A 115,343-nucleotide genomic window follows, 5' to 3' on the forward strand; every position below is an offset into this window, starting at 1 on the left:
TGATACCAGTTCGGGGTGTAGCGTAGCCCGGTATCGCGCCTGCTTTGGGAGCAGGAGGTCGTAGGTTCGAATCCTGCCACCCCGACAACATAGATGTCAAATTCTATCAAAAACCCTCTAAATGTCACAGTTTAGAGGGTTTTTTCGTTTTAATCATATCAAAGAAAAACAAGGAATATCAAGGTTTTTATGCCCTATTCTACACCCTATTTTTTTCAGCTATAATTGTCCTTCAAAAAAAAGTAAAAATGACTACTTGAGTTTTTTGTTTTACCGCCTTTTTTAACCCTGTGTTTTGTTCCTCTAATTCTTTAAAAACAGGAGAGGGCATAAGGGCATAAAAGGGCATAAATCATATTAAAATATGAAAAGCCCAAACACATTTAGTCTATCATTTTTCCTAAAAAGGGACAAAATGAAAGAAGGTAGAGCGCCATTATTTGTTCGGATTACTTTAAATAGTAAGTTTTCTGATATTTCAACCAAGAAAAGGGTTGATGTTTCTGCATGGAATCAAACTAAACAAACTCGGTCTGCCCATTGCAGGACACCCAACATAGTGATAATGGCAGGATAAAACCTGCAAAGAGTTTTTCATATCCATAGTTTTAAAATTAAACCAATAACAGCGGAAATGAGGATCAAATGAGGTTCTTTTGCCTTTTTGATATAAATCAGCGTCAGTATGGAAAGTATAGCGATCAGTGCAGTGGGTATATCAATAATCGAACGCATCGCAATAATGATGACTGCGCCAACCAATGCACCGATAACCACGGCTGTTATACCATCAACAAAGGCTTTGATACTTTGGTTTTTGGCAATTTTTTTAAAGGACGGTGCAAAAGTAACGGTAAAGATATAACAAGGCAGAAATGTAGCAAGGGCGGCAACACAAGCTCCGGGAAAACCTGCAACTAAATACCCGATAAATCCAACCGTGATGACCACAGGCCCTGGGGTGATCATGGCAACGGCTACGGAATCTAAAAACTCATGTTCTGTAAGCCAGCCAAATTCCTGAACCACTCCACCATGCAAGAAAGGAACAATAGCCAAACCACTTCCAAACACAAATGCACCCGCCTTTAGAAAGAACCATCCAATCTCCTGCAAAGTCTTTCCGTCATAATGCCAGAATCCAATACCAAGCAAAATCATTGATGGCGCAGTAGTAGGGCGTTTGATCCATTTAGGTGGTGATTTAACTACCATATAGATCAGTCCACAGCCAACAAATAATAAGATATCTTCTTTTTGAGTGATTACGGTAACAACAATTCCAGCCAGATAGAAAATCCATAGGAGCCATTTAGACTTGACGGCCGCAAAGTCGAGGCTACTCACCGATTTGATGGTTAGCTTATAGGCACTAATGGCAATAATACCAATGACAGCGGCACTTACGCCATAAAACACGGCCTGAATTCCTGGCAATACACTATACAGCTTATATGCGATGCCTAAGATGACTACCATAATAAAGGAAGGTAGTACAAAAGCAAGTCCGGCTAAAGTTGCGCCGATTAAGCCATAGTGGACAAAGCCTACGTAAATGCCAAGTTGAGCTGCCAATGGCCCTGGTGCCAGTTGAGCAAGGGCAAGCCCTTCTTTATATTCTTCCTCCGTAATCCAGTTCTTGTTTTCTACCAAATCACGGTGCATGTAGCCTACCAGTGCGACAGGCCCGCCAAATCCCCATGTGCCTAATTTTAAAAAGTACGTGGTAAGCTCGCTTCTTGAATAAGTGGGCTTTTTGATCAGTTCGTTTTCCATGTGTGTTTTTCTGATTGTAAGTATTTGGCCCAGCTATATAACGCATCGTAAACTTTCATCCCTAAAGCAAGCATTTCAGGGTCATCGGGTATGTTGTAGGAAAGTCCGGCAGATATAGCCCATAGCCCTGCCGCCTGTTGTGCCAGATCAAAACGATCTGTATCTGCTCCGCGTACAATTGTGGCGATTTTTAGTAATGCAGGATCGGTTAGTCCATGTTTCTTTATGATGTAGTCAAAAGTGCAGTATTCTCCCTCGTGTGTATACTCCGCTCCAACAATGTCATAAGAGATGGCATGTAAAGTTTTTGCTGCTTCAAAAACTACTTCCTTTGGTACATATATAAATTCAGCTTCGGTGTCTACGAAGTTTTTAATAAGCCAGGAACAGGCAATCCGGTCAATTTTTGGCCTTTCACGAGTAATCCATTTCATATCTCAAAAATTACTATACAATAGTACCGGTAGTTAAGTTTGAAAAATAGAATGAATTTAACTGTTAGCACAGAATTTACTTTTTCCTTGCGGTTTTATTTAAAATGCGATACCGAATTGAAAGCCAATACCAAAAGAGGAGGGAAGATCATTTCCAAAGCGTGCAGGCAATGGAATGGCAATGAAATAGCTACTGCCTTTATTTTTCTTCACGACTTTGTTAAAAACAGGAGTTAAGCCATACCTGCCAGATGTTTCAAAAGCGGCACGACCTGCAAAAGTAAAACCATTGCCAAGAGCAACAAGAACACCGGGGTGGAACAATACATTGTTTACTTTGCTTCCGCTACTTGTAGCTTTCACAAAAGGTACAATTTCGCTACTGAAACCGATTTTCGCACTCTTCCAGATGTTGATGCCTATAGGCATTCCAACAACATAGCTGTCTTTAAAATTTGTATGGGTTCCATCCGAGCTAAAAGTAACTAGGGGATGGACAATGCCAACGTATCCAGTTATTTTGGGATAAGTTTGCGCAGGCGTTTGTTGTGCATAGCCAGAAATTGAGGTTAGGAGACTACCTATTAATAAGATAACGAGGCAGGTTTTATAGATTATCGTTTGCATAGCACAAGGCTACAGACGATATAGAAAATAAAATAGAATGGTTTTAACTATTAGGATGTATTTTACCTTGTTCATTGTTCTTTTTATAGGTTGAAGGGGTTAAACCTGTTTCGAGTTTAAAAATACGGGCAAAATGACTTTGATCGGAAAACCCCGTCAGATAGGCAATTTCGGAAAAGGAATAATCAGAGGTTTCGATGAATACAATCGCTTTATCTATCCGAAGTTTTCTAATGTACTCGCCAAAGGAAAGGTTATCAAAATACTTGGAAAACTCTCTGGAAACATACGCTGGATTTACATTTAATTCCTGGGAAAGCCCTGTTAAGCTCAGAGTAAGGTTAGTGTCAATCTGATCTTGTATGATGGTTTTTAGTTCAGTTGCCCAGACAGGTATTTTACCTGTAGTTCCTTTTTTTAGAAATTTTTGGTAAACATCTACCAGCAATTGTTCTACAGGACTTTCCGTATGTTTTACATTTTGAAGATGTTTGGCCCATGTATACAGCGCATCATAGATGACTTTCCCTGCTTCTAATAATTCTAAATCATCTTTGATATTGTAAGCCATACCAGCAGCGATTGCCCATAATCCGGCACACTGGCTGGATAAATGATGCTGATCTGTGTCCGCACCTCTCACGATAGGTGCCATTGCATCGAGCGCAGGGTCATTTAATTTATACTTTTTAATCAATGCGTCAAAAGTACATTGATCTTTTTGATGGGTGAGTTCTACACCGGGAACATCAAATGGGATAGCATCCAATTCTTTAGAAATCTCAATAACCTGATCGAACGGTACATAAAAAAAATGAGCATCCTTATCAATGAAATTACTGATCAGCCAAGGACAAGCAATGCGGTCTATTTTTGGTCTTTCACGGGTGATCCAGTTCATTTTTATCTTTATCTATACATCAAACTTATGATTATTTTTCGATCATTAAATAGTACTCAGATTTTAGTTATTCTTTTCTTTAAATTTAAAATGTTGATTTCCAGTATGATGTTTTAAGGAAAGTTATTAACTTAGTTAATCACATATATTTAGTTTAATTACATTTTTAAAGCTCTTATGGAAACACTAAAGAATATTGGCTTGATAGCTTGCCTTCAATTAATGACTTGTTTAATTTCTTGTTCATCGTCTTCCGAAAACCAAATTGCGGGTAAGTACGCTTCTCAAAGTGAGAACAACTATGATCATTTTAAAGATACTATCGAAGTTAGACCTACAGATGATGGTAAATTTGATATACAACGTCTCTCTAATTAGTCTGCCGCTAAGAAGAATGATCCTCAACGCCCAAGTAAAAATAAAAAAGCTGGTTTTTGGATTAACTATGGACCCGGTAGAATTGACGTAGCCACATTTCAAAAAAGTGATCATACACTTAGAATAGCGGAACCAATGTCCAGTTTAGTCAGAATTATGAAGGTCGATCTGGATAAGCAGACTATAAAATGGCCAACCAAATATGGTGACACTATTATTTATCACAAGATTCAATAGCAGCTTTAAGCGTGCTTAACTGTTTAAATGTACAGTATTTACGTATATTAGGGTATGAATAACGCCTTTTCTCCTTATGATTTATGTCCGTGTGATAGTGGATTGAAGGCTAAATTTTGTTGTTTAGAAGGGAAACGTTGGAATAAGAAACCTGTAAGACTAGTTGGAAACGATCCAATTACTGGATATTCACACAAAGGCTGTTACGCAAATACAACAAATGATTGCAGCACTAAAATTTCTAAAGAACATTTAATATCAAACTACATTTTAGCTAATTTGGGTAATGCTAAAGTCGTAAAAATAAAAGGGCCACCATACGGCAAGCCTGGAGAAGTAAAAATCATGCCTAAGGCAGGGTTAGTTGCCAATGTTCTATGTGTTCGTCACAATTCCTTATTATCACCTTTTGATACTGAAATTGGTAAATTCCACAAAACTTTTAATAAGTATGAGAAGGAGTTAAATATTGAAAACCCAGTCAATGATATTTCTATTTTTTGTGGCGAAAACTTAGAAAAATGGATGCTGAAAACAGAATGTTCATATATAGCTTCTAAACAAATCTATAGTGGTGATAAAAAGATTGAATGTCACATGAAAGATATTTATGTTGATATCCTTTATAATGACCAACCTTTTCCAGAAGGTTGGGGACTATATGTTGATGCAGCGGAAGGAACAATTCAAACTCACAACTACATTGCTCCAAGCTTCATAATTAGGGATACCACTTTAATGGCTGTTAAAATGATCATCAATAGCTTAGTTTTTTACTTAACGTTAGATAATCCTCAAACTATAAGAAAAGGTTTGATTTATCGTCCAAGAGACATAGAAATCAAAAAAGGCAATGTAAAGAAGTTAATAGAGATTTGTTGGCAGGATAAAAAATATAATCAAGGGGTATTTTTAACACATACTAGAAATATTAGTAGAACTCCTGAAGAATGGGATGAATGGGTCTTTAATAAAGATCATTAGGATAAGTATTAAAATATTCAAAATATGACGATTACAACAATATTAGCATTTGGGGATCAGTACTTTCTACTGGGTTATTCGGCATTAAAATACACAACATAGAAATCAAATTTCTATTAAAAACCCTCTAACTTTACAGTTTAGAGGGTTTTTTCGTTTTACTATAGTTATCTTAGTCAGCTTATGATTAATATTCATTTTCAAAATAAGCTGATACTTTTTATATCCTTGATCATATTTTCATCCTGTAAGCATGAAAAAGCATATCAAGCTGAACTTTTTGATATAAAAGTTAATTTAGATGAACTCCCAAATGGCAAAAAGCCCATATTTTCACAGCGACATCTAAAAAGTAAGAAAGAAGAATGGGTAGGGGGCATATTCGGATCCAATCAATTTCCGGAGTGGAATGAAGTGCTTTACAAAGATACGGTCATCAGGATAAATCCCAAAGTGAATCCCCCCAACGATTCAGAATCATCAGCCTATCCTTCTCAGGAGTGTTCACAATACAACTTTGATGACGTTACCTATATTAATCCAGCCAAAACAAGTTTCATAGCGCGGATTTCTGGCCCATATAGTATAGGAAACAGATTTTATTTATTCAGGGCACAAAAATCGGGTTTAAAGGTTTATAGTATAGACAGACCTACGGTTATTGAGGGCGACAGACAATGGGAAAATCGTGATATGCTGAAGATTGGGCCTCATTTATTAATGGTAGATAATGACTATATTTTTAACCAGGGAACAGGTAAAGCTTATGAAATCACACGGCCAGGAAAAGACAGAATTCGGGGAGAATTTGCAGCATTGTCGCCAGATCAGCAAACTATAGTCTTTACAACAGATCATCAGTTATACCAATGCCATTATCCCAGTGGTAAAGTCCATATCGAACCAATAGACGAAGAGCAGCTGTCTAAAATGGTTAATCATAAAACAAAAGAGTGGCCATATAATTATTTCAATTGGATTACTGTGGATGGCAAAATGTTTCTGCATCCAATTCTTTAGTAGAATAATTTTCTTTAGTGGTTGTTGAAATAAGTGATTCACAGCATGATGTCCTTATGTGGAGTGTTTAAAAAGTTGTTTATGCTTATTTGTAAGGGTTAAATAAGCTTTATAAGCTGCCTACCTATCTTTGATAGGAATAGAAACTGAAATTATGAACAACCTAAATCACTTACCATCTGCTGTAGCTAATTCGAATCCGAAAACAGAAAATGTTAATGAACAATTGCCAGACTATATAGAAACGCCGCCTTTAGCTGAAAATTTCTCCCTCTCCAACTATGTGGATGATGATGACGATTCCGGCTTCTGCTGCCCTTGCTGCTTACCGCGCTAATACACTCAACTTATGGATAGGTCTCCTGTGGATCGCCTTTCCCAGGCCTGGAGACATATCCTGGGGGAGACTACTTATTGATATAAGCTTGATCTATTTGTTTTTAGAATATTTAGTTAGATATTTAGCGGTATACAATAACGCTATACCATAACTTATATAATGAAAAAAGTAACGCTTTTGCTCGCAGTAGCAACGATGATGCTCTCTTGCAACCAGACTTCTAAACAAAACAAAGATACTGCAGCAGTAACAGACCAGGCTGAACTGAAAGAACAAACCTCAGCTACAGCAAAAAGTTTTAACATTGCTGATGTTCCATTTTCGACTGCTGATTTGGGTAACTTTCCATTTTTCACCTTACCGGCAGGATTACAAGAACAGAATAAACCGTTACAAAAGAAGTTTGATGTTTGCTTTTTTCCAATTAATGGAGTCATGACTCCATTTGAAGGTAAGCTGTATAAAACGAATGTTAGCGCAAAGCAGGGCGAAGAATTTTCACAGCGATTTTTTGAGAAAAGTCTGGAAGATTATTTGGCCTCTATCGGTGCTGTTAAGATATATGATGGTGAAATCACCCAGGAAGCGTATGATCGTTACCAGAAGAAAGATCCAAACAAAGGAGCTGATGGTGATATCGGTTATACGGGGGAACAAATTAAATTCTATATCATCCGTTCCAAAGATAAAGGAAATATCTATGTGCAATTTTCTGCAAATAATGCAGCAGGAAAGCTTAATATTCTTCAAGAGGAAGCACTTCAGCAAACCATCACAAAGGTAACGGCAGATGACATTGTAAGAGACCTGACTGAGAAAGGAAAATCCATTTTATATATAAACTTCGATCTCGATAAATCTACCATTTCCGCTGATGGAAAAGGGATAGTGAACGAAATTGCTGAAGCTTTAAAGAAGAATTCAAATCTAAAAATATCAATTGAAGGACATACAGATAATACTGGAGAGGCATCACACAATAAAAAACTGTCTGATGATCGTGCGAATGCGGTACTAAAATCTTTGACCACAAATGGAATCGACAAATCCAGATTATCGTCGAAAGGTTTCGGAGCAGAACGACCATTGGTAGCAAATGATTCGGAAAACAATAAAGCCAAAAATCGCAGAGTAGAGTTGGTTAAAATCGTTTAAGAGTGGAGGTCAGGACGATTCAATAATGAAACAACCAATTTTAACACTTCTCTCTTTTCTGCTCCTACAAAGTGTATTGGGGCAAGAAAAGCAAGCTTTGGAAAAGAACATTCCCGTTATCTTTAATGAGATAAAAACAGAGACAAAAAAGAGTTACAGCCTTTGGAACAAAGATTTATATGGGCCAATACTTTTAGTGGATACTAAAACCCGACAAGTCTTTGCAAACGAATCCGATACGGCAGGTATTTTAAAACAAAATGAGGATCTCTTTACCGGAACTTTACCTGATCCTATCAATATTGCCAATACCGCTATGCGCTTTGCTGGAAAAAGCTGGGCGATGATTATGCTGCCACTTCCCCAAAATAAGGAAGATCGGAATAACCTATTGGCTCATGAGTTATTTCATACCATCCAACCTTCTTTAGGATTCACGCTTAATAATCCTGAAAATAATCACTTGGACAGAAAGGATGGAAGAGTGTATCTCCGATTGGAATTAGAAGCACTTAAAAAAGCAGTTCAATCCTCTTCTAAAAATGAATTACATCGCCATCTGGCCAGTGCCTTGACATTTAGAAAATACAGACACCTTTGCTATAATGGAGCTGACACGACAGAAAATCTGCTGGAAATGAATGAAGGGCTTGCAGAATTTACGGGATTTATTGTCAGCGGAAGAACCAAAGAGCAGGCGAAGGTGCATTTTGTAAACGGTATCGATACCTTTTTTACCAATCCTACTTTTGTCCGGTCCTTCGCGTATCAAACTATCCCTGTTTACGGTTATTTGCTTTATGGAAAAAACAAGAATTGGAATAAGGAAATTAGCCCTAAAACCAATTTGACAAATTATTTTATCAAGGCATTTAACATCAATACCTCAGCGAATTTGAAAGCTGCCGTTGAAAGTTTAGCTGATAGCTATAACGGAAAAACAATCCTTCAGGAAGAAACAGCAAGAGAGGAAAAGGCGCAAAAACTAATTGCTGAATATAAACTCAGATTTATTGAGCAAGCTCATTTTACAATAAAGTTTGAGAAGATGAACGTTTCTTTCGATCCAAGGAATATCATACCCATAGAAGACAAAGGAACGGTTTATCCAAACATCAGAGTGACCGATCTGTGGGGTGTTTTAACGGTCGAAAAGGGAGCGTTAATGAGTGCGAATTGGGATAAAATTTCCGTAACAAATCCAGTCAAAGTAGAAGAGAAAAGAATCATAGGAGAGGGTTGGACACTTGAATTGAATGAGGGGTATGCCCTGGAAAAAGACGATAGCGGCAACTTTAAACTGAAAAGGGAATAAATTTTACTAAAAACAAAACCTAACTCTTATGAGAACATTTGTGTACCTTTTTTTATTATTTGTTACTGCCAGTCTGACCACAGCGAACGCACAATCTGTTCAGCCTTATTTGGCTATCATTAAAGCCAAAAATAATATTAGTTATAAGGGGATATTACAAAGAGTGGATGCCAATCATGTCATTCTTAATTCTGAAAAAGGGATGTAAACTGTTCCTTTTCAGGTGATAAAATCAATCAAAATTCGGGTGCCTAAGAAAAGTGCTCCATATATCTATAGAAAAGCAAAATGTAAATTCTTGTGAAGGCGGTATCGAAAAAACCGCCTTAAGTCCTATATTCGTAGTTATGTCATTATCTAATCTCATCTAAATTGACCATTCGATTCTTTATAACCTTAGCAATAATATTAATTTGTAAATCTGTGTTTTCACAGCAAAGTGGATTGATCATAGGCACTGTGCAAAACGTAAACACAGGAAAGTTACTTGATGGCGTAACAATTTCTATCAACGATTCATCCATCAAGACGCTTAGCGATTCAACCGGCCAGTTCCGCATTAACGTCCCCGTTGGCACGTATAAGATTTCAGCCAGTACATTAGGATATACCACTCAGATAAAATACAATATTGTAGTTGGGAGTGGTAGTCCCCAATTGGTGAATTTTGAACTTCAGCCACTTTCTACTAATTTAAAAGAAGTAAACATCAGCTTTGATAAAGGAAAATCAGCAGTTGCTACCGATATGGTTACTCCATTATCAGTACAGCAGCTGACCGCTGAAGATATCAAAAGTAGCCCTGGTGGAAATTTTGATGTTTCAAAAGTTGTGCAAACGCTGCCGGGCGTGGGAATTAGCAATGGGGTAGGAGAGCGAAATGATATCATTATCAGAGGCGGAGCTCCAAATGAAAATGTATATTATCTGGATGGAATAGAAATTCCGGTAATTAACCATTTTCAAACTCAGGGAAGCTCGGGTGGTGCTCAGGGTATTCTTAATGTTTCCTTCATCGAAAGCTTAAAATTAAGCTCGTCCGCTTTTGATTCCAGGTATGATAACCCATTGGCATCTACCTTCGTGATTAAGCAAAGAGAAGGGAATTCTGAACGAATATCTGGTAATGCCAGGGTTAGTTTCACCGAATCAGCCTTCACTTTGGAAGGTCCACTTTCTAAAAATACCACATTTTTAGCCTCGATCCGGAAATCTTATCTTGGTTTCCTGTTTAAATTAATTGATTTACCGATCAGACCTGGTTTTGAGGATTTTCAATACAAAGTAACACATAAGTTTAACGCAAAGACCAAGCTTACAGCTATAGGTCTAGGTGCAATAGATCGTTTTAAATTTGCACCTACTAAAAAGTCAACTTTAGAAAATACTTATGTTTTGCGATCAACACCTTACATCAACCAATGGAATTATACCGTTGGATTTAATTTAAACCACCAGATTGAGAATGGATATTTAAACTTTACACTGAGCCGAAATGTGTTCGACAATAGCCTGGACAAGTTTGAAGATGAGCAGCAAGATACAGATAAAAGAACGCTGAAAGTTCAATCTCAGGAAATAGAAAATAAGTTCCGTTTTGACATTAACAAATTTATCAATGGATGGAAATTGTCTGCAGGAGTGATGGCGCAGCTAGTGGCTTATCAAACAGATTTATTTAATAAAATTTCAAATGAAATTGTTGATGAACAAGGAAATGTGATCAGCCCCGAAAAGGTGATAAGGTTTGACAGTGAGATGGATTTTTGGAAATACGGAGCCTTTTTGCAAGCTTCTAAAAATCTGTTTAATGATCAACTTCTGGTTTCTGCTGGTGTTCGTTCAGACCTGAATACATTCACTGTAAATGGGAACAACCCCTTAAAGACACTGTCTCCCCGTTTATCTTTAGCTTATCATCTCAATTCAAAATGGGACATCAGTGCTTCTGTAGGCAGTTATTTTAAAATCCCTCCTTATACCATGCTCGGTTATCGGGATGACAATGGCATTCCTGCGAATAAAAATATGGACTATATTCAATCCATTCACTATGTTTTAGGTACTCAATTTTTACCTAGAAACGACCTGAGGTTTACATTTGAAACATTTTATAAGCAATACGGTAATTACCCCGTTTCTGTAAATAATGGAACTTCTCTAGCCAATCAAGGTGCGGAATATGCTTCCGTAGGAAGCGAAAAAGTTTTGAGTGTAGGAGAGGGGGAAACTTATGGATTTGAGGTGTTTGTCCAGCAAAAACTCGTTAAGAATTTTTTTTATGTCGCCAGTTACTCTTATGTAGTCAGTAAGTTTTCAGGATTAAATCAAAAATTAATCTCTTCTTCCTGGGATAACAGACACTTATTGTCGCTTACACTCGGTTACAAATTGAAACGCAACTGGGATTTAGGCTTGAAATATCGCTATGCAGGTGGATCACCCTATACGCCATTCGATTTGTTGAGTTCGCAACAAAATTATTTAGCATTAGGAACCGGGGTTTCTGATTATAACAGGCTGAATACAGAGCGATTGTCTCCATTTAGTCAGCTGGATTTTCGTGTAGATAAACGTATAAATTTCAAAAGAACAGCATTGAATATATATGTTGATCTCCAGAATCTGCTTAAAAAGGAAAATGATAACTTCCCAAAATACACCTTTAAACGTACAGAAGACAATACTGGCTTTTTAACTACAGACGGGCAACCGATACAAGCGAATGGTTCAAATGCCGTACCTTACATCTTAAATACCAAATCAGGAAACATCATTCCTTCCTTTGGTTTTATATTTGAATTTTAAAGAGGTATTATGATTTGCCAATAAATTAGATTTTAAGATTTTTTCTAACCAACAAAAACCGGCAATTTCTAAATTAAGGATTGCCGGTTTTTATTTTATAAATGCTCGATGGAGGCTATTTTTAGTTTCCTCTATAAGTGCTGTAACCATAGGGCGACAAGGTGATTGGCACATGGTAGTGTTTGCTGTCTTTGATTTGAAACACAACTTCAATAAAGGGATAAAAGCTATCAGTGTTTTTATGTTTAAAATAATCAGCTGTTAGAAATGTTAGTTTGTATATTCCTTTTTCAGACTGTTTTTCTTCCAGAAAGTTTTTTATCCTTCCATTTTCATCTGTAGTCTTTTGATCGATTAAAGTCCACAATTTTGTCTGTTCATTTAACTTCTCCAGTTTTACAGGTACACCAGGTGCTGGAAGTCCTGTAGAAATGTCAAGAATATGGCTGGACAGCAGGTAGGATGGATCTTGTGCATGCGTAGTACGACTTAATAAAATAAGTAGGGCACCTAAAATTAATTTTTTCATATTTCGTTTTTAAAAGTTAAACACTATTTAGCAATAATATCAGCGGTTAGGATTCCAGCTGATTTTCCTATCAGATCGTCATTCTCCGGACTGCCGCCTCCAGCTACACCGATTGCCCCAATTACCTTCCCCTTATGATAAATAGGAACTCCTCCTCCTAGCAGTAAAAGTTCCGGTAAACTGGCTAAATTTTCTGTATCCGGATTAGATCGCGCATTTCTTGATAATGTGAGTGTAGTTGTTTTTGTAGAAACTGCTGTAAATGCTTTGCGCCTGGCAGCTTCTGTATTGTGAAAACCCACTCCGTCACCTCTGCTAACCATGATGATCTGGCCTCCTGAATCCAGTATTGCAATAGCCACCTCTTTATTTAAAGCAGCTGCTTTTGTCCTTGCTAAATCAGTAAGTTGAAGCGCAGTATGAAGTGTCAGTTGATCGGATTTTAGGAGAAGCGCTGCTGCATGTTGACTATTGTTAGTTTGCCCATAAGCAGCTATGGGTAAAAAAAAGGATAAAATTATAGCTCTATCTAATCGCATGTTTTTTTACAAAACTAGATGGAACTTTTCTTAAAAACGTTGACCTATATCAACGTTTTTAAAGTTTAGTTTTGATCCTGCTTAGCGTAGAAGGGGAAATCCCAAGGTAAGAGGCTGTCATTTTATTAGAAATCCTCAATAAAATACCAGGATAATAAGTATTTATCCATTTTACTTTTTCCATTGCGTTTAAACCCTGAAAACCGTATATCCTTTTTTGTGCGGTGATAAATCCCAATTCCAGAATATTACGGTAGATCTTTGCAAACTGTGGTAAATGATCCACTAAATCATAGAAATCAGCTCTTGTAATCGTTAATAATTCTGATTTTTCAATCGTTTGTAAATATTCATGTGCGGGTTGCTGGTCGATCAGGCTAGGTAATGCAGTCCCAAAACCACCTTCTAGTGCAAAAAAACGTGTACTCTCCAAACCTGCAGAATTTACAGTATAAAGCCTGATACAGCCTTTGTTTACAAAATAATGATGTTTACAAACTTCATTGTAATCAAGGAGTATCTCATTTCTTTTTGTTTTAATAAGTTTGAACTTGCCAAAGATCAAACTTAGGCTTTCATCATCAAATTCAGCATTTTGTCTGAGGTAATTTTCTAATAATTTAAACATTATAATTGTCGTTGATGATTTCCAAAATAAACATTTAATAAGTAGATAAATCAAAATTGTAATGATAAAATTTACTGGTAAGTATTTCAGCATCAGTGATCAATTTTAATTTTTAGATCGATATTTCTCAAAATAGTGTTTCAATTGTTAATGTAATCCTGGATTAAGCTGTTAGTCAATCGTTTGCGCAGTATTATTCCCAATACAACACAACTTTGTCGATAAATTAGGTTAAGAGAATGAAAGTTCTAATCCATCATTTAATCAAACCTAAAAACCTAACCAATGAACAAAAAAAATTACGCCGCTAACTTGATGGCCGCACTATCGATTGTGGCTTTAGGCATCTCATTTTCGTCCTGTACGAAATCCACACTGGTTCTCGATGAGCAACCTAAACTTTCCGTGAATAAATCGGCAGCCAGTACTGTGCCAGCAGATGCCATGACATTTGTGATCCCTGCAAATAAAGCCTATGCAGAACCATTTGAGCAGAATGCTAATGCAGTAGGAGTTTCTATTCCAGTAGGTTACCCTGAGGATTACGGGGTAATATCGAACTGGACCAACCCATCCCGAAGTGTCGTGTATTACCTCTATCAGACCGCGGGGGAATACAATTTTTCAATTGAGAATACCGTTGCCAACGGAGTTAATTTAGATTATGAGGTGAAAATCTCTCCTTGTTATACTGGCCTGGGGGTAACACCAAGTACTCAGTTGGTTACTTTAAGTGGGACTGGAACCGTTAACCTGAGTACTGCTTTCAAAGTAGTGGCATCAACAACGGGTTATTATCGTTATGAGCTGAAGCCGCTATCTGATCCTAATAATTCCATTACCATTCATAACCTGATATTTAGGGCTTTACAGGCAAATTCAAAAGTCAACCAGACGAATTATCAAAGTTCTCCATCGGTGCATCTTAGTTTTAGCTCAACCGCGAGCACTGTTAAATCTTACAACTGGCTTTACCAGGACGTACTGGTACCGGCAGGCAAAGATCCCCTGTATACTTTCTATATGTCGATAGGGTTTTATAGAGGTTACCTGGGAATTCAAACGAATTCGCCAACAGAGCGTAGGGTGTTGTTTTCTGTATGGGACAGTGCAGATGCGCAAAACGATCCGAATCATACTGCTGCTGATAATGTAAGCCTTGTTGCTAAGGGAGCGAATGTGACCAGCAATGGATTTGGAGGAGAAGGTACCGGAGGCCAGACTTATATCAATGCAAACTGGCAGACCAATCAGGTAGTTTCTTTCATCATGAATGTAAGGCCGGAAAGCAACAATTCTGTGCTGCTTTCTGCCTGGTATAAACTGGAAGGACAAAGTACATGGAATTATATCGCCACTTGGCGCGCGCCAAAAGACCAGCGGTATTTTGATGGATTCTATTCTTTTCTGGAGAACTTCGGAAATAGAAATGGACAGATGCGCCGGGAAGCAGAATATTTCAATTCCTGGGCTAAAGAAAGTGCTTCCGGTAATTGGGTGAACCTGAATAAGGTTTCTTACAGTAATACCGATGGAGCTGTGGGCCAAAGGGTTGATTTTGAACAAGGCATATCTCCATTAAATTCGGCCAGGTTCTATATGTCAAGCGGTGGTTACACCCCAACCATCAAGACGGTTTCGAATACCCTGCCGCTTTTATCTACACCTCCAGCAGTTACATTATCTACTTTGTCTGATCGGGTGGATCAGGCACTAGCCGATTATTTTGAACTTACAAATGGTGGGATTTATAAAATAGTTTCCGCAGTAAATAATACCAGTGTGATCGATGTCAATAGCTATGCTCCGGTGAATGAAACACCAGTTACTTTATGGTCTAATAACACGCCAACTTCGAACAATCAAAAGTTCCTTGCCAGAAAAGTGGGCGGTGCTTATGTATTCAAATCAGTTGCAGACACGACAAAGGTATTGGATGTATATACGGGTTCAAGTGCCGACGGAACTAAGGTGCAGGTATATACTTACAATAATGGAAATTCTCAGAAATGGACTATCGAAAGTGCAGGTGGTGGCTATTTGAATATCAAATCACTAGTCGGTACTAATAAGTCTCTGGATGTAAACGGAGGATCAACAGCAAACGGCACAAAAATCCAGATCAACACCTCCAACATTTCGAATGCTCAGAAATTCAAGTTAGTAGCGCAATAACTTCAAAATTCTTTAATATTATGTTAGCAGCCTGGAGATACTTCAGGCTGTTATTGTTCCACTTCGATACAGATCCAATGCATTTTGCAAAATGCTTTCGATGGTTTTTATCGGTAGATCCTTGATTGGATTAACCCGGAAAATCTTCATCCGGGAACGCTCACCTTTTTCCAGTTTAGGGTGGTTCAGATGTTTCCCTTCTACCATCAAGATATAGGGTTCCTCCGTTTTTTTATCCGTCCACAAATAGCAAAACATCTTCTTTTTATAGCAGAAGCAGGGCATCCCATATTTCCGTGTTTCAGTAATTTCATTGTCTTGCTCAAGAATAATACTCCGTAAAGCCAGCAGACAACTTTTGTTCGGCTCTTTTGATTCAGATAGTAGTTTTGAAGTTCCTGTAGCATAAGCGTGTGGAATGAAAGAATTTATTATGAGGTAATTTACGACAATAAGAACAGGCAATTAGGAGTTTTTTATCATCGTATTTTTATTTACTGTTTAATTCAGGAGTAGTTCTTATTTTAACATTGGCTTATAAAATCCACATTTCATAATCATTTATTGATTTAGAATCAAAGTTCAATTAATACGCTAGCAACATCTTCGTACCATAAAAAAAACTTAAATATATTATGGTAAGAAAACTACTATTCGCAGTGTTATTGCTGTCTTTTTGTGTTCAATATCCTCTTTTGGCACAGACTACACAGGCCTCTATTTTTGGTACTGTGACGGATCAACAGAAGAAGCCTATTCCCGGTGTTTCGGTTCAGGTGAAGAACACTTCCACAGGTTTCAGCAGCCGAACTTCTACCAATGCTAAAGGAGAATACACTTTTCAGGAGCTTCCTTTAGGCGGTCCGTATTCAATTACAGCTACATTTATGGGCTTCGCAGAACAAACCAGAACACTTACTTCATTGAACTTTGGTGATGCTGCGAGAGTTTCTATCGAGATGCATGAAGCCTCTCAGGATTTGAAAGGGGTAGAAGTAGTGGCTTCTGGCCTGAAAAACAAGGTTCAAAATTTTGGGGCATCGACAGAAATCTCTGCTAAAACGATGAACCAATTGCCTGTAAACGGTCGTAACTTCTCTAACTTAATGGACTTATCTCCTTTAAGTCGTGGGAATGGGATTGCAGGACAGCTGGCTTCTTCAACTAATTTTACCATTGATGGGATGAGTGCTAAAAACCCAACCTCATCAGGAAGTACTACCAGTCGCAGTGGTGCACCATATTCCATTTCCATGGAAGCAGTTCGCGAATTTAAAGTAGTGACCAATCAATATGATGTAACTTTAGGCAGAGCTGGAGGCGGTACTGTGACAGCGGTAACCAAATCCGGTACGAATACAGTTTCCGGGAGTGCCTTCATGTATGGAAGAGCTGACTGGTTATCGAGTCCTTACGATATCAGAGGGGTGAAACGTAACAATGACTTCTCTACTTATCAATATGGCTTTACTTTAGGCGGACCAATTATTAAAGATAAATTGCACTATTTTGTAGGATTGGATCATCAGAAAGATTCCCGTCCATTAATTATTGCTGACATTAACGGCCTGGCAGATGAGATGAGGTTTAGAATAACCGATGCTACTTTAGAAAATTTCTTAAGTATCGCACGCTCAAAATATGGGGTTGCAAATACACCTCAATATGGTACATTCGGCAGAACCCGTGGTTCTGATGCTGCCTTTGCCCGTATCGACTGGCAAATCAATGAGAAAAACCTGTTAACTGTTCGTGATAACTACACCAACGACAGAAATCCATTAGGTTTGGCGGATAATACAGCCATTAACTTTTATGAGAGTTATGGTAATGATAAAAACGTAGACAATAGTTTATTGGCTACTTTACGCTCTACCATCAGCAGCAAACTGACCAACGAACTAAAAGTACAGCATTTATATACTTACCAGGCGAGTACACAAAATGATGAACTTGGCTTTGCAATTCCAAGAGCAGTTGTAGGTAATATCCCTTCTAAATTGTCGGATGGTACAAGCGCAAGCACGGCCATACAAATTGGTGGTCACCGTTTTGGACAAGAAGGTTTCACCAATAATGTTTTCCAGTTGGTGGATAACCTGTACTATAATACAGATAAAGTAAAATATACATTTGGTGTGGACATCATGTATACCCATGCAAAGTCGCTTTATGGAAGTGAAGTGAATGGAAGATTTGAATATACTAACAATGATGCTGGTACTTCACTGGAGAATTTTGCGAACCTGCTTCCAAACAGATATTATCGTGAAGTACCTTTAGTGGCAGATCCAACAGTGAAAGCAGGAATCTGGAATACAGCAGTGTATGGACAGATGCAAACTAAATTAGCCCGCGGACTTGATTTTGTTGGTGGTTTACGTTTAGATTACAGCTCTTATCCAACATCACCACTGAATGAAACTTTGCTGCAGGAGGTGGGAGTAAGAACTGATAATAAACTGAAACAATTTTTAATCCAGCCAAGAGTTCAGTTCAATTGGGATATCAATGAAAACAGAACAGATTTTCTTCGTTTTGGAGCAGGTATATTCGGATCTGACGTAAACAACTATGTAACCATAAATAACTTAACGTTTGATGGAAAGCATTTGGCAACGGTTGATGTGATCAATAACAATGTGCCTAGACCAGATTTTATTGGCTACAGAAACGGTAGCGCAACTGCGCCTACGTTAGCATCGTTACAATTGCCAACTATCAATACTTATGGGCCAGATGCTAAAATACCTGTAGTTTATAAAGCCAACTTGTCCTACAGTAAACTGATCAGCGACAGATTAAAAGTTGGGATTACTGGTTATGCAAGTTTAGGTCGTCATAACTATATGTATGTTGACAGAAACATGGTTGCAAAACCATTCTTTACCCTGCCTAATGAAGATAATCGTGGTGTATTTGTACCTGAGATCCCAAGCAATGGTTCCCCAGACTGGAAAGAAGGACGTATCAGTAATAAATTTGGCCGCGTACTGGAACTAAACAGTGAAGGTAAAGTAAACCAATTTGCAGTAGTGCTTGATGCCACATGGAAATATTTTAAAGACGGTGAAATCTCTGCTAGTTATACGTGGAATGATGCAAAAGACAATACTTCTTACAATGGTAACGTAGCAAACTCTGCAACTTTATCTCTGCCTGTAAAAGATGATCCAAGAGATTTAAGTCACATGACTTATTCTGACGGTCAGTTCAGAAGTAAAGTTGTCATCTATGGTACATTGCCAACTTTTTATGGTGTGACGGTTGGTGTTCGCTATTCTGGAATTGGCGGTACACGTTACAGCCTTTTATCTGGGGTGAACAACAATGGTGATTTTGTACCTAGCAATGATTTAGCTTATGTTTTCGACAGAAACAACCAGGCTGTTCCTCAGAATGTTCGTACTGGTCTGCAAGCCATATTAGATAACCCGCTTGCCAGCCAAAGCTTAAAAGATTATATTATGGAATACTCTGGTAAAATTGCACAGCGTAATGGTGGTGTGAATGAATTCTTTGGTGTGGTAGATGTTAGAGTAAGCAAGAAATTTAAAGTGTATAAGTCACATGCAATTGATGTTTCCTGCGATATCTTCAACTTTGCCAACTTACTGAATAAAAAATGGGGAGTAAATGAGTCGATGGGTAATCAGTCATTGTATGCTTTAAACGGAAAAGCAGAGGTAAAAGCTACACCTACTACTCCTGCAATCCCTGCAATTCCAAACTATGATTCAGCAACAAAATCATTCAATTACAAAGTGAATAATTCTGGTATCGTGAATCCTTCAGGTAATCCATACCAATTTCAAATTGGTTTGAGATACGGATTCTAATCAAGCATTTAGAAGGGTCCAGAATTTAAGATAATTCTGGACCCTTTTTTTGTATAGAAAAGACCTGGTATTGAATTTAAATGAACGCTGGTTAATGAAGTTTAAGGCCAGCGATACAGCGTTCCTGCCTTGAAAACCCATTCTGGTGTGACCAGCTCCGTCCGGAATTTATTGCTATACCAAGGGATAATGGATCTAGGATTCTTAAGGATATGAATATTTTGAGCAGGCATATAGCTTTGTGCTAATAGGAAACGCCGTTCCCCGGCAGTATTTATCGCTAAATCCATTACAATGACCGCATGACCGGGCGATCCTCCTTGCAGAAATACGTCCCCGGGAAGAATATCATCTGGAGAAGTAACCCGTTTCAGTTGTTTGCTTAAGGATAAGGTACCGGCGTAGGTAAATACGGTTTGCAGGTAGTCCTCAAAATCAATTCGCTGCTCAGAAATACCCCTGGATTTTACCTTCTTCAATTTTTTTTCCTGCAGTGTAAATCGATAGCCTTTTCGCCAGGAAGCATAGTCCATAGGCGTACCATCAGTAGCCAGGAACATGATGTTTGAGTATTGTTTTTTTGAATATTGCCATTCTGCGTAAAGGCGGATCGCCGCATCGGCACATTGCTGTAAATCCTTTGTCCCAATGCTGATGTCTATGACCGCATACTGTGCCTGCTGATTCCGTTTTTTCTGACCATTATAAAGATATACTGTAGGATCTTTCTTAAGCTTTAGGTGCTGCAGCCAGTAGGAAAATGATCCAGATTCAGATTTCAAGCGTTTGAAATTCGCCGGACCGGGGATGTTTCGTACTTGCTGAGCAAAGACGGGTATCAATAGAAAAGTTAAGATCGTACAAAGCGCTGGTATCTTCATTCTTTTATTAATGGGTTGATAAAGGTCGGAAAGCCAATTTGAATGTAGGAAGTTAGGTTTTTTTGTTGAAAACGATGAGGCCTTAGGAAAATGGCTAAATATTGAACCTATATTTGGAGAGAAATCTTTTAAGGTCAGCAATACTCCATCTGATCATTAAGACCGCAAATTATGGAACACAATTTTACAGCAATTGATTTTGAAACTGCTCATGGTAAACGCTGGAGTATTTGTCAGGTAGGACTGGTACGCGTTGAAAATGGAATCGTTAAAGAAACCATTAACCGCTTGGTTTGTCCACCAGATAATATTTATTTCTACAGGAATATTGAAGTGCATGGAATCACTCCTGAACGCACGCGCAGATCTCCGAATTTTTCAGCAGTATGGAGGGAAATTTCTTCATTTATTGACGGACAAACGGTAGTGGCGCACAATGGTGCTTTTGATTTCAGCTGTCTGGCGCAGACTTTGGATTATTACCAGATCGCACAGCCGATTTATGAGAAACAGTGTACCTATAAAATTTATAAACAAAAGTTAGCTTCTTTATGTCAGGAATATCGGATTCCATTGAACCATCATGATGCTTTAAGCGATGCGTTGGCCTGTGCGGAATTGTATAAAATGCACTTAAATAAATTGCGTGAAAACTAAGTTAATTTTTCTATGAAGTATCCGGTGGTTTCTAATTACAATTTGATTTGTGTGGAATATATTGATTTTACTTTCAATGAAAAGATAGAATGAGTTCAATTCAATGCCTCAGTTTCTAGCATAAATTAACACAGAAAAGTGCATTGGAGTTAATATCCAATGCACTTTTCAACCAATGCTAATCACTAGAATGGCCAAACGGATCCTTATTATGGCTTTGTTTTATAGATATACCCTACAATTCCTTCAGGAGTATAGCCGCCATAACTGCCAGAATCAGTGGTGTAGAAATGATCACCTGATCCATGGCTAAAGTATTCGTATAAAGGTACTGTACCAGGAAACTGCTCTTTATAAAAATACCCGGAGATTCCTTCATAAGAATAGTCGCCATAATTACGAGCATTGGTTGTGTAATAATGATCCGTAGTTTTATTGTTGAAATATTCGTATAAAGGTATAGTTCCCGGCATTTGTTCTTTATAAAAATATCCTTCAATTCTTTCAAAAATCCAAGGACCATAATCACGATAAACAGTTGGGTAATAGTGATCTGCATAGGTAAAGTTAAAATACCGGTATATAGGTACTAACTGTGAAGTACAATCCGATGTATAATAATCACCATTAATATATGTTTGATAAATATTATGATTTTTAGCATTTCGTAATCTATAAGCAATAATAGCGCCTCTTGAATCGGTCGTTAAATTCCCGCTTTTAGTCACATAATCATGAAATGATTGTAGCCCATTAATTGTTTGCGAAGCCAAGGTAGATGAACCTCCAATTGCAGTTCCACTAATTGTCATTTCATCTGTTACTTCTTTGTATTCTTGGCTTATATTTCCTCCGCCATTGATTTTCCAAAAATCAAAAGTGGCTGTTAGAGACTTTTTAACTCGAACGGAGTCATAAGAGCTTTCTACCAGAAGATAAGCACTTCTTCCATAATCTATACTGGATACATAGGTTGGGGCAAGACTTGAATCATAATCAACTGGTTTATTGAAGAGATTTCCATCCTGCGGGATATCGATATCAACAGTGAAAAACTTTTGGAAAATCTTTAACATATAATAGTTTTTATTACTAACCTTATTTTCATTGTAGTCAGCGATAGTGGTAAAGAATGAGCCTATGCTTAAGTTAGCACCAATGATCATCTCTATTTCCTTTTTAGATCTTACTTTGGTGACTTGAAAGGTAAAACTAGCTGGTTGCTGACCAACTGTAGGTGAATTGGTTATTTCCTGCATCGCTTCTCTGAAAGAGCTAAGCTGAGGAATAATAGTCTTTGCAATCGCTCCGGTAGAGCCCTCAATTGAAACAGAAAATGTCACTGGCTTACGAACATAGTCTGAGGGAAGGAAAACTGGTGTATATTGCCCTGTTTGGATACTATTAGCATCTAAAAGAGAGCCCACAAATAATATGTCAGAGGTGGGATCTAATACGCTTAATTTATCAAAGGCTTGAGATTGCGTATGTAACTTAGATACACATCCAGAAGTATTATTGGCTGTGGCCACTGACATTGTTTTCTCAGCTTTTTTTGTGATCGAAAAGATGGGCTCATCGAGATCACTAAATTGATTGTTTTCGTTCGTTATTCTTTTTAAAGAATTAATGTTTTGTTGGCCATCTTCCTTTTTGCAGGAATATAGAAAGCAAATTAACGCTAATGAGAGCGATATTATTTTTTTCATGTTTTTTATTTTCTTCAAAAATGCTGTTATTTAATCTTTTGTAACTCTTAGTTACGTGAACACGGCATCTCCTTACGTTAATGAACCCCATGATTACGTCAACGATATTCTAGTATAAAAACTGTAAAAGCATTTTAATAGTGTTTTATTGCTGTTTTTTTTATCTGTATTTTGTTGACTGTCAGTAGTATGAAACTTGGATGGGTGAGGTGTTTTTTTGGAAGGTGAAAAGATATAGATTAACTATAAGGAGAACGTTAATGTGTTTGTAATTTGATTAAGAATCCTACAATAACACGGTATTGGAGTTGCTACCTTTAAGTAGACAGCAAGTTAAGTGAATTTGATAACTTAACAGAAATTATGTCAAGAGAAAGAAAAACATATCCGAAAGAGTTCAAGGTGATGAGCGTTGAACTGAGTAATACCCGCACAGATTTGAGTGCACTGGCCAAAGAACTAGATATCAGTTCGGCGTTGTTGTACCGTTGGCGGAAGGAATTCTCCAGCAAACAAGGCAGTAGTTTTCCTGGAAATGGGAAGGTTATACTCAGCGCAGCTGAGCAAGAGTTGGCTTTATTGAAGAAAGAACTGCGTGAAACGCAGATGGAGCGCGATATTCTAAAAAAGGCTATCAGCATTTTCTCCAAGGGCGACAACAAATATTCGGGTTCATAAAGGATCATAGCAGGATGTTTTTAGTTGGGAAGATGTGCTCAGTATTTAAAGTAAGTAGAGCCGGATTTTACAAATGGACAATCAGCAGTCCATCAAACAGAAGTATTGAAAATCAGGTAATTGAAGCAGAGGTTTTACTAGCTTTTGAAAACAGCAAAAAGATATATGGTAGTCCCAGAATTACCCTGGAGCTCCGTAAAAAATCGATTAGGATTTCCAGACCAAGGGTTGCCAGAATCATGAGAAAAGCAAAGCTGAGAAGCATTGTGAAGAAAAAATTTAAGGTTACGACAGACTCTAGCCATAAATTCCCTGTGCCGGATAATGTATTGGACCGTGACTTTAAGCCAGGAATATTGGGTGCTGTATGGGTATCCGATATTACTTATATCAGGACCAGGCAAGGCTGGCTGTATCTGACAACGGTGATCGATCTAGGTGATAGAAAAATCATTGGCTGGGCATTAAGCACAACGATGAAAGCATATGACACAGTAATCCCTGCCTTTAAAATGGCACAATCAAGACGACCGATTACTCAGGAGCTTATTTTTCATTCTGATCGAGGTGTTCAATATGCCTGCAATGAATTCCGATGGTTGTTGGAGAAAAATCCATTGATCATAAGAAGCATGAGTAGAAAAGGTAATTGTTGGGACAATGCGGTGGCAGAGAGCTTCTTCAAGACACTTAAAGCTGAATGTGTATATCAGCACAAGTTTACTGACAAAGAGCAAGCAGCCCGCATAGTTTTCGAATATATTGAAACTTGGTACAACCGTAAAAGACTACATTCTGCCCTGGGATACTTGTCCCCAGAGGAATTTGGAAGAAACTTAAACAAACAAAATATTGCAGCTTAACTGAATGTCTACTTTATTCTTGCAATTCCAAACTAGCCTGTTTTTAAATAGTAGATAGCTTTACCAAAGCATTGCAACCTGAAACAATGATTGGCTCAGTTGCAACTTCGAATTATATTTCCTGATCTATAAAAAAGGCCTCAGAACTTTGATTATTAATCAAAATTATGAGGCCTAATTCATTAAGCTTGTTTATGAAATCAACAGCTTAAAAAGTAACGCTGTTCAAGTTTTTATCAACCAAAATACCATCAATGGCTTTCAGGTCAAATTTCACTTTACGTTTGGCTTTCAGCTTGATGATAAACAAGTCTGTACTACCATTTAAAGCTTCCTTCTGACCTAAGTTCACAAAGGTCGGATAAAGGGCTTTTTTACCGTTGGTATGCAGCCTGTCGTAAGTCATGTTTTCCATTTGCTTCACATTGGTTGGCTGGATGCTCACAAATTCGAAATCAGCAGCATTATATGGCAAGGCAAAACTTAAGGCATTCACAGATTTAAGGTTGGTACCTTTTACTTTAACCTCGATGATTTCATCTTTATTATAGCTTGGTTTAGCTGCACTGATGCTCAGTTTACCTGCAACCTGATCAATTTTACGATCATTTACACCACCGTCAATTCTGGTCGCCACTAATGAAATGTCATAAGCATCAATCAGACCGTTTTTGTTGATGTCACCGTTACTAATATAACCTTCGAAATCACCATCACCTTGTCTTAAACCAGTATAATTCATATACGAAGTCAGGTCATTTCTATCAATCAGACGGTCGTTGTTGATGTCTCCAGGTAAGTAACTTTCTGTTCCAGGAACTTTGAATACGTATAATTCTCTACCAGAACCAAAACCACCAACACCTTCAGTTACTGCCATTTTTAGGTAACGAGCAGATGGGTGTGTAGGGAAGTTAAATACCTTCACTTCATCTGTGTTCGCCCATGTAAAATTACCTGCCGGAGTCCAGTTTTCTCTGTCATTGCTAAAGAATACCTGACCTTTCAGGATGATGCCATTTCCTCTTCCTGAACGAGGAAGGTAATGGAATTTATCCAGTTGGTTGATGGTTTTTAAGTCCATCACCATTTCAAATGGCAGTGCATTTACGCCCCATTTCGTATGCCAGGTATTGCCTTCATCAAAGTCGAACAACTGCTCGATTTCTGATCCTTCCTGATCCGCGGCTGTCGATTTAGCTACGATACCTTGAATTGCGAATTCTAAAGGGTTAGACTTGGTGGTTGCGTTAAATGCGGTCCAGTCAGACTGTCCATCTTTATTTACCGCACGCAGTTTAAATTCGTATGGAGTCTCCGCAGTTAAGCCATCAAATAACAATGAAGTGTCTTTGATGGTGGTATAATGCATATCATTGAAGTCAATCTCATAGTAATCTGCATGCTCCACTTTAGACCAGGTAGGCTTTAACGTATAAGCTTCTTTATTCTTATCAGTCACCACAGCATTCACAGGAGCAGTTAATGCGCCTGTAGAGATGCGCAATTGATCTACTGGCTCATATTTGAAGCCTTCAATCGTTGCCACAACCGGATTTGCCGTAATGTCTGTAGCACTTACTTTAATCAGCACCTGTGGATTTTTTATGATCGCTACCTTTTCAAAATCAGTTCCTTTAGTCGCAAATTTATTTAAGTTTGGAGCTGCATCATAGAAATATACATTCTCTTTACTTAAGAAGTCAGCCATCGAAGTTACTTCAGTTAACTTGATTTTATTCTGGCCTACTTTTACCAATACCTTCTTAGGTTTTTGAGAAACGTTGATTCTAAGTTCTGTCGTTTTCGTTTTTACGAAACCATCGAAGTCACCTGTGACAGGGTGGATCGTCACGATCGCACGGTTCTTTTTGTCTACTTCCGACTCAATTAAGCTGGAAGTACCTTTACCCAGTTTGTATTGTTCCGTAGTTCCATCATCATCGTATTCTGTAAATGAGCTTTTTCCAGCAGGATAAATCTCATAAATACGGTTTCCTTTATTGATTTCCGTAACGTTGTTGTTCGGGTTGGTCAAAGGAATAATGGCGCCATTCTTTACGAATACTGGCAGTTTCCAGATTGGCGCTGCAAAGCTGTTGATGATGCTATTTCCTGCATACTTCTCTCCAGAGAAATAATCAATCCATGAACCTTCAGGTAAGTAAATGCCATTGCGAATGTCATTGCCTTTCTCATCAGATTTTGTAGCCTGATAAATTGGAGCGATTAAGAAATTCGGACCGTATAAAAACTGGTATTGTGTGGCCTTACCTTGAGTATAAGCATTCGGATATTCGAGGAACATTGCTCTGATCATCGGTAATCCTGTTACTGCTGTTCTTGCAATGCTGTAAGCATAAGGCATCAATTCCGATTTCAGCTTTAAATAGTTGCGGTTAATCGAAGTAGCCGGCTCACCTAAGGCATGCGGATACTTTTCATTTGATCCCCAGCCATCCATGTTCAATTGCATTGGCGTAAAGGTTTTCCATTGGAAGTCCCTGATGTTCACCGCCATATTTTTACCGCCAAAAATACCGTCCACATCGGAAGTAATGTTCGGCTGTCCTGACAATCCAGCACCTAAATATGTAGGGATATGGAAACGAATGTATTCCCAAACACCGCCAGTCTGGTCACCGGACCAGATGCCTGCATAACGCTGTGTACCTGCCCAGCCATCTAAAGAGATGATGAAAGGTCTGGCGTCATTGCCATATTTGCTCATGATCTGGGCGACATCAGCCACCCCATTCAGTCCGAAGGAATATCCTGCACCAACCCAGGCTACGTCTGTTTTCAGTACGCGTACACCAGCTTCTTTTACTTCCTTTAAAATGTCTCTTTGCAATAAGGCACTCACTTCTGGTTTAGGGTGAAGGTCTGATTGTGTCCATAAGCCAATCTCCACACCGTTTTTGCGGGCGTAATCGCCTAAACTTTTCAGGTTTTGAATGTTACCGTCTAAAGTTTCTGTCTGGCCGTATCCAGCACCATAACCATCATTTGGAAGCAGCCATCCAAAAGGCATGTCGTTCTTTTTGTAACGATCGATTACCGCACGTGCAGAAAACTGGTAGTTGTTTTTTTCTCCGTTTAAGGATTCTTTGATGCCACCATTGTCTTTCTGGCTCTCTTTATAGTGCTTGCCATCTTCAAACAGCATTCCTTTTTCATCTGCTTTCCAGAAATCACGGTTATAAGCATTTAAATGCCCCTGGTAAAAACCGAATTTCGGTAACAATACTGGATTACCAGTCAGCTGATAGAAGTCGTTTAAAAGCGGAACTGCGCCATCGCCTGCCATCAAAAACACATCCAGGTAGTCGGTATCATGTGATAACTTTACAGTACCTTTTACTTTGGCACCGAAGTCATATTTGCCTTTTTTGAAGGTATGCCATAAAAGGCCATAACCGTTCGAAGACCAGTAATAAGGCGTAGGGGAGGCTACTCCGCCATCCGTCCAGCTGTTCTGGTTTTCTATAGCAATCGCCTTTCCTTTATGAGAAAAACGACCATTCTGTACCCCACCACCGTAGAAATATTCTTTAGGGTTTTCTTTAAAGGTTAGTACTACTTCATTCTTCTCAAAACGAACAGGAGCTGCTTCTTCCAGAACCACCGCATTGGTCCCCAGGTTTACAATTTTTAACAGGCTTGTGTTTTTGTCTATTTGTACCGAAATCTTGTCGGTAGCAATCGTAATCAGGTTGTTTTCGTCTTTCAGGTCTAGCTTTGCAACTGGCCTTCTTGGATTTTCTACCAGGATTTTTGCCTCAGGCTTGGCTACCGGGTCTCTCATCACACCACCAGCATTGTCCTGGAAAAGTCTGAAAATATGATCCCCGTAGAAATCTAAAGTCAAACGTTGGTTGTCAGAAAATAACACCTCAATCACAGTCGGACTCACCTTCCGCGCACTGATGATTTTATGTTCTTTCTGTAGCACCTGTTGAAAGGTATGGGTTAGTGGTACTGCTCCGGCATTGAGTTGGGAAATCAGTAATGGGAAAGCTAAGGCGAGCAAAGCTGTGTTTTGAGGTTTAGAACTCCAAAATGTTTTCTTCATAATGTGTGTTATAAATCTTCCCGGACAAATACTAAGAACAAAACCTAAATTGTTCAGTCAGGCATTCTCCCGGAAGTTTTAGTTGAAGCCGCCAATATAGAAATTATCTATTGGTTTTTGCTTTTGAAAAATTGTATTATTTTTAGGTATAAATTAGGAAATTGGCAATAGGAAGGTAGTTTTTTGAATAGAAAGGTGAGGGATGCTACACAATTTTAGTGAAATGGTTAATAGTAAAACGTTTTTTGAACGCTGCTAAACAGTGGCAAGAAGATAGGTTGATCTGGAATGAAATTTAACGAGGAACTGAAGTAAAAGTAGGGAAGATTTGAATATAAATGAATCAAAGCTTAATTCGATTCATGTGCCTCAATTTCCAGGCACACGAATCGAAAAGAATTACCCCTATCTAAATGAAAGATAACCACCGGATAGAAGGAGAGGTATCGAAATTAATTAAATGGCTTTACGGTCTTTATACCCTAAATATCCTGCAAACAGCAAACCTGCAATTAACAGGATAGAAGCGATCAGTGAAATGAGCTCTCCGGTGTAATAGGAATTCGGATGAAATACAAATGCAATCTGATGTTTTCCTGCCGGAATATGTGCAGCCCTTAACAGGTAATTCGCACGAAAATAAGGTTGCTCCACCTCATCAATGAACATTTTCCAGCCTTTGTTATAATAGATTTCTGAAAAAACAGCGAGGTTAGGCTGTGTGGAATTACTCTCATACACCATGCGGTCTGGAAAATAACTAGTCAGTTTTATCGTTCCTGATGCTGCGGAATTACCCAGCTGTTGCGCTTTAACCAATGCTTTGTATTGATCATCGATCACCACCGTTTCTTTAGGTGCAAAAGTGCCAATCACTTCCATTTCCTGATCTGCATTACGTACATACTGGATCTTATTGACAAACCAGGCATGACCACAGGCATTCGGATTCAATTCCGCAATCAGCTTTGGAGAATTCGGATCGGTGTGGATCAGGTATTTTGTATTCATCATTCCCAGGATATTCAGGTTGATGTTATTCTTGAAATGACTTTCAATCACCTCATCAAAACGCTTCAAACGAACAGCCGAATAACCACCAATTGACTTGTGGAAATAAGGGGTGGTGGCATCATTCATAATGCTTTGCGTCAAATCCAATACTTTGAAATTTGGATCTTTATCCTGGTCTATAAATCGGTCTACTTCCCTAAGCTGAGGCTTTTCTGTATCCTGTTTCGCCATAAAACTCTCGGTATTTAAATACCTTTTATCGACACCCCATAGATCAAATAACACTAGGAATAGAAAAGCAATGGAGAGTAAGTTGGCATTCAGCTTTCCTTTTAGGTTAGCCCAAATTCCTGCAAATGCAATTAAAATCAACAAGCAAGACCTCATGGCGTCCGACTGTGCCGCTGCTTTTCTATCGGCTATAATTGCATTACCAATGGAGTTTGCAGTGGCCTGATCTAGCTTAAGTGCTTCAGTAAACTGTGCAACTACTGCTTCATGGTCGCTGCTTTTGAAAGAAAGTAATACATCAGGGAGAACCACCATCACTAAAGAAAGTCCGAAAGTGAGGTAAAAAGCCAGCTTCAATTGCTTAAAAAGTTCCGGCTTATCTGTGCGGACAAATAATTCGTTTACCGCCAGTACAGCCAATATTGGGAAGCACAATCCCGCTACCGCAAGGATGGATTCCACCGCTCTGAATTTGTTATAGAAGGGTACATAGTAAAAGAACAGATCGGAAATTAAGGGCAGGTTTTTTCCAAAGGACAGAAACATCGTCAAGACCACTACGCCCAATAACCACCACTTGATCCGGTGTTTGACAATCAGTAAACCCAAGACAAATAGAAAACAAATGACGGCACCAAAATAAAAGGAACCTTCCGTAAAAGGCTTTTCTCCCCAATAAAAAGGCATCAATGATTTGGAAAGGTAATCAGCTTCATCAGCATTGGCCCCGATGTCTGTTAACGTTTTTAGCACATGGGTATGCTGTACGGCATTCCCTCTGGAACTGCCGCCATAAGCATTTGGAACTAGAAAAGTGATGCATTCTTCTACACCCTGACTCCATTGATAGGCATATTCTCTGGATAATCCGGTACTCGTTTTCGCTGTTTTCTGAGTCAGGTTGGCATGTCCTCTGATGGTTTCCGCACTGTACTCATACGTACTCCATAGCGAGGAAGTATTGACAGCGATCGCGAGTAATCCCGCAATAAGCGCAAACCCTGAAGCCTTAAAAAAGTCTTTAGTTTGTTTTGATTTTATAGCATGATACGCTTCTACCCCAACAAAAATCAGGATGGCCAGGAATAGGTAATAAGTCATCTGGAGGTGATTGGCGCGGATTTCTAAAGCGAGAAATAGGGCTGTTATGGCCGCACCATAAATATATTTACCCCTGAAAACGAGTATGATTCCCGCCAGAACAGGCGCAAAGAAAGAAATGGCAGCAACCTGATTCGCATGTCCGGCACCAAATAAGATGATGTTATAGGAAGAAAAAGTGAAGGCAATAGCACCTGCTGCGGCAAGCCAGGGATTCAGTTTAAGGACACAAAAGAGAAAGTAACTGCCTAATAGCAACACCATCACTGTGCCTACCGGCTGTGGAAAGGAGTAGTTGACCACCTTTATCAGCCAGGTGGTGATGTTGTTAGGGTAGGGTGCCCAGATTTGAAAAGCAGGCATTCCCCCATGGATCTGATTGGTCCATAAAATCGTTTCCCCCTTTTCACGGTAATGGTTGATTTCCGTGGTCGTAGATTGTGCCCTGGTCACATCATTTTGTCCAAGCGTCTTTCCAAAGAATACGGGATTAAAATATAAAAAGGTGATTCCAAAGAAAAGTACAATGACCATCAGATGTTGGCCATTTCGCTTAAACCAATTATTCATAGTTGTTAAAAATTTCCCTAAATATATAAAAACTAGGCACGATGAAGGCTAACCAAATTTTACGAATGTAAATGAAGCCGCAGGACAGAAAGCCCGGTAATGAAGAAGACAGGCGACGCAGTAATTAATTTTTTTTCCGTCCAATTGGCCGATACGTTTGTTGTAGAGTAAAAGAAAAAAATATGTATCAGCTTAAAGTAATTGTCGCCAGTACCAGACCAGGAAGAAAAGGACCCGCTATTGCCAAATGGTTTATGGATTTACTCCATGAACAGTCCGATTTTGAAGTCGAACTCATCGATCTTAAAGAAGTAAATCTGCCATTTATGGATGAACCGGAACATCCTAGCCTACAGCAATATCAACACGACCATACTAAAGCATGGAGTAAGAAGATTGCAGCAGCCGATGCCTTTGTTTTCGTGACGCCGGAATACAATTTTGGATATCCCGCAACCCTAAAAAATGCACTGGATTTCCTGTATCAGGAATGGATGTATAAACCGGTCGGCTTTGTAAGTTATGGCGGTATTGCCGGTGGGACCAGGTCTGTTCAAATGCTGAAGCAAGTAGTCACGGCCTTAAAAATGGTTCCTATCGTAGAAGCTGTTCACCTTCCTTTTTTTACGAATTTCATCAATGATAAAGAACAGTTTATTGGCGATGAAGGACATTTGCGTATGGCACAGGGACTATTAAAGGAGTTGGTATGGTGGACGAAAAAATTGGAGAAATGAAATTAGACGGAAATAGGAAATATCAGGTAAAGCAATAGACCGGCAATCGCCGCAAATAGGGTGTTTAGAAAATTAACACCGTTGTTGCCGATTAATTTTTTGCGTTCCAGCATAGCGCCAAGCAGGGAGTCTGTTAAGTTTCCCAAGATCCCTGCAATCGCGATAATGATTGCTGCCTGCCCAAATCCTGCATAGATCAGAGCGATGATTCCAGCACCAAGAGCGCCGATTAAGGTGCCTTCAAAACTGATTACGCCATCCAAGCCTTTTGCTTCTCTTTTCAAACTGAGAACATTGAAGAACCGGCTGCCATAAAGGGTACCCAGTTCAGAAGACAGCGTGTCGGCAAGGGCAGAGGACAGACTTGCGGCCATCATTAACAGGTAATAGCTGCTGTTTTCAGGATTTAGCAGACATAGTATGGCGGTTAGGCCGGCAACACCGCCATTTGCAAGTACCTGCGAGGTATCCCTGCTTGTTTTTTCTCCTTCAGCAGACTGGATCTTGAGTTTCTCCGCCTTTTTATGTGAAGTAGCGAGGACGCTTAAAACAAAAAATGTCGTTAGCATCGATATTCCTTTTAAACCTGAGGCTAATGCAACTAGAAAGCCTAATATCGTAGCCGTTAGCGCAGCAAATAAGGTCAGTTTCCTGATTTTCACGCAAACTACCATGAGTACCGTTAATAGGAACAATACGATTTGCAGTAAAGGATAATTAAGAATAGGCGTCATCATCTGTATTATACCAGCGTATTAAACTTAACTTTAATGTGTTCTTTTGCTTGTTTCTGAAACTCTTCTGGCGTTTGTCCGGTTTGTTTCTTGAAAAATCGGCTGAAGTATGGCCTATCTGAAAAGCCCAGTTCGTAAGCGATCTCTTTGATCGTAATTTCGCTGTGAATGATACTTCTTTTAGCTTCCAGAATAATCCGGTCATGGATCAGTTGCATCCCTGTTTTATCGAGCTTCTCTTTTAAAATCTGGTTCAGGCGCTTAGAACTGATCCCCAGTTTTCCGGCGTAAAAATCAGTATTGCGCACCTGCTGGTAATTGCTTTCCAGTAGCATCAAAAACTCGTAAACCCGCTTTTGATGAATATCCTGACTTGTGAAATCATGTTCTTTTACCTGAATCAATTTCAATAGAAAAACCTTAAGCAAGGCTTTTACCATGGTGATACTATGGTTCGCATATTCCTTTTCGAGCAAACTAAATATCCCGGAAAGCTCAGCTGCGGCAGTTTCATTTAACCGCAGACAAGAAAATTCGCCCTGCACATTGAAAATCTTAAAGAGGTCTAAAAGAAACTCTTTGTCTTCCTCTTCCAGCATGTCTCTTTTGAAAGAAATCAATTCCCCATTCTTTCCAGCTTTGTTCAACTGATGCACACGGTATGGAGGAATCAGGTAAATCCAATCTCCTTTAGCATCAAGATCCGTATCCTTCAAAGCATGTAAAGCATCTTCATTCTTTAACCAGACAATCTCGAAAAAGTCTTTCCGTCCAGGATCATTTAGATAACTAGGTGGACAATTGCCCAGATTACGAATATAGATCAGTGATTTCTCCAAGCCCGCCGGTAATTCAACATTCATCATGGTATAAAGATAAGGACTCTTCATTTAGGGGATTGGACGATTTGGAAATTATGGTGGACTATTCGGAAATACCTTAATTTTTGTGGCTTAACGATGACTTTTTAAGTCCAAGGTTTCCTGATTGTCCCATATAATGCGCTGATAGTGTAACCGGAAGCGAAAAAACCGAACCTACCTTTACAGCAGATTAAAAATAGGAGCAATGGAATTCGGTACAACAACAGATAAACAACTGGCAAAAGAACTGCGCAGCAACCTGGAAATGATACTCATGGAAAACACCTGGTTGTTAAAACAGATAGATTTTAATGAAGTAGCAGCTTTAGCGAATGCTATTAAAACCGCAAACAGCATCTTTATTATTGCTGCCGGACGTTCTGGTTTTGCCATGAGATCTGCAGCAATGCGTTTAATGCACCTGGGACTAAATGCCCATTTTGTTGGGGAAACAACTACTCCCGCCATTAAACAAGGTGATTTGTTGATCGCAGCATCTGGATCTGGTACCACCAGCTCCATTGTGAAAGCTGCAGAAAAAGCCAAATCAGTAGGAGCTATGGTTGTCGCACTTTCTACGCAGTCACAATCGCTGTTGTCCAATATCGCTGATCAATTGATTCTCATCCCAGCTGCGGAAAAAGAAGACCATGAGGGCAGTCGCTCGAGACAATATGCAGGCAGTTTGTTTGAGCAGTTCCTGTTGCTATTAACAGATGCTATTTTCCAGTCTTTATGGAAACTGGAGGATACACCAAATGCAGAACTCTGGACCAGACACGCAAACCTGGAATAACCGGCAGAAATAGCTGAAAAACCCAATAACCCTGAACAATACTTCGGGGAATCACACGAATTAAATCATTTTTTATAAAATATCATTATGGCAAAATTACAAGTAGCAATCGATTTATTAACGACAGAAGAAGCATTGGCATTGGCGGCAAAAGTTGCCCCTTATGTAGATATTATTGAACTGGGAACTCCACTGATTAAAAACATGGGCGCAGCAGTAATCACTGCAATGAAAAACGCACACCCAGATAAATTGGTTTTCGCAGATATGAAAACAGCAGATGCTGGTGAATTAGAAGCAGAAATTGCATTTAAAGCAGGTGCCGATTTAGTAACTGTAATGGGTGCTGTTGGTGATGCCACCATTATCGGTGCAGTGAAAGCAGCAAAAGCACACGGAAAAGGGATTGTTGTAGATACCATCGGTTATCCTGACCGCGTGAGACGTGCACAGGAAGTGACTAAATTAGGTGTGGAATTCGTAGAACTTCATGCAGGATTAGACGAACAATGGACGCCAGGATATTCTATCCAGGTATTGATCGACGAAACAGCAAGAGTAGGCGTACCCGTTTCTGTAGCAGGTGGGGTGAACCTTAACAATGTTGCCGCAGTAGTGAAAGCCGGTGCAGCAGTAATCGTTGCAGGTGCAGCAATCTATGGCGCAGAAGATCCAGCAGCAGCAGCAAAAGCAATGCGTGCAGCAATTGACGCAGCATAATTGAAATGAAGAGCTAACAATCGCTGAGAAAAAAGGATGGTCATGCTGTTTGAACACACTGATTTAAGTTCAGTAAGTAACAATGACAAAGCCCCCAGAATTTTGGGGGCTTTGTGATATATAAGCTTTTTCAGGACTAAAATAAAATCCCTGTCAGCACAAAACCGACAATAATTGCTGTAGATAAGGCCACTAGGCCTGGTACCATAAAACTGTGGTTCAGCACATATTTTCCAATCTTCGTACTCCCTGTTCTGTCAAAATCTATGGCAGCAACAAGGGTAGGGTAGCCTGGCAGCAGGAAATCGCCATTAACGGCAGGAAACATTGCAATTAAATGCGGATTCACAATTCCTAAGGCAAGCCCCATCGGCATAATCGTTCTGGTAGTAGCCGCCTGACTAAAAGTCAAAGCTCCCATAATGAACAAGGCAAAAGCGAAAGTCCATGGGTAAACAGAAACAATGTCTTTGAAAGTATGTGCTATGACGGCCTCATTTGCCGCCATGAAAGTAGCGCTCATCCACACCACTCCCAGTACAGAAACCACTGCAGTAGCCATAGAAGTAAACAAACTCATTTTTACCACTTTTGCTGCTGAGGTTTTAGTGATTAGCATGATCATCGCAGAAGCAGTTAAAGTGATCATAATGATTAAACTGGTCAGGCTGATCGAACCATCTGTATTTACGCTGAAACTCTTTGCGCCGCCAACATGGGGAACCAAAGCAGGGAAAGCACCAAATAAAATGATCAGCAGAATTGCCAGTCCAAATATCCCAACGGCAATTTTAGCGCCTGGAGGAGCTTGATAATGACTTTCTCCACCACTGGTGTCTGTAGGATCCATGGAACGTGCAAATTCTGGATCTTTCATTTTCTCCAGAAATATCGGATCCTTGTCCAACTCTAAACCTTTCTTACGCACCACTAAAATGCTGACCAATATTCCAATAATTGAAGCAGGAATACAAATTTTCATGATGTCTATCGATGCCGAAGAATACGCAAGTATTGCTACTAATGATGCAGTAGCCGCACTCATTGGACTCCCCGTAATCGCCAGGTGAGAGGCAATCACAGAAACTGATAATGGTCTTTCTGGTCTGATTCTTTGCTTGGCAGCTACCTCAGCAATGATCGGTAAAAGAGAATACACGATATGTGCAGTTCCCGCAAACAGACAAAGGAAATAAGTGGTGAACGGCGCAATAAAAGTAATCTGACTAGGGTTTTTCCTAATGATTTTCTCGGCAATACTGACCAGATAGTCTAAACCACCAGCCGCCTGTAATGTGGCAGCGGTGGTGACAATGGCAAGAATAATCAGCAATACGGCAACAGGAGGTTCGGCCGGTGTCATCTTAAACACCAGCACGAAAATCATTAAACCTACCATTCCCATCACCCCGAGCCCAATACCTTTCATTTGTGACCCGATCAGGATCATGGCTAGTAATATACCGAGCTGTACGAATATCATTGTGAGATGAATTTAGGATTGATCAGGTTATCAATGGAATAAACCTCATCCCATTTCGCCTGGGTAATCAGTTTTCTGTCGGTCACCACAATCTCGTAAATAGATTTACCGGTTTTAAGCGCTTCTTTAGCAATAGAAGCACATTCTTCATAGCCTAGAATTGGATTCAGCTGAGTGACAATACCAATACTTTGCATCACCATATTCTTACAGTGTTCTTCATTCGCGGTAATGCCCAGCACACATTTATTTTTTAACGTCAGACAAGCTTTTGTCAGGTATTGCAAGGAAGTGAACAAGGCCATTCCAATTACTGGTTCCATTACATTTAATTGCAACTGACCGGCTTCAGCAGCCATAGTAACCGTTAAATCGGCACCAATCACATAGAAACAGGTCTGGTTCATCAGCTCGGGAATTACCGGATTAACTTTTCCTGGCATGATCGACGAGCCCGGCTGCATTGGAGGAAGGTTGATATCATTGAAACCGCATCTTGGTCCGCTGCTCAACAACCTTAAATCATTACAAATCTTGCTCAATTTGATGGCATTACGCTTTAACGTACCGCTCAGTTGTACTAAAGCGCCAGTATCATAAGTAGCCTCAATTAAATCTGCGGCAAGCACTACCGGAACTTTACTGATTTCTGCTAAGTATTTTACGCATAAAGCAGAGTAACCTTCTGGTGCATTTACACCAGTACCAATAGCAGTGGCACCCATATTTACTTCTGTAATCAATAATGCCGCTTCTTTAATTCGCAATACATCTTCTCCTAAAGTAGTAGCAAAGGCATTGAACTCCTGGCCTAAGGTCATCGGAACTGCATCCTGCAACTGGGTTCTTCCCATTTTCAGGACATCTTTGAACTCTTTCCCCTTGAAGAAAAATGCTTCCTGTAATTCTTCTAAAGCCAATGCGAAAGAGTTGATCTTTAGATAAACAGCAATTCTAAATGCTGTTGGATAAGCATCATTGGTACTTTGAGAAAGGTTCACATCATTATTTGGATGTAAATGAATGTACTCTCCTTTTTTATGTCCTAAATACTCCAGGCCAAGGTTTGCAATCACCTCATTTGCATTCATATTGGTAGAAGTACCCGCACCGCCCTGAATCAAATCGCTGATAAATTGATCGGTAAACTCACCGGCAATTAAACGGTCGCAGGCATAAGCAATGGCTTCTGCCTTTTTAGGATCTAGAATTCCAAGATCTCTATTGGCTAATGCTGCTGCTTTTTTAACGTGACCAAAAGCCTGGATAAAAAGAGGTTCACTGCCAATAGGAATTCCAGTGATGTCGAAATTCTCTTTTGCGCGCATCGTTTGAACGCCATAATAACAATCGTTGCTGATTTCTTTTTCCCCTAAAAAGTCGTGTTCAATTCGAAAAGTTGCCATAATAGTATAAAATTAAGTAGTATGTTTTTTGATAGTTAAATTCTGTTTATAAATGGATTAGTATTGCAAAAAGTATTTCTGGAGTTCTGCAGTTTTATGTGTTTTTGTTAAGCCCAGCATCAATAAAATCCTTGCTTTTTGAGGGTTCAGATCATCAGAAACGATAGTTCCCAATTCCTTGTCGTCCACTTCTCCATCTTCTACCACACGACCAGAGACGCACCTGCTCCCGCGACAAACGGCAATACCATCGCCCACTGCCTTTTTAACCGCTGCGGTGAAGGCTTTAGAGAAATTCCCATTCCCAACACCAGCAATTACAATCCCCGAAACTTTATCTTTGATCATCACATCAAGGATGGCAGGAGAGGCATCAGTATACATATAAGCGATCTCTACTTTAGGAAAGGTCGTGTTTTTATCGACTGTAAAAGGAGCAATATGCGGCGTACGACGATCCGAAGTTTTATAGAATTCTACTTTTCCGTCGAATACCTGTCCAATCGGACCGCTGTTCGGAGAACCAAAAGCATTCACTTTCGTAGTACTCAATTTAGTCACATCTCTGGAGCTGAAAATTGATTCGTTGAAAGAAACCAGTACCCCACGGTTCTTGCTTTTTGGATTTGCAGCAACAGTAATGGCATCAAAAAGATTCTTAGGACCATCTGCACTGATGGCTGTAGAAGCACGCATGGCACCAGTTAATACAACAGGATTGTCTGAGGAAATCACCAAGTCCAGAAAATAAGCAGTTTCTTCCTGCGTATCCGTTCCATGGGTAATCACTACACCTTCCGCTTCATTTTTACTAAAGATTTCATTGATTCTAATCGCTAGTTTTTTCCAGATATCCAGACTCATGTCCTGACTGCCTACTGAAGAAATTTGTTCACCACTCACATCCGCAACTTCTTTGATGGAAGGAATAGAACCAATTAATGCCGAAACCGGGATTTTACCCGCAGTATATCCTGCACGATCTGCGGAAGCGCCCTCTCCGGCAATGGTTCCACCGGTAGCCAGTATGATGATTCTTGGTTTTTGGCCATAAGCTATTTGCAGCAACAGGACCATGACTAAAAGGGAGAGTAGTTTTTTCATAATTGTAGATTTATAAGTAGTGTAGATTGATGCTTTTAAAAATTGTATAACATGCCAAAGTTGATGCGCAGGGCATCCTTTCCTTTTTTCATGCCTTGATCCAGATGAAGCTCTTTATAGCCAATTTGAGGCTCAAAACCCACCATTAGATTGTCAAGTATATTGTAGGAAAGGTTGAGGGTGAAGTGGTAATTGGTCATTTCATTCCATGGACTTGCAGTAGCTTCTGCTCCAGAAAAATGGTTGTAGGAAGCAATCACCATCGTATGGAATTTTGGCGTCCAGAAACGTTGATAAGAGATGAAACCAGAGTGCACATTCAAAAGATCTAATTCTCCCAATTTGTTCTCATTGGCAAAACCATCTAATCCAGAACCTCCAACTGCCAGAAAATAATCTGAAATGCCTTTTCCAACATTAAATTGTGCCTGTAAGTTGTTCACCAAGCCAGATTTCTTATTGAAAAAGATACTGGCCATTGCAGTTAGGCCATAGCCATTTGCTGATTTGAATTTATAATCCTTAGTATCGTCCAAACCATCGACCACGTTTTTTGAATCGTAACCGATGTTTCTATAGATTCCGGCAACTTTTAAGAAGCCGCCATTGTCGTAATCGTATCTTAGGGCACCAATCGCGTCCGGCATTCTTCTTGGTGCATAATCTACGCCGAGGTTTTCGCTGGTGGTATAGTCGAACAAACGGCGGGGTTCCATCTGTTCTACAGCAACTTCATATCCAGCTCTGCCTTTTTCACTGAATTTGTTTCTATAGTTCAACTGGATTCTTCTGCTCAATACCATTCCGGTAGGACCATCCCAATCCAGTAAACTTGCCGGCCACAGATCTGGATCGCCAAAGGTCGACCAATTCTGTCCTAAGGTGAAATTGTTGTATTTAATCCAGGCATGACGCAAGCGGAATAGGGAAGTACGGTTTGGTCCACCTTCAAAATCACCTTCCAGCATAGAGCTAATTTCTTTTCCGTTTTTCAATTGAGTAGTAGTTTTGAAACGAAGCTGACTTTGGCGCATATCCACCCAGAATGCAGGTTTATTTTTACCATAAACATCATTCTCATGGATCAGAAAAGAGCTGTTTCCATGGAGGTTACCAGTGATGTCGTAAATGCCATTTAGTTTTAGCCTGCCAATCAGCGCAGAGCTGACTCTGGGTTTACCATTTAACGAATCTTTACTGTCATATTTAATCAGCTGCGCATGCGCTGGGTTCGTAAGAAACGAACAGCCTGCAAGCAGTAATCCAACAGTAATTTTGACTTTTGTAGAGGTTGTATTCATAGGGATGATTTAGCGGGAGAAAGGATAACATAAGTTTCCCTCAAGAAAAAAAGTCCTTTTAAATCGCTATGAATAGCAATTATGAGCGTACGGAGTAGTTTTTTCATAAAGAGGTAGCTGAATGAAGGAAATACTTTTGTTTCTTAAACAACCCTTTTAGCCGATAAATGTTTGAAATATATTGTAATAGTTTAGGGTGAATCTTTATGGTCTGATTTTCATGTGGTTAGATTTTTTGCTTAACTTTCTTGTGTTTTTTAGCCTTATTATTGAAAATATTAACTCTTTTATGGTTGATTTTTTTATATAAATTATGCTGATGAAATAATGAACGATTATTCTTTGCTTAAATACAAGAAAATATTCTTAATTAGATAGTATTGGTTAATAGGAGCACCATTGCTTTTTTGAGATTGACGCATTTTTTTATCCTGATTTCTTTTGATGTTTGATTTAAATAAGGCACATTTAAGCGCCGTTTTTAGGTGATGGTTGCGTTTTATACTTGCACTAAATACGGTTAAACGACTATATATTAATATTTTGATTACACATCTTTAATATTAGTATAGATAATTATTACTTTTACATTAGTCATTCTTAGAAAATATTAGATTGAATATTATTCAGTACTACGTATAAACCAGGTCATGAGATTGTACCATACATTTTCAGATGCTGAGCTTGGCTCTTTGCTAAAAGGGGGGAACCAATTGGCTTACATTGAAATCTTCAACCGTTATCAACCGCTGTTATTCTTACACGCATTAAAAAAGATGCATAATGAAGAGGAAGCAAAAGATATGGTTCAGGAGATCTTTATGGATTTATGGGTAAAACACACCGATTTTAACCCTGAGCGAAATCTTGCGGCCTTTCTATTCACTTGTGTGAGGAATAAATTCGTAAACCTGCTTCAATTTAAGGAGGTGAGGGCGAGGTATGTGCAGTCTTTTAGAGATTTTGCAGCCGAAAGCACCGACCGTTCTGATGAGCCAATTCGGGAGAAACAGATGTCGGCTTTAATTGAGAAAGAAATCAATTCGCTGCCCGCAAAAATGAAGGCCATATTCTTAATGAGTCGCAGGGAGTATAAAAGCTACAAACAGATTTCTGATGAACTGGGGATTTCTGAAGAAACCGTAAGAAAACAAATCAAGAATGCTTTAAAAATTCTAAGAACCCGTTTGGGTTTTATCCATTACCTGATATTTTTATTGTTCTGGCGCTAAAGCCTGATCTTTTTTTTCATTTCATCTTACCCTAAGGCTGTTCTTAACTGATATAGTACTAAAGGGTCATTAATTCCTTTTCAATATGGAAGAGAAAGATGCATACGAGATCTTAGAAAAGATACAACGTGGAACTTCCACTGAGGAGGAATTATTGCTATTTGATCAATGGTATTTCCAATATCACCATCAACATGTCCGTCAATATTCCGAAGTAGAACTTTTAGCAATTCAAGAAGAAATGCGGAGAAAACTTCCGGTTCCGGCTGAACAAGGCATTTCTGGAAATGAGCTTATTGGAAAACCTTTGCTGTACAGGTGGCCATTCCTGGCAGTTGCTGCATCAATATTGATCTTATCTGGTTTTGCTTATTATTTGTTTTATCTCTCTCATCAGAAAACAGAGGTGATCATTTCTGCCGAAAAATATAGCAATGATGTAGCTCCAGGAGGAAATAAAGCCTATTTAACTTTAGCAAACGGTCAGCGTATTTCTCTTTCCGATGCAAAAAATGGAGAGTTAGCTCAGGAGTCGGGTGTTAAAATTACTAAAATGGCTAATGGCGAACTGTCCTATCAAATTACGGAGAAAGGCCAAAACTCAGGAAATAAAGACGATTCCTACAATACCATTGAAACACCAAAGGGGGGACAATACCGTATCAATTTACCCGATGGTACGAAAGTATGGCTGAACGCCGCATCAACACTCAAATTCCCTTCATCGTTTGCCAGGTTAGTTAATAGAAGAGTGGAGTTGTTGGGCGGCGAGGCCTACTTTGAAGTAGCTAAGGATCCTACGCATCCTTTTATCGTAGCGTCCAACGGACAAGAACTAAAAGTGCTAGGTACTCATTTCAATATCAATGCTTATCCCGAGGAATCAACTGTTAAAACCACTTTGGTGGAAGGAAAACTGCAGTTAACCAATGCAGATTCTTCTAATAAATTTATTCTTCAACCTGGCCAGCAAGCTGCTTTAGCCAAAAATGGCTTTCATATTTATGAGGTGGATGTAGCAGCTGCAATCGCCTGGAAAAATAACAAATTCGTGTTCGACAATGAGGGGATTGAAGAAGTCATGAGGAAGATTGAAAGGTGGTATAATGTAAGCGTAGAATTTGAAGGCGAAAGACCAACCGATAAATTTACCGGGACTGTCTCTCGTTTTGATCAGCTCTCCAGTGTACTCAATCTACTGGAGCTTACAGGTAATGTTCATTTCAAGATTGAAGGAAGGAGGGTGCTGGTGAGAAAATAACTACTAATTATCCCCGAACCCCTAAAATAAACAACCAGAATGTTTGCGCATTCTGGTTGGTACTTAGCTTCGGTTCATTATGAAATTATCAACGTAAACCAGTAACCCGCCAATGGCTTCGAAACTCAAGGCTGGTTACCCAACTAAACAAAGCAAATGTATAAAATTTATACGAGGAAATCGGGTAGATCTCAGGATCTTATCCATAAAATATGGCGGATCATGCGTTTAACCATCGTTATAATTATCGCGTCATTAATGCAGATCAGTGCTGCCGGTTTAGCACAGAAGATCAGTATGTCTAAATCAAATGCTTCCTTACAAAGTGTGCTGCTGGAATTGAGACAGCAGACCGGCTATGATTTCTTGTATACAGATGTTGTGTTAAAAGAATTTAAACCGGTAAACATCAAGGTCAAGAATGCTGATTTTGAAGAGGTATTGAAAAAAGTATTTAGCAACCAGCCGATCAGTTATACGTTCGCGGATAAAACGGTGGTGTTGCAGTTGAAAGGTAGTTCCATTATCAATCCAAAATTCGGTAATATTTCACAGCATATTGTTACGGGTAAGGTGCTTGATGAAGAAAGAAAGCCGGTTGTGGGAGCGACTGTTACGGAAAAAGGAACGGATAACCGGGCGGTTGTAGGTGAAGATGGTAATTTCAGATTAACTAATGTTGGAGATCAAGCCACTTTGGTCATTACGTTTATCGGCTACAAACCTCAGGAGTATGAAATTACAGATAAAAGGAGTAGCATTCTTGTTATACTGACAAAAAGTGTCACCAATCTTGAAGAAGTGAATGTGCTGAGTACAGGTTATCAGTCGGTTCCAAAAGAACGTGCGACGGGTTCTTTTGAGAAGATTGATAATGCGCTCTTTAATCGTACTGTAGGCACCAATGTAATTCCGAGATTGGAAGGAATTACTACTGGGATACTGTTTAATAAAAGGAGTCCGAATGTAGTACTGGCAAGCCTTCGGGGACTTAGCTCTATGTCATCTCAGGGACCATTAATTGTTGTGGATAATTTTCCTTATGATGGTGATATAAATAACATAAACCCTAATGATGTGGAATCCATCATTCTGCTTAAAGATGCTGCAGCGGCATCGATCTGGGGTACTAGTTCTGGAAATGGGGTGATTGTAATCAACACAAAAAAAGGGAAATTTGACTCTCCTTTTAAAATTTCTTTAAATAATAATGTTACGATAACGCAAAAACCTGATCTTTTTTACCTTCCAATAATTAAAAGTTCTGATTTTATCAACATTGAGGAATTTATATATAGCCAAGGTGCGTATAAAGATATTGTCAACCAGCCATGGGGTAATCTTAGTCCAGTAATCCAGGTTTTGGATAAGCGGGATAAAGGCCTGATTTCCCCTACAATGGCGGAAGATCAACTTAACAAGTTAAGCATAATAGACAGCCGTGAAGATTATACAAAGTACCTGTATAGAAAGGCGGTGAATCAGCAATATGCACTTAATATCAGTGGGGGGAGCAAACAAGTTAGTTATTATTTATCTGGCGGATATGATAAAAATTTAAATAATCTGGTCACTTCTAACAATGATCGGTTGTCTCTACGCTCTAACGTGACGGTCAGACCAATGAAAAATCTTGAAGTGGAAACTAATGTTTTATATACGGAAACAAAAAACAAAGATATAGGCCGTTTATTTCCTATATCTATTCAGTCAATGACTAAGGGGAAGCCCTACATTGAATTAAAAGATATAAATGGGGTACCACTTGAAACAGATCCAGAAGGGTCTTATTTAATTAGAGGATATAGAGATACGGTAGGTAAAGGTCGTCTGATGGACTGGCATTTTCGCCCATTGGCGGAATTAGAACAGAGTTCAAACATTACCAAACTAAGAGATATTTTGTTGAATATTGGAGCTAAATATAGGGTTAATGACATATTAAATGTTTCAGTGAAATACCAGTATGAACGGAACAATGGTCAGAATGTCGATTGGGAAGGTCTGGGAAGTTATTACACAAGGGGTTATATTAATTATTTTTCGGACTGGCGAAAACCGATCGTATCAAGAGCAGTCCCAGTTGGGGATATTATAGAGACGGGAAATCTAAATTTAGATGCTTATGCGCTCCGAGGGCAGTTAGATGTCAATAAAACCTGGGATAAACATCAGTTAATAGCAATTGGGGGTGTTGAAATCAAGGAAAGACATAATTCCACAGAAACTAATAGAGTTTATGGATTTGATGGAAACACATTAACTACTCAGCCAGTCGATTATGCAACGAAGAAAGTCGTATTAAGCGGAATGGATAGTGATGCCTTTATTGGATCACCATTACCATTTACTGACCTGACTAACAGATACACTTCTATTTATGCTAATGCGGCTTATACTTTTAATGAACGTTATACTTTATCTGCAAGTGCCAGAAAAGATGCAACCAATTTTTTTGCTGTAAAAAATAATCAAAAGGGTACCCCTCTATGGTCTGCCGGGATATTATGGAATATTTCAAAAGAACCCTTTTATAAGTCAGAACTAGTTCAAATCTTAAAATTTAGAGCTACTTATGGGTATACTGGAAATGCTGTTCCAGGTCAAACTCCTCTAGCTGTGATCACATATTCGAAAACACCAAATTCAGCCACCCAACTTATTTCTGCTTCAGTTTCCAGCCCCCCTAATTCGGGCTTGAAATGGGAAAATACAAGAATAATTAATTTAGGTTTAGATTTTTCAACTAAAAAGGACTATTTGTCAGGCAGTATAGAATATTTTGATAAATTATCTACTGATGTAATAGCCTCGACTCTAATCGATCAAGGTTCAGGTTTTTTAACAGCCAGTAAAAATTCAGCAAATTTGCAAGGTAGAGGCATTGAATTAAACCTAACTAGTAAAAACATAAATACTGGTTCATTTATTTGGTTATCGAATTTGTTATTCACCTATAATAGGGTAATTACTTCAAAATATTTAATTACTCCTAATTTTTCAAGTGTAGTAAATGATATTGGAGATATAACAATTAATCCTGTAGAGGGGAAAGATGTTTATGGTTTGTACACCTACAAATGGGCTGGTCTTGATCCTATAACCGGAGATCCTCAAGGTTATTTCAATGGATTAGTAAGTAAAGATTATAATTCATTAACGGCGCCCAAATCAATTTCAGAACTTGATTATCATGGTTCAGCCAGACCTATTTATTATGGTGCCTTTAGAAATACATTTAACTATAAAGCTTTTTCTCTTTCAGCAAATATCCTCTATAAATTGGGGTATAAGTTTAAACGCCCAGTGGTATCTTACACCCAATTATATCAACCAGATGGTGTAGCACTAGTTGGCTCGGCAGAATACGCAGATAGATGGCAAAAACCTGGAGATGAACTGCTGACTAATGTTCCTTCAGCCATTTATCCTACTGTTCAAAAAAGAGATGATTTTTATAGGAATTCATCAGCTGTGATAGAAGATGCGGCACATATCCGCCTGCAGGATATTAATTTCAGTTATACATTGAGCAATGTGAACAGGTATTTCAGAAGCATTAGGCTATATGCCAACTTAAATAATATTGGAATAATCTGGAAAGCTACCAAAACTATTTATGATCCCGAATATCGAGTTATGATTCCTAATCCAAGAAGTTTAAGTTTAGGATTTAGTGCAGATTTTTAAATCAATTTAGAGCATAGAAAAATGAAATTAAATAAGATAATATTGCCAGCATTAATGTTCAGCTTGTTGTTGTGTGCTTGTAAAAAGTACTTAGAGCTGAAGCCAGACAAGAAATTATATGTCCCAACAAGTTTAGCTGATTGTCAGGCTTTGTTGGATGATTATAATACCATGAACGAGCAGGCTTACCCTGGAGACGGTGAGGTCGCTTCCGATCATTATTATGTAACAGACGCTACTTATCTTAGTTTGGTTAACAATGATGAAAGGGACAATTACATCTGGTCAACCCAAGCTAACCATGCAGTTAGTTCCTGGTCAAGACCATACAAAGTTGTTTTTAATGCCAACTTAGTGCTACAGGTATTGGAAAATGTTAATCCAAAAATTGGAGAAGAATATGATCGGGTTAAAGGTTCCGCCTTGTTTTTCAGGGGATATGCATTATACAGTTTAGCCTCTATATATTGCAAACCTCATGATGAAACTTCTTCAGGAAATGACTTGGGTGTGCCTGTTCGTTTGAGTCCTGACATTGATCAGATATATGGGCGGGGCACTGTACAACAGACCTATCAACAGATTATACAAGACCTAAAATCAGCAGCAGATTTATTGCCCAATGGGAGTAGTATAAAATCCCGGCCAAACAAGCAGGCGGCTTATGCTGCTCTAGCCCGTGTGTATTTAGCGATGAGAGATTATACCAATGCAGGAATATACGCAGATTTAAGCCTGAAAATTAATAAAAACCTTCTTAATTTTTATACACTGAGCACAACTGCTACTCTTCCCTTTTCAAGATTTAACGATGAAGTGATTTTCGCTTCTTCGTTATTTTCTTTCAGCATCCTGTCACAAACCAACGCTAAAATAACAAAATCTCCACTTTACCCACTATATGATTCCTATCAGTCGGATGACCTTCGCAAACAACTTTTTTTTCGTAGTAACACGGGTGCTAATGCAAATACCTTTGCATTTAAAGGAAGCTATCAGAATTCAGCATCTAATCTATTTAATGGCTTGGCTACAGATGAAATGTATTTGATCAGAGCGGAATGCTATGCTAGAGGGGGGAGGACTATCGAAGCATTAAAGGATTTAAACGATCTACTTAAAACACGATGGCAGGTAAATAAAGATGCAAGTGGTAACGTTATTTCAACAAAATACGTTAATTATACAGCCTCTAGTCCTAATGAAGCATTGGCAATTATTTTAAAAGAACGAGAAAAGGAACTAATCTTTAGAGGCATCAGATGGACTGATTTGCGGAGACTAAATAAAGAGTCATTTGCGGTAACAATAAGTAGAACAGTAAATGGGATAACTTATTCCTTACCTCCTAATGATCTTCGCTACACACTCCTGATCCCGCAAGATGTAATTATTAATACAGGTGTCCCGCAGAATTCGCGATAAATTCGAGTTCTGAAAAGTAAGAATAATCGATACTAATAAATTAAAACGATGAGAATTATAAAATTTTTAAGCTTTATTCTATTACTTAGCTTCCAGTTGAATGCCCAACAAAAGACCGAGTTCAGTAGACGACCAACACCTGATCCTACCATTCGTAATCTTAAAGTTGGAGACGAAGTCCCGGAAATTTTGATAAAAAAAATCATTAGAGATCAAAAGTCAAATGCAAAAATATCAGATTTTTACAATCAATTATTAATATTGGATTTTTGGGATACTTTTTGCGGTAGTTGTATAGAAGCTTTACCTAAGCTAGATTCCTTACAACAAAAGTTTGGGAATCAGTTGAAAATTCTTCCTGTGAGTTATCAAAGTGAGGCTGTGATGACCTCATTCTTTAAAAACAATAAATTTGTTAAGAATTTGAAATTACCTTGTGTAGTTGAGGACAAATTATTGGGGTCTCATTTCCAATATAAATTGATTTCTCACGAAGTATGGATTTATAAAGGAAAGGTAATAGCCATCACAGGAATGGATTATGTAACCGCTAAAAAAATCCAAACTGTTCTTGATGGAAAACCAATAAATTGGCCAGTAAAAAATGACATGGTCAGTTTTGATCCTAAACAGCCTATTTTTGCTCAAAGAGAGACTGATCAATACAATATAAAAAATAATAAATTCTCTGGTATTACCGGGCACAGACAAGGTATTGATCATCGAAAGCCCTTTAGCTATGATACTTTAAGTAATGGATACAGAACCTACTTCTATAATTTGACAATTCTTCAAGCTTTTAATTCTATTACTTTTAAGTTGAAGCCAAGGTCATTTATACCGCATCCTAAACGACTTATTTTAGAGGTAAAGGATAAATCTAAGTATATCTACACACCTGGAAAAGAGTTTGTGAGTGATTGGCATCGCGAAAATGATATTTGTTATGAACTGATCACCTATAAACCAATGGAGGACAAAGAAAGATTGAAATATATTTATGAAGATCTGCAGCATCAACTCGGAGTTAGTGTTAGATGGGAAAAAAGACCTATAAAGTGTTTAGTAATCCTTAAGAATAAACTGGCTAATATTGATTCCTTAAATGCAACGAGAAAGGGTGGTACAAGAACTGTGATCAGTGCTATTCCGGTGTTTTTCCTTGATCAAACTGCACAATATCCTCCAGCAATCGATGAAACGGGAATTAAGGCGAGTGTGTTAATTGAGCCTTTTAATAGCATTGACGATTTAAGGAAGCAACTTCAATATTACGGTTTAGATATTATTGAGGCAATAAAAGAAATTGATGTAATGGTGATTTCGGAGCATTCAGGTAAAAGTTAAAAAGCAGAGAAAATATCCTAATACTTTCTTTAAATTTAAAATATAACTTTGACTTTTCTAGAAGATAATATTTAGGGGATATCTGAATTTAGATACCCCTTAAATGAAAACTGATTTTTAATTGTCGGACCTAAGTAATACATTTTCTGTATCAACTCCTTGGTTCAGTGCGGTAGTGATTTCTTGCTGTAGATCTTCAGTAATTTCCGGTTTATCCATTGCAGGAATAGTAAGATCTCGTTCAGCAAAGATAGCACAAACCTTTCCTGTTCCGGGGCATTCTGGAGGAGTTGGTCCTGAGGGTGTATAATCTGTTGGGGTGTTAGGATTTCCATTTGAAACCCGAGTATACCATTGAGCCATAATATCAGATGTTTTTATAAAATCAAAAAACACCAAAAACTTTAATTGGTTGCTTACTCTTTTTAAGGTTTTCAGCTTCTCCTTTGCTTACTCTTAAGGATTTTCGGCGAACTCCATTCAAACCATCTTGGCTAAAATATTTTAATCACTTTATATCAATCATTGAATCTTAAATTTACCCGAGGCTGATTTACTTTAGTACTTAGGGCCGTAATCATCTCGGATATTAACAAGCTGTCAATAATTGGTCTGTGAGTAAGTTCATTTTGCTCTGCATAAATTGCACAAATGTTACCTGTTCCAGGGCAATTAGGGGGGCATACACCTATTGAATTATAGCTAGCCGGATCGTGAATGTTTGCTCCATATTGTCTCCAGTACCATTGGAATCTCATAATAACATTGCTTTTATAATTATTAAAAAGCTTAAATTTTAATTGATCACTTACTCTTTTCAAGGTTTTCAGCTCCTCCCTTTATTTACTATTCTAATTCTCTTCAGTAATCTCAATTATTCATCCCTTATACAGAGGTTTAGTAATTTGTACTCAAGGCTTCTCTTCATAAACAATCGGAATCTTAAACAATAGGTTTTGTTTTAAAATTCATCACTGTGATTATCATCCGATATTAGTAACACTAAGTTCGATATTGAAAATTTAGTTAATAGGGTCAAATGACCCAAAAGAGAAAATCCTATAATTTTAGATAATGATTGTTAAGTGACAAAATTTCCTAATATACTCAGGTAGCTTTTTGACAGTTGTATTGAGCTTTTTACTTAAGTTGATTCATTGAAGTTGAAATTTTGTAATTAGATAAATTCAAGAAATAAAATTAGTGTGAATCATAGGATATCTGAGTTTAAATACCCGGTAAATGAAAACTGGTTTTTAATTGCTGAATCTGAGTAAAACATTTTCAGTATCAATGCAACCATTTAGCGCAGTTATCATTTCTTCCTGAAGATCTTCAGTAATATCTGGTTTATCCTCTAGAGGAATAGTGAGATCTCGTTCAGTAAAGATCGCACATATCTTTCCTTTTCCAGGACATAATGGAGGTGTTACGCCATAAAGTGTATAATCTGCTGGGTTGTTAGGATTTCCACCTGAAACCCGGATGTACCATTGAGCCATAATGTCAGCTATTTTTATAAATCAAAAAATAACAAAATCTTTAGTTGGTTACTTACTCTTTTCAAGGTTTTCAGTTATTCCCTTTTACCTATTACATTCGGAGTATTTGACATTCATATTTGGTAAATTTCTTTGCAAAAATTTTAATATGGATTATTACAAAAGCCTGTGTTAGTACATCAGCTTAAAAGCTCCTAAAGGTAAATGCTATTAGATATTAAAACATTAAGTTGGATATTAAAAAATAGTTAATAAGGTAAAATGACCCAAAAGCGAATTAGATCATTTTAGATACGATTATTAAATTCCCTATTGTATTGGTGTCTTTGCTACAGTTATATTAAAGCCTTTGCTTTACCCGATACATTGAAGCAGCAATTTTAGAATTACAAAAATTCAAGAAAACAAATTGGCGGGAATCAATTTTAGTTCCTGTTCTCACAAAAAATAACATATAAGAGATACCCAAATTTAGATATCTCCTATAGTAAAAATTAACATTTAATTTGCTGACCTAAGTAAGACATTTTGTGTATCAGTGCATCCATTTAGTGCAGTTATCATTTCTTGCTGAAGTTCTTCCGTAATAATCGGTCTATTATTCGGTCCATCTTCAGCAAAAATAGCACAAATCTTTCCTTTTCCAGGACATGCTGGAGGAGTTCCTCCAGATGGTACATAATCTGACAGGCTGTTAGGGTTTCCATTTGAAACCCGGGTATACCATTGAGCCATAATATCAGCTATTTTTATAAATCAAAAAATAACAAAAAACTTTAATTGGTTACTTACTCTTTTCAAGGTTTTCAGTAATCCCTTTTGATCTACTTTATTTAGGTTGTTAATCGCAATTTCATTATCATCCTTTAGTGTAATTTAAAATTTGACATTTAATTTATTGGAATTTTTCGAGGTCTTTTGCTACAGGTGTATTAAAGTTTTACAGAAGCTAGATTCATACACCAAATTTTGGAATCAATTACATTTTAGCAATAGAATATAGGTTGAGATGGGTTTTAATCTCAACTCTTCCAGAAGAAAAAAATGTAAAGGATATCTAAACCCGAATAACCCTTGCAATACAAAATAAAGACTAATTTGCTGCCCTAAGTAAAACATTTTGTGTGTCAACTCCATTGTCCAGTGCGTTTTTTATTTCATCTAAAAGCGCTTGAGTGAGATCTGGTCTATTTGGGTTTCCTGCTTCGGCATAGACCGCACAAACCTTTCCTGATCCAGGACAAGCTGGAGGAGTTGGTCCTGAAGGCGTATAATGTTCGGGGTTCTTAGGATCCCCACCTGAAACCCGGATATACCATTGTTGAGCCATAATATCAGTTATTTTTATAAATCAAAAAATAACAAAAACTTTAATTGTTTACTTACTCTGTTCCAGGTTTTCAGCAAATCCCTGCTTCCTAATATTCCTATTCGTTAGCATCAAATTAATCTGCACTTCTCAATAATACGCGAGGTTGATCTTCGCAATTCTGTAGTGCTGTAACCATTTGATCTCTTAAATCATTATCAATTATAGATCTTCCCGTACCATCATCCTCTGCGCAAATCGCACAAATTTTGCAAATGCCAGGACAGGGTGGAGGAGTTGATCCATATAAGACATAAGAGTCTGGACAGTTTGGATCGGCTTCTGACTTTCTTATATACCAGTTACACATAATCTGAAGATTTTATGGATCAAAAATCTTAAACTTTAATATTGTTTTATTTCAGGAGATGATCCCCTAATTGTTAATACTAATGTAAGGAGGTTTTTCACCTCATGATAGGGTCAAATGCCCCATATTTATTGATTTATGCGAACGTAAAGTTGTCGTTCAAATCAAAATCCAGAAACTATTCACAACGAAAAATTTTCACGTAAACTTAAAGCTAAACTGTAAAGTCATACTCTGGAATAGTCAAGATGTAAAGGCCTGATCAAAAAACTACAGTATGAAATTCTGCGTATTTTGAAGGATAATAAGAAATATTAATCTTGAATGTTGAGGGAGATCTATTGGTTTTACCCAAATGCTCTGCCATTGAAAAGAAATAAGCTCTAAGAAGGAGATAGCATAAAGAAGTCTGAGCAAAACGCCCAAACTTCCTTTGCTGAGTACAAAAATTATCTGCTCAACGCATTAATCTCATTTGATAACTCGGGTTCATTATCAATTTCTACCGGACTCGTATTTTCTGAACTAAATGTATCAAAAGAGAAAAAGTCCGAGAAATCTAACCCTGTCTCTTCCTGCAAAGATTTCAACCCGATTCTGTACTTTCTGAATACCAGATTCTCATCAATATTCAACTGCTCAAAATCAATGTCTTCTACTAAATTTTCTTGCGATAGCTTAAAACCGGTAGCTTTTAAAACCCCTGCATCTGTCAACCAGAAAATCACCTTGTAAAATGATAAAGGAACTTGTACTCCACGAAACACAGGATCCGATTCTTTAAAAATCGGGCCGTTAAAGACCGTGATTTTGTTCGTATGAGGGCCTTCTTTTGTGGCGCCATTTTCCAGAACAACCTTTTCCAGTTCTCCCCAAAGGCCTTTTTTCTTGCTTTGGTTTAATGCGGCTACCTGCGGACAAGCATTCGTATACATACAAGTCCGGTCAGCATTTCTTTTTGCTATTTCAGGAGTTTCTCCCCAGTTCGCATCTTCCCGCCGACTCATGTGCCCCCGGTCAAAATTGCTGTTTTTGTAATACTGGTCATTCAGTTGAATGCTGTAATTTATCCGGTTATCACGCAGCCAATTGTCTTTCCTTTCAGATTTATCCTGTCTCTCTTGCAAATCCCCATCCACATTAACTGTGCTAATCACTGGCATCCTTCTTACCGAATGAAACACCACACTGTAATGGTTGTACTTTAGCTCAGTATCCTTCTTGTTGCTGTTCAATACTGCAATGAATTTTTGTAAGGGTTTTAAAGGTTTTGGCAATGGAATCCGCTGACCAAGAAAATCATCTACATACCCTTTGCAATCCGAAAAATCCATCTGATCTTCTAACTTTTTCAACTCATTGAAATCATTTAAGTCGGTTAATGTTTTCATTTCCGGCAGGGCAGGGGCTGCCTTACTTCCTTTGCTGATTTTAACACTGATCTCTTCATTTGATTCCAGTAAGCTGGAAGGAAAAGATACATTTACCATATTCGTATTTTCCATTTGATTAGATTTTGCAGGAGTCATTGAAATTGTTTCTTCTTTTCGATCAGGTTCAGCCTCAATAACCTGAGATTGATCTTTTATTTTTAGTCCGTTTACCAAAGCATGATCTGGATAAATCTGGAAAATATCATTTAAAATGACGCTGACCCTTATGCCTTCATTGGCAATCCAGACAATCTTCCGTTCATCGATTTTTCCATTGATTTTCGGGATGATCTGGCCATCCTTATCCAGGTAATCACCAGTATCATTTTTATTCCCGATCCCCATGTGGTGCAAAGCAACTACCTGCCATTGGTCATTAAAAACCGGGCTTCCGCTGCTTCCAGGTGCAGTATCTGTTTCATACCAGATTGATGTGGGCGTAATCTTAACAAATAAATTCTGACGGATCGATAACTGTTTATAATCTCCGTCTGGATGATGAATAATGTTAAGCCTTTCTTCCTGTTCCGCCCCTAGTTTTCCTTGTTTGGGTTCAAGAAATAAGCTGCCAATGGATTTGAGCCTCACTTTACCTGTTAAATCAATAGGGTTAACGGCAACCAGGCAATAATCCAGCGCCTGATTCGCATAGAAAAAATCTGCGAGGCGGAAAGAAAAAGAAACAGGTTCTATTTCTTTTCCATTGATGTCATATTCGTAAAAAAACTGAACCTCCGCATCTGCGACACTGTCTATTTGCTGAAATACATGCCAATTGGTTAATAGCAATCGCTCAGAAACCATAAATCCAGTAGCATAGCCTAAAATTCTGCTTCCATTTCTGCAAACAATCCTGCCGACTTTCCTTTTGCTGGAGAGAATAAGATCAATGAAATTGCTATATACAGAATCATTGTTTCCAATTGCCCTTTCAAATGCGAAATTTAAAGGTTCCTTTGTTTCAGTTGCCAGCATGACTACCCGTTGTTTCAGGTCATGGGGGCTTGCATCTGTTGCTTGTACTTCAACAATTCCCCTGTCCATGGCCATAGGAGTAGCCTTAGCTGAATCTTGCTGGGCGATTTTTGAGAACCTGTGTTCAGATTCTTCTAATTGTGATAGCGAGAGTAACATAAAAAAGATAAATTAAGAAAATAATAGGAGCAGCTTAGCCAGGCTTCCCAGGCAAATGTTCCAGTTTGTCTTTGAGTACCTTATATTCTTTTTCCAGATATTTAAAAGCCTTCGTTTCCAGTGGCATGCCATAGTTTTCTTTCAATTGACCTAAATAACTGCTGGCCACCTGATCAAACCTCGTTTTTACCTGCTGATATTGCTGTTTTGCCTTCTTTTCTTCCTGATTTTCAGCGATACCATTCAAATTACCCAGGTAAACACTGTCGGACACCATGATCCCATCCGCTGAAATAAAGGAAATGTAAGGTTCTATTTGCTGGGTTAATTCTTTGTCAGATAGTGGAATAAAGCATTTTCCTTCGGATCTCCGGGCAATATTCAGATACTGACGGCCTCTTTTGGTTTCCGGTAAGCAAATCATTAGCATCACACTGTCGTTACCAGCTAATTCCTCTTCCTCTTGAGTATCCCAGCTGATTTCCAAACCATTTTCCACTTTAATAATTTTTAAACCTTGAGTTTCTGGCATGCTGCCCTGACTCGGCATCACTTTACTGTAATCGATCTGAATATTAGGATATTCCCCCTTTAAAGCATGTTTTTTATGGTAGGAGGTAGCCAGATTATGGGCATTATGAACGGTGCCTCTGGTCTGTAAACCATAACCGAGCTTAATAAAATTAACCATGGTTCTGAGCAGTTTGCTAGTCACCGCCATTGCCTGATAATTGGCCAGTTGAAGCGTACTGGGTTTTCCTTTTTTGCCGATTAGACGTACTACCGGCTGCCCATTGAGCATATAAAAAACAAGGTTGCCCACTTTTCCATTTAAGTGGCCCTGAGGGCCGTTTGAAGCGATTGCCATAATAGAGAGGTTAATGGTTTGGTAATGAGAGGACTATTGTGTGGTATGATTAAGCTGAAGGTACATATAATGTTCGGGATATTGCGTATTGAAGCTTTATTTATTTAGCCTTCAAAACAAATTTGTGAAGTAGTCATATCGACTTTGATGGGGCTATAGACGCTATTAGGCCCTATCAACCTCCAAGCAATATGCTCATAAAATCCTCACAAATAAAGCTTCAATATAAGCCATATATTAGCCTGAAATAGTTTTAGGTCAATGCTTAATCCTATTTCGTACAAATCAACCCTGTTTTAACGCAAACCATCTGCCCATTTTTGCTGTTAAATAAAGAGGTGTTCATATAAAAATCAGTTTAAACTATAATACAATGGCATGGAATCCAGGTGTCTATAATAAATTTAAAGAGGAGCGTTACGCGCCGTTTTACGATTTGCTGAAACTGATCAATAAAAGGGAAAATCTGAAAGTTATAGATCTTGGCTGTGGAACAGGGGAGTTGAGCCTTAAACTCCAGCAGGAGTTACCAGGTTCGAAGATCCTGGGGATCGATGCCTCCAAGGAAATGTTAATGGAGGCAGCAACATATGAAAATGAAAACCTGCATTTTGAACAGCTGGACATTAAATCGAAAATCGAATCTGGAGAACAGTATGACCTGATTTTTTCTAATGCAGCATTGCAATGGCTGGATCAGCACGAGCAGCTTTGGCCAGAAATAATCAAAACGCTAAAACCAGGCGGACAATTACTGGTGCAGATTCCCTCAAATCATGATCATTTTACCCATCAAACACTGAAAAAAATCGCCAGGGAAAATCCTTTTAAGGCAGCATTAAAAGGATGGGAAAGAAGTACAGCAGTGTTGGATATTGGTGATTATGCGCAACTCTTATTTAAAAATGGCGCCAAAGAAATGACAATTTATGAGAAGGTCTATCCCCATATTCTTGCGGATGCAAATGCCATCGTTGAATGGACTTCTGGTACGGCAATGATCCCTTATCTGGAGCATCTTCCCGAAGACCTTAAACTGCAGTTTGCAAATGAATATAAAAACAGGCTCCAGCAACAATATCCGGAAAAACCTGTTTTTTATCCATTTAAAAGGATTTTGATGTCAGGCGTATTTTAAATTAAGCAACTTTCTCCATTTTATGAATAGCTGCCGGACCGTCGATAATATTTGCTGAATCGGCAACAAAACGTGCAATATGAGGTTGTGAATTGTGCAAATCTAGTCCTGCCTGACTTTCCCAGATCTCCTGGAATATAAATACGTTTCTATTTTCCTGATCCTGATGCAAATCGTATTGAATACATGCCGGTTCTTTTCTGGAATCAGCAAGTAATTGTAGCAATAAGACTTTCATAGCCTCTGAATTTCCTTCTGTACTTTTTATAATCGCTGTTAAATTAATATTCATCTTTTTATAGTTTTGATAAAGAACAAAAGTAATCAGCTTTAAGTTATTATGAAAATAACAGAAATCATAAGGAGCTATTATAATTCTGAGGACTTGAATAGGTAAGATAAATAGCTTTAATTAATTTAAGGATTTCGTTATAGTATTCAGCGATTTTGGCAAATGAAGAGGATTTAGATTAAATCTGACTAGGTTTAGCTAACCCGCTCTTCTGTAGGTAGCTGAGCGGCTGAAATTTTCATACACATGAAATCTCGTTTTTCTTTTTTCTTCATTTTGTTAGCCGCGTTTACGACGAGCGTGTTTGCACAACTAAAAAAGTCCAATGAAATCAATTGGGCAGAATTTATGAAGCGACAAACCTTGCACTGGGATACGATCGGTACCAGCTATTATGGCGGTATCCTATTGGGTAACGGTCTGCTAGGTACCAATATTTATAAAGAAGATGAGCAAACCATCCGATTCGATATTGGGCGGACAGATGTAACTGATCAGCGTCCGCATCAGGGCAGCGGTCTTTCAGAACCATTGATTTCCAGACCTAGATTACCTATTGGCCGCATGACCATTAAAACTCTTGGAAAGATTACTGGGGCTAAAATGAGCCTTGATATTTATAATGCAACCGCAGAAGGAACGATTTATACCAGCAAAGGAACACTGAAATTCAACTCATTTGTGCCTGCAAATGCCAATGTAATCTATATCTCAGCAAAAGGATCACAATCAGAAAAAAACATCAATTGGGAGTTCATTGTCGAAAAAAGTAAAAGTCCGCGGATGAATCAGCAGAATGCTGGAAATCCAGCTGTATATCCAGAAAACCCAATACCTCAGCTTTCAAAAATTGGAGAATTTGAGTACTGCAAACAACCTTTATTAAATGATGGAGGTTATGCTACCGTATGGACGAAAAAGAAAACAGCAGATGAAAGTACCATGCTGATTTCCGTTGGGTATGATGCCAGTGGGAAAGCAGATGAGGTACAAGAAGCCACACAAGCGATTCAGCACTTTAGAAAAGTAAAATTGCCAGCGGCTCTGGCAGCACATCAAAAATGGTGGCACCAATTTTATCAGCAAAGTTTTATATCTATTCCAGATCAGCGGATGGAAAGTTTTTACTGGATTCAACTTTATAAACTCGCCTCAGCGACCAGAGCAAACCTCCCCATGATCGATCTAATGGGACCATGGTTCAATAGTAAAACGCCTTGGCCAGGAGTATGGTGGAACCTCAATACCCAGCTTACCTACTCGCCAATATTTACAGCCAACCATTTGGAATTAGGTAAGTCATTGTTTAATACACTAAACAGCAATCTTCAAAACCTGATCAATAATGTGCCGGAACCATGGAGGAAAGACGCTGCAGCCATCGGCAGGATTTCTGGTTATGATTTAGTCGCGCCATTAGTAGAAGAAAATAAGGAAAATGGGCAGTTTGAACTCGGAAATTTAACCTGGGCCATGTTCTATTATTACCAGTATTATGCTTATTCAAAAGATAAGGAAGAACTGGAACAGCATATTTATCCACTCTTGAAACGATCAGTGAACCATCTTTTGTATCATCTGAAAAAGGATGAACAGGGAATCTTGCATCTGCCTTCCTCTTTTTCGCCGGAATACAAGTATGCAGAAGATGCCAATTATGCACTGTCTAGCCTGCGCTGGGGCTTGTTGACCTTAATCGACCTCAATAAAAAAGAAGGGTTTCAAGATGCTGATCTTGGCAAATGGGAAGAGGTGATGAAAAACCTGGTGCCTTATCCTGTCAATGAAACGGGATTGATGATCGGTAAAGATGTCAGTTTAACGAGCTCTCATCGACATTATTCTCATTTGATGATGATCTATCCTTATCATTTGATAACGCCTTTAAATGTCAGCAATCAGGCTTTAATTGAAAAGTCTTTGAACCATTGGCTTTCCTTGAAAGGGGCTTTGCAAGGCTATACTTTTACAGGTGCTGCATCTATCAATGCAATGATGGGTAAAGGTGACCGAGCTTACGATTTGCTGAACCAGCTTTTTGATCAATACCTACAGCCAAATACCCTGTACCAGGAATCCGGCCCCGTAATTGAAACCCCATTGTCTGCTGCAACTTCTATTCAGGAATTGCTTATTCAAAGCTGGGGAAATAAAATCAGAATATTTCCAGCAATCCCTGAAATTTGGAGGGATGTTTCCTTTGATCAGCTGCGTACTGAAGGTGGCTTCCTGGTTTCTGCCTGCAGAGTAAACGGAAACACTCAGTTCATTAAAGTTTTCAGCACAAAAGGGGATAACTGCATACTGGAAACCGATCTGAAAGTAAGTCTCGTAAGCTCTGATAAAAGAAAAGAAATTGCTTTCTCCGTTTTCCAAAATAATGGAAAAATGAACATCAGTTTCTCAACGTTACCCGGTGAGACCATTTCTCTTTCTGAAGGTAATGATCAGCATCAATTTAAGGTACTTCCAGTAACGGCAAATATTAAAGAAAACTGGAGCTGGGGCTTGAAAAAATAAACCTTAATCTTTTTTAAGCAATAGGCCTTAATCCAGCTTTTAGTCTAACCTCTATATTTAAATCCGAAATAACCACTTAAAATGTATTTGGTAAATTGACAATTGAGGGTAAACTAAAAGTTTGTATACTTGCCTTGGTGCTGGTCAACTGCCAATGCCAAATAAAGCTAAGATGGACAGAAAGAAAAAGAAGCAGGCGGCAATTAAGTCGGCAGCTAATGTTGAACAGCAGCGTAAAGCATTAAAAGCGCGCTTTTTGGAACGCTCAAAGGAGATCATTACATTAATGGGAGCTGGCGTACTCCTGGAAAAGTTCAACAGTCTTTTTTTAGATAAACTTTATGAGCTCCGTTATCCGGTGTTAAAAGCCAAAGCTGCTCCGGAATCTGAAATCAATAAAACCAAGGTCGTACAATTCAATAAACTGCTGCAGCAGTTCATGCTGGATGTAGAAATTCCGCTGGCCAATGGCATTAAAATTCCAATTGCCTGGTATTTATCAGAAGGGATGACTTTAAGAGACAGCATCGGAGAACTGGATACCCAGGGGAATTCTGATTTAGAGGAGGTTAAAGCGCTTTTTTCCTACTATTCACATGAGGGGGAGTTTCATCGTCAGTTGCAAGAGCTGTTGATTACTTTGGTTACCGATGTCTGTACGACACTGAGCGATTTTGATGAGTATATTTATAGAAGTGATCTTTCGATGACCCCATATTTTGCGGAGTATAATCCAGATAATGACATCATGATCCATGCTTTTAAACCAAAGAAAGAAAAGGTAGAGACCAAGAAAGGGATGCGAAATGCGATCCGTTTAGGCTGGCCATCTGATGAATTTAAATGGCTCCATAAAAATGTCAAACCCTCATTGCTGGGCTTCAATAGCAATGGTTTAGATGTACCATTAGCGCTTTATATCAGTACACATACCTTGGATCGGTTGAGGGAAAGGCTCAATATTACTCCTGGAATTATGCACCAGATTCTGTTGCTCAGCTTCCTGGAACCAAAGATAAATCATCGCTGGAATGGAGACAAAAGCCATGTTGAATTTAGATTGGCGGGAGAGAAAGTGGGCTACCTTGTAGTGGAGCTGCATGGCAGTATCTTAATGATCCATACCTTTTTGTTTCTCACCAATAATGGTACTCAGGAAGGTGAAAAACTTGGACGTCTATTAAGTGTCGTTAAAGAAGATAAGAAGTATCTGGAAATTGATACGCTTCCTGCTTTTAATGCTTACCATATCGACCAAAATGAGAAATTAAGTAAATTGTTTATTGAGGCAGGCTGCGGTTCTTTATTGAAACTTGGGAACCTCCAGGAGTTTACTATAAATCAGGTGGCAGATAAAGATCCTGAATCTATTTTGCACTACCTGGCCAATGCAGCTTATTTCAGAAAGCAGGAAAATAACTTAGTCAAAAGGACAGCTGAATAAATTGCGTCAGTTAGGATTATGCTGATCCTTTAGCGCAGTTTATACAGTTGAAACCATTATTGTAGCATGAAATTGAATCCTACTCATGTAGTTTTTCAATTTCTGGAATTGGTAATCCAGTTACTTTTGAAATAATCTCCATCGAGACCCGCTCTTTCTTTAGTTTTTTTGCTGTGATTATGCCGTTTTTCCTTCTTTCTTCTGCCTTTCCCTCAATTTTGCCTTTTGCGATTCCCTTAGCCATTCCTTTTCTCCTCCCTTCCATTGCCGCAAAGTCTATCGTATTTAGATAATCATTGTAAGATTTCCAATTGGAATCATATATCTCCCGCTCTATTTTTGACATTTTTATCAGTTCTGCCTCCTGAAAAAATTTAAAGTAAACTCCTTTTCTCAAGCTTACCGGTACTTGTGTTAATTTGCCCATGTTTTTAAGAATATATAACCATTTATCTAAATCTGTTTCCAATTCTGCTTCTGTTTTATTGAAACAGGGTAATTCAATGAACTTAAAGCCAAGCTTAATATAAAATAGCTTGGCGGTGTCTTTGTTCATTAAGGCGATGTCCTGCAGATAAGATCCCGCTTCGCTGTCTGCAAGTTTGAAATCCATCAATGCAATCACATATACACCTGCTAAAGGTTTCTTCCAACGTCCTCCGGAAGCAATTTGTTTCTGGATCGATCTTGATAGATAAAAAACACATCGATCCCTGAAATGCTGTTGTTTCTCCCGCTGCATTTCAATAATGAGCTACTCACCATTATCTGTTGTACAGGCAATGTCAAAGTATAATTTTTAAAGGTCTCTTCATCTCCTGTATGCTCTGTTGGCCGATAAGTAACATCCACAATCTTCTTTTCCCCTTTAAAAAGCGCATTTAGAAAAGATATCAATAAGTCTTTATTCGCATCCGTACCAAACAGGTGCTTAAAGCCGAAATCGGTTAAAGGATTAAGGAAGGGATATACGACAGGAACAGCATCAACAGTAATCATATACAATAGGTTCTAGACTAACATCTATATTTAAAATCGGAATAACCACTTTAAGTGTAATTATTTATCAATAAATTAATGGTGTTTATCAGATAGTAGCTATTCCTCTAAGTAATAGGTGCTGGAATCCTATAAATATGGAGCTGGAAAGAGCTTAGGCAGACATGATGGAAATTAACTTCAGCTGAACTGATAAATTAGATCCTCGTAATGGGAGAGGAGGAAGCCAAAATTCCTTAATCATTTGACAGAAAAACTCAGCTTATTTTCGGTAAATCTGACGTTCTTTGGGTAACACACCTGAAACCAAAACCATAATGAAGCTTTACCAGAACATTTTCCTGCTTGCCCTGGGCAACACTTTTCTCCTTTCACTTAGCAGCAATGGCGCTCTCGCTCAATCTTCTGATGTGACTGTTTTCTTTAAAAAGCCAGCAGCCTCTTTTCAGGAGGCTTTACCCTTAGGTAATGGCCGTATCGGTGCTTTGATTGCTGGAAATCCGAACAAAGATAAAATTACCCTAAATGAGATCACTTTATGGTCTGGTGGGGTACAGGATGCTGATAGAGAAAATGCCCATCAATATTTGAAACCTATTCAGGATTACCTGTTAAAAGGGCAGAATAAAGAGGCACAGGAGCTACTCCAACAGCAATTTGTCGCAAAAGGAGCGGGTTCTGGAAACGGAAATGGTAAAGATGCACCTTATGGTGCTTATCAGACCATGGGAAACTTGTTGATCAGTTGGAAAGATACAACAGCCACCTATACTGATTATAGCAGGGTGCTGAATTTAGAAAAAGCGATAGCGACTACTAAATGGAAGCGTAATGGCGTTAATTATACTCAGGAAGCCTTGGTGAGTATCCCTGGAAACGTGATGATGATCAAAATCAGTGCTTCCGAAAAAGGAAAAATCAGTTTCAGCACCAGCATCAATAGAAAAGAAAATGCGACTGTTAAAGCGGAGGGGCAGACCTTGATGATGAACGGTCAGCTGCCAAATGGAAAGATTGCCGGGCTGCGCTTCGCCGCAGGCTTGCAAGTCCAGACAAAAGGTGGACAAAAGGTAGTTAAAGGTCATGAAATAGAAGTCAGTAATGCAGATGAAGTGATGCTGATCTGGACTGCCGCAACGGATTATAACGTCGCAGATTACAATAAGCGCGGAGCAGATCCAACAGTAACGGTAAAAAACAACCTGATGGCTGCGGGAAAATTAACTCCCCTGCAAATAGAAAAAGTACATTTAACCGCATTTGGTAGTTTTTTTAACAGAAACAGGTTTTCTTTAAAGGGAGCAAGCCCGGAAGTTTCACCATTGAGTACACCGGAACGTATGGAGCGCTATGCCAAACAATTACCAGATCCTCAGTTTCCGGTATTGTACTATAATTTCGGCCGTTACCTGTTAATTTCTTCTTCCCAGCCAGGAAGTTTGCCTGCGAATTTACAAGGACTTTGGGCAGAAGAATACCAAACGCCATGGAACGGTGATTATCATTTGAACATTAATATTCAGATGAATTACTGGCTGGCAGAGCCTACCGGATTAGGCGACCTGGCCACTCCTTTACATCAATTTATCGCTGGTCTGGTGAAGCCAGGATCAAAAACAGCAAAAGCGTATTACAATGCCCCAGGATGGGTAGCACACGTGATCGCGAATCCCTGGGGATACACTTCTCCCGGAGAAGGCGCCGATTGGGGCTCTACTTTAACCGGTGGTGCATGGTTGTGCGAACATCTTTGGGAGCATTATAAATTCACAAACGATAAAGCATTTTTAGCAAAATATTATCCTGTATTTAAAGAAGCGGCCACCTTTTTATCGGCCATTCTAATCGAAGAACCAGAGCATAAATGGTTGGTGACCGCACCTTCGAACTCTCCGGAAAACACCTATATCATGCCAAATGGTTTCAAAGGGCAAACGGCAATGGGCCCCACAATGGACATGCAGATTTGCAGGGAGATTTTTGGTTATAGTATTGAAGCCGCAAAGATTTTGGGTAAAGACCAGGAATGGGCAGCGGAATTAGCGGGGATCAGGAAACGTTTGGCGCCCAATCAAATTGGTGCGGCAGGTGATATTAATGAATGGCTGAACGATTGGAAAGATGCTGAACCTACCCACCGTCACGTATCCCAGCTTTATGGCTTACACCCTTACGAAGAAATTACCCCATGGGACAGTCCGAAATTGGCTAATGCAGCACGCGAAAGTTTGATTCAAAGAGGAGATGGTGGTACTGGCTGGTCAAAAGCATGGAAAATCAACCATTGGGCAAGATTAGGCGATGGAGACCATGCGCTGAAATTATTCCGACAACTGGTGACCTTAGTAGATCCGGCAAGAAAACTAAATATGCATTCTGGTGGAACTTATCCAAATTTATTTTGTGCACATCCTCCATTCCAGATTGACGGCAACTTTGGTGGTACTTCCGGGATCGCAGAAATGCTGATGCAAAGCCATGGAAACGACAATGTGATCCGTTTGCTGCCTGCCTTGCCTTCCGATAAGGATTGGAAAGATGGAACTGTCAAAGGAATGCGTGCAAGAAATGCTTTTGTAGTTGATTTCGATTGGGAAAATGGCAATTTAAAGAAAGGCAATATCCTGGCTTTAAACGGCGGTACCTGCAAGATTGAACTACCTGCAGCTATGTCGGTTAAAGATAAACAAGGAAAAATAATTGCCAAAACAGACAAACAAGGAATTGTTAGCTTTAAAGCCCTTAAAGGTGCAAACTATGCCTTCGAAAAGGCATAGAACTCCTTCAATATCCCGGATCTGTTGTTACGCAAGCGTTTGCGCATGATTCGCTGGAGGAAGTCAGCAACACAATCATTATATTCGTTTAGTAGGGTAGGAGGTGATTTCTGCCCGGAATCAACCTAAACCAAATAACCAAACGAAACTAAACCACACACCCAAAACCAACACAAATGAAACCTAATCGTAGAAAGTTTTTACAACAACTGGCCATTGGCTCCAGCGCGGTAGCGATGGGCCTGCCTGCTTTTTCAAAATCTCCTGCATCAGCTGAATCTTTATCAAATGAAACGCCCCTGCTTTATCCAAATACCAATGGCGCAAGATTTAATATGTCAGGTTATGCTGCACCGAAAATCGATAAAGTAAAGATCGGTTTCATCGGTCTGGGGATGCGTGGGCCAGGAGCAGTGAGTAGAATGTCCTTTATTGAAGGTGTCGAAATTAAAGCGCTCTGCGATAAACTACCAGCAAGAGCAACTGCAGCACAAAAATACCTGGAGAAAAAAGGGCTGCCTAAAGCAAAAGAATATTCCGGCGAGAACGGCTGGAAAGACATGATCAATAACGAAGACCTTGACCTGATTTATATCTGTACTCCATGGCATTTACATACGCCAATGGCTGTTTATGCAATGGAGCATGGCAAACATGCTGCTACAGAAGTTCCTGCGGCTTTAACTTTAGAGGAATGCTGGCAATTGGTAGAAACCTCTGAGCGTACTCGCAAGCATTGCATGATGCTGGAAAATTGCTGTTATGATTTCTTCGAAATGCTGACCCTTAATATGGTGCGTCAAGGTTTATTTGGTGAATTGATCCATGCAGAAGGCGCTTATATTCATGACCTTTTAGGATTAAATTTCGATAAGAATGGTTATGAAAACATGTGGAGATTAAAAGAAAATATTGACTTCAACGGGAATATCTATCCAACACATGGTTTAGGCCCGATTGCACAATGCATGAACATCAACAGAGGCGATAAAATGGACTATTTGGTGTCTATGTCTTCCAATGATTTCATGATGGGTGCCGAAGCGAAGAAAAAAGCGGAAAAAGACGCTTTCTTTAACCAGTTTGTAGGAAAGAACTTTAGAGGCAACATGAATACCACCACCATCAGAACCAATAAAGGGAAAACGATGATGCTGCAGCATGATGTAACTTCTCCACGCCCATACTCCAGAATTCACTTGTTGAGCGGTACGAAAGGTTTTGCCAGTAAATGGCCGGAACCAGAACGTATTGCTTTTGGAGAAGAATGGATAAAAGAAGCGGAAATGAAAAAATTATATGACGATTATACTCCTCCATTGATCAAACACGTTGGTGACATCGCTAAAAAAGTAGGTGGACACGGCGGAATGGACTTCATGATGGACTGGAGATTAATCGATTGTTTACGCAACGGTTTACCACTGGATCAGGATGTTTATGATGCTGCAGCATGGAGCTGTATTGTTCCATTGAGCAAGAAATCGGTAGCGAAAAGGTCTACAAGTATGGATATTCCTGATTTCACCAGAGGTAACTGGACAACAAACAAGCCTGTTAACCTTACTTTAGACGGTGGCGGCAATACGAAAGTCAGGGCAGCGAAGTAAAAAATAATCGTCATTACGATATCATAATGAATAGGCTGGGTTAGCGCAAACGTTTGTGTTAACCCAGTTTAATTTCTCTTTTCCTATCTTTGCAGCAATGAAGCTTGTGTTGCAAACCCCAAAATATCTGATAGTTATCGGTCTGGCAGTCTTTCTGTGCATCGCTGGCGTTACCTTTTTCACCGGCCGTTTTCTTGAGAAACGGATCAATACGATTGCTGATTTTGCAGGCACAAATGTGTACCGTCAGAAAGTACTGGTTTATCAGTATGAGTTCGGTAACATCTTTAAGGGCACGCAGGTAGCCGCCACACTTTTTCCTGAATTGAGAAAAGACATCAGCGAGGAGAGCCTGATGGAAACTCTGGGGACAGTATTAATGTCCGATGATAAAGTAAAAAAAGCCTGGTATGCCATCATTAAGGGAAAAGATACTTCTTTTGTCTACCTGATTCGTAATTCTGCTTCCTTTCAGAAAGTAGCCATGCCTAAATATGTAAAGAATTGGGCAAAGCAACAGTTTTTAGCCAATGATACCAGTAATGTGAGAGGGACGCAGACGCAGGTGTCTCCAGCTCTACATTTACTAACTGCCAGCAATACGGTAGAATCAGAGAGAGGTCGCCTCCTGACAGGTTTGGATGTAGACTTGATGGAATTGCAGCGTGCTTTTGCTTCTGTGGACGTAAAAGGGCAATCTTATGCGATAATTGTGGACGAAAACGGGATTTGTATCACCAGTCCTAATGAAAAGCAAATTGGTCAGCAGTTATTTCAACCTAAACAGGATACCCTCTTTAATCAGATCCATCCTTATGGAAGGACTAAACATCAAGTAGTCAAATCCGATTTTTTAGGAATGCCTGTGACCAGATATTATATTCCCAATGTGATCAATGGCTTGAACTGGACGATTATCGTCGATGTTCCGGTGATTGTGTTAGAGGAGGATTTTGAGGACATCAGGGCCTATTCTATTTACATGGGACTGATTTCTGTGAGCATTATCCTGGGTATGATCTGGCTGTACCAGCGAAAATGGCAAAAGGAATTTTTGCTACGCAGGGAGGTAGAAATCAACCGTCAGGAATTGCTGATGGATAAGCAGGCCTTACAACTCCTGGCAGAGACGCATGAAAAAGAGAATGCCATGCTGCAGCTGAGTAAATTAAAAGAAAAGGTGAATCCTCATTTTCTTTTCAACTCCCTCAGCTCCTTAAATGCATTGATTGCTGAGGACACCGAGCTTGCAAAAGCTTTCGTAGTGAAGCTTTCAAGAGTGTACCGTTATGTGTTGGAATCCTACCCTAGCGGGCTGGCTCCGGTAGCTGAAGAACTGCGTTTTATGAAGGAGTATTTCTTCCTGTTAAAGATCCGTTTCGGTGATGCACTGGCACCCCTGGATATCCAGATTGAAGACCGGTTATTCGAAGGTGAAATTCCATTTATGAGCTTGCAAACACTGATCGAAAATGCAGTTAAACACAACATCCTTTCTAAAGAAAAACCACTAAAAATCACCATTTCCAGTGACAAAAATACGATCATCGTGAGCAACAACCTCCAATTGCGTACAGATGTCAAAGATTCCGGAAAACAGGGTCTGAACTACCTGAAAAGTACGTATTCCTATTTTGGAAATCAAGGCTTTAACTACGGGATCGAACAGGAATACTTCAAATGTTATTTGCCAGTTTTACATTTAACTGAATAGTAATCAGGACACAATATTAAGTTAACAATAAAAATTTCACTCCTTAAAACTGCGCTTTCACTAAGTATATTGTACGAGTTCACTCCCGAAAATTTCATTATGTGCCAATTATCCCCCACTTTGGAACATGATTTTGAATAAGACTTCATTTTTTTTGGCTGTTTTAGCAGGCTTGTTTACTACACAAGTAAACGCACAAACTACTAAAAAATTTCCAACTAAAACCACTAAGAAAGTAGTAGCGGATACGCTAAAAAAGAAAAATGCTGCTGACACCACCAAAGGTAAGGAGCTGAAAAGTTATGCCGAGTTGTTAAAGAAAGCAACCACGGTGAATGGACTGTTTAAAGTCCACCAGGTAGAAACTGATTATTACTTTGAGATCCCCCTGAAGTATATGGGTAAGGATTTTTTAGTAGTCAACAAAATATCATCCGTACCATTGGCATTGAATGAGTCCGGATTAAACAAAGGGATGAACTTTGACAACAAAGTGATTCGCTTTTCACAAAATAAACTGGCGAAAACCATCTGGGTAAAAACCATCGTTCCTCAGGTAGAATCACCAGAAGGAGATGCGATCACCCGTTCCGTAAAAGACAACTTCATTGGTTCAGTGATTGAATCTTTCAAGATTGAAGCCTATAGCCCGGATTCATCCGCAGTAGTGGTTAAAATGAACAGGGTTTTTGACGGTACCGATAAAAGCTTTAATGATGTTTTTACCGATATTGGTTTAGGTACTGCACCGAAAAGTTCATTGTCAGCCATTGAGCAGATCAAAAGCTTCCCTCAAAATGTAGTAGTACGTGCACTATTGAGTACCAGAGTAACAGAAGGTCAAAACAGCATTCCAATTAGTGTAGCTGTAACGACTAATGTACTTTTATTACCGGAAAAACCGATGAAACCACGTTATGCAGACGATAGGGTAGGATTTTTTACCACACCAAGATGGTATTTCTCCGATACGCAGCATAAAATGGAGAAAAGGGAACTGTTAACCAGATGGAGAATGGAACCAAAAGCGGAAGACCGTGCCCGTTACCTTGCAGGTGAACTGGTAGAACCTGAAAAACCGATTATCTTTTATATTGACCCATCTACGCCTCCACAATGGAGAAAGCAAATCATTGCTGGTGTGGTAGACTGGCAAAAGGCTTTTGAAGCTGCAGGTTTCAAAAACGCGATTCAGGCAAGAGAAGTAAAAGATATTGCTGATTATGATGGTGATGACATCCGTTATTCGGAGATCACTTATGCAGCTTCGCCGAAATCCAATGCAATGGGCCCTGCAGTAATCGATCCGCGTTCCGGAGAAATCCTGGAATCAGATGTGATCTGGTGGCACAATGTAATGACTTCTCTGCAATCCTGGATGAGGGTTCAAACCGGAGTTATCGATGAAGGTGCAAGAGGAAATAAATTTACAGATGCACGTATGGCACATGCTATCCGCTTCGTATCTTCTCATGAAGTGGGTCATACTTTAGGCTTGAAACACAACATGGGCGCTTCGTTCTCTTTCCCGGTAGATTCTCTACGCTCGCCTTCCTTTACGGATCGCATGGGCGGAACAGCTTCTTCCATCATGGATTATGCACGTTTCAATTATGTAGCACAACCAGAAGATAAAGTAACGAGCATTACCCCAAAAATTGGTATATACGACAAATATGCGATCGCATGGGGATACCGCTGGTTAGATACCAAAGATCCACATGAGGAAATTCCAGTGTTGGCCAAATGGATTAAAGACCATGAAAATGATCCTTTATATTTCTATGGTGAGCAGCAAAGCTTAGTTGTAGATCCAAGGTCTCAATCAGAAGATTTAGGGGATGACGCTGTGAAGGCAAGTCGCTATGGTTTGTTAAACTTAAAACGTCTGATTCCTCAGATCACTACCTGGGCAGCAAATCCTGGCGAAGATTACTATCAGGCAGGGAAATTATACATGGCCGCCATTTTCCAATGGTTGACTTATGCAGAACACGTAACGGCAAATATTGGTGGTTACTATTTAGAGAAACCAGTAGCAGGTGATCAAAAGAATGCGTACACACCGGTTCCTAAAGCGATGCAGATCAAAGCGCTTGATTATTTGAAACAAGAGGTGATGGAAGTACCGGATTGGTTGTTCAACAAAGATTTATTAATGAAAACATTCCCGATTAAGGATTCTCCGGCAGGACCTTATGAGTATGGGCCATACAATGTAAGACGTGAATTCCAATATGGCATATTATATAGCCTGGTTAGTCAGGAACGTCTGCTGAGAATGATGGAAATGGAAGTATTGCTGGGTAAAGACAGCGTATACACCGCTAATGAATTGCTAAAAGAAGTAAGAGAGACGGTTTTCGCGAAAACTCAACGTGGAAAAACGCTTTCGATTACCGACCGCATGTTACAGCAAAATTACGTAGATGTATTATTGGTGAGCACCGACAAAATGTTGGAGAAAATCACTAAAACAGCTTTACAAGACAATAAATTAAAAATGCAAAATCAATTGCAAGTGTGTGATTTCAGTAATGATGGTAAATCAGTTGTAGGGGCTGAGGACACATCGTTGAGAAATATTCAGGTGAGTTCTATGAGCAGAACCTCTGATGTGGCAGCTGCGAAACGCAGTGAGTTGCTTCAGATTCTTACGATCCTGGAAAAAAACAAAGGCAGGGGAGATGATGCAACCAAAGGTCATTATATGGACTTAATCCTCCGGATTCGTCAAAGTCTTAGAATGAACTAATAACAACCAACAACTATAATATTTTAAAAAGGGGACAATGAACAAACAATTAATGCTAATACTAATCTTGCTGGGCTTCGGCTTTGCAGGTTTTAGTCAGACAACCACCACCATCACCGGACAGGTGCTTGATGAGAAAGATGGTTTGCCAATACCTGGCGCTTCGGTATTTGTAGACAATGCCATGATTGGCGAACAAACAGGTGTTCCTGGAGTGATTCAGAATTCGGTAGTGGGAACCGTAACTGATGGCGATGGTAAATTCATATTGAAAGTACCAGAAGGAACAAAAGCCTTAAGAGTTACTTACCTTGGGTATGAGTCTGCGCAAATCAATATCATCAATAAAACACATGTCAATGTGACTTTAAAGAACGCTGACAATACCCTGGGGGAGGTAGTGGTGAATGGTTATACTGATATAGCAAAGCGTAAAAATACAACGGCTACAGTAAAGCTGGACTATGACAAAGTGCGTCAGACTGGTGTTGCCGGTATCGACCAGATGTTAGAAGGACAGGTTGCTGGTGTTTCTGTTGGAAATATTACTGGTGGTCCTGGTGCTGCTCCGCAGATCAGAATCCGTGGTACAGTTTCCTTAAACGGTTCACAAGATCCGCTATGGGTATTGGACGGTCTGCCTTTAGACGGTACCAACTTGCCTAATACCATTGGAAAAGATGATATCGATCAATTGCGTAACCTCCCAATTGCAGGATTAAACCCTGATGATATCGCCGACATTACGATCCTTAAAGATGCTGCCGCTACCGCTATTTATGGCGCAAGAGCAGCAAACGGGGTAATCGTAATCACGACTAAAAAAGGTAAACAAGGTCCGATGTCGATCAACTTCTCTGCGAATTCATTCGTTTCACAGCGTCCGGATCTGGGTAAACTGGATCTGATGAATGCCACGGAGAAAGTAGATTTCGAATTGGGCATGGCTTCCAGATCAGATTTAACTTATAGAGATACACAAGGTGGCGTAGCCAGGATTCTAAACAAAAGCGGTGAATTGAATAAATTCAGAACTGGTGGTTTTTCTGCTTTATCTGCAGGCACTCAGGACGCGATTAATGGCTTAAGAGTACAAGGTACAGATTGGGGCAAAGAATTATACCAAAATGCCTTAAATCAGCAGTACACTTTAGGTTTGTCTGGTGGTTCTGAGCAAGCCACATATTACTTCTCTGGAGGTTATTACAATGAGCAAGGTACCACAAAGCAAACGGGATTAGAGCGTTACAACATGACCTTGAAAACCGATTATAAGATCTCACAAAAACTGAAAGCAGGCGTTGCGTTTTTTGGTTCCAAATCAAAACGTTCGAACTACTTCACAGATAGTGATGCTTTTACCAATCTAAGTACCTATACTAGAAATGTAAATCCTTATCAAACCGTAAGAGATGCTGCAGGTAATTTCAATTATGATCCTGATATTTTTGGAAATGTTGGTGGCGACGTATATGTGCCTTTTAACACGGTTGAAGAGCGTGAGAATACGCGTTATACTTTAAACAATAAAAGTGTGAAGACCATTATGGACCTGAGCTATCAGATCAATAAAAATCTGAACATCCGCACAGAATTAGGACTTCAGTTTGAAGATACAGGTGTGGAAAAATATGCTAGTCAGCAGTCTTACAACTTACGTAAACTTAAAGAAACGACTAGATTTTACAACTCAACCACCAAGAAATACGAATATTATCTGCCACAAGGTGGGATGATCTCCAACCAGAATAATTCCGCTTTCCAATACAATTGGAAGTCAATTTTGGAATACAAAAAAGTGTTTGCTGAAAAGCATGAAATTGAGGCATTGGCAGGTTCAGAACTAAGGAGAACTTATGATGAAGGTGTATTGACTAGAGGTTTTGGATATGACGACCGTACCTTAACCAGTCAGGCAATTGTGTTTAGAAATTCCAGTGACGCAACTAGAAGTGATTTACGTCCATACAAAAAGACGCAGTTAGAAAATAGGTATGCCTCTTTCTATGGTACTTTATCTTATACTTACGACAGAAAGTATACGCTTTACGGAAGTATCCGTTACGATGGATCTGATTTATTTGGGGTGGATCCTAAGTACAGATTCTTGCCGATCTATTCACTTTCAGGTGCATGGAATGCGAGTGAAGAGAAATTCATTAAAGATATTTCATGGATATCTAATCTTAGGGTACGTACTTCTTATGGTTTACAAGGTAATATTGACAAAAATACTACGCCGTATGTAGTAGGTGAATACGAACAAAGTGGTATCCTTCCGGGAGGAAATCAAAATACGATCGTAGTGACGCGTCCACCAAATAATAAGTTGAGATGGGAAAAAACCTCTACTTTTAACGCAGGAGTAGACTTTGGGATTTTGAACAATGCAGTTCAGGTGACCTTTGATTATTACAACCGTTTCAGTAAAGACTTAATTGGAATAGAAGAGCTGCAATTAGAGAATGGCTTTAACTATACCAGTTCAAATTTCTCTCAGATCAGAAACAAAGGGTTAGAGCTGACGATTTCTACAAGAAATATGAGCAGCAAGAATTTCCAATGGTATACTGATTTCAACATTGCGCACAACAAGAGCAAAGTAGTGAGAGAGAAAGTACGTGCAAACCAACTGAACCCATCTAAAGAAGGGTATCCTGTGAACGGACTATTTGTGATTAAAACTGCTGGATTAGATAAAGACGGCATTCCTCAGTTCAAAAATAAAGCCGGAAACATCGTTTCTTTGGAAGAGTTTTACCAATTGTATGACCCTTATGCAGATAATGAATGGTTAGCAGGTAATTACACCAATAGTGCTTTAAGCGATAAAGATTTCCAGAATTTATACACGTATGCTGGAAATGGAGACGCGGAATATACTGGTGGTATCACCAACCGTTTCCGTTATTCAAACTTTGACCTATCGATCTCTGCATTATTCAATATCAATAAATTGGTAAGAGAGCAGGCGCTTTATAACCCTGCACAGGTAGACCGCGGTAGAAACTACCCAAGAGCAATTCTTAATGCCTGGAGTCCAACAAATACGGGCAGTACTTTACCAGCAATCTATGGTGCTTCAACTAATCCTGATCGTTGGATGGCTTATACCTGGCAAAATGGAAATGACCCGGCAAATACTTATAAAGACATGGATATTTTCGTAAGAAACATGAGCTATGTACGTATCAATAGCATCCGCTTAGGCTATACTGTGCCTTCAAAAATTGCAGGAAAGGTAAAAGCGAATAGTTTAAGAGTGAGTGTGGAAGCAAGAAATCCTTTCGTGATCAGTACGAATTATAAAGGTTACTTCGATCCGGAAACTTATGGTAACATTTATTCACAACCGATCACTAGAAGTCTTTCTATTGGTCTTAATGCTAGTTTTTAATTCATAAGAAGATGAATAAGATCATAAAATTAAGCGCAGTTTTGTTGTTGATGGTATCGGCAAGCAGCTGCAAAAAATACCTTGATGTACAACCAGTAGGAAAAGTGATTCCGACTACAGTGGAAGATTTCAGAGCTTTACTAAACTCTGGTTATGCTCAATTTCCAAAGCATAAATCTAACCTGGCTTTTCGTACAGATGAGTTGTTGATGAACAATGATGAACCGAGTGCATCAATTTTTCGCGACCAGTATAAATGGAATGACGAAAACCCGGATCCAAATTCAAGAGAAATGCCTTATGGAAGTTTCTATACTTCTATTTTCTACACCAATTCTGTAATTGAGGAGATAGAAGCTAAAGCAGGTAAATCAGCAGCAACGGATCAAATTAAGGGAGAAGCTTATTTGCTTCGTGCTTATAACTATTTTGAGTTACTGAACTTGTATGCGAAATCTTTTAATTCTGCTACAGCAGGAACAGACCGTGGCGTGCCGATCTCGCTGACCATTAATCTTGAAGCTAACTATAAGCCTTCATCAGTGGAGGCGGTATATAGCCAGATTTTTTCTGACATTGCTGCTGGACAGGCTTTAGTAAATACCGATAACTTTGCAGCAGGATTAAACTATCGTTTTACTAAACGTGCAGCACTGGCTTTAACTGCAAGGGTTCATGAGTTTAGAGGAGAGTGGGCAAGCGCACTTAAAGCAAGCCAGGATGCTTTGGCGATGAACAATCAGTTGGAAGATTTAAATGCCGCTGGAGCCGTATCCCCAAATAACTACATTTCTAAAGAAAATATCATGTCGATGGAAGATACATTCAATGCAGATGTAAGTAGAAGTGCTTTCATGTCTCCACATTTGATTGGCATCTATGACCAGGTGAATGACAAGAGATTTGCTTTGTACTTTGGTAAAGCTGGAGGAGATTACGTTTCCATTAAAGGAAACAGCAATGCCTTCAAAACCTCTTTCCATAACTCGGAGCTTTACTTGATCCAGGCAGAAGCAGCCTTACAATTGAAGAACTTTTCTTTAGCACAAGAAAGTCTTTTGGCACTAAAAGCGAAACGTTATACGCCAGCTTATTTCGCTACAGAAAAAACACGTGTATTGGCATTGAACAACGATGATTTGATGCTGGATATCTTGAAAGAAAGAGAAAAAGAATTTGCATTGGAAGGTCATCGCTGGTATGATTTGAAACGTTACGGTCAGCCGGAATTGAAACATACAGTAAATGCTGAAGTATTTACCTTGTTGAAAAACGATCCAAGATATACCATTCGCTTCCCTCAGTCGGCAGTACAAGCAAATCCGAACCTTCAATAAGCATTAATCCTATAAAGAACGATATGTGCGGGTGATTAGCTCCGGTCTGTTTTACAGACCGGAGTTTTTTTTTACTTTTGCATCCAAGCAAGAAGAGGATGAAAGTAGCAATTATTGAGGATGAGGAGTTGGCAGCAGTTACGTTACGGAAAATACTGATTCAGTTAAACCCGGAGATTGAAGTGATGGCCACTTTAGCTACTGTTGAAGCTGCGGTAGAATGGCTCAGCAACCATACTCCTGACCTCTTGTTTATGGACATCCACCTCGGTGATGGCGAAAGCTTCCAGATCTTTGAACAGGTAGAAGTAGACTGTCCGGTGATCTTCACCACGGCCTACGATCAGTACACCCTGAAAGCTTTTAAAAATCAAGGCATTGATTACCTGCTCAAACCTTTTGATGAGGAAGACGTGGCCGCAGGGCTGGCTAAACTCAAAGGGATTCGAAAGATTTCTGATATTGGCCTTCCACAAATCAGCTACCAGACTTTAGGCCCCGCACCGAAAATCCGCAACCGCTTCATGGTGAAATTAGGAAAGCTGATCAAGACAGTACAGTCTGAGGATGTGGCTTACTTTATGGCAGAAGGTAAATACCTTTTCCTGGTCACGAACGACAAGCAGAATTACATCATCGAAGAAACGATCAGCAGTCTGGAACCCCAACTGGACAGCTCCGACTTTTTCCGCATCAACCGCAAATTTATCATTAACATCAAAGCCGTAAGGGAGATGTATAAGTTATCCAGGAACCGGGTAAGGATTGTATTGGAACCTGCACCGGTAGAAGGATTGGAAGTGGTGGTGAGTGAGGAAAGAGCAGAAGCTTTTAAAAACTGGCTTAATCAATAAAGGGCTAACCTATCGTTTTTAGGATTTCGAATAATCAGATGCGCTTCGTCTGGTCTTCTATTTTCTTTATCGACAGTGATCAGCTTAAAATTTTTAAGAATGTCTTTTCCTAAAAATAATGAAGTAATTAGAGGTGGTGCAATCAATGAAGCAGGTGGTGCAATAGGTGGTGCAATCATGATTGCAGAACAATTAAATGTTAATGAATCGGCGGTGTTAAAACACATAGAGATTATGAAAGTCAAAGGATATATTACTCGTATTGGTGGGACGAGAGGTCATTGGCAAGTTTTAATTTAATAAACCTACTGAATCAATAAAACCTGAACATTTTAGGTCGGTAAGGTATTTTTTATATACTTTTACCCCTGACCAAATATTACAATATCTTGCTGTAATCAGCAGTATATTTTGCGATAATAATAAAATGAACCACTTTAAACTCCTGCTTCTTGGCTTGCTGTTTTCCTTCATCGGAGCGACTGCGCAACAAAAAAGCATCAGCTTTAATCATCTGACCGTAGAGAATGGATTGTCGCAAAGCAGCGTGCTGTCTATTACACAGGATAGTCTGGGCTTCCTATGGTTTGGTACCAAAGACGGGCTAAATAAGTTCAATACTCAGAATTTCGAGATTTATAAATACCATAAAAAGGATAGCACTTCTTTAACGAGCAGCATGAACATCAATGCCCTGCTTACCGATAGCAAAGGGAATGTATGGGTGGGTACGCAAAAGGGCTTGAACTTATATCTGCCAAAAACCAATTCTTTTAAGCGTTTTCAATACCATGCCAGGCAAAAGAATAGCCTCAGCAATAACATCATCAGGAGTATATATGAAGACCGACAAGGTTTTATTTGGGTAGCCACAGATAGTGGATTGAACAAATTGGTAGCTCCGGATAAATTTGAGCGCTACATGACTTCTAGTGATCCGCAAAAAGGACCGGTACACCATTTGATCAAATCTGTTTATCAGGATCACAACAATGTGATGTGGGTGGGAACCCTTCAGGGCTTAACCAGTATGGTACTAAAGAATGGAAAATATGTTTGCCGTTCTTATGTACACGATAAAAACAGGGCGGAAAGTTTGAGCGATAACGACATCAGTTCCATTCTGGAAGACCATCGGCACAACTTATGGATTGGTACACATAGCGGCGGACTGGAGTTAATGGATCGCAGTACCGGTACTTTTAAGCATTTCCGCTTTAAGAACGGACAGCCCAATAGCATCAGCAGTAACGTAATCCGTAAAATGATGCAGGCAAAGGATGGCAAATTATGGGTGTCCACGCTAAATGGTATCAACATCATTGATGTAGATACTTATGCGATAAAAGTATTGAATCACCTTCCTGACGACCCTTCCAGCTTAAACCAGAATTCTATTTACGACTTAATGCAGGATGCCGCCGGTTCCATCTGGGTGGGTACTTATTATGGTGGCGTAAATGTGTACCATGTGAATTCGACACCTTTCCGGGAGTATAAATCGAAGATAGGGAAAAACGGACTCAGCAGTAATGTGGTCAGTTCTATCGTAGAAGATTCTAAAAATAACCTTTGGATAGGAACGGAAGCGGAGGGACTCAATTATTATGATCGTGCTTCCGGTAAGTTTACGAGTTTCAGACATGACCCTGAAGATCCTTCTTCACTCAGTTCTACCCTGGTGAAAGCTGTTTCTATAGACCATAAAGGGAAAGTTTGGGTGGGTACCTATGAAGGTGGACTGGATTTGTATCAACCCGCTACAAAGAACTTCCGTCATTATGCGGCGAACCCAGCAAATCCTAAGGCTTTAAATTCTGGCCGGATCATTTCTTTATTGCATGACCGACAGCAGCGCTTCTGGATCGGAACCCGTGCCAATGGCCTTTTCCTTTACAATGAAAAAACAGACGACTTTTCTCCGTTTTCGGGAATTAATGACAAGCATGATTTAAAAGTAGTGCGTTACTTATTTCAGGATTCTAAGAACAATGTCTGGATTTGCTGTAATTCGGGAACCTATATTCTGGAGCCCAATAGTACAAAGGTCAGGAAGTTTAAGAACAATGACGACCGGATGCAGTTCAACGATATCAATTTTGTGCAGGAGGATTCACATGGTTATATCTGGCTGGGCGGCTATGAATCCGGGCTGACCCGCTATCAGCCTCAAAATAAAACCATCCGTTCTTTTAAGAAGGAAGATGGCTTGCCGAGCAATGTGGTACTGGGGATGTTGGAAGATGATAAAGGGAACCTTTGGATCAGTACCGACAATGGCCTGTCGAAATTTGACCGCAAGACTTTTAAAACGTATACAGTAAGGGATGGCCTTCCAGGGAATGTGTTCAATTATAACTCTTTCTTTAAAGACAGTAAAGGAGAGTTTTTCTTCGGTGGATTTAATGGTCTGGTCAGCTTCTTCCCTGATCAGATTAAAGACAATAACCGGGTGCCGAAAGTGGTGTTTACACGCCTTAAGCTTTTTAATAAGCCAATCAGCATCAATGATGAGACTGAACTGCTGAAAGAAAATATCAGCCTGACCAAAGAACTTACTTTTTCTTACCATCAGAATATTTTTACGGTAGACTTTGCCGTGCTCAATTATATCAAGTCGGAGAAGAACAGGTATGCTTACAAATTGGAAGGTTTTGAAAAAGATTGGAATTATGTGAGCAGTCCCTCTGCCACTTTTACCAATTTGCCCTCGGGCACTTATACTTTATTGATCCGTGGTTCTAACAATGATGGGGTCTGGAATCCAGTACCTACTAAACTCCTGATCCATGTGAACCCGCCTTTATGGAAAACCTGGTGGGCATACCTGATTTATTTATCAGCTTTCCTGGGGCTGTTGTTTTTGTTCTCGCGCTTCCTTTGGATCCGGGCCCTGCTGAAAAGAGAACAGGATGTATATCAAATGAAACTTGATTTCTTTACCAATGTTTCCCATGAGATCAGAACACCGCTGACCTTAATTGAGGGGCCTTTAGAAACGCTGATCAATGAGACTCAGGAATCGCCGGTATTGAATCGGAAATTGCTGACAGTGAGAAGGAATGCAGGCCGTTTAACGAGATTGGTAAATGAGCTGCTGGATTTTAGAAAGGCAGAATCAGGAAAACTGCGCCTCAACATCTCACCGGGTAATATTGTCGGCTTTGCCAAAGAGATCTACCTTTCTTTTACAGATTTGGCCATCAAACAGCATATCGATTATCAGTTCTTGTCGGACGAAGCAGAGATTGAGGTTTATTTCGACAATGAACAGTTGGAAAAGGTCTTGTATAACCTCTTGTCAAATGCCTTTAAATGTACACCAGATGGTGGGATGATCCGTTTGTCGGTCTTAAAAACTAATGACGGTTTTGTAGAAATCCGCACCTGTGACAACGGTAAAGGGATTCCAGAAGAAAGCAGGGATAAGCTGTTTACGAATTTCTACCAGGTCAAAGATCCGCTTTCCAGAAATAGCGGGACAGGAATAGGACTGGCGCTTTCTAAAAAGATTGCAGAACTCCACCATGGGAACCTGTTCTTAGCGGAACAAAAAGATATTCCTGAGGCGGGCATTCGCACCTGCTTTTGCTTGAAGCTGAAATTAGGGCAGGAACATTTTTCAAAAGAAGAGCTGGTACAAGATTTTCTTAATTCTGAGAACCCGGCACATTATCAGGCTTCGGATACAGCTATGGAGGAACAGTTGGTTCAAATGCCATCCGTAGAAAGCGGAGATGCGGATGAGCAGATCACGATTTTGATTGTAGAAGATAACCATGAGGTCAGAGATTTTATTGTACAGTCTTTACGGCCGTTTTATATCGTGTTGGAAGCGGAAAATGGGGCTTTAGGCCTGGAGATCGCGATAGAAAAAATACCTGATTTGATTGTGAGTGATGTGATGATGCCGGTGATGGATGGCTTAGAGCTGTGCCGGACTTTGAAAACCGATGTCAGGACCAGCCATATTCCAGTCATCCTGTTAACTGCAAGGACGGGGAATATCCATGAAGTGAACGGTTTGAAAACGGGAGCTGAGGCTTACCTCACCAAACCTTTCAGCATCAGCAGTCTGCAGCTGACCATCTCGAATCTGCTCATGCTGCAAGCCAATATGAGGCGGAAGTTTAGTCAGCAGATTACCCTGCAGCCCGCAAATATTTTAATTGAGTCTTCCGACGAAGAATTCCTAAACAAAGTTATGGCCCTGATTGAGGATAATTTTACAACGCCGGAGTTTAGCGTAAACACCCTGGCTTCGGAGCTGGGTATGAGCACACCTATTCTTTATAAAAAGATAAAAGTATTGACCGGTTTAACCGTGAATAACTTCCTGAAATCTGTCCGCCTGAAAAGAGCGGCGCAACTCCTCCGACAAAAGGTGTACACCGTTTATGAAGTGGCCTACCTCGTAGGTTTTAGTGACCCCAAATATTTCAGTAAAGAATTTGTGAAACAGTTTGGCAGAACCCCTTCTGATTATGCTGTCGGAGAATAATTCCAGGTTATTTAAGAATTTCCCCCTTTATAATTAAGAATTTCACCCCTCAGAGATGCGCAGGAGCGCTACATTAGCAAAACCAAGTATAATTTATCTGTAAGACCAATTGATCTGATGAACGAGTATTCTATGATTTCTTGTCCTGTATTTCCTAACTGTGGGAATGTTTTTCAGGATTCCTCATTTCTGTTATGCACTAGCGTTAGCGCTGGTCATGACCAGACTGTATCCTTCGTATTTCAAATAAATGTGCTGGTAGCGCCTCTAGGATTCTAACTAAATAACTATTGATTATGAAAGCACAATTACTAAAAGTATCGATGGCTCCTGCTCAATCATTTAGTGTCAGACAGGATGTCGAACCATTTGTCAACAATAAATGGCATTACCATCAGGAACTGGAATTGATTTACTTTAATGAAGGAAAGGGAACCCAGTTTATCGGGGATAACATTCAATCATTTGATTCGGGAGACATCATTCTGGTAGGGGCGCATTTGCCGCATTACTGGAGATTTGAGGATGCCTATTTTGAAGGTGGCGAAAAAAGCGGTACTGCAGATGTCAAGGTTGCTCATTTTAGTGAAGACCTTTGGGGAGATTTCTTTTTGAACCTGCCAGAAAATAAAGCCCTAAAAGATGTGATGGAGAAATCCAAAAGAGGAGTGAAGGTAAAGGGGAAAAATAAAGAAATGGTAGCGGCATTACTTACCCGCATGCTGGAAGCAGAAGGAACGGAAAGGATCATCATGCTGATGCAGGCTTTACTGGAAATCGCTAAATGCACTGAACTGGAAACGCTGGCTTCCGTTGGGTTTCAGTACGACCTGGAGCAGGTAGAGAAAGACCGCATCAGTGACATTTATGAATATACTTATGCCAATTTCAGGAATAAGATCTGTCTGGAGGAAATTGCTGATGTAGCCAAGATCAGCCCGAATTCTTTCTGCCGTTATTTTAAATCGCGCACGCGAAAAACCTATTCTCAGTTTCTGACAGAGATCAAAGTAGGGCAGGCCTGCAAGCTTTTAATTGAAGCACACCTCAACCTCAAACAAATCTGCTACAATAGTGGCTTTAATAATTTTGCCAGTTTCCATAAGTGTTTTAAAAAAGTAACCGGGAAAAGTCCCCTCTGTTATCAGCGGGAATTTGTAACCGAATATATCAACTAAACAGGAGCCAATTCTGTTGACAACTACGCCAAACCAACCGACTGATTCCTAAAAAATAATCCGTCCCTTAGATCAACCAAAATAAACTTAAACGAATAATAATGAAAATGACCACCACTACTACAAAGCGCCATAGGGGATATATGGCTTTGCCCTCCTGACCAGCATGATGACCGGATTCCCGGAATAATTAGCTGAAGATCAATTAAAGTATTTACTCATTTTTAAAACTGAAGTATGAAGGAAATTTATACTATGAACCTCTATTTGTCTGACAAATGGAACTTGTGCACGATCAGGAAGGTTGGCGTCATCATTTTACTAGCCCTCGGGATGTTATTTTCCCCCTCCGCGTATGCACAAACAATTAAAGTAAAAGGCGTGGTGAAGGATGATAAAGGGGTGCCGCTTCCAGGGGTGGGCGTCAAAATTAAAGGGACTTCCACGGGTACTTCTACCAATGGGGATGGTCTTTACAACATTACAGTACCCAGCTCATCAGCGGTATTGGTGTTTAGTTATATCGGCTATATGCCTCAGGAAGCTACAGTAGGCAGTAAAACTACGGTAAACATTAGCCTGAAAGAAGATTTTTCTGATCTGGAGGAAATTGTAGTGACGGGTTATGGCGGGGTGGCCAGAAAGAAAGACCTTACCGGTGCCAGTTCTTCTGTGAATGAGAAAGCAATTAAAGAACGTCAGCCAATTAACCTTTTTGATGCTTTGCAAGGCCAGGCAGCAGGGGTTTTAATTGTGAATGATGGCGGTGGTGCCCCAGGTGCTACAGGTTCTATCCAGATTCGCGGTACTTCTACTTTGAATGGTGGAAATGGTCCTTTATATGTAGTAGATGGGGTGATCGACGAGAATGGTGCGAATATCAATCCTGCCGATATGGCCAATATAGAAGTCTTGAAAGATGCGGCATCAGCCTCCATCTATGGTTCACGTGCCGCAAACGGGGTAATTTTAATTACCACCAAAAGAGGACAGGAAGGAAAACCTTCAATCGATGTGACCTATAATCACGTATTTGGACGTTTAGCCCATAGCATTCCAATCAGTAATTCGGCGGAAGTACGTGCATTTAGAGCGATTCAAGGCAGAACGAATGCCACAGATTCCCTGAATCCAAGTTTCAATGCAGATAATGACCTGCAGGATATCTTATTAGGTAACCTGGCTCAAAAGAAAGAAGTTAAATTGGGAATTAGTGGTGCCCAAAAAGGATTGAACTATTATACCAGTTTAAATTACCTGGATGATCAATCTATCATTAAAAATAGCTGGGCGAAACGCTTACAGTCGAGGATAAATATCGGCTATCAGATCTCCCCAAAATTAAAATATTCAAATAATGTGTCCTTTGGCTGGTCGAAAGGAAATGCAATTCCAGTGGGAAATACGATAAAGGTTGTCGTAGACCGACCTGCTTATTCCTTGCTTTACTATCCTGACGGAACATTAACCAGTTATATCGCTTCAAAAAGAAATCCAATTGCCCAGGCTTTATATGAGCGGGATGAGGACGAAGTGTATTCTGCACAATTGAATAACCAGCTGGATTATTCCTTTACAAATGAACTGAAGTTTACGACCTTATTTAACGCAAAACTCGATAATGCCCAGAATATGTATTTTTCGCCAAGGATCATTTCAGCGAATAAAGATCAGAACTCTGGTAAAAATGAAATGAACAAAACATTCAGGTATGAATACCAGGCTTTTGTGAACTACAACAGAACTGTGTTAACCGACCATACTTTTTCTGCTTTGCTGGGCTTTAGTGCAGACAGAAGAAAGTTTGATCGCGTCCATACGGAGTATCAAAACAGTGTAAATGAGGCAGTTTTCGTGACGCTTCCTGATTACCTGACGGCCTCTAAAAGTTACACAGATGGAACGGCAAATTCTACGGCTTCTATCTTTAGCAGATTAGGCTACAATTATAAAGGACGCTATATTTTACAAGGAACCTATCGTAGAGATGGATCTTCAAGATTCGGATCAGAAAACCGCTGGGGTAATTTCTTCTCTGCTTCTGCAGCATGGCGTTTCTCTGATGAGAAATTTATGAGCTTTGCAAAACCTTACCTGGAAGATGCAAAACTTCGTTACAGTTTTGGTCAGCTAGGAAACGATAAAATCGGAGATTACGAGTCTTATACCAAATTCGGATTTGCAGGAAACTATAATGGCATTGGTGCTGCAGTACCAATCTCAAATTTCGGTAATCCTTACATCAAATGGGAAACCACTACACAGAACAATATCGGAATGGACCTGAGTTTCTTCAAGGGAAGGTTAGGCATCACCGCTGATTATTATGTGAAAGAAACCAGTAACCTATTGTACCCAAAAGAACTTTCTAAAGAAACAGGATATAGTACGGTGCTGGTGAATGTAGGAACCATACAGTCAAAAGGTTTTGAGTTTGTAGCCACAGGAACACCAATAGCCACAAAGAATTTTGAATGGAACATCATGGGTAACATCACCTTTGAACGTGGAACAGTAAAGAAACTTGCAGGCGGTATTCCATTATTTGTGGGTAATAAATGGTATGTAGAAGAGGGTGGTAAAATTGGTAATTTCTATGGTTGGAAAAACCTGGGTGTTTACCAGTGGAATGAATCAAATGCTTACGATGAAAACTGGAAAAAACTAACCTTAGTATTAGAGAATGGACAGCCTAAAATTGAGAATGGTAAAGCGGTTTATACTTCAGATGGACAGCCATATACTGGAAATGTGTTGAGTAAAAGGGCACCGGATGGTAAATTAAAAGGTGGTGATGCAGAGTGGGAAGAGGTAAAAGCCGATGGGGTAATTGATGATGAAGATCGCCAGATCCTGGGTAATGCGACTCCTGATTTCTATCTGGGTGTGACGAACAATTTCCGTTATAAAAATATAGCCTTGTCCTTTACGTTCAATGGTTCATTTGGCGGCGAAGTATACAATAGCCTTTTACAATCACAGAATAATCCTTCCAATACTGGTGCCGGATCTCCGGATATGGTTTACAATTCCTGGAGAAAGCCTGGCGATATTGCCAAATACCCTTATTATATCGAGAAGAATAACCGTGGAAACCTGAAAACTAATCAGAACAGCTTGTACGTAGAAGATGCATCTTTCTTTAGGTTATCGAGCGCACGCTTGTCGTACCAACTCAATGAAAAATGGTCAAAAACCGTTGGCATGAGAAGGATCAGTACCTATATATATGGTACCAATTTATTAACCTGGACCAATTACCGCGGTTATGATCCTGAGTTTAGCACCAACAACCCTTTAACCCCGGGTGATGACGTTGGTAAATATCCAAGAAGAAGAGAGTTTGGTTTAGGTATCAATGTTAATTTCTAATAAGATGATGATGAAAAAGATAATCGCGATGTCTGCTTTAGGCGCAGCGTTGTTACTGGGTGGCTGTAAAAAGTTTTTAGATGAAAGACCTTTCAATCAGGTACCCTTAGCGGATTTTTATAAAAACAGATATGATGTGGAAGCTGCAGTTGCAGGGATGTATTCTGGCTTTCAGCAGGAAATGGTGGGTAAAGACCAGTACACAGAAAAATATATGTATTGGGGAGAATACCGTTCTGATAATTTCGACAGGTTTCTGATCTATACTAAAGATTTTGTGGATGAGGTAGTGCTGAATAGTTTAACACCAACCAATCAATTTTCGGATTGGACCGGACTATATTCGGTGATCGGCAGAGCCAATAATAATATTAAATATATTCCGCTGACTGCAAATCTGGACCCGCTGCTTACACCAGCGATGGTGAATAGCTACCTTTCCCAAACTTATGCCATGCGAGCCATGAGTTATTTTTACCTGGTTAGGGTTTGGGGCGATGCAGTGGTCAGACTGGAACCTTTTGAAAGTCTGGATGCTGTTTCTGAAGAACCCCGGGTTGCTAAAGATAAGGTGATCAATGAAGTGATCATTCCTGATCTCCAGAAAGCTTATGACCTGGTAAAAAAAGGCGACAAGCCTGTGGTATTCAATATTGGTGAAGCAGCGATCTGCGCCACAATGGCTGATGTGTACATGTGGAAGAAAGATTATCCAAATGCCATCAAATGGATCAAGCTTTTATTTGCTGCTAAAGGACCTACAGGAGCATTATATACCGGCGCTAGTGAAGCGAATTTACAGCCTTCTGCCACCTGGAAAAATATGTTTACTGCACCTGCAAGTAGTATGGAGTCGATATGGAGCATCCACTGGGATTACCAGAAAAATGGCTGTGCCTGTATGCAGACTTCATGGACTTCCAATAACAAACAGATTTCCATTGATGAAGGCATCTATGCCACCTGGTTTCAGCCACAAGTATCGGCGACCACCAGGACTACAGATATCAGACCAAGACAAACAGCAGATGTGTTTTTTGGAGGGACAAAACCTAACAGGGATCGTTTTGTGAAATGGTATCCTACTGCTGCTAATCCTACTGCTGCAGATCCATGGCCAGCGAGCAATCAATTGCTGCCAGTGTATTTGACGATGTATCGCCTGGGTGATATTTACCTATTGTATGCGGAAGCATTGAATGCAACAGGCGATTTACCAAATGCGTTAAAATACTTAAACTATGTACGTAAGCGTGCAGTGGTGCCTGAGTACCTGCCTACCGATCCTTTGGTATCCAATCAAATTGCAATGGAGAATGCCATCCTGAACGAAAGACAGCTCGAGTTGTTTGGCGAAGGGAAAAGATGGTTCGACCTGGTTCGTACCAATCATGTGAAAGCAGTGATGGATCCAATTCTTAAACGAAGACAAACGGCTGCCGGAAATATAGATGCCCCAGGATTTTTGAATCCTGAAAATAAAGTCTACTGGCCCTTACATAGAAATGTGCTGAACTCTAATTCTAAATTAAACCAAAATCCTGGTTACACCGATTAATCAACAGACCATGAATAAGATCAATAGATTACTGAAAAGGTACGCCTTCTTATTGCTGCTCCCATTAACAGGATGCACGTTGTTCGATATGGAACTACAAAAGAAATACGATTATAATCCTCAAACACTGGATCCGAACATCCATATTTCGGCTAGAAAGTTCTTAGAAGACCGTTCTTATGAAAGTCCGGCTAACCGTAGTGATACGGTTTTTAAATGGATGAGAAAGGGTTTGGAATATGCAGAGATCGACCTTGCTGCCTATGAAAAACAAGGAATGACTTTCATGTTTCTTCACAATGATGCCATCCGGGTTTGGGATGCCAAAACGAATAAGGTGACTGGAGGAATGTGGTTTGATTTCCCGATTATCACTTTGGTTCCAGGTACAGAGACGATTGCAACAAGTCGGCCAGCCACAAAATGGTCGGATTATCCTAAAGCTGATGTGAGGAATTATTTTCTTTACCTGATGCTGCAAGGGACTTATAATTTCAATAACCTCCGTTTAACACCTGTAGATGCACAAACCATGCTGCCTCCGGGAACATTGGCCACTAAATCTTCTCTGCTGGGCTTTATGAATGGAGGGAAAGGATTTGATCAGGAAGGTAAAATGAGTTTATCCATTCTGAACAATGATGACCTTGCACCATTGGTGATTAATAAATTGACGAAAAACAGATCCGGTGGTTATGTGACCACAAATGCCATTGTTCATGTATATGGCGCCACAGTTTTCCCTTATCGACCAGAATAAAATTTATGAGAAGAATAGCTTTAGTCTTTTTTTGCACGATCCTGTTTAATAATGTATTTGCACAGCAAAGTCAGCGTTTAACCCAAAACTGGGAATTTCTGAAGGGTGATCTTGGTGGTATTTATGAAGCCATCAGGCCGGTGAAAGCCGGGAATCCTGAAAGTGTCCCGGTATGGGAGCAAGTCGTTCTCCCACATTGTTTCAATGCGAAGGATGCCGTTACTCCCGATGTCAACTATTACCAGGGACCGGGTTGGTACCGGACGCAGCTGACGATCAGCAATCCTTATAAAAATGGGCGTACACTTCTTCATTTTGAAGGAGCAGGGCAGAAGACTAAAGTTTATGTCTACGATGTTTTAGTAGCCGAGCATGTGGGCGGTTACGATGAATGGACGGCCGATATTACCGATGCGGTAGCGGCTTTCCGTAAAAAACCTTTATTTGAAAAACAGTTTAAAGGAAAGATCCCGGTAGAAATCCGTTCGGACAACTCCCGGGATCTTGAAATGATCCCTTCGGATCTTTCAGATTTTAATGTGTATGGCGGTTTATACCGTTACCTGAACCTTGTTTATGTGCCGCAGGTATCCGCAGAGAAGATTTTTGCTGAGGCAAGTGTGGACGCAAAAGGCGCGTTAGGGAGTTTAAAGATCAGTTCGCAATTGTTAAATCCGGATGGGGTCGATACGGTGTTGGTGAAATTCCAGGTCAAAGACCCTCAGGGGAAATTGGTGGCTTCTTTTAATAAACAATGGAAAGCATTTTATGGGAAAAAAGCGCTTTGGGAAACTTCGCTGAAGAAACCGCAGTTATGGTCTACCGAGCATCCAAACCTGTATACCGTAGAAATGAGCATTACTGCGAATGGACTGACCTCAGTTCATTCAGAAAAAATAGGATTCAGAAACTTTGAGTTTGTTAAAAAAGGACCTTTTATGCTGAATGGCAAAAGGTTTTTATTAAGAGGTACGCACCGTCATGAAGACCATGCAGGCGTAGCAGCAGCGATGACAGAAGATCAGATCCGCGAGGAAATGGTGCTGATGAAAAGTATGGGCGTTAATTTTATCCGCCTCGGTCATTACCAGCAATCCAGAATTGTACTGGATTTATGTGACAGTTTAGGGATTTTAGTATGGGAAGAGATTCCCTGGTGTCGTGGTGGTTTAGGTGGCGAAAGCTACAAAAATCAGGCGCGTACCATGCTCCGCAATATGGTGGAGCAGCATTATAACCATCCCTCGATCATCATCTGGGGAATGGGGAATGAAAATGATTGGCCGGGAGATTTCTCGGAGTTTGATCAGCATAAGATCAGGGAGTTCATGAAAGAACTGAACGACCTTTCACACGTACTGGATCCTTCCAGAAAAACAGCGATCAGAAGATGTGATTTCTGTAAAGACATTGTAGACGTTTACTCGCCTTCGATCTGGGCAGGTTGGTATCGTGGGATTTACACTGAATATAAAGAAGTATCTAAGCAGGAATTTGATAAAGTAGACCACTTCCTTCATGTGGAATGGGGAGGGGATAGCCATGCAGGCAGACATTCGGAAAGTCCGGATAATGCTTTGAGTTTGGTCACTAAAGGTAAGGGTGCTGATGAGCGTGCAGGTGATGCCTCGTTATTTGGCGGCAGTGCCCGTGTTTCTAAAGACGGTGATTGGAGCGAAAGTTATATCGTAAACCTGATCGACTGGCATTTGAAAGAGCAGGAAACCATGCCTTGGCTGACTGGTGCTGCTTACTGGCCGTTTAAAGATTTTTCTACGCCTGTCCGTCCGGATAATCCGGTTCCTTATATGAACCAAAAAGGGGTGGTTGAACGTGATTTCACTAAAAAAGAAGCGTTTTATGTGTTCCAGTCGTACTGGACAACAGCGCCGATGATCCATATTTATGGTCATTCCTGGCCGGTAAGATGGGGTGATGCTGCAGAAGAGAAAATGGTGAAAGTATATGCAAACCTGGATGAAGTAGAACTCTTCCTGAACGGTAAAAGCATAGGCAAGAGAAAAAGAAATAGCCAGGACTTTCCTGCTGCCGGTTTGAGGTGGATGGTCAACTTTAAAGAAGGTCAGAATACCATTAAAGCAGTAGGTAAAAAAGATGGAAAGGTGTTTACAGATGAGATCACACAAGAATATCAAACGGCAAAATGGGATAAACCCGCAAAAATGATACTGGAAAAGGTGTCTCAAAAGGATGGGATAGCCACGATTCAGGTTAAAGTATTAGACAAGAATAATATCTTGTGTTTGGATGCGCAGAACTATATCAGCTTTGGCATCACCGGCGACGGTACTTTAATCGATGATTTGGGAACTGCCCGCGGTTCGAGAAAAGTACAGCTTGGAAACGGATCTGCAGAGATCAGCATCAAAATGAATAAAGGAAAGAGTGTAGCGAGCGTAAAAGCCGATGGACTGTCTTCCGCATTTTTGGAAATAAACGAATAGAACATGAAGAAACTGTATGTCTGCTTAGGAGCCCTGTCCATTTCGATAAATGCCATTGCACAGCAGCCTTTAAAATTATGGTATGATCGCCCGGCGAAAGTTTGGGAGGAAGCTTTGCCACTTGGCAATGGGAAAACGGGTGCCATGGTGTATGGTCGTGTAAATCGGGAAAGAATCCCTTTAAACGACAATACACTGTGGTCTGGCTATCCGGATCCAGGAAATAATCCGGCAGGGCCGAAAGTATTGCCAGAAGTACGTAAAGCAATAGAGGAAGGCAAATATGAGGAAGCCACGCAGCTGTGGAGGAAAATGCAAGGGCCTTATTCAGCAAGGTATCTTCCTTTAGGAGATTTGTATCTGCAGTTTAATCAAAAAGATAGTATTCCTACTAAATACAATAGATCGCTGAGTCTGGACAACGCCATTGCTACAGTGAATTATTCATTGAATGGGGTAGACTATAAAAGAGAAGTATTTACCAGTTTTCCTGGGAAAGTATTGATGATGCGGATTACTGCGAGTAAGCCTGGGTCGATCAGTTTCAATACCGGCTTGATCAGTAAACTGCGTTTTAAGACTGCTGCGGCAGGTGATCAGGAGCTGATCTTGAAAGGAAAGGCGCCAAAGTTTGTAGCAAACAGGGATTACGAACCGAAGCAGGTGGAATACGATGAGAAAGAGGGGATGACTTTTGAGATCCGAATGAGGGTCAAAAATGAGGGGGGAACATTAAAAGCAGCTGGAGATCAACTGGTCGTTCAAAATGCAAATGCAGTGACAATTTATTTAACAGAAGCCACCAGCTTTAACGGCTTTGATCAATCTCCGGGGCTTGCTGGGAAAGATCCTGCGATAGCCAGTCTGGCAGCTATGAATGGCGTGTTTGGAAAAGGTTATGACGTATTGAAAGCGCAGCACATTAAAGATTATCAGCAGCTTTTTAACCGTGTGAAATTTGAGCTGAAAGGCAATGCGCTGGCTGAAAAGCTAAGTACGGACGAACGTTTAAAGCAATATGCAAGTACTAAAAATGACCAGGGCCTGCAGGCTTTATATTATCAGTTTGGGCGTTATCTGATGATTGCCTGTTCCCGTCTGGGATCTCGTCCATCGAACCTTCAGGGGATTTGGAACGACCATGTGCAACCGCCATGGGGAAGCAATTATACCACCAATATCAATACGGAAATGAATTACTGGCTGGCAGAAAATGCCAACCTTTCGGAGTGCCACCAGCCACTGTTCGACTTTATGAAGGAATTGGCAGTAAATGGGGCAAAAACCGCGAAAGTAAATTACAATATAGACAAGGGATGGGTAGCCCATCACAATTCTGACCTTTGGGCAAAAACATCTCCTCCGGGAGGCTACGATTGGGATCCTAAAGGGGCACCAAGATGGACGGCATGGCCGATGAGCGGCGCCTGGTTCAGCACACATTTGTTCGAACATTACCAGTTTACCGGCGACAAAGTGTTTTTAAGCAAAACTGCTTATCCTTTGATGAAGGGCGCGGCGGAGTTTATGCTGCAATGGCTGATCAAAGATGATCAGAGTGGTTACCTGGTGACCAGCCCATCCACTTCGCCAGAAAATACGGTTAAAATCCAAGGTAAAGAATACCAGCTTTCCAAAGCTTCAACGATGGATATGTCGATCCTCAGACAGTTGTTTACGGACATCATCCGTACAACTGAGGCCTTAAATATAGACGCGCCTTTTAGAAATGAATTGATCCATGCGCGTGAAAAGTTATATCCTTTCCACATCGGACAATACGGTCAGGTGCAGGAATGGTTTCAGGATTGGGATGATCCAAAAGATCAGCACCGTCACATTTCTCATCTGTTCAGTCTGTTCCCTGGCAACCAGATTTCTGTTTTTGAAACACCCGAGTTGGCCAGTGCGGCAAAACAAACCCTGATTTTTAGAGGTGATGTGAGCACAGGATGGTCTATGGCCTGGAAAATCAATTGGTGGGCAAGGCTGCAGGATGGAAATCATGCTTACAAAATACTGGAAGACGCTTTTACTTATATAGATCCGACATTGACGAAAGCGCAGATGAGTGGAGGAGGTACCTATCCGAACCTTTTTGATGCACATCCTCCTTTCCAGATTGATGGCAACTTTGGAGCAACGGCAGGGATTACTGAAATGCTACTGCAGAGTCAGGATGGGATGATCAGTTTATTGCCGGCATTGCCGGATGCCTGGTCTTCCGGCAGTATTCAGGGGATCAAAGCCAGAGGTAATTTTGTGATTGGAATGAACTGGAAAGATGGGAAGTTAAGCGAGGCAACAATCAAGTCGGAAAATGGAGGGAATTGCAGATTAAGGACTTTGCAGCCGGTGAGAATTGTAGTGGTAAATGCCGACGGTACTCCTTCAAGTGATGCTAAGGCCTTAAATGTCAGCCCGGCTACCGGAGAAAATAGCAATATGTTAACGCAAAAACCTTACGTACCTGCTTATAAGAACGTTTCCAAGGCAGTGTTGAAAAAATTAGCAGTCCCTGAGGGCTACGTTTTTGATTTTAAGACTGAAAAAAATAAGATTTACAAAGTATACACCCTATAAAACAGTTAAAGATTATGTTTAAAAGCATTTTGATTTGTACTGCATTTTTACTGAGTTGCCTTTGTTTAAATGCACAAACTATCGCCTGGGAATTGGTTGCTCCAGGTGTTTGGAAAGGGACGGTTGGCCGTCCTGAAAGTTATAATTTATTGACGGCTTCTGGCGTCAAACCTTATGCCGCTGGTTTAGCGCAAATGGGCTCAGCGGAGTTTCCTATGGTGCAGCAGCAGGTAGTTGCCCAGTTAAAAGATGGGAAAACCTATTTAAGTTTCCCCCTGAAAAAGGAGGAGCAGCTGTTTGGTTTTGGTTTGAACTTTCAAACTGTTCATCAGCGCGGAAAGATCCTTGAATTGCATGTGGATCATTTTGGTGGGAAAGACAATGGTCGGACGCATTCGCCAACCCCTTTTTATGTGTCTTCGGATGGTTATGGGGTTTTTGTAAATTCTGCCCGTTACCTGAAAGTTTATGCAGGAACCGGGGTTCGGAGAGACAGTGAAAATGCGCCTCCTGCCAAAGATCGGAATACCGATAAAAGCTGGGCATCCCGCCCATATTCCGATGCGGTAGAATTTCTGGTGCCTGCAGAAGGTGTGGAGTTTTATGTGTTTGCGGGCCCGACACCGTTAAAAGCAGTGAGCCGCTACAATTTATTTAATGGCGGTGGTCCTTTGCCTCCGCGCTGGGGATTGGGCTTTACACAGCGCGTGAAAACACTTTTTACTGCTGAAGAGGTAGAAAAGGAAGCCGATACTTTTGCCGAAAAAGGTTTCCCTTTAGATTTTATTGGTTTAGAACCAGGCTGGCAAAGTAAATCCTACCCTTGTTCATTTGAATGGGATAAGGGCAGATTTCCTAGTCCCGCGGGATTTGTGAGCGATATGCTCAAAAAAGGAATCAGGTTGAATTTATGGACCAATCCTTACGTTTCACCGGAATCTCCGATTTACAAAGCGATCAAACCTTTTACTGCCGACCATACCGTTTGGTTAGGTGCAATACCTGATTTAACGATGCCAGAGGCACAGCAACTGTTGTTTGGTCAGTTGAAAAAGGACCAGGTGGCTATTGGTGTCAGCGGTTATAAATTTGATGAAGTAGATGGTTACGACCATTATTTATGGCCGGATGTAACCACATTTCCCTCTGGAAAATCTGCAGAGCAAATGCGCCAGACTTACGGTTTGCTGACTCAGCGTTACAGTACCGACCTTTTTCGTGAGCGTAATCAGCGTACTTATGGCCTGGTTCGTGGTTCCAACGGCGGAGGGACTTCTTTTCCGTATGTGATTTATAATGATTATTACAACCATGAAGACTTTATCACCGCTTTAATCAATAGCAGTTTTGCGGGAGTATTATGGACGCCAGAAGTAAGGGCCTCTAAAACTGGTGAAGAATGGCTGCGTAGGATGCAATCGGTTGTGTTTTCGCCAATGGCGATGATCAATGCCTGGTCTAGCGGTACAAAACCATGGTCTTACCCGGAAGTAGAAAAACAGGTAAAAGACATGGCCATTTTACGCATGCAAATGATGCCTTACTGGTATAGTGAATTTGCGAAATATCATTTTCAAGGGATTCCTCCTTTCCGTGCAATGAACATGGAGCCTGGTTTTAACTCCGGAATTGATAAAGAAGTGAGAAACACAGATCTGGAAGAAAATCCTTATGTAGATGCGGTAACTAAAGAAGTAAAAGATCAATACATGGCAGGGGAGTACTTATTGGTAGCTCCGATGTTTGCCGGAAAAACAACACGTACCGTGATCCTTCCTCGTGGAAAATGGTTCGATTTCTATACTGGGGATTTCGTGGGTGATGGTACGGTAATTACCGTTAAGCCGGGATTAGACCGCATTCCAGTGTATGTGAAAGATGGTGGGATCATTCCAATGGGACCAGGACTGATGCATGCCCCGAAACCTATGGATAAGATTGATCTGGAGATCAGGTATTATGGTTCGAAACCTGGTACGTATCAATTGTACGATGATGATGGGGAGAGTTTTGATTATGAAAAAGGTGCTTATAGCTTCCGTGAGATTAAAATGGAACTAGGAAAAGATGGGAAATTGAAAAGTTCTATAAGCAGCGCTGTGAAAGGGAAACCGAATACACTGAATAAAATCAGTTTTAAAGCAATGACAAAATAAACACTGCATATGAATAAAGGAATCCTGATGGTTTGTATAGGAGTTTTTCTACTGGTTGGCCTGCAAAGGCCAGCCATTGGAAAGCCAGTGAATGAGGACGAAGCGAAACTGAAAGCTGACAACAGCAGTTTCCAGCATGATGAAACCATAGTACGTGCAGACGAAATTAGGAAGCAAGCAGAACTGACTTTAAAAAAGCAGGTGTTCGCAAAGGCAAAATGGGCGATGCAGCAAAAACCAGTCACTGTAACGGCGGCAAGTTCCACAAGAAGTGCTGGCGGTATACATGATTTCTTTTCCGAAGGAGATTACTGGTGGCCGGATCCTAAAAATCCGGATGGTCCTTATATACAGAGAGATGGAATGACTAATCCTGAAAACTTTGTGGCGCATCGTTTAGCGATGATCCGCTTTAGCGAAATTATCGGCGCATTGGCTTCGGCTTATCGCCTCACAGGAGAAGAAAAATATGCCAAACAGGCAATGGTACATTTAAAGGCCTGGTTTATCAATGAAGGTACACTGATGAATCCTCACCTGAAATTCGCCCAGGCGATAAAAGGTCGGTTTACTGGTCGTGGGATTGGCATTATAGACACCATTCAGCTGATGGAGGTTGCGCAAGGGGTAATGGTCATGTCGGCTAGCTTGGATCAAGCTGTACTGCAAGGGGTAAAGGGCTGGTTTTCCGAATATCTGAACTGGCTGATGACCCATCCTTATGGTAAAGATGAGATGAAAGCGGAGAATAACCACGGCACTTGTTTTACGATGCAGGTGGCTTCTTTTGCTAAACTGACTGGAAATGGGGAGCTGATGAAGTTTTGCAGCGATCGCTATAAAACTGTGCTGCTTCCTAATCAGATGGCTGCAGACGGCAGTTTTCCTAGAGAATTGTCGCGCACAAAACCTTACGGTTATTCGGTTTTTAACCTGGATGCCATGACTGCACTTTGCCAGATTCTTTCTACGCCTCAGGATAACCTCTGGACTTTTGAAACCGCAGATGGCAGATCCATCAAAAAAGGAGTAGCGTATTTCTATCCTTTTGTAAAAGATAAAAGTACATGGCCTTTAAAACCGGATGTGATGTATTGGGAACAATGGCCGGTAGCCCAGCCTTTCCTAATATTTGCGGCAGATGCTTTTCAGCAGGAAGAATGGCTGAAAACCTGGCAGCAGCTGGATCATCAACCGAAAGTGGAAGAGGTAATTCGCAATCTGCCAGTTAGAAATCCGCTGATCTGGTTGTAATGTGTATCAGTAAAGTAGAGGCGTCCGAGGCTTTATTGCAAAGGAACAGCATGAAGTTTTAGAGCTAAGTTTAATGATAAAGAGGTGTTTTTTAATAATAAATGATGCTAAATGAGAATGAATTGTAAGTCGGCTGTTTTATTACTGTCCTTATCGTTGAGCGCGGGTTATAGCTATAGCCAGGTGGCGGGTGATGAAGATAAGGATATGTTTAACCAGGCAAAAGCGCGTGATGAGCGGGCAATAGAAGCTGCTAAAAATGGCTGGTGGACGGCTTCAATGAAAAATCATGAAGAGCGGATTCAATGGTGGAGGGATGCGAAGTTTGGTATGTTCATCCATTGGGGGCTTTATTCTATCCCTGAGGGAGAATGGAAAGGGAAAGTTGTAGACGGTTATGCAGAACATTTGATGCGTAAAGAAAAAATCAGCAGGGCTGCTTATCTGGATCTTGCTCATCAATTCAATCCTATGAAATTTAACGCAGAGGAATGGATTTTGGAGGCAAAAAAAGCGGGCATGAATTATTTCATCGTGACTGCGAAACACCATGATGGCTTTGCGATGTTTGATTCTAAAGTTTCGGATTTTGATGTGATGGATCAGACGCCTTTTAAGCGGGATCCGATGGCAGAATTGGCTGCAGCAGCCAAGAAACATGGAATTAAGTTCGGGTTTTACTACTCTCATGCTTTTGATTGGGAAGATCCTAATGCCCCGGGCAATGACTGGGAGTATAAAAATCCAGGAGGTGATCAGTTGATTGGTGGTGCAAACTGGTTCGATAACCATCCGGAATGGTTGCCTAAAGCACAGCAATATGTAAATGAGAAGGCAATTCCTCAGATTAAAGAATTGATCAATACCTATCATCCAGATATTTTATGGTTTGATACGCCACATAAATTACCCTTTTCCGAAAACCTGCGGATACTACAGGCCATTCGGGAAACTGACCCTAATATTGTGGTCAATGGCCGTTTGGCGAGAAGCGCTACTGGGAATTTTGGTGATTATCTAAATACAGGAGATCGTCCGGCAGAATTTCGTACTGTAGCCGGAGATTGGGAGGCGATTCCTACTACGAATGAATCTTACGGTTATTCAAAACATGATAACAGTCATAAGCCTGCTGGTTTTTTTATTCGCCTGCTGGCTAATGCAAGCGCTCGTGGTGGTAATCTATTGATGAATATTGGCCCTAAAGGCGATGGAAGTTTCGACCAGAAAGACCAGCGTATTTTAGATAGTATCGGCCCCTGGCTGCATAAAAACTCGGCTTCGATTTTTGGTACCCAACGCTCTGGCTTGCCAATCCCGGCATGGGGAGTAACCACACAAAAAGGCATGCAGGTTTATCTGCACATTTTTGAATGGCCAAAGGATGGCAAGTTATTGCTGGCAGGATTAAAAACGGATGTTAAACAGGCTTATCTATTGAATGATCCGGCAAAAAAGAAATTAGAAATAAAGCGTTTAAGCCCGGCAGATTTAAGTATTTCTGTTCCTAAACAAAGTCCGGATCTGGTGGATGCAGTGGTGGTATTGGAACTAAGTGCCCCTTTAGCAGTAGATTCTTGGCGACTGCTGGCCAATAAAGATGTAACGAATAGGCTGCTTTCTTTTGATGCGACGTTGCATGGCAAAGGTTTTGGCTTTGGGGATGGAAAAACCAACCGTTATTTCGTGGATGGCTTAAAAGAGAAAGGACAGTACTTCTCCTGGGATGTTAAAACCCTGGCTCCTGCAAAGTATAAGGTATTGGTGAAATACATTGGCGGAGCGGATCCGAAAGGGACTTATCGCTTTCAGCTGGGACCTATGAATAAAGAAATGCCCGCTATCGTTCAGAAATCAGGTGTTGTGACCCAGGAAATAGGATCGGTTTCGCTGAATAAAGGCCAGTACCAGTTAAAACTTAGTGCAGAAAACACGAATGGTGTCGAACTGATGAAACTCCTGGAAGTCCAGTTAATACCGATAGCGCTTTGATGCCTTTTAACCTTTTAGTCCTTTAGCTTTTTAAAATAAGTAATTACCCATATAATATTTAGAATAATGAAAAGATACCTCTTTACTGTACTAGCCCTTTCTTTGCTGCATACCAGCACTTTTGCCCAGAAACCGAACGTTAAAAAAGCGTTCAAGCTGGCTGCTAAACAAACAGAATTTATGCTGAAGGAGGTGGAACAAGCAAAGTTGCATTCCAAAAATCCAGCATTGGTTTCGCCGAGGACTATCGAAGATGGAAAACTGAAATTGGTGGCTTCAAGAGATTGGACCAGTGGTTTTTTTCCTGGTGTGCTTTGGTTTTTATATGAATACAACCATCAGCAGCCCTGGATGAAAGAAGCGAGGAAGTTTTCTGCGGCTATCGAAAAGGAAAAGCTGAATGGTACGACGCATGATATGGGCTTTAAAGTGTATTGCAGCATTGGTACAGGCTATCGCATTACGAAAGATGCCCATTACAAAGAAGTGATTGTGGAATCGGCAAAAAAACTGGCCACTCGCTTTAATCCTAAAACAGGGGTGATTTTATCCTGGGATCATAGTCGGGATAAATGGGTGAATCCAGTGATTATCGACAATATGATGAACCTGGAGCTGCTGTTTGAAGCGACCAGATTAAGTGGTGATTCTTCTTTTTATAAGATTGCAGTGAGCCATGCCAATGTAACCATGAAAAACCATTTCCGCCCGGATTACAGCTCATATCATGTGATTGATTATGATCCTCAAACTGGTGCGGTATTGAAAAAGCAAACCCATCAGGGTTACAGCCATGAATCTGCCTGGTCCAGGGGACAGGGATGGGCATTATACGGTTATACAATGTGTTACCGATTCACTAAAGATCCTGTTTATTTGAAACAAGCAGAAAACATAGCTGCATATATCCTGAACCATCCAAATATGCCAAAAGACCTGGTTCCTTACTGGGATTTTAACGCGCCAAATATTCCTAATGAACCAAGAGATGTCTCCGCTGCCGCGGTGATCGCTTCTGCATTGTATGAACTGAGTGATTATAGTCAGCAAAAGGCACTTTATAAAGAAAAAGCAAATGTGATGATGAACAGTATGGCTAATAAATATACAGCGCCGGTGGGAACGAATAAAGGATTTATCCTGATCAGCAGCACCGGTTCTAAACCTTCAAATTCTGAGGTAGATGTGCCGCTTTCTTACGCCGATTACTATTATCTGGAAGCTTTGTTAAGGGCAGATCAGTTGAAATAAGCGTTTGTTAGCTGCAGCGGTTTTCGCTTGGGCATAAATCCAGCGAATGAAATGCCGGATGTTTTTAATTCCATAACCGGACAATAACGAGAATCAACCTAATACTAACCATATATAAACTTTATGAAAAAGAACCAATTAATGATTGCAGTATTGATGAGTGGGGGTGCGTTATTGTCCAGTTGTGAAAAGGAAGGATCAGCAGAGTCTGCCATTAGTCCAAATCCGAAAACTAAAGAAGTGGTCACGACAACGGATGATCCTGTTGCTGCTTCGGTATTGTTCAACGGTGATGCGAGTAATGGCGCCGATAATCTCTGGAAAGCCATCAATATCGAGGGAACGGGGGCATTATCTACGGTAACAGATGAAACGGGTGTGTTGACCTGGAAATTTTTGAAACCATTGGGGAGCCACCGTACAGAGGTACGTGGTGCCAAGAATTTTCAGGCAGCCGAAGGTGATGAAATTTACATCGGTTTTACGAGTAAACTGCTCATCCCCTCGAATTTAAAAACGGAGGCGATTTTCCAGTGGAAATCTTACCCTACCGAAGACTCCCGACAAAATCATCCTTTGATGCTGAGGACAAAAAATGGGAAATTAGAGCTGCAGCATTTTGACGATAGTCATGTGGCTACGGTTCCCTGGTCGATTAATTTACCAGTGAGTACCTGGATGAGCTTTGTGATTCGTATGAAAGTTTCCCGTAATCCAGCCATCGGATTTATTGAATTCTGGTACAATGGGGTGAAACAAACCTTGTCTAACGGTACTCAGCGCCTGACTTGCAGGACGCTTGATGTGCAGGATTGCGATCCTAAATGGGGCGTATATGGTGGTGATGAAGCTGCGGTGACACATTATGTGAAAAAGATCAGAATCGGGACTACTTATGCCGATGCCGCGCAATAGAATAAGGTGTTGGGCTGGAAAAAAGAACCATTAAAATAATGGCCTAAAGCATGCAAGGGGAGCACTCAGGGTAATATTGCTGAAACATCAGCCAATTACAGAGTGTTCCCCTTGCTAAATATGCAGTACATTAGGAGACCTAACCATTATAACCATTATGCGTAAAATATCATTATCACTCCTCATAGCATTATCTTTTTTTATTCAGTTCGCCCATGGCCAACGCGCGCTAACTAAAGACGAGCGGATGGCCTGGTGGCGAGAGGCCAAATTCGGCATGTTCATCCACTGGGGCGTTTATGCGCAGTTTGCTGGCGTATATAAAGGACATGAACAGCTTCGCGGAGGGGCAGAATGGATCATGAACCGCTCTAAAATTCCTGTTGCAGAGTATCAGGAAATGGCTAAAAGCTTCAATCCTACAAAATATAATCCGGATGCCTGGGTCAAAATGGCTAAAGACGCGGGGATGAAATACCTGATCATCACGGCAAAACACCATGATGGTTTCGCTTTATTCAACTCAAAAGCCAGTAAATGGGACATCACCGATGCCACTCCTTATGGTAAAGATCTGCTGAAACCTTTAGCAGAAGCCTGTAAGAAATATGGACTGAAACTAGGTTTTTATTATTCTCAGGCACAGGATTGGAATAACCCTGGTGGATCAGCTGCAAGAAAAGAAATGAGAGAGGGCTGGGCAAACCCAGATTCTACAAAAATTGATGCTTATACGCTGGCCAATAAAGGCCATTGGGATCCTGCTCAGCAGACAAAAAACTTCGATCAATATATTGATGAGGTGGCTGTCCCACAAGTGAAAGAATTGATGACCAATTACGGTGATATTGCTGTGCTTTGGTGGGATACGCCAACAAATATGACGGATGAAGCCGCTTTAAAACTTCAAAATGCGCTAAAAACACAGCCTCAAATCATTACCAACGACCGTTTAAAAAGACCTAATTTCCCTGGGGACACTAAAACTCCAGAGCAAAAAATTCCTAATCAGGCAGAATTGGATGGAATGGACTGGGAAACCTGTATGACCATGAATGGCACCTGGGGATTCCGTACTGCAGATCATAAATGGAAATCAAGTGAAACATTGATCCGTAATTTAGTGGATATCGCTTCTAAAGGAGGAAATTACTTGCTGAATGTTGGTCCGAAACCAGATGGTACTTTTCCTGAGGAAAGTGTACAAAGGTTGAGCGATATTGGAAAATGGATGAAGGTAAATAGTGAAGCCATTTATGGTACAAAAGCAAGTCCTTTAGCGCCATTGGATTGGGGACGCTGTACAAGAAAAGAGACCAAAAAAGGAACTGTGCTGTATTTGTCTGTGTTCAACTGGCCTAAAGATGGGGTTTTGGTGGTTCCTGGATTGAAAAATAAGGTGTTATCGGCATCACTTTTAGCAAAAGGTAAAGGGAAGGTCAGCACCCAAAGAAAAGGAGATGAGTTGTTGATTACTGTACCTCAGGAAGCTCCTGATGCAGTCGCTTCGGTGATCCGCCTGGAGCTGGAAGGTACGGTGGAACATCATGTGACTGATCAGCCTAAAAAAGAAATGAAAACCGGTGCATTAGATTAATCAAATGAAAACGATACTTTTTACTGTTGTGCTGCTATGGATCGCCGCTATTGGGCAGGCAAAAGATTACCGCATTCGTTCTGCAAAGGAACTGGAAGCATTGGTTTTAACGCCTGGTGATCGGGTGATACTGGAAGCAGGTGATTGGAAAGATCAGAAAATTGTATTTAAAGGAAATGGGACCAAAGCGCGTCCCATTGTTTTATTGGCCGCAAATCCAGGGAAAACGGTTTTGACCGGTAATTCCTCCCTGGAGATTGACGGAACCTGGCTGCTGGTAGATGGTTTGTCTTTTAGCAATGGTTTTCTAGATGCTGGCGATGTGATTAATTTTTCTGAAAGCGCTTCTTTTTGCAGGTTAACCAATACTGCGGTGGTCGATTACAACCATCCGGATGAAAAAGTAGATTACCGATGGGTTTCTTTAAGAGGAGACCATAATCGGGTAGACCATTGTTTTTTTAAAGGGAAACGCCATCAAGGGGTGACGCTGGTAGTCTGGCTTTCAGAAAAACCGAATTACCACCAGATCGACCATAATTATTTTGGACCACGTCCGGAATTGGGAAGAAATGGCGGCGAAACCATTAGAATAGGAACCAGTACCTGGTCTTTTCATGATTCGTTTACGGTAGTAGAAGAGAATATTTTTGAGCATTGCAATGGGGAATTAGAAGCAGTTTCTAATAAATCATGCCGGAATATCATTAGAAATAACTTGTTTTATGAGTGCAAGGCTACGCTGACCTTAAGGCATGGGAACCATTCGGAAGTTTCAGGGAACTTCTTTATCGGCAATGGGAAACCTGGAACTGGTGGGGTTCGCATCATTGGGGAAGATCATGTCGTACATGACAATTACTTTCAGGATTTAACAGGAACGAGTGTGAGTGCTGCGATTTCTGTGATGGCAGGGCTGCCAAATCCGATATTAACAAGCCATTGGCAAGTGAAAAATGCGCTGATCAAGGGCAACCTGATCCTCAATTGCAAAGAACCTTTTGCGATTGCTGCGGGCTATCATCCTGGTCGGTATTTACCCGCTTTAAATACGGTTTTTGCGGAGAATATCATTCTGGCGAATCAATCTCCATTAAAATGGTATGATGAAAAGGTGCTGGTTGATTTTAAGGATAACCTGATTTTGAGCCCATCTTATTCCGGAACTCCAGAAAAAGGTTTTACATTGAAAAATGAAGTCCTTAAAAAGATGAAGAATGGGTTGTACTTAAAACCAGGACAGTCGCCATTTGAGCCCTTCTGGGAAAGCACGAAAATCGGACCGGATTGGGCTAAATTGAATACTTCTTTTCCGGTGCTGTAATCCCGATTTCTTATATTTCCTGGAATAAATTGATTCCGACACAAAATGGAAGAATTACGAGATGGTATCCGGTTTCTTTATTTGAGGCGCAGCTTCAGTGGAGACTAAAAGGTATTGACCTGTCTAAAGCTAAATAGAAAAATGAGAAGAATATTTAAAGTGCTCTTGATATTATCGGTTTTTATCACTGGTAATGAGGGTTATGCACAGTCGAAAACACGTATTGTTTGTGTGGGCAATAGCATCACCTTTGGTTCCGGATTAAAGAATAGGGCCAGGGAATCTTATCCTTCACAGCTGCAAGCACTGCTTGGGCCTGATTTTGAAGTGCTGAACTTTGGCGTTAGCGGGGCCACGATGCTAAAAAAAGGGAACAAACCTTATTGGAAAACGAAGGAATATCAGCAGGTATTGTCCAGCGCTCCGAACCTGGTTTTTATCAAATTGGGAACGAATGACAGTAAACAAATCAACCGTTCGGAGATGGTTTCTTTTGTCGCGGATTATAAAGATATGGTACATAGTTTTCAGGGATTGGCATCCAAGCCCAAGGTAGTTTTGCTATTGCCCCTGAAAGCTTTTTCTGAAACGCAGTTTGGGATTTCGGGTACCTATCTAAAGGATAGTCTGATTCCTATGGTTCAAAAAGTGGCTTATGAAGAAGGCCTGGAATTACTGGACCTTTATTCTTTATTTGAAGATAAAGAGTCTTTACTGGCAGATAAAGTCCATCCGAATGCTGTTGGCGACGGCTTTATTGCAGAACGATTAAAGGCTTTTGTCCTGCAAAAAAATAAACCTGCTAAGAACCTCTCCGGCAAGATCAGAGGACCTTTGAAAAGAAGGTCTTTTTACGGCTATGAGGAGCTGGACTTTTCATTTAAAGGTCGTGATGCCCGGATCGTGAGTCCGAAGCAAGTGGCGAAAGGCATGCCCTGGGTATGGAGAGCAAGGTTCTTTGGGCATGAACCACAAACAGACATCGCCTTGCTGGAACGTGGTTTTCATATCGTGTATTGTGATGTGGCAGAGTTGTTCGGGAATCAGGAAGCTATTGGCATCTGGAATGACTTTTACCGTTCCCTTCAAAAGATGGGTTTTGCAAAGAAGGCGGTGATGGAAGGCATGAGCAGAGGTGGCGTATATGTCTATAACTGGGCAGCGGCTAATCCGGATAAAGTGGCTTGTGTGTATGCGGATAACCCGGTGCTGGATTTAAAAAGCTGGCCTGGTGGTAAGGGTACGGGACCAGGCAGCAAAGACAGTTGGGCAACTTTTTTAAAGGACTACGGCTATGCAAATGATGCGGAAGCCGAGGCTTTTAAAGGCAGTCCAATAGATAAAATAAATGCTATTGTAAAAGGAAAATATCCGATGTTACATGTTTGCGGGGACAGGGATGAGGTCGTGCCAATGGCAGAGAACAGCCTCCCTTTTGCGGAGAAAATTAAAGCGGCGGGTGGAGAGATTCAGCTGATTCATAAGCCTGAAGGCAAACATCATCCGCATAGTCTTCCCAATCCGCAGCCTATTGTTGATTTTATTTTGAAAGCTACCGGATATTGATTCCGGCAGCTTTAACTTGTGCCAGGAATAAAGATGCTGGCTGCAGGTTTTTTTGATCCTGACCTTCCCATTCTCCATCAGGTTTTCCTGGTAAACGTCCGGCTACCTTTTTTCCTTTCAGACCTATCGCGTAGTTTTTACCGGATGCCCATGGGTTTTGAACGGCTGCAGATGCTACGGTACAGTTCCAAATCACCTGTGTTACACCTGCCCAGCCATGTCCGCTGCCCCAGTTTCCACGGTCTTGCACGTTAATTTGACCATCGGTATCGATGTTGTCGTATAGCGTTCCGCTTGCCCAGCGGTGGTGCGGCCCAATATCGGCATGGGTATTTCTGGATTTACAATTGTAGAACACGTTAGGGCCTGCTGTTTTGGCTCCGGTTACGTAATCATGCCGACCTTCGGTAGTTTCCAGGTTCGTGAAGAGATTTTGCTGTCCGTTGTTGTTGAAGGAATACCTTCTGCCACCAGTAATCACTGATTTAGCATCCAGACATTTGGAGTCTTTTACCGTGATGTTCTTTGCACCGGTATTCAGACTCACTGCTGCATAAATGAAAAAGCGCGCGGTGATGCCGCTTACCCAGCCATTTTCGACATGGTCAAAGTCGATGGCAATGTTCCCATGGTCTTCATCAATATCACTCGCGTATTCAGATTCAAAAAGTATGTCTTCTACGCCAACTTCCTGTAAGCGGCCTTTATAGCTGTATTTGTAAATGGCTCCAGTGCTGTATTTCTGGTCTATGGCCATGACTACTGGGTTGTCAATAAAGACCGTATTCCCAACTATCTTTGTAATTTCTCTTTCATAACTCAGGTTATAATCTTCGGCCGTCCATTGTTTGGTGCCTTCTCTGGCTACTATCTGATCCATTTGTATATCCTTGATCCAATTGCTGCTTCCTGGTCTGAAAAGAATGATTTTATCCCCGGCTTTGAAGGCTTTGGCATCCGTTACGTTGAAAGATTTTGCTCCGGTAGGAACATAAGCATTGGTTATATTTACCCTGCTGCCAGGGATTTCTGTGATCTTGCCGGTGCCACTGATCTCCAGTAGGGAGCGGGAACCTTTTCCGGTGGCGATGAGCTGAGTGCCATTGGCTGTATTTCCTTCCCCTTTCAGCACGATGCCATCGGATTTGATATATACTGTGCCAGAAATAGGGTAAGTACCTTTAGTTAAGAGAATCGTTCCCCTGTGGCCATTCTTATCTGCGGGTTGTTTTGAAAGTTCATCAATAGCTTGCTGAATCATGTTTCCCGCATCGCCAGTTCCAGGATGGAGGGTTTTAACTATATTAAGTTTTGGGATGGGTTTTAGGCCATGGTGATAACCGACCAGGCTAAAATCCGGGATCGTATTTCCTTGTTCGTCGGGATGGTAAGTGATGGTTCCATCTTTATTGACGTTGAGGTACTTTGATTCCCAGGGATTTTGTTTGGTATGGTGGGGATTTTCTATGATGCTAGGATCATGCTCCTTGATAAAGGAAAAAAGAAAGGTGCTGGTCAGAACGGCCAGCACACTCCATGTAAATTTGTGCTTCATTTTATGGTCGGTATTGGTTTATGACCATGCAATAGCGTTATAATATTCTAAATTTTAATCGTTCATATTGGCAGGGTAGTCAAGATGCTTGGCAATTCCTACATAACTTTGACGATTTTAAACTTTCATTCTTTGGATGCGAACGGCATTTAGAATGGCGAGTAAGGCCACACCTACATCTGCAATTACCGCTTCCCAAAGGTTGGCTACGCCACCTGCACCTAGAATCAATACAATTACTTTGACGCCCATGGCAAGGATGATGTTTTGCCAAACGATATTTCTGGTGAGCTTGCCGATCTTAATGGCCGCGACTATTTTGGAAGGCTGATCGTTTTGGATCACAATATCGGCGGTTTCAATCGTCGCATCGCTGCCCAGTCCACCCATTGCAATTCCTGCATCTGCCAATGCCACTACGGGGGCATCATTTACACCATCTCCTACAAATGCCAGCGTTCTTCCTGCGGATTTCAGCTTTTCAACCTGTGTCACTTTGTTTTCAGGAAGTAGGTTGCCAAAGGCCTGGTCAATCCCTAAAAATGCAGCTACTTTATCCACTACACTTTGTTTATCACCACTCAGCATCACCGTTTTAATATTTAATGCATGTAAATCAGCAATGGCTTGTTTTGCATCTGCTTTAACTTCGTCTGCAATGGTCACATAACCTGCAAATTTCTGGTCAATTGCCACCACCACAACTGAATCTACGATGGCATCTATGTCTGCAGGATAAGCAATGTTGAATTTTTTAAGGAGCTTGGCATTACCTGCAAGGACTTCTTTGCCATCAATCAGACCCTTTAAGCCCTGCCCTGCGATTTCTTCTACATGGCCGATCTGATCCTGGTTTGGAGCAGTTCCTGCGTATTCAGCGATGGCTGTTGCAATTGGGTGTGTAGATTTGCTTTCGATAGCTGCGAGCAGCTGAATGAATTCTTTTTCTTCAATACCGGCTACTGTGCTGACTTTCTGTACCTGGAAAACACCTTTAGTCAGCGTCCCGGTTTTGTCCATCACCACAGTATCAATTTTAGTCATAATGTCGAGGAAGTTTGATCCTTTGAACAGGATTCCATTTCTGGAAGCCAGTCCGATTCCTCCAAAATAACCAAGTGGAATAGACACCACCAAGGCACATGGACAACTGATGACCAAGAAAACCAATCCACGGTAAAACCATTCCTGGAACACGTAATTCGCTACAAAAAAGTAGGGGAGGGTAATGAGCAGCACCGCCAGCAGGAACACGATTGGCGTATATACTTTAGCAAATCTGGAGATGAAAAGCTGGGTCTGTGATTTTCTTGCTGTAGCATCCTGTACCATTTCCAGAATTTTGCTGAGCTTGCTGTCTTTGAACAGGGATTTCACCTGTACTTGTGCCAGCTGGTTTAAATTGATCATTCCTGCTAGCACCTGATCGCCTTTATTTTTGGAGTCTGGTTTGCTTTCACCGGTCAGGGCTGCGGTATTGAAGGTTGCTTTTTCGGAATATAGTACGCCATCCAGGGCTACTTTTTCTCCTGGTTTTACTTGAATAATTTCTTTTATGGCTACTTCTGCCGGAGCAATCGTAGTTACCTTTCCATCCCGGATGACATCTACAGTATCAGGCCTGATGTCTAAAAGGGCTTTAATGCTTCTTTTTGCTTTGTTTACGGCACTATCCTGGAACCATTCACCGATAGAATAGAAGACCATAACGGCCACACCTTCGCTGTAAGAACCGATGGCAAATGCACCAATGGTGGCTACACTCATCAGGAAAAATTCATTGAAGAAATCTAATCTCAGGGCTTTTCTGAAGGCGAGGTCCAAAACATTGTAACCGGCTAAAAGGTAAGCAGGGACAAAAATGATCAGTTGAGTTACCTGGTTAAAGGTGATGTTAAAACCATATTCCAGCGTGAGCATCACGATGACTACTGTCAGGGCGGTCAGCAGGGGCCAGTGGCTGGTCCATGATTCCGGCTCTCCAGATCCATGGTTATGTCCGTCATCATCGTCGTGGCTTTCTTCAGCATGCTGGTGTCCGTCATGATGCCCATTTTGGGATTTTTTATCCTGATTTTTTATAGTAGTAGTTGCGTTTTCTGTAGTACAGCAATCTTTCATAATTATTTGCCTCGTCTTTAAAATTAATATACAAATTTACCAGCAATAACGATGCAATGCTATTGCAATGTTCATTGCAGCAAGATGAGGATTGGGATGCCAGAAGAATGATTTAATGAGCATTCATGTTCCCAGAAAATGCAGGATTTAGGAATGGTTAATCCGTGTTGCAAAGGTCGCAGACCCCTTTAATCACCAGATTCATTTCTTCAGCGCGGAACTTTTTAGGAAGTGTAATTTCTGGATTTTTAGTGTTTGGCAGACAGAAGGTCTCTTTACAGTTATTGCAGTAAAAATGTACATGGAGGTCATGATGGTGGTCGCCATCACATTCCTCCATGCACAAAGCATATTTTGTAGTACCTGTTCCATCATCAATATGATGAACCAGTCCTTTTTCTTCAAAAGTTTTCAGGGTACGGTATAGGGTAATCCTATCGGATGGCCCCATGCCTTTCTCCAGATCATTCAGACTAATGGCGGTATTTTGCTGCATCAAAAAGTCCAATACCAGCAATCGCATGGCAGTAGGGTTGATGTTTTTATTTTTAAGCCTTTGTTCGATGTCTTTTGTCATTTCCTGATCTTTATATTTTCACTGATTTGATTTTCTAAGGTTGGTACATTCGCATCGAGAATACAAAAATACCGTTTTTTAATGGGAGTGAGCGGTTGGTGCTGTAGATTTAGATTGCAGGTAGAATGCACCTTTTACCACTAATTTCGTGTCTTTAGGGAGTTTTTGCAGTGGAGCAATACTGATGTATCCCAGTTCTGAAACTCCGGTTACTACTTCTATTTTCTTGAAATGTGTACCATGTTCATGCTCCGCTTCTTCTTTAGGATTTTCTTTTTTAGAAGATTCGGTAGTTTTATCTGCTGCTGTTTTTTCATGTTCATCTGTTTTCGCCTCTTCTTCCAGGATGAAAATATATTCTTTTCCTTCCGCTTTTACGACTGCATCAATGGGTACTGCTGTTGATTTTTCTGTGCCTACACTGATCAACCCAGTAACATACATTCCAGGAATTAGGTTTGGCAACGGTTTGGTGATCACTGCATGAACAATTACGCCTTTGGTATCGTCTTCAAATGATTTGTTGATCCCGATTAATACGCCTTCAATTTGTTGGTTGTCCTGATTGGTGAGTCTGAAGCTCACTTTTTGCCCAACCTGTACTTTGAAAAGATCTTTCTCATATACGAGTAAGTCGGCATGGATTTTTGAATTGTCTACAATGTCCATTAGAGAAGTTCCAGGCTGTACGAAAGCACCGGTAGTCACCTGAATGGTTCCTATAGTTCCAGAAATAGGCGCTATTACGGTAGTCTGTGCAGTGATATTTCCTGCAGAAACGCTTCTTGGAGAAATACCCAGCTGCTGTAGCTGACGTTCCAGTGCTTTGATTTTTGAAAGTTCCGTATGGTAATTTGCTTCTGCCAGCTGGAAAGATTTCCCCGTTCCGGCATCTGCTGCTTTCAATTGCTGCTGACGTTTATATTCGGCATCTACGAAGGCAAATCCATTTTTCGACGACAGGTAATCCTGCTGCAGTTTAATCATTTCCTGATTTTCTACTACTGCCAGGGCTTGCCCTTTCTTTACCTGCTGTCCTTCGAGGACATTGATTTTACGAATGATCCCACCAGAAAGTAGGTTTACTTTAGCCTCGTTTTGTGGTGGTACAGCCAGTTGACCGCTTGCTTTTACTACAGCGGTCAGATTTTTCTCCTGGATCGTGCCGATCTCTATGCCTACTGCTTTCATTTGCTGATCGGTCAGCTCAATTTCATCACTAACTGCGGCTTCTTCTTCATGTACTTCTGTTGCTTCTTTTTCTGCGGTTTTTTCTTTGTTACCGTTACAAGAGATGAGCATACTGCTCAGCATTAATGCGATCATTAGGGCAAACGGTAAGTTGTTTTTATATAAGTTCATCTGATTATTCTCCTTTGATAAATGCCAATTGAATGGTGGTTTGATTGAGCTGATTTAGTGTTTCCAGGTAGGTGATATTGCTTTGAATGGCCAGGGAAATGTTCTGTACATATTCCATATAGCCGATTTCTCCCAGATCAAATGATACTTGTGCGATGCGCAGCTGCTCTTTTGACTGCTTTAAGCCCACTGAGGTGTAATAATCCAGGATTTGTTTATTTTTCAGGTACTCCTGAAATATTTGTTCATACTGAATTTCAAACTCACGTGCGGTATTCTGGTAATCAGTTTCGGCCATTTGAACGGCAATTTTCTCCGCTTTCACTTTTGCGCGGCCGGCACCATTAAATAGGGGAACGGCAATGCCAACCTGCATTCCTGCAATACGGGTTCCCGGGGTATAACTCCGATCGATGTTTGCCGGATTGAAGGACTTGATCACCATTTGCTGACTATAACCAAGGCTGAAATCTGGCATCGCTTTAGACTTCTGCAATGCGATTTTCGCATTGGCAATCGCTACCTGCTGCTCCTGATAACTGAGCATCGGATTTAAGCTTTTTCTTGCTGAATCCAGTTTAAGGGCAGTTAGCAATGGTAAATCGGTAGAAGCCAAAATAATCGGGGACCTGGTATTCAGCAATTGCTGGAGGCTAAGTTCCTGAATTTTCAACTCCGCTGCTGCGGCATTTTTTAAGGCCTGTACCTCCTGATACTTATTTCTGGCGGTCATCAGCTCCAGGTTAGAAGTTTCACCCGATTTATGTCTGATTTCGGCCTTTTTGATGAAGTTCTGATAGATACTATCCTGGAAGTTCAGCACTTTTAGTGTCTGGAGGTAGTACAGGTAATTGTAATAAGCAGTTTTTGTATCCCTTACAATCTCTGCACGGGAATAATTGTAAGCTTTTTCTGTGAGTTCAGTTTCCATCTTGAGCAGCTTATTCTGGTTTTTATACAATCCTGGCCAGGAGAAAGTCTGGGTCACATTGATGGAGTTGTCGTTACCACCACCACTTGTAGGATCCTGTGCCAAGGCGAATTCTGTTTTTGCAGGGTCGAAACCTGATTTTTGCAGCGCTTTCGACTGTGCTACGCCCAGTTTGGCAGATTTCAACTTTAAGTTGTTGTTTACAGCCATTGCGATAATGCTGTCTAAACTGAGTGGTTTATTTTGAGCTGCAGCGGTATTGATGCTGCTAAAGCTGGTTAAACCAATTAGTCCAATAATGAACAAGCTTTTAACCATTGGATGGGAATTTGATTTTTCATTTTCTTCTCTTTTTCGGGAGAACAATAAATATAAACAAGGGAGAACAAAGAGGGTGAGCAGGGTAGCGGAAAGCAATCCGCCGATCACTACTGTGGCTAAAGGTTTTTGTACTTCCGCACCTGCGCTGCTAGAAAGTGCCATTGGCAGAAAGCCTAATGAAGCTACAGCAGCAGTCATGATGACCGGTCGTAACCTTACTTTTGTCCCTTCAATTACACGCTGATAAATATCGGTCATGCCTTCTTCTTTCAATTGATTAAAATAGCCAATCAACACGATTCCATTCAGGACGGCTACACCAAATAGGGCAATAAAACCTACACCTGCAGAAATACTGAAAGGCATATCCCTCAGGATTAAAGCGAAAACACCACCAATAGCGGAAAGTGGAATGGCTGTAAAGATGAGTATAGTCTGACTAAAGGATCTGAAAGTCATGTACAGTAAGCCCATGATCAAAATCAGTGCGATTGGAACGGCAATAGACAGCCTGTTTTTCGCTTTCGTCAGGTTTTCAAACTGCCCGCCATAAGTCAGGTAATATCCGGAAGGAAGTTTTAACTTTTCATTTAAGATGCTTTGAATTTCCGACACGGTACGTTCCACATCTCTTCCTTTTACATTAAAACCAACATATATTCTACGTTTTCCATCTTCTCTGGAGATTTGTGCCGGTGCATTTTTTAAGGTAATACTGGCTACCTGATTCAGTGGTACTTTATTGCCTGATGGTAGTGGGATGTATAGGTTTTCGATGCTTGAAATGTTTTCACGTAGGTCTCTCTGCAAGCGAACTACCATTTCAAATCTTTTCTCTCCTTCGAAGATGACACCTGCGGTATTCCCTGCAAAAGCGGTTTTCAGCAAAGTATTGACTTCAGCAATGCTGAGACCATATTGAGCAATTTTATCACGGTCGTACTCCACTACGATTTGTGGAAGTCCGGTCACCTGTTCTACAAAGGGCTCGTTGACACCAGAAACGGGAGTAATGAGTTTGGCAATTTTATTGGCCTGCTGTGTGAGTACATCCAGGTCTTCACCATAGATTTTTATGGCCACATCCTGTCTTACACCAGTCATCAGTTCATTGAAACGCATTTGCATCGGCTGTGTGATTTCTATGTTGACACCGGGCAGGATGGACAATGCGGCCTCCATTTTCTCCGACATTTCTTCTTTTGTTTTTGCGGAAGTCCATTGTTCTTTAGGTTTCATGGCCACCATCATATCACCTCGCTCTACTGGCATGGGGTCTGTAGGGATTTCGGCGCTTCCAATACGGGTGACTACTTGTTTCACCTCTGGAAACTGCGCTTTCAGGATTTTCTCGGCTTTACCAAAAGTTTCTACGACTTGCGTTAAAGAGGTCCCCTGCGACATAGAGATCTCTACCGCGAGGTCACCTTCTTCTAATTGGGGAAGAAATTCTCCGCCCATATTATTGAATACCCATAGGGTGATCGCGAACAGTAAAAGGGCTGCTGCTACGGTGAGTTTTTTGAATTTTAATACTGCTTTTAATGCTGGTTGATAAATGCGCAGCATCGCATCCATGATTTTATCGGAGATGTTGTGTTTATGCTGGGTGTTTTTACTGAGGAAAAGGGCGGCCATCATGGGCACGTAGGTCATGGATAAGATGAAAGCCCCTACAATAGCGAAAACGACGGTCTGTGCCATTGGTTTAAACATTTTCCCTTCAATTCCAACCAATGTCAGCAGGGGAAGGTAAACGATCAGGATAATGATTTCGCCGAAAGCGGCACTATTTCTGATTTTCGAGGAGGCAGTATATACCTCTTCATCCATTTGCTGGTTGGTTAAGGGGATAGGGTCTGCAGCTTGATTTCTAGTGCTAAGTCTGAAGATGATGGCTTCTACAATAATCACTGCGCCATCTACAATCAGTCCGAAATCTATCGCTCCAAGGCTCATTAAGTTCCCAGAAACCCCAAAAAGACGCATCAGGGAGAAAGCAAATAACATGGATAGGGGGATGACTGAGGCGACGATCAGACCTGCTCTCCAGTTACCCAACAAAAGCAGCAATACGAATATGACGATCAGTGCACCTTCAATCAGGTTTTTCTGTACGGTACTGATCGATCTGCCCACCAATTCCGTACGGTCAATGAAAGGTTCAATGACTACGCCTTCCGGTAATGATTTCTGGATTTGTTCAATACGTCCTTTCACATTTTTGATTACCTCATTGAAGTTTTCCCCTTTGAGCATGAGTGTGATTCCGGCTACCACTTCACCTTCGCCATCTCGGGTGACGGCGCCATATCTGGTGGCAGATCCAAATTGTACGGTTGCCACATCACGGATGAGGATGGGTACACCGCCCATATTTTTTACGACAATCTTTTCAATGTCTGCCAGGCTTTTTACTTGACCTACACCGCGGATGGTATAAGAATTACTTTGCTGTTCAATATAGGAACCGCCAGTATTTTCGTTGTTGTTCTCTAATGCTTTATAGATGTCTGCAATGGTAATATTAAGGGAATTCAGCTTATCATTGTCGAGGGCAATTTCATATTGTTTCACATAGCCGCCCCAGCCACTCACCTCGGCTACACCTTTAGTACCGGCAAGCTGTGTTCTAACTACCCAGTCCTGTAAAGTTCTAAGATCTGTAGCGTTGTATTTATTTTCATAGCCTTTCCTGGTATGCAATACATATTGATAAATCTCTCCTAATCCAGTGGTAATCGGGGCTAGAGTAGGTTCTGCCAAACCTTTTGGAATATTGGACTCTGCTTCTTTCAGCTGGGCACTCACCTGCTGCCTTGCCCAGTAAATATCGGTATCGTCTTCAAAAACGATGGTAATCACTGAGATTCCTGACCTGGAGATGGAACGTTTTTCCAGTACTTCCGGGATATTGGCCATGGCCAGTTCGATGGGTGCTGTGATGAACTGTTCTACTTCCTGGGCTCCTAAACTTGGTGCCTGGGT

Annotated in this window: 79 protein-coding genes and 1 tRNA gene (1 of these 80 only partly in view); 48 read left to right on the forward strand and 32 right to left on the reverse strand. The window is 40.4% G+C overall.

What is annotated here, in order from left to right; translation table 11 throughout:
• Window positions 1–11: 11 nt before the first annotated feature.
• Window positions 12–85 (forward strand) — tRNA-Pro (locus K7X70_RS07190).
• 279 nt (window positions 86–364) lie between these two features.
• A complete protein-coding gene (locus K7X70_RS24535; protein WP_368388416.1) occupies window positions 365–577 on the forward strand; it encodes an Arm DNA-binding domain-containing protein in 213 nt (70 codons plus the stop codon).
• A gap of 17 nt (window positions 578–594) precedes the next feature.
• On the opposite strand, the gene K7X70_RS07200 is transcribed toward K7X70_RS24535, so the two are convergent.
• The 4 genes from K7X70_RS07200 to K7X70_RS07215 all read right to left on the reverse strand — a co-directional run bounded on the left by K7X70_RS07200 (window position 595) and on the right by K7X70_RS07215 (window position 3,738).
• On the reverse strand, window positions 595–1,776 hold the full coding sequence (locus K7X70_RS07200) for a chromate transporter (protein WP_222536400.1): 1,182 nt from the start codon (window positions 1,774–1,776) through the stop codon (window positions 595–597).
• On the reverse strand, window positions 1,761–2,210 hold the full coding sequence (locus K7X70_RS07205) for a chromate resistance protein ChrB domain-containing protein (RefSeq protein ID WP_222536401.1): 450 nt from the start codon (window positions 2,208–2,210) through the stop codon (window positions 1,761–1,763). Before K7X70_RS07205 ends, K7X70_RS07200 begins: the two co-directional genes overlap by 16 nt.
• A 99-nt stretch (window positions 2,211–2,309) precedes the next feature.
• On the reverse strand, window positions 2,310–2,837 hold the full coding sequence (locus tag K7X70_RS07210) for a hypothetical protein (protein WP_255606954.1): 528 nt from the start codon (window positions 2,835–2,837) through the stop codon (window positions 2,310–2,312).
• A 43-nt stretch (window positions 2,838–2,880) separates the two neighbouring features.
• A complete protein-coding gene (locus tag K7X70_RS07215) occupies window positions 2,881–3,738 on the reverse strand; it encodes a chromate resistance protein ChrB domain-containing protein (RefSeq protein WP_222536402.1) in 858 nt (285 codons plus the stop codon).
• A 669-nt stretch (window positions 3,739–4,407) separates the two neighbouring features.
• Between K7X70_RS07215 and K7X70_RS07220 the strand changes: the two genes are divergently transcribed.
• From K7X70_RS07220 to K7X70_RS07250, 7 genes are all read left to right on the forward strand, one after another.
• Window positions 4,408–5,337 (forward strand): hypothetical protein, encoded by a 930-nt coding sequence (locus K7X70_RS07220; protein ID WP_222536403.1) that lies wholly within the window; start codon window positions 4,408–4,410, stop codon window positions 5,335–5,337.
• A 228-nt stretch (window positions 5,338–5,565) separates the two neighbouring features.
• A complete protein-coding gene (locus K7X70_RS07225) occupies window positions 5,566–6,357 on the forward strand; it encodes a hypothetical protein (RefSeq protein WP_222536404.1) in 792 nt (263 codons plus the stop codon).
• 154 nt (window positions 6,358–6,511) lie between these two features.
• Window positions 6,512–6,694: a hypothetical protein gene (locus K7X70_RS07230; protein ID WP_222536405.1), complete on the forward strand. Its 183-nt coding sequence runs from the start codon at window positions 6,512–6,514 to the stop codon at window positions 6,692–6,694.
• Window positions 6,695–6,856: 162 nt separating this feature from the next.
• Window positions 6,857–7,852, forward strand: a complete 996-nt coding sequence (locus K7X70_RS07235) for an OmpA family protein (RefSeq protein ID WP_222536406.1) — start codon at window positions 6,857–6,859, stop codon at window positions 7,850–7,852.
• A gap of 25 nt (window positions 7,853–7,877) precedes the next feature.
• The gene (locus K7X70_RS07240) at window positions 7,878–9,167 is read left to right on the forward strand and encodes a hypothetical protein (RefSeq protein ID WP_222536407.1); all 1,290 of its coding nucleotides are present in this window, start codon (window positions 7,878–7,880) and stop codon (window positions 9,165–9,167) included.
• A gap of 28 nt (window positions 9,168–9,195) precedes the next feature.
• Complete coding sequence (locus K7X70_RS07245) at window positions 9,196–9,375, forward strand: hypothetical protein (protein WP_222536408.1); 180 nt, start codon at window positions 9,196–9,198, stop codon at window positions 9,373–9,375.
• Between the two features lie 215 nt (window positions 9,376–9,590).
• Window positions 9,591–11,975, forward strand: a complete 2,385-nt coding sequence (locus tag K7X70_RS07250) for a TonB-dependent receptor (protein ID WP_222536409.1) — start codon at window positions 9,591–9,593, stop codon at window positions 11,973–11,975.
• A gap of 121 nt (window positions 11,976–12,096) precedes the next feature.
• Here K7X70_RS07250 and uraH read toward each other — a convergent pair whose 3' ends face one another.
• From uraH to K7X70_RS07265, 3 genes are read right to left on the reverse strand one after another with little or no spacing between them, the layout of a single operon-like run.
• The gene (gene uraH / locus K7X70_RS07255; RefSeq protein ID WP_222536410.1) at window positions 12,097–12,504 is read right to left on the reverse strand and encodes a hydroxyisourate hydrolase; all 408 of its coding nucleotides are present in this window, start codon (window positions 12,502–12,504) and stop codon (window positions 12,097–12,099) included.
• A gap of 23 nt (window positions 12,505–12,527) precedes the next feature.
• Window positions 12,528–13,043, reverse strand: coding sequence for a heme-binding protein (locus K7X70_RS07260; protein WP_222536411.1), 516 nt, complete (start codon window positions 13,041–13,043; stop codon window positions 12,528–12,530).
• Between the two features lie 58 nt (window positions 13,044–13,101).
• The gene (locus tag K7X70_RS07265) at window positions 13,102–13,671 is read right to left on the reverse strand and encodes a Crp/Fnr family transcriptional regulator (RefSeq protein WP_222536412.1); all 570 of its coding nucleotides are present in this window, start codon (window positions 13,669–13,671) and stop codon (window positions 13,102–13,104) included.
• Window positions 13,672–13,956: 285 nt separating this feature from the next.
• On the opposite strand from K7X70_RS07265, the gene K7X70_RS07270 reads away from it, so the two are divergent.
• A complete protein-coding gene (locus K7X70_RS07270) occupies window positions 13,957–15,846 on the forward strand; it encodes a DUF3472 domain-containing protein (RefSeq protein WP_255606955.1) in 1,890 nt (629 codons plus the stop codon).
• A gap of 42 nt (window positions 15,847–15,888) precedes the next feature.
• On the opposite strand, the gene K7X70_RS07275 is transcribed toward K7X70_RS07270, so the two are convergent.
• The gene (locus K7X70_RS07275; protein ID WP_255606956.1) at window positions 15,889–16,311 is read right to left on the reverse strand and encodes a DUF1801 domain-containing protein; all 423 of its coding nucleotides are present in this window, start codon (window positions 16,309–16,311) and stop codon (window positions 15,889–15,891) included.
• A gap of 170 nt (window positions 16,312–16,481) precedes the next feature.
• Between K7X70_RS07275 and K7X70_RS07280 the strand changes: the two genes are divergently transcribed.
• The gene (locus tag K7X70_RS07280) at window positions 16,482–19,685 is read left to right on the forward strand and encodes a TonB-dependent receptor (RefSeq protein ID WP_222536413.1); all 3,204 of its coding nucleotides are present in this window, start codon (window positions 16,482–16,484) and stop codon (window positions 19,683–19,685) included.
• 101 nt (window positions 19,686–19,786) lie between these two features.
• On the opposite strand, the gene K7X70_RS07285 is transcribed toward K7X70_RS07280, so the two are convergent.
• Window positions 19,787–20,566 (reverse strand): DUF4846 domain-containing protein, encoded by a 780-nt coding sequence (locus tag K7X70_RS07285; RefSeq protein WP_222536414.1) that lies wholly within the window; start codon window positions 20,564–20,566, stop codon window positions 19,787–19,789.
• A gap of 171 nt (window positions 20,567–20,737) precedes the next feature.
• Between K7X70_RS07285 and K7X70_RS07290 the strand changes: the two genes are divergently transcribed.
• Window positions 20,738–21,223 (forward strand): 3'-5' exonuclease, encoded by a 486-nt coding sequence (locus K7X70_RS07290; RefSeq protein ID WP_222536415.1) that lies wholly within the window; start codon window positions 20,738–20,740, stop codon window positions 21,221–21,223.
• A 209-nt stretch (window positions 21,224–21,432) separates the two neighbouring features.
• On the opposite strand, the gene K7X70_RS07295 is transcribed toward K7X70_RS07290, so the two are convergent.
• Entirely contained in the window at window positions 21,433–22,932 is a 1,500-nt protein-coding gene (locus tag K7X70_RS07295; protein ID WP_222536416.1) for a thiol-activated cytolysin family protein, read from the reverse strand.
• Between the two features lie 363 nt (window positions 22,933–23,295).
• Between K7X70_RS07295 and K7X70_RS07300 the strand changes: the two genes are divergently transcribed.
• Both K7X70_RS07300 and K7X70_RS07305 read left to right on the forward strand, forming a co-directional pair.
• Window positions 23,296–23,610 (forward strand): transposase, encoded by a 315-nt coding sequence (locus K7X70_RS07300; protein ID WP_222536417.1) that lies wholly within the window; start codon window positions 23,296–23,298, stop codon window positions 23,608–23,610.
• On the forward strand, window positions 23,607–24,473 hold the full coding sequence (locus K7X70_RS07305) for an IS3 family transposase (protein WP_368388460.1): 867 nt from the start codon (window positions 23,607–23,609) through the stop codon (window positions 24,471–24,473). Before K7X70_RS07300 ends, K7X70_RS07305 begins: the two co-directional genes overlap by 4 nt.
• A 208-nt stretch (window positions 24,474–24,681) precedes the next feature.
• Here the strand turns inward: K7X70_RS07305 and K7X70_RS07310 are convergent, their stop codons facing one another.
• Both K7X70_RS07310 and K7X70_RS07315 read right to left on the reverse strand, forming a co-directional pair.
• Complete coding sequence (locus K7X70_RS07310) at window positions 24,682–28,548, reverse strand: TIM-barrel domain-containing protein (RefSeq protein ID WP_222536418.1); 3,867 nt, start codon at window positions 28,546–28,548, stop codon at window positions 24,682–24,684.
• 456 nt (window positions 28,549–29,004) lie between these two features.
• Window positions 29,005–31,464, reverse strand: a complete 2,460-nt coding sequence (locus K7X70_RS07315; RefSeq protein WP_222536419.1) for a YfhO family protein — start codon at window positions 31,462–31,464, stop codon at window positions 29,005–29,007.
• A 182-nt stretch (window positions 31,465–31,646) separates the two neighbouring features.
• On the opposite strand from K7X70_RS07315, the gene K7X70_RS07320 reads away from it, so the two are divergent.
• Window positions 31,647–32,201 (forward strand): NADPH-dependent FMN reductase, encoded by a 555-nt coding sequence (locus tag K7X70_RS07320; RefSeq protein ID WP_222536420.1) that lies wholly within the window; start codon window positions 31,647–31,649, stop codon window positions 32,199–32,201.
• A 2-nt stretch (window positions 32,202–32,203) separates the two neighbouring features.
• Here the strand turns inward: K7X70_RS07320 and K7X70_RS07325 are convergent, their stop codons facing one another.
• Together K7X70_RS07325 and K7X70_RS07330 are read right to left on the reverse strand one after the other, a co-directional pair.
• Window positions 32,204–32,938, reverse strand: coding sequence for a DUF92 domain-containing protein (locus K7X70_RS07325; protein WP_255606957.1), 735 nt, complete (start codon window positions 32,936–32,938; stop codon window positions 32,204–32,206).
• 5 nt (window positions 32,939–32,943) lie between these two features.
• On the reverse strand, window positions 32,944–33,825 hold the full coding sequence (locus K7X70_RS07330; protein ID WP_255606958.1) for a helix-turn-helix domain-containing protein: 882 nt from the start codon (window positions 33,823–33,825) through the stop codon (window positions 32,944–32,946).
• Between the two features lie 178 nt (window positions 33,826–34,003).
• Here K7X70_RS07330 and hxlB point away from each other — a divergent pair, with 178 nt between their 5' ends.
• Together hxlB and hxlA are read left to right on the forward strand one after the other, a co-directional pair.
• The gene (gene hxlB, locus K7X70_RS07335; protein WP_222536421.1) at window positions 34,004–34,594 is read left to right on the forward strand and encodes a 6-phospho-3-hexuloisomerase; all 591 of its coding nucleotides are present in this window, start codon (window positions 34,004–34,006) and stop codon (window positions 34,592–34,594) included.
• 87 nt (window positions 34,595–34,681) lie between these two features.
• Window positions 34,682–35,314: a 3-hexulose-6-phosphate synthase gene (hxlA, locus tag K7X70_RS07340; RefSeq protein WP_222536422.1), complete on the forward strand. Its 633-nt coding sequence runs from the start codon at window positions 34,682–34,684 to the stop codon at window positions 35,312–35,314.
• A gap of 136 nt (window positions 35,315–35,450) precedes the next feature.
• On the opposite strand, the gene K7X70_RS07345 is transcribed toward hxlA, so the two are convergent.
• From K7X70_RS07345 to K7X70_RS07360, 4 genes are read right to left on the reverse strand one after another with little or no spacing between them, the layout of a single operon-like run.
• Window positions 35,451–36,797: an anaerobic C4-dicarboxylate transporter family protein gene (locus K7X70_RS07345; RefSeq protein ID WP_222536423.1), complete on the reverse strand. Its 1,347-nt coding sequence runs from the start codon at window positions 36,795–36,797 to the stop codon at window positions 35,451–35,453.
• Entirely contained in the window at window positions 36,794–38,203 is a 1,410-nt protein-coding gene (aspA, locus tag K7X70_RS07350) for an aspartate ammonia-lyase (protein ID WP_222536424.1), read from the reverse strand. The genes K7X70_RS07345 and aspA overlap by 4 nt, the downstream gene beginning before the upstream one ends.
• Before the next feature lie 57 nt (window positions 38,204–38,260).
• A complete protein-coding gene (locus K7X70_RS07355; RefSeq protein WP_222536425.1) occupies window positions 38,261–39,307 on the reverse strand; it encodes a type II asparaginase in 1,047 nt (348 codons plus the stop codon).
• Window positions 39,308–39,342: 35 nt separating this feature from the next.
• Window positions 39,343–40,608, reverse strand: coding sequence for a DcaP family trimeric outer membrane transporter (locus tag K7X70_RS07360; RefSeq protein WP_222536426.1), 1,266 nt, complete (start codon window positions 40,606–40,608; stop codon window positions 39,343–39,345).
• A 650-nt stretch (window positions 40,609–41,258) separates the two neighbouring features.
• On the opposite strand from K7X70_RS07360, the gene K7X70_RS07365 reads away from it, so the two are divergent.
• The 5 genes from K7X70_RS07365 to K7X70_RS07385 all read left to right on the forward strand — a co-directional run bounded on the left by K7X70_RS07365 (window position 41,259) and on the right by K7X70_RS07385 (window position 49,563).
• Window positions 41,259–41,840 carry an RNA polymerase sigma factor gene (locus tag K7X70_RS07365; RefSeq protein ID WP_222536427.1) on the forward strand — a complete coding sequence of 194 codons (582 nt, stop codon included), beginning with the start codon at window positions 41,259–41,261 and terminating at the stop codon, window positions 41,838–41,840.
• An 85-nt stretch (window positions 41,841–41,925) separates the two neighbouring features.
• On the forward strand, window positions 41,926–43,101 hold the full coding sequence (locus K7X70_RS07370; RefSeq protein WP_222536428.1) for a FecR family protein: 1,176 nt from the start codon (window positions 41,926–41,928) through the stop codon (window positions 43,099–43,101).
• 222 nt (window positions 43,102–43,323) lie between these two features.
• Window positions 43,324–46,791, forward strand: coding sequence for a SusC/RagA family TonB-linked outer membrane protein (locus K7X70_RS07375; RefSeq protein ID WP_222536429.1), 3,468 nt, complete (start codon window positions 43,324–43,326; stop codon window positions 46,789–46,791).
• 21 nt (window positions 46,792–46,812) lie between these two features.
• Window positions 46,813–48,216 (forward strand): RagB/SusD family nutrient uptake outer membrane protein, encoded by a 1,404-nt coding sequence (locus K7X70_RS07380; protein WP_222536430.1) that lies wholly within the window; start codon window positions 46,813–46,815, stop codon window positions 48,214–48,216.
• Between the two features lie 48 nt (window positions 48,217–48,264).
• Window positions 48,265–49,563 carry a TlpA family protein disulfide reductase gene (locus K7X70_RS07385; protein WP_222536431.1) on the forward strand — a complete coding sequence of 433 codons (1,299 nt, stop codon included), beginning with the start codon at window positions 48,265–48,267 and terminating at the stop codon, window positions 49,561–49,563.
• Window positions 49,564–49,680: 117 nt separating this feature from the next.
• On the opposite strand, the gene K7X70_RS07390 is transcribed toward K7X70_RS07385, so the two are convergent.
• From K7X70_RS07390 to K7X70_RS07415, 6 genes are all read right to left on the reverse strand, one after another.
• Window positions 49,681–49,926, reverse strand: coding sequence for a hypothetical protein (locus K7X70_RS07390; RefSeq protein ID WP_222536432.1), 246 nt, complete (start codon window positions 49,924–49,926; stop codon window positions 49,681–49,683).
• 893 nt (window positions 49,927–50,819) lie between these two features.
• Entirely contained in the window at window positions 50,820–51,065 is a 246-nt protein-coding gene (locus tag K7X70_RS07395; RefSeq protein ID WP_222536433.1) for a hypothetical protein, read from the reverse strand.
• A gap of 501 nt (window positions 51,066–51,566) precedes the next feature.
• Window positions 51,567–51,800: a hypothetical protein gene (locus K7X70_RS07400; RefSeq protein ID WP_222536434.1), complete on the reverse strand. Its 234-nt coding sequence runs from the start codon at window positions 51,798–51,800 to the stop codon at window positions 51,567–51,569.
• Between the two features lie 358 nt (window positions 51,801–52,158).
• Window positions 52,159–52,395 carry a hypothetical protein gene (locus K7X70_RS07405; protein ID WP_222536435.1) on the reverse strand — a complete coding sequence of 79 codons (237 nt, stop codon included), beginning with the start codon at window positions 52,393–52,395 and terminating at the stop codon, window positions 52,159–52,161.
• 798 nt (window positions 52,396–53,193) lie between these two features.
• Complete coding sequence (locus tag K7X70_RS07410; RefSeq protein WP_222536436.1) at window positions 53,194–55,311, reverse strand: DNA/RNA non-specific endonuclease; 2,118 nt, start codon at window positions 55,309–55,311, stop codon at window positions 53,194–53,196.
• A gap of 34 nt (window positions 55,312–55,345) precedes the next feature.
• A complete protein-coding gene (locus tag K7X70_RS07415; protein ID WP_222536437.1) occupies window positions 55,346–56,179 on the reverse strand; it encodes a DUF6266 family protein in 834 nt (277 codons plus the stop codon).
• 373 nt (window positions 56,180–56,552) lie between these two features.
• Here K7X70_RS07415 and K7X70_RS07420 point away from each other — a divergent pair, with 373 nt between their 5' ends.
• Entirely contained in the window at window positions 56,553–57,317 is a 765-nt protein-coding gene (locus tag K7X70_RS07420) for a methyltransferase domain-containing protein (RefSeq protein ID WP_222536438.1), read from the forward strand.
• A gap of 1 nt (window position 57,318) precedes the next feature.
• Here K7X70_RS07420 and K7X70_RS07425 read toward each other — a convergent pair whose 3' ends face one another.
• Complete coding sequence (locus K7X70_RS07425) at window positions 57,319–57,609, reverse strand: putative quinol monooxygenase (protein ID WP_222536439.1); 291 nt, start codon at window positions 57,607–57,609, stop codon at window positions 57,319–57,321.
• A gap of 246 nt (window positions 57,610–57,855) precedes the next feature.
• Here K7X70_RS07425 and K7X70_RS07430 point away from each other — a divergent pair, with 246 nt between their 5' ends.
• Both K7X70_RS07430 and K7X70_RS07435 read left to right on the forward strand, forming a co-directional pair.
• Entirely contained in the window at window positions 57,856–60,129 is a 2,274-nt protein-coding gene (locus tag K7X70_RS07430; RefSeq protein WP_222536440.1) for a glycosyl hydrolase family 95 catalytic domain-containing protein, read from the forward strand.
• Between the two features lie 172 nt (window positions 60,130–60,301).
• On the forward strand, window positions 60,302–61,573 hold the full coding sequence (locus K7X70_RS07435) for a hypothetical protein (protein WP_222536441.1): 1,272 nt from the start codon (window positions 60,302–60,304) through the stop codon (window positions 61,571–61,573).
• A gap of 79 nt (window positions 61,574–61,652) precedes the next feature.
• Here the strand turns inward: K7X70_RS07435 and K7X70_RS07440 are convergent, their stop codons facing one another.
• On the reverse strand, window positions 61,653–62,315 hold the full coding sequence (locus tag K7X70_RS07440) for a PD-(D/E)XK nuclease family transposase (RefSeq protein WP_222536442.1): 663 nt from the start codon (window positions 62,313–62,315) through the stop codon (window positions 61,653–61,655).
• Window positions 62,210–62,572: a PD-(D/E)XK nuclease family transposase gene (locus K7X70_RS07445; protein WP_222536443.1), complete on the reverse strand. Its 363-nt coding sequence runs from the start codon at window positions 62,570–62,572 to the stop codon at window positions 62,210–62,212. Before K7X70_RS07445 ends, K7X70_RS07440 begins: the two co-directional genes overlap by 106 nt.
• A 317-nt stretch (window positions 62,573–62,889) precedes the next feature.
• On the opposite strand from K7X70_RS07445, the gene K7X70_RS07450 reads away from it, so the two are divergent.
• From K7X70_RS07450 to K7X70_RS07560, 23 genes are all read left to right on the forward strand, one after another.
• A complete protein-coding gene (locus tag K7X70_RS07450) occupies window positions 62,890–65,349 on the forward strand; it encodes a glycosyl hydrolase family 95 catalytic domain-containing protein (RefSeq protein ID WP_222536444.1) in 2,460 nt (819 codons plus the stop codon).
• Between the two features lie 176 nt (window positions 65,350–65,525).
• A complete protein-coding gene (locus tag K7X70_RS07455) occupies window positions 65,526–66,959 on the forward strand; it encodes a Gfo/Idh/MocA family protein (protein WP_222536445.1) in 1,434 nt (477 codons plus the stop codon).
• Window positions 66,960–67,056: 97 nt separating this feature from the next.
• On the forward strand, window positions 67,057–68,673 hold the full coding sequence (locus K7X70_RS07460; RefSeq protein ID WP_222536446.1) for a sensor histidine kinase: 1,617 nt from the start codon (window positions 67,057–67,059) through the stop codon (window positions 68,671–68,673).
• A gap of 154 nt (window positions 68,674–68,827) precedes the next feature.
• Entirely contained in the window at window positions 68,828–71,428 is a 2,601-nt protein-coding gene (locus K7X70_RS07465) for a zinc-dependent metalloprotease (protein WP_255606962.1), read from the forward strand.
• Between the two features lie 37 nt (window positions 71,429–71,465).
• Window positions 71,466–74,825: a SusC/RagA family TonB-linked outer membrane protein gene (locus K7X70_RS07470; protein ID WP_222536448.1), complete on the forward strand. Its 3,360-nt coding sequence runs from the start codon at window positions 71,466–71,468 to the stop codon at window positions 74,823–74,825.
• A gap of 11 nt (window positions 74,826–74,836) precedes the next feature.
• The gene (locus K7X70_RS07475) at window positions 74,837–76,162 is read left to right on the forward strand and encodes a RagB/SusD family nutrient uptake outer membrane protein (RefSeq protein ID WP_222536449.1); all 1,326 of its coding nucleotides are present in this window, start codon (window positions 74,837–74,839) and stop codon (window positions 76,160–76,162) included.
• 98 nt (window positions 76,163–76,260) lie between these two features.
• Window positions 76,261–77,016, forward strand: coding sequence for a LytR/AlgR family response regulator transcription factor (locus K7X70_RS07480; RefSeq protein ID WP_222536450.1), 756 nt, complete (start codon window positions 76,261–76,263; stop codon window positions 77,014–77,016).
• A gap of 99 nt (window positions 77,017–77,115) precedes the next feature.
• A complete protein-coding gene (locus K7X70_RS07485; RefSeq protein ID WP_222536451.1) occupies window positions 77,116–77,316 on the forward strand; it encodes a hypothetical protein in 201 nt (66 codons plus the stop codon).
• A gap of 127 nt (window positions 77,317–77,443) precedes the next feature.
• The gene (locus K7X70_RS07490) at window positions 77,444–81,517 is read left to right on the forward strand and encodes a hybrid sensor histidine kinase/response regulator transcription factor (protein ID WP_222536452.1); all 4,074 of its coding nucleotides are present in this window, start codon (window positions 77,444–77,446) and stop codon (window positions 81,515–81,517) included.
• Between the two features lie 296 nt (window positions 81,518–81,813).
• A complete protein-coding gene (locus K7X70_RS07495; protein WP_222536453.1) occupies window positions 81,814–82,695 on the forward strand; it encodes an AraC family transcriptional regulator in 882 nt (293 codons plus the stop codon).
• A gap of 237 nt (window positions 82,696–82,932) precedes the next feature.
• The gene (locus K7X70_RS07500; protein ID WP_222536454.1) at window positions 82,933–86,067 is read left to right on the forward strand and encodes a SusC/RagA family TonB-linked outer membrane protein; all 3,135 of its coding nucleotides are present in this window, start codon (window positions 82,933–82,935) and stop codon (window positions 86,065–86,067) included.
• A 10-nt stretch (window positions 86,068–86,077) separates the two neighbouring features.
• Window positions 86,078–87,625, forward strand: a complete 1,548-nt coding sequence (locus K7X70_RS07505; protein WP_222536455.1) for a RagB/SusD family nutrient uptake outer membrane protein — start codon at window positions 86,078–86,080, stop codon at window positions 87,623–87,625.
• Between the two features lie 10 nt (window positions 87,626–87,635).
• Complete coding sequence (locus tag K7X70_RS07510; protein ID WP_222536456.1) at window positions 87,636–88,385, forward strand: hypothetical protein; 750 nt, start codon at window positions 87,636–87,638, stop codon at window positions 88,383–88,385.
• A 5-nt stretch (window positions 88,386–88,390) separates the two neighbouring features.
• Window positions 88,391–90,850 (forward strand): glycoside hydrolase family 2 protein, encoded by a 2,460-nt coding sequence (locus tag K7X70_RS07515; RefSeq protein WP_222536457.1) that lies wholly within the window; start codon window positions 88,391–88,393, stop codon window positions 90,848–90,850.
• Window positions 90,851–90,853: 3 nt separating this feature from the next.
• Window positions 90,854–93,433 carry a glycoside hydrolase family 95 protein gene (locus K7X70_RS07520; RefSeq protein WP_222536458.1) on the forward strand — a complete coding sequence of 860 codons (2,580 nt, stop codon included), beginning with the start codon at window positions 90,854–90,856 and terminating at the stop codon, window positions 93,431–93,433.
• Window positions 93,434–93,447: 14 nt separating this feature from the next.
• Window positions 93,448–95,589: a glycoside hydrolase family 31 protein gene (locus tag K7X70_RS07525; protein WP_222536459.1), complete on the forward strand. Its 2,142-nt coding sequence runs from the start codon at window positions 93,448–93,450 to the stop codon at window positions 95,587–95,589.
• Between the two features lie 9 nt (window positions 95,590–95,598).
• Window positions 95,599–96,843, forward strand: a complete 1,245-nt coding sequence (locus K7X70_RS07530; protein ID WP_255606965.1) for an alginate lyase family protein — start codon at window positions 95,599–95,601, stop codon at window positions 96,841–96,843.
• 111 nt (window positions 96,844–96,954) lie between these two features.
• Entirely contained in the window at window positions 96,955–98,835 is a 1,881-nt protein-coding gene (locus tag K7X70_RS07535; protein WP_255606967.1) for an alpha-L-fucosidase, read from the forward strand.
• Between the two features lie 66 nt (window positions 98,836–98,901).
• Window positions 98,902–100,086, forward strand: coding sequence for a glycoside hydrolase family 88 protein (locus K7X70_RS07540; RefSeq protein ID WP_222536460.1), 1,185 nt, complete (start codon window positions 98,902–98,904; stop codon window positions 100,084–100,086).
• 123 nt (window positions 100,087–100,209) lie between these two features.
• Entirely contained in the window at window positions 100,210–101,001 is a 792-nt protein-coding gene (locus tag K7X70_RS07545; protein ID WP_222536461.1) for a heparin lyase I family protein, read from the forward strand.
• Window positions 101,002–101,158: 157 nt separating this feature from the next.
• Window positions 101,159–102,598, forward strand: a complete 1,440-nt coding sequence (locus K7X70_RS07550; RefSeq protein ID WP_222536462.1) for an alpha-L-fucosidase — start codon at window positions 101,159–101,161, stop codon at window positions 102,596–102,598.
• 4 nt (window positions 102,599–102,602) lie between these two features.
• Window positions 102,603–103,922: a polysaccharide lyase 6 family protein gene (locus K7X70_RS07555; RefSeq protein ID WP_222536463.1), complete on the forward strand. Its 1,320-nt coding sequence runs from the start codon at window positions 102,603–102,605 to the stop codon at window positions 103,920–103,922.
• 141 nt (window positions 103,923–104,063) lie between these two features.
• Window positions 104,064–105,488, forward strand: a complete 1,425-nt coding sequence (locus tag K7X70_RS07560) for a GDSL-type esterase/lipase family protein (protein ID WP_222536464.1) — start codon at window positions 104,064–104,066, stop codon at window positions 105,486–105,488.
• On the opposite strand, the gene K7X70_RS07565 is transcribed toward K7X70_RS07560, so the two are convergent.
• The 5 genes from K7X70_RS07565 to K7X70_RS07585 form a co-directional block, all read right to left on the reverse strand.
• Window positions 105,475–107,043: a pectate lyase family protein gene (locus K7X70_RS07565; RefSeq protein ID WP_255606968.1), complete on the reverse strand. Its 1,569-nt coding sequence runs from the start codon at window positions 107,041–107,043 to the stop codon at window positions 105,475–105,477. The genes K7X70_RS07560 and K7X70_RS07565 overlap by 14 nt on opposite strands.
• A 117-nt stretch (window positions 107,044–107,160) precedes the next feature.
• On the reverse strand, window positions 107,161–109,164 hold the full coding sequence (locus K7X70_RS07570) for a heavy metal translocating P-type ATPase (protein ID WP_222536465.1): 2,004 nt from the start codon (window positions 109,162–109,164) through the stop codon (window positions 107,161–107,163).
• A gap of 157 nt (window positions 109,165–109,321) precedes the next feature.
• Window positions 109,322–109,741, reverse strand: a complete 420-nt coding sequence (locus K7X70_RS07575; protein ID WP_222536466.1) for a Fur family transcriptional regulator — start codon at window positions 109,739–109,741, stop codon at window positions 109,322–109,324.
• Between the two features lie 78 nt (window positions 109,742–109,819).
• The gene (locus K7X70_RS07580) at window positions 109,820–111,103 is read right to left on the reverse strand and encodes an efflux RND transporter periplasmic adaptor subunit (protein WP_222536467.1); all 1,284 of its coding nucleotides are present in this window, start codon (window positions 111,101–111,103) and stop codon (window positions 109,820–109,822) included.
• Window positions 111,104–111,107: 4 nt separating this feature from the next.
• On the reverse strand, window positions 111,108–115,343 hold the 3' portion of the coding sequence (locus K7X70_RS07585) for a CusA/CzcA family heavy metal efflux RND transporter (protein WP_222536468.1). 150 nt of this gene lie beyond the right edge of the window; only the last 4,236 of its 4,386 coding nucleotides appear in the window; the start codon falls outside the window, past its right edge — the gene reads right to left on this strand; its stop codon occupies window positions 111,108–111,110.

It is taken from the genome of Pedobacter polysacchareus, assembly GCF_019802255.1.
Classification (GTDB): domain Bacteria; phylum Bacteroidota; class Bacteroidia; order Sphingobacteriales; family Sphingobacteriaceae; genus Pedobacter; species Pedobacter polysacchareus.

Excerpts from the sequence above, each read along its gene's own strand:
- K7X70_RS07450 (WP_222536444.1), top strand. The coding sequence starts at position 62,890 with ATGAAGCTTTACCAGAACATTTTCCTGCTTGCCCTGGGCAACACTTTT.
- K7X70_RS07315 (WP_222536419.1), bottom strand. The coding sequence starts at position 31,464 with ATGAATAATTGGTTTAAGCGAAATGGCCAACATCTGATGGTCATTGTA.
- uraH (WP_222536410.1), bottom strand. The coding sequence starts at position 12,504 with ATGAAAAAATTAATTTTAGGTGCCCTACTTATTTTATTAAGTCGTACT.
- K7X70_RS07390 (WP_222536432.1), bottom strand. The coding sequence starts at position 49,926 with ATGGCTCAATGGTATACTCGGGTTTCAAATGGAAATCCTAACACCCCA.
- K7X70_RS07425 (WP_222536439.1), bottom strand. The coding sequence starts at position 57,609 with ATGAATATTAATTTAACAGCGATTATAAAAAGTACAGAAGGAAATTCA.
- K7X70_RS07330 (WP_255606958.1), bottom strand. The coding sequence starts at position 33,825 with ATGAAGAGTCCTTATCTTTATACCATGATGAATGTTGAATTACCGGCG.
- K7X70_RS07435 (WP_222536441.1), top strand. The coding sequence starts at position 60,302 with ATGGACAGAAAGAAAAAGAAGCAGGCGGCAATTAAGTCGGCAGCTAAT.
- K7X70_RS07205 (WP_222536401.1), bottom strand. The coding sequence starts at position 2,210 with ATGAAATGGATTACTCGTGAAAGGCCAAAAATTGACCGGATTGCCTGT.
- K7X70_RS07360 (WP_222536426.1), bottom strand. The coding sequence starts at position 40,608 with ATGAATACAACCTCTACAAAAGTCAAAATTACTGTTGGATTACTGCTT.
- K7X70_RS07300 (WP_222536417.1), top strand. The coding sequence starts at position 23,296 with ATGTCAAGAGAAAGAAAAACATATCCGAAAGAGTTCAAGGTGATGAGC.
- K7X70_RS07440 (WP_222536442.1), bottom strand. The coding sequence starts at position 62,315 with ATGCAGCGGGAGAAACAACAGCATTTCAGGGATCGATGTGTTTTTTAT.
- K7X70_RS07265 (WP_222536412.1), bottom strand. The coding sequence starts at position 13,671 with ATGTTTAAATTATTAGAAAATTACCTCAGACAAAATGCTGAATTTGAT.
- K7X70_RS07245 (WP_222536408.1), top strand. The coding sequence starts at position 9,196 with ATGAGAACATTTGTGTACCTTTTTTTATTATTTGTTACTGCCAGTCTG.
- K7X70_RS07345 (WP_222536423.1), bottom strand. The coding sequence starts at position 36,797 with ATGATATTCGTACAGCTCGGTATATTACTAGCCATGATCCTGATCGGG.
- K7X70_RS07370 (WP_222536428.1), top strand. The coding sequence starts at position 41,926 with ATGGAAGAGAAAGATGCATACGAGATCTTAGAAAAGATACAACGTGGA.
- K7X70_RS07485 (WP_222536451.1), top strand. The coding sequence starts at position 77,116 with ATGTCTTTTCCTAAAAATAATGAAGTAATTAGAGGTGGTGCAATCAAT.
- K7X70_RS07410 (WP_222536436.1), bottom strand. The coding sequence starts at position 55,311 with ATGTTACTCTCGCTATCACAATTAGAAGAATCTGAACACAGGTTCTCA.
- K7X70_RS07555 (WP_222536463.1), top strand. The coding sequence starts at position 102,603 with ATGAAAACGATACTTTTTACTGTTGTGCTGCTATGGATCGCCGCTATT.
- K7X70_RS07475 (WP_222536449.1), top strand. The coding sequence starts at position 74,837 with ATGAATAAGATCATAAAATTAAGCGCAGTTTTGTTGTTGATGGTATCG.
- aspA (WP_222536424.1), bottom strand. The coding sequence starts at position 38,203 with ATGGCAACTTTTCGAATTGAACACGACTTTTTAGGGGAAAAAGAAATC.
- K7X70_RS07405 (WP_222536435.1), bottom strand. The coding sequence starts at position 52,395 with ATGGCTCAACAATGGTATATCCGGGTTTCAGGTGGGGATCCTAAGAAC.
- K7X70_RS07415 (WP_222536437.1), bottom strand. The coding sequence starts at position 56,179 with ATGGCAATCGCTTCAAACGGCCCTCAGGGCCACTTAAATGGAAAAGTG.
- K7X70_RS07570 (WP_222536465.1), bottom strand. The coding sequence starts at position 109,164 with ATGAAAGATTGCTGTACTACAGAAAACGCAACTACTACTATAAAAAAT.
- K7X70_RS07385 (WP_222536431.1), top strand. The coding sequence starts at position 48,265 with ATGAGAATTATAAAATTTTTAAGCTTTATTCTATTACTTAGCTTCCAG.
- K7X70_RS07500 (WP_222536454.1), top strand. The coding sequence starts at position 82,933 with ATGAAGGAAATTTATACTATGAACCTCTATTTGTCTGACAAATGGAAC.
- K7X70_RS07515 (WP_222536457.1), top strand. The coding sequence starts at position 88,391 with ATGAGAAGAATAGCTTTAGTCTTTTTTTGCACGATCCTGTTTAATAAT.
- K7X70_RS07220 (WP_222536403.1), top strand. The coding sequence starts at position 4,408 with ATGAATAACGCCTTTTCTCCTTATGATTTATGTCCGTGTGATAGTGGA.
- K7X70_RS07365 (WP_222536427.1), top strand. The coding sequence starts at position 41,259 with ATGAGATTGTACCATACATTTTCAGATGCTGAGCTTGGCTCTTTGCTA.
- K7X70_RS07200 (WP_222536400.1), bottom strand. The coding sequence starts at position 1,776 with ATGGAAAACGAACTGATCAAAAAGCCCACTTATTCAAGAAGCGAGCTT.
- K7X70_RS07375 (WP_222536429.1), top strand. The coding sequence starts at position 43,324 with ATGCGTTTAACCATCGTTATAATTATCGCGTCATTAATGCAGATCAGT.
- K7X70_RS07430 (WP_222536440.1), top strand. The coding sequence starts at position 57,856 with ATGAAATCTCGTTTTTCTTTTTTCTTCATTTTGTTAGCCGCGTTTACG.
- K7X70_RS07480 (WP_222536450.1), top strand. The coding sequence starts at position 76,261 with ATGAAAGTAGCAATTATTGAGGATGAGGAGTTGGCAGCAGTTACGTTA.
- K7X70_RS07535 (WP_255606967.1), top strand. The coding sequence starts at position 96,955 with ATGAGAATGAATTGTAAGTCGGCTGTTTTATTACTGTCCTTATCGTTG.
- K7X70_RS07240 (WP_222536407.1), top strand. The coding sequence starts at position 7,878 with ATGAAACAACCAATTTTAACACTTCTCTCTTTTCTGCTCCTACAAAGT.
- K7X70_RS07495 (WP_222536453.1), top strand. The coding sequence starts at position 81,814 with ATGAAAGCACAATTACTAAAAGTATCGATGGCTCCTGCTCAATCATTT.
- K7X70_RS07230 (WP_222536405.1), top strand. The coding sequence starts at position 6,512 with ATGAACAACCTAAATCACTTACCATCTGCTGTAGCTAATTCGAATCCG.
- K7X70_RS07395 (WP_222536433.1), bottom strand. The coding sequence starts at position 51,065 with ATGGCTCAATGGTACATCCGGGTTTCAGGTGGAAATCCTAACAACCCA.
- K7X70_RS07530 (WP_255606965.1), top strand. The coding sequence starts at position 95,599 with ATGAATAAAGGAATCCTGATGGTTTGTATAGGAGTTTTTCTACTGGTT.
- K7X70_RS07290 (WP_222536415.1), top strand. The coding sequence starts at position 20,738 with ATGGAACACAATTTTACAGCAATTGATTTTGAAACTGCTCATGGTAAA.
- K7X70_RS24535 (WP_368388416.1), top strand. The coding sequence starts at position 365 with ATGAAAAGCCCAAACACATTTAGTCTATCATTTTTCCTAAAAAGGGAC.
- K7X70_RS07580 (WP_222536467.1), bottom strand. The coding sequence starts at position 111,103 with ATGAACTTATATAAAAACAACTTACCGTTTGCCCTAATGATCGCATTA.
- K7X70_RS07355 (WP_222536425.1), bottom strand. The coding sequence starts at position 39,307 with ATGAAAAAACTACTCTCCCTTTTAGTCATGGTCCTGTTGCTGCAAATA.
- K7X70_RS07460 (WP_222536446.1), top strand. The coding sequence starts at position 67,057 with ATGAAGCTTGTGTTGCAAACCCCAAAATATCTGATAGTTATCGGTCTG.
- K7X70_RS07550 (WP_222536462.1), top strand. The coding sequence starts at position 101,159 with ATGCGTAAAATATCATTATCACTCCTCATAGCATTATCTTTTTTTATT.
- K7X70_RS07325 (WP_255606957.1), bottom strand. The coding sequence starts at position 32,938 with ATGATGACGCCTATTCTTAATTATCCTTTACTGCAAATCGTATTGTTC.
- K7X70_RS07215 (WP_222536402.1), bottom strand. The coding sequence starts at position 3,738 with ATGAACTGGATCACCCGTGAAAGACCAAAAATAGACCGCATTGCTTGT.
- K7X70_RS07420 (WP_222536438.1), top strand. The coding sequence starts at position 56,553 with ATGGCATGGAATCCAGGTGTCTATAATAAATTTAAAGAGGAGCGTTAC.
- K7X70_RS07510 (WP_222536456.1), top strand. The coding sequence starts at position 87,636 with ATGAATAAGATCAATAGATTACTGAAAAGGTACGCCTTCTTATTGCTG.
- K7X70_RS07235 (WP_222536406.1), top strand. The coding sequence starts at position 6,857 with ATGAAAAAAGTAACGCTTTTGCTCGCAGTAGCAACGATGATGCTCTCT.
- K7X70_RS07505 (WP_222536455.1), top strand. The coding sequence starts at position 86,078 with ATGAAAAAGATAATCGCGATGTCTGCTTTAGGCGCAGCGTTGTTACTG.
- K7X70_RS07525 (WP_222536459.1), top strand. The coding sequence starts at position 93,448 with ATGTTTAAAAGCATTTTGATTTGTACTGCATTTTTACTGAGTTGCCTT.
- K7X70_RS07310 (WP_222536418.1), bottom strand. The coding sequence starts at position 28,548 with ATGAAGAAAACATTTTGGAGTTCTAAACCTCAAAACACAGCTTTGCTC.
- K7X70_RS07455 (WP_222536445.1), top strand. The coding sequence starts at position 65,526 with ATGAAACCTAATCGTAGAAAGTTTTTACAACAACTGGCCATTGGCTCC.
- K7X70_RS07260 (WP_222536411.1), bottom strand. The coding sequence starts at position 13,043 with ATGCGATTAGATAGAGCTATAATTTTATCCTTTTTTTTACCCATAGCT.
- K7X70_RS07445 (WP_222536443.1), bottom strand. The coding sequence starts at position 62,572 with ATGATTACTGTTGATGCTGTTCCTGTCGTATATCCCTTCCTTAATCCT.
- K7X70_RS07295 (WP_222536416.1), bottom strand. The coding sequence starts at position 22,932 with ATGAAAAAAATAATATCGCTCTCATTAGCGTTAATTTGCTTTCTATAT.
- K7X70_RS07470 (WP_222536448.1), top strand. The coding sequence starts at position 71,466 with ATGAACAAACAATTAATGCTAATACTAATCTTGCTGGGCTTCGGCTTT.
- K7X70_RS07210 (WP_255606954.1), bottom strand. The coding sequence starts at position 2,837 with ATGCAAACGATAATCTATAAAACCTGCCTCGTTATCTTATTAATAGGT.
- hxlA (WP_222536422.1), top strand. The coding sequence starts at position 34,682 with ATGGCAAAATTACAAGTAGCAATCGATTTATTAACGACAGAAGAAGCA.
- K7X70_RS07490 (WP_222536452.1), top strand. The coding sequence starts at position 77,444 with ATGAACCACTTTAAACTCCTGCTTCTTGGCTTGCTGTTTTCCTTCATC.
- K7X70_RS07520 (WP_222536458.1), top strand. The coding sequence starts at position 90,854 with ATGAAGAAACTGTATGTCTGCTTAGGAGCCCTGTCCATTTCGATAAAT.
- K7X70_RS07280 (WP_222536413.1), top strand. The coding sequence starts at position 16,482 with ATGGTAAGAAAACTACTATTCGCAGTGTTATTGCTGTCTTTTTGTGTT.
- K7X70_RS07270 (WP_255606955.1), top strand. The coding sequence starts at position 13,957 with ATGAACAAAAAAAATTACGCCGCTAACTTGATGGCCGCACTATCGATT.
- K7X70_RS07380 (WP_222536430.1), top strand. The coding sequence starts at position 46,813 with ATGAAATTAAATAAGATAATATTGCCAGCATTAATGTTCAGCTTGTTG.
- K7X70_RS07285 (WP_222536414.1), bottom strand. The coding sequence starts at position 20,566 with ATGAAGATACCAGCGCTTTGTACGATCTTAACTTTTCTATTGATACCC.
- K7X70_RS07560 (WP_222536464.1), top strand. The coding sequence starts at position 104,064 with ATGAGAAGAATATTTAAAGTGCTCTTGATATTATCGGTTTTTATCACT.
- K7X70_RS07545 (WP_222536461.1), top strand. The coding sequence starts at position 100,210 with ATGAAAAAGAACCAATTAATGATTGCAGTATTGATGAGTGGGGGTGCG.
- hxlB (WP_222536421.1), top strand. The coding sequence starts at position 34,004 with ATGGAATTCGGTACAACAACAGATAAACAACTGGCAAAAGAACTGCGC.
- K7X70_RS07540 (WP_222536460.1), top strand. The coding sequence starts at position 98,902 with ATGAAAAGATACCTCTTTACTGTACTAGCCCTTTCTTTGCTGCATACC.
- K7X70_RS07575 (WP_222536466.1), bottom strand. The coding sequence starts at position 109,741 with ATGACAAAAGACATCGAACAAAGGCTTAAAAATAAAAACATCAACCCT.
- K7X70_RS07400 (WP_222536434.1), bottom strand. The coding sequence starts at position 51,800 with ATGGCTCAATGGTATACCCGGGTTTCAAATGGAAACCCTAACAGCCTG.
- K7X70_RS07565 (WP_255606968.1), bottom strand. The coding sequence starts at position 107,043 with ATGAAGCACAAATTTACATGGAGTGTGCTGGCCGTTCTGACCAGCACC.
- K7X70_RS07320 (WP_222536420.1), top strand. The coding sequence starts at position 31,647 with ATGTATCAGCTTAAAGTAATTGTCGCCAGTACCAGACCAGGAAGAAAA.